Genomic DNA, 113,165 nt, shown 5'->3' on the forward strand with positions numbered 1-113,165 from the left:
GGATCCTCCTGGGCGCGGAACCCGGTGCCGTGGTCGCACCCGCTGCCGTGGACGCCCCGGAGGCACTGGACTTCTTCGTCCGGCTGGCCGAGCGCCGGTCGGCGCGTGCGTGACCCGGCCCCGGCGGCCGCCCGCGCGGCATCACGGACCGCGGCCGGCCGCGGCGCGGACCGACCCCATCCGACACCCTCACCCGGAAAGCATGGACATGGACACGAAGAAGGTGGACCGTCTCGGCGTGGTCGGCTGCGGCCTGATGGGCTCCGGCATCGCGCAGGTCGCCGCGGTCGCGGGCCTGGACGTCCTCGTCGCGGAGACGAGCCGCGAAGCCGTCGAGGCGGGCAAGCGCCGGATCACCGCCTCTCTGGACCGAGGCGTGCAGCGGGGCAGACTCACCGAGGAGCAGCGCGAGACGGCGCTCGGACGCATGGCGTTCACCACCGACGTGGGGGACCTGGGCGACCGGCAGTTCGTCATCGAGGCCGTGGTGGAGCACCCCGAGGCCAAGAGCGAGGTCATGCGGGCCCTCGACAAGGCGCTGACCAGCCCCGACGCCATCCTGGCCACCAACACCTCCTCCCTCCCCGTCGTCGACCTGGCCGTGGCCACCCGGCGACCCGCACACGTCGTCGGCGTGCACTTCTTCAACCCGGTCCCGGTCCAGCGGCTGGTGGAGGTGATCCCCGCGGTGACCACCAGCAAGGAGACCTACGCGCGCGCCCGTGACTTCGTCACCGGTCGGCTGGGCAAGGAGGTCATCCGTGCTCCCGACCGCTCCGGCTTCGTGGTGAACGCCCTGCTCGTGCCGTACATGATGTCCGCGGTGCGCATGCTCGAAGCGGGATCCGCCTCGGCCTCGGACATCGACCGGGGCATGGAACTCGGCTGCGCTCACCCGATGGGCCCGCTGCGCCTGCTCGACTTCGTCGGACTGGACACCGCGCAGGCCGCGGCGGAATCCATGTACGAGGAGTACAAGGAGCCCCTCTACGCTCCCCCCGCTCTCCTGCGCCGCATGGTCGCCGCCGGCCACCTGGGCCGCAAGAGCGGTCGAGGCTTCTACGACTACGCCCCCTGACGCTCCGCACACGGCACTCGTCCGCTGTCCGAAAGGAAACCCTCCATGCCCGCAGAAACCGTCGTCGTGATCGATGGTGCCCGTACCCCGGTAGGCAGCTTCGGCGGCGCCTTCAAGGACACCCCGGCACATCGGCTCGGTGCCGTGGCCGCCCGCGAGGCCCTCACCCGTGCGGGGGTGGCGCCCGAAACCATCGACGAAGTGGTGATGGGGTGTATCGGCCAGGTGGGCGCGGACGCCTACAACGCACGCCGGGTCGCCCTGGACGCCGGGCTGCCCGTCGGCATCCCCGCCTACACCGTGAACCGGCTGTGCGGCAGTGGTCTCCAGGCGGTCTGGTCGGCCGCCATGCAGATGCGTTGGGGAGCAGCCGACATCGCGCTGGCAGGCGGCGACGAGAACATGTCCCGGATGCCGTTCTACGACTTCGGCGCGCGAGCCGGACACCGCCTGGGCGACCGCACCCTGGCCGACGGCACGGTCATGATGCTGACCGACCCCGTCCACGGCGTGCACATGGGCGTGACGGCGGAGAACGTGGCCGCGAAGTACGGCGTCTCCCGTGCGGAGCAGGACGCTTTCGCACTGCGGTCCCAGCAGCGCGCCGCCACGGCCGCGGCCCGGGCCGCGTTCGCCGAGGAGATCACTCCCGTGACGACCGGCGGCCGGGAGCCGTCCGTTGTGGGCACCGACGAGCACCCCCGGCCCGAGACCACCCTGGAGCGACTGGCCGGTCTGCGTCCGGCGTTCCAGAAGGACGGCACCGTGACCGCAGGCAACGCGTCCGGCATCAATGACGGGGCCGCCGCCCTCGTCCTCGCCCGGGGTGAGGTGGCCGCGGAGCACGCCCTGACGCCATTGGTCAGTCTGGAGGCGGTGGCCACGGCGGCCGTGGAGCCGGAGCTGATGGGATACGCACCGGTGCCGGCGCTGAAAAGGCTGTTCGAGAAGACCGGCACGAAACCGTCCGACATCGACGTCGTCGAACTCAATGAGGCGTTCGCAGCCCAGGCCGTCGCAGTCATCCGGGACGCCGGACTGGACGCGGAGAAGGTCAACCCGTACGGCGGCGCCATCGCTCTGGGACACCCTGTGGGTGCGACCGGCGCCATCCTCACCCTGCGGCTGGCCAAGGACCTGGCCCGGCGCGACCTGGAACTGGGCGTCGTCACGATGTGCATCGGCGGCGGACAGGCACTCGCCGCCCTCTTCCGCCGGGTCTGACGCGAAAGGCGTCTCCACCGAGGCCGGCCCCTGAGCCACCTGTCCCGCCCGTCCCGCCGGTCGGGGCCCGTCCGCACGGAGAGGAGCGGCCGACTGCCTTACGGTGGGTCTGCGGCGGGACGGGCGGGCCCGGCCCCCCGAGGAGAAGAAAGACATGACGCGGCACACCTTCTTGCGGCTCTTGGTCGAAGGAGCCCCGGCCGTCGCCTACGAGGACGCTCTGCGCGTGGCCCTGGCGGCCCCCGGGGCGAACAGGGGCGAACTGCTGAGCGAGTACCACCTCGCGCTGCTGCTGCGCGACCGGTTCGACGTCCAGCAGGCCCGGCACGAGACCCAGCGGGCCCTGCTGACCTGTGCGACGGAGCTGGTCGAAGTCACCAGCGACGTCGACAGGGTGCTGACCTCCATCGTCACCCGCGCACAGCAGCTGCTGAACTGCGACCTCGCCTATCTGAGCCTCAACGACGCCGAGCGCTCGGAGACCTATGTGCGGGTCATGGTCGGAGCGACGACCGGCGACTGGAAGGACGTGCGGATCCCCTTCGGGGTGGGGATCGGCGGCAAGGTCGCCGAGACGGCCGCGCCCTTCGCCACGCCCGACTACTTCCACGACGAGCGCCTCGACCACGACGCCGCCGTGGACCGGTCCGCGCGGGCCGAACGCCAGGTGGCGATCCTCGGCGTCCCGCTGGTGCACCGCGGTCACGTCATCGGTGTCCTCTACGCGTCCAACCGGACAGCCGGAGCCTTCCCGCCGGAGTCGGTGCTCCTGCTCAGCTCCTTCGCCGCCCTGGCCGCCGTGGCGATCGAGCGCGCCCAGCTCCTTGACGACAAGGAGCAAGCCCTGCAAGCCGCCCGCAGGGCCAACGCCGCGCTGGAGGAGCGCACCCGCGCCACTGCCCGCGAGGTGGCCGCCCACGACCGCAGCATGGACCTCGTCCTGCAGGGAGGGGGATTGCAGGAGGTCGTCGACGCCGCACGGACTTTCCTCGGCGGCTGCCTGGCCGTCGTCGACGAACTGAACGCCCCGGTCATGTGGACCGACGGCACACCCGAGGACCGGCTTCACGCGATGATCACGGCAGCCCGCCGCCCGAGGACGGGTACCGGGCGCAGCGAACACGTCGACGGCTGCTGGGTGACGGTCCTGACCGCGGGCAGCAGTTCCCTCGGTGCCCTGGTCTGGGACCCGGAGACACCCACGGAGGACACCACCGCTGTCGACGTGCGCCTGCTGGAGCGCACAGCGGTGGTGGCGGCGCTGCTGCAGCTGTTCACCCGCAGTCTCGCCGCGGCGGAGGCACGCGTGCGCGGCGACCTCCTCGACGACCTGCTGAGCGGCACAGGCCGGGCCGGAACGGCGCTGGACGAACGTGCCCAGCGACTGGGCTACCAGCCGCACGGACCCCACACGGTTCTCGTCACCCACGCACCCGCCCGCCAGCTCCCCCTCCTGTCCACGGCCACGGCGGAGATGGCGGCGTCACGCAAGGGCCTCAGCACGGTCCGGGACGGCTTCGCGGTGCTGGCCCTGCCCTCGTCGGACGCGGCACTGACCGGCAGGCAGATCGCCGGATCGCTGTCCCTCCGTCTCGGCACCCCGGTCACCGTGGGAGCCGCTGGGCCCGTCACCGACTCCGGCGGCCTCCCGGGTGCCTACGGGGAAGCCCTGGCCTGCGCTCGGGCGCTGCTACGGCTGGAACGCGCGGGAGACTCGGCGACCGTCCGGGAACTGGGTTACACCGGTCTGCTGCTCGGAGGAGCGGCCACGGTCAGCGGTTTCGTCGACCGCATGCTCGGGCCGGTCGTCCGCCACGACGAACAGCGCGACACCGAACTGCTCACCACCCTGGAGACGTACTTCGCCACGGGACGCAGTCCGGCCCGCAGCGCGGACCATCTGCATGTGCATCCGAACACCGTCACCCAGCGACTGGACCGTATCAAGCGCCTCCTCGACCTCGACTGGTCCGACCCGGACAAGACGCTGGACCTCCAGCTCGCTCTGCGTCTGAACCGGGTACTGCGGCCGCATTCCGCCGATCGCGAGTACGGACAGCAGTAGCCGCCCGGGCAGGCCGGGTGGCCACTGCTGCCCGTCGGCCTCAGAGCAGAAGACTGAGGCCGGCCACGGCGGCGAACGACGTGAAGCCCATGAGCGTCGTCATGACGGTCCACGACCGCAGGCTGTCCTTCTCGGGTATCCCGAACAGCCTGGTGACGAGCCAGTAGCCGGCGTCGTTGACGTGCGAGGTCGAGATGGCTCCGGCACTGATCGCGACGACCAGGGCGGCGACCTGTCCGTCGGGCAGCCCGGCCTTCTCCACGAGGCCGGCCACGATCCCGGCGGCCGCCACGGTGGCCACTGTGGCGGACCCCTGGGCCAGCCGCAGCAGGTAGGCGATCACGAACGCCAGGAGGATCAACGGCAGGCCTGACCCGGCCAGTCCCTCGGCCAGGATCTTCCCGATCCCACTGGCGGTGAGCACCGACCCGAACACGCCACCCGCCCCGACGACGAGGAGGATCATGCCGACCGGACGCAGCGCGCTGTCGGCGACCTGCGTGAGGTTCGTCCTGCTCCAGCCGTACCGGGAGCTGAGCACCACCATGGCGAACAGCACACCGATCAGCAGGGCGATCAGCGGCGACCCGATGAATCCCGCGATCTTCGTGAAGGCGTTGTCCGCGCCGTCGACCAGCAGCGAGGAGAACGTCTGCACCAGGATCAGTCCGATGGGCACGGCGATGATGGTCACGACCGTGCCCAGACCCAGCGCCGATGCGCCGGCGGCCGGTGAGGCGAGCGCCGCCGCGTCCTCGTGCCGGCCGGTGGTGCCGAGCGCGGGCTGGAGGACCGGGACTTCGATACGCCGGGCGATCCACCTGGCATAGACGAAGCCGACCAGGTACGCCGGTACGGTACAGACCGCTCCGATCAGGATGACCAGACCGATGTTGGCGCCCATCAGTCCGGACGCGGCGACCGGGCCGGGGTGCGGCGGCAGGAGACCGTGCACGATCGCCAGGCCGCCGGCGGCGGGAAGTGCGTACCAGAGCATGCCCTTGCGCCCGGACGCAGCAGCGGCGAAGACGAGGGGAGCGATGACGAGCACACCGACGTCGAAGAAGACCGGAATGCCGAAGATGATGCCGGTGAGTCCCAGCGCTGCCGGCGCCCGACGCTCACCGAACCATCCCAGCAGCCGGTCGGCCAGCACGCGTGCGCCGCCCGAGACCTCCAGCAGTTTGCCCAACAGCGCGCCGAGCCCCACGATCGGCGCGACGTGGGCGAGTGATCTCCCGACACCGTCCTCCATGGCCGGCACGATCTCGGCGAGCGGTATCCCGGCCGCGAAGGCGACCACCGCACTGACCAGCAGGAGGGACACGAACGGCTCGACCCGCACCCGGATGATCAGGAAGAGCAGGACGGCGATGCCGATCGCGGCGACGGTCATGAGATAAGCCGGTGACGAGGTCATGACCGCGCCCCCACGAGGTCCGAGCACGGCTCGTGCACAGAGGGCCGGGACACCCGGGCCACCGCGGCGCTGTGCGCGTCGGTCAGGCAACGGCCCATCAGGTCGTGACCGACCGGATACCCAGTCAGTCCCATATCTTCGGGCACGCTCATCGGCGGCATAGGAGTCTCCTTTGACTGCTCCGGTCGAACGACACCGGACCTGCGGCTCAAGCTCGCGACGAGGCTAAGTAGCGGCCGCGGCGGAGTCTGCGGGCCCGAACCCACAACCGCAGAGCACTCTGTGTGCTGGAGGACATCGACAGGCCGACGACGGCTCACGACCTGGTTCGCGATACCGCTGCCGGCAGTTGCGCGCCGCTTCGTCCGGGGGCCGGCCGTGACCGGACGCAATGCGGTGGCAGTGCCTCCCGAGCTCCTGCTTGGATGCCCGGCTCGGCTTCCTCCCTGTGGCCAGGGCAATGATCGCCGAACCCGTCGAGCAGCCACTGGCAGGCAGGCCGTCACCCGTGACGCGACGACGGCCGTACGGGTCGGGTGGATCATGACGTCGGCCTGGGCCCGTGCGGTCTTGTCGCATCCTGCTTTCTGCGACCTGTCCCGTGCACATCCCGGCGGACTGATCGAGGAGTCGGCCTCTCCCTGGCCCACCCGGTGCGGGTCCGCGCTGCGCGAGCGGCGAGGAGACGAGCGCAAGCGGGCAGCCGATTCAGCCGACGCCGCACCAGCACCGAACTGGTGCTCGTCCGACTGGTCGCCTGCTGACCGGCCGGCAGGCGAACCGCCGGCCGTTCCTGCGTGCCGCCCGCTCCAGCAGGCCGCGGACATGGTCCCGCATCCGCCGGCGCAGATCCGCCCGAGCGAACCGGCCCGCCACCCGCGCGAACACTGAAGCCGACTCGGCAGCCCGGAAAGCGACTTCAGCGATTCCCTCCATGCCAGGACAACGACAACCGCCAGCTCAGGACATGAACCGCTGCTGGGGTGCCAGGCGGGATGTGACCGCCGGGTCACCGTGCGGACGCAAAAAGTCATCGCACGCCCCTCGTGGGGACGATGTGTCGTACCCCACACTGGGGTGCGGTGCCTGAGTCCTCGGAGCGCGGCCGATCCGTCCTCGACGGGTCCGGGACCCCCGCGGCCCCGCTCATCGCGTACGGGACGGACAGCGGCGAGGCCGCCGACTCCGCTCCCGAAGTACCGCTGCCGCCCTCCCCGGCAGCGATCATCCTGGAGGTCGCCCCCGTGCAGACCCAGATCCAGAGCCCCACTCCGACCGACGCGCGCACGGTCGGCGCGCGGCCGGAGGCGGACGTCCTGGTGGCCGTGCCCGCGCAGAGCCGGGCCGCCCGCCACCCCGAGACGGAGCCCGAACCGCCGTCCGCGGCGCTCGGACCGGCCGAGCACGTCGAGCCGGCCCCGCCGCCGGCGGCGCGCGCCGACTCCGGCAGCCCCTCATCGGACCTGTTCCGCCAGTACCTGCGGGAGATCGGCCGCATCCCCCTGCTCACCGCGGCCGAGGAGGTCGAACTCGCCCGCCGCGTCGAGGCCGGGCTGTTCGCCGAGGAGAAGCTGCGCCGCACCCCCGACCTGGACAGCAACCTCGCCCTCGACCTGGACCGGCTCGTCGTCATGGGCCGGATGGCCAAGCGGCGGCTGATCGAGTCCAACCTGCGGCTGGTCGTCTCCGTCGCCAAACGGTACGTGGGCCGCGGGCTGACCATGCTGGACCTGGTGCAGGAGGGCAACCTCGGCCTGATCCGGGCCGTGGAGAAGTTCGACTACGCGCGCGGCTACAAGTTCTCCACCTACGCCACCTGGTGGATCCGCCAGGCCATGTCCCGCGCGCTGGCCGACCAGGCCCGAACCATCCGCGTCCCCGTGCACGTCGTCGAGCTCATCAACCGCGTCGTCCGCGTCCAGCGGCGCATGCTGCAGGAACGCGGCTACGAACCGACCGCGCACGAGGTCGCCGACCACCTCGACCTGGCCCCCGAGCGGGTCGGCGAGGTGCTGCGGCTCGCCCAGGAACCGGTCTCCCTGCACGCCCCGGTGGGCGAGGAGGACGACGTGGCTCTCGGCGACCTCATCGAGGACGGCGACGCCACGAGCCCCGTCGAGTCGGCCGCGTTCCTGCTGCTCAAGGAGCACCTGGAGGCGGTCCTGTCGACGCTGGGGGAGCGGGAGCGCAAGGTCGTCCAGCTGCGGTACGGGCTGGTCGACGGGCGCCCCCGCACCCTGGAGGAGATAGGCCGCATCTTCGGCGTCACCCGCGAACGCATCCGCCAGATCGAGTCCAAGACCCTCAACAAACTGAGGGACCACGCTTTCGCCGACCAGCTGCGGGGCTACCTGGACTGACTTTCTCTTCGTCCTCAGGCGCCGGACGGGCTGAAATCAGCCCGTCCGGCGCCTGAGGACCGGGGTCTGGGGCGGAGCCCCCAGGGTCGATGGGGGTCCCCCCTGCTCGAGCGAAGCCGAGAGCTTGGGGGAGGGAAGGGGCGGCGGGGGCGAAGGAAATCAGTCGACCTCCGCCACCGCCTGGGCGAACTGCGCCTGGTACAGCCGGGCATACGCCCCGCCGGCGGCCAGCAGCTCCTGATGCGAGCCCTGCTCCACGATCGCCCCGTTCTCCATGACGAGGATCGTGTCCGCGTCCCGGATCGTGGAGAGCCGGTGCGCGATGACGAACGACGTACGCCCGTGCGCCAGTTTGGCCATCGCCTTCTGGATCAGCACCTCGGTACGCGTGTCCACGGAACTCGTCGCCTCGTCCAGCACCAGGATCACCGGATCGGACAGGAACGCCCGCGCGATGGTGATGAGCTGCTTCTCCCCCGCGCTGACCCCACCGCCCTCGGCGCCCTCGGCCCCTTCGTCGGCGAGCACCGTGTCGTACCCGTCGGGCAGGGTACGGATGAACCGGTCGGCGTGGGCCGCCCGCGCCGCCTCCTCGATCTCACCGCGGGTGACCTCGCGCGCGGCCCCGTAGGCGATGTTCTCCGCGATGGTGCCGCCGAACAGCCAGGTGTCCTGGAGCACCATGCCGATCCCGGCACGCAGTTCGTCCCGGGACATGCGCGCTATGTCGACGCCGTCGAGCGTGATGCGCCCGCCGGACACCTCGTAGAACCGCATCAGCAGGTTGACCAGCGTCGTCTTGCCGGCGCCGGTCGGGCCGACGATGGCCACCGTGTGCCCCGGCTCGACCGTCAGCGACAGGTCCTCGATCAGCGGCTTCTCGGGGTCGTAGCGGAACGCCACGTGCTCCAGCGCCACCCGCCCGCGCGCCTCGGCCGGCCGCTCGGCCGGCGAGACGTCGGCCGACTGCTCCTCGGCGTCCAGCAGTTCGAAGACCCGCTCGGCCGACGCGACACCCGACTGCACCAGGTTCGCCATCGAGGCGACCTGCGTCAGCGGCATCGAGAACTGCCGCGAGTACTGGATGAACGCCTGCACGTCACCGATGGACAGCGCCCCCGACGCGACCCGCAGCCCGCCGACGACCGCCACCAGCACGTAGTTGAGGTTCGACACGAACATCATCAGCGGCTGCATGATGCCGCTGTTGAACTGCGCCCTGAAACCGGCCTCGTACAGCGCGTCGTTCTGCTCGGCGAACTGCTTCGCCGACTCCTCCTGCCGCCCGAACACCTTCACCAGGGTGTGCCCGGTGTACATCTCCTCGATGTGCGCGTTGAGCGTTCCGGTCGTACGCCACTGCTGCACGAAGTGCGGCTGCGACCGCTTGCCCACGCGGGTGGCGACCACGAACGACAGCGGCACGGTGATCAGCGCGACCAGCGCCAGGATCCAGGAGACGTAGAACATCATCGCCAGCACACCGACGATGGTCAGCAGCGAGTTGATCAGCTGGCCCATCGTCTGCTGGAGCGTCTGCCCGAGGTTGTCGATGTCGTTGGTCGCCCGGCTCAGCACCTCACCGCGCTGCCGTTTGTCGAAGTACGACAGCGGCAGCCGCGACAGCTTCGTCTGCACGTCCTCGCGCATCCGGTACATGGTGCGGTTCACGGCCCCGTTCACCAGCCGCGTCGCCACCGCCATCAGCAGACCGGCGACCCCGAACACCGCCAGCGCGAGCCCGAGGACACCGCCCACGGCGGTGAAGTCGATGCCCTGGCCCGGGGTGAAGTCGGTGCCGCGGAGCATGTCGGCGACACCGCCCTCACCGCGCGCCCGCATCGCGTCGAGCACCTGCTCCTTGGTGGCCCCGGATGGCATGTCCCGTCCGACGACGCCCTCGAAGACCAGGTCGGTGGCCCGGCCGAGGATCTTCGGCCCGACCACGCTGAGGCCCACGCTCAGCACCGTGCAGGCCAGCAGCACCCAGAGGGTCAGGCGTTCCGGCTTGAACTGTGCGACGAGCCGTCTGCCCGACTCCTTGAAGTTCAGCGACTGCTGGTCGGGGCCGCCCCCGGCCATCATCCGCGCTGCTCCCGCCATCAGGCGGCCTCCGCTTCCGTCAGCTGGGAGAGCACGATCTCCCGGTAGGTCTCGTTGTCCGCCATCAGTTCGTGGTGCCGGCCGGTGCCGACGATCCGGCCCTCGTCCAGGACCACGATCCGGTCGGCGTCCCGGATGGTCGCCACCCGCTGGGCGACGATCACCACCGTCGCCTCGGCGGTCGCCTCGGCCAGCGCCGCGCGCAGGGCCGCGTCGGTGGCGTAGTCGAGCGCGGAGAAGGAGTCGTCGAAGAGGTAGATCTCCGGGCGCCGCACCAGCGTCCGCGCGATCGCCAGGCGCTGGCGCTGACCGCCGGACACATTGGTGCCGCCCTGCGCGATCGGCGCGTCGAGCCCGCCCTCCAGCCGCTCGACGAACTCCTTGGCCTGCGCCACCTCCAGCGCGTGCCACAGCTCCGCGTCGGTGGCGTCCGGGTCGCCGTACCGCAGGTTGGTCGCCACCGTCCCCGCGAACAGGTACGGCTTCTGCGGCACCATCCCCACCGTCCTCGCCAGCAGCGCCGGGTCGAGGTCCGCGACGGGCACCCCGTCCACCAGCACCTCGCCCTCGGTCGCGTCGAACAGCCGGGGGACCAGCCCGAGCAGGGTGGACTTGCCACTGCCGGTCGAACCGATGACGGCGGTGACCTCACCGGGACGGGCCACCAGGTCGACCGACTTCAGCACCGGCTCCTCGGCCCCCGGGTAGGAGAAGCCGCCGCCCCGGATCTCCAGATGACCGTGCCGACGCAGCTCGGTGACGGGCGCGGCGGGCGGCACCACGCTCGAGGAGGTGTCCAGCACCTCCTGGATGCGCTCCGCGCACACCTCGGCCCGCGGCACCATCATGAACATGAAGGTGGCCATCATCACCGACATGACGATCTGCATCAGATAGGCGAGGAACGCGGTCAGATCACCGATCTGCATCCCGCCGCTGTCGATCCGGTGCGCACCGAACCACACCACCGCGATCGACGACAGGTTCACCACCGTCATCACCACGGGGAACATCAGCGCCATCAGATTGCCGACGCCCAGCGACACCTCGGTCAGCTCGGCGTTGGCCTTCGCGAACCGCCGCTGCTCGTACGCGTCCCGGACGAACGCCCGGATCACCCGGTTGCCGGTGATCTGCTCGCGCAGCACCCGGTTCACCGTGTCGAGCCGCTCCTGCATGGACCGGAACAGCGGACGCAGCCGCCGCACGATCAGCGTCACGCAGATCCCCAGCACCGGCACCACCGCCACCAGCACCCCGGACAGCGGCACGTCCAGGCCGAGCGCCATCACGATGCCGCCCACACACATGATCGGCGCCGACACCATCAGGGTGAACGACATCAGCACCAGCATCTGCACCTGCTGGACGTCGTTCGTCGTACGGGTGATCAGCGAGGGCGCGCCGAAGTGACCGAGCTCACGCGCGGAGAACGACTGCACCTGGTCGAACACGGCCCCCCGCACGTCCCGTCCCAGGGCCGCGGCGGTCCGGGCGCCGTAGTACACGGCCCCGATGTTGCAGACGACCTGGGTCAGCGAGATGCCGATCATCAGGGCGCCGGCGGACAGGATGTAACCGGTGTCCCCCTTGACGACACCGTCGTCGATGATGTCGGCGTTGAGGGTGGGCAGGTAGAGCGTGGCGCAGGTCTGCAGGAACTGCAGCAGCACCAGGAGGGCGATGGGTCTCTTGTACGGCCTGAGGTAGGTCCGTAGAAGTCGTATGAGCACGCTGCATCTCTCGGGTGGTCGGCGGGAGCGATCGGTTGCCCCTGGCCCCCATCGTCGGACACCGCACCGGTGTTACCTCAAACGATTTATTTGCCGCGCGCGGCGTCATGAGCGCGCGCTCATGACGCCGCGCGCGCTCATGACGCGGACCTCCCACCCGTGTTCAGGCCCGGAACGCCCCCGGATGGGTCTGCTCGCGCACCGACACGAACTGCTGGCGCACCGCCTGCCCCACCGCCAGGTCCTCGCCGGGCTCCAGCACCTGCGCCGCCGCGCCCTGCCAGAGCGGCGGCGTACGCGGGTCGAGGGTGCCCTGGGACACCCCGAGCGCCCAGGCCGCCTGCCGGGCGGAGCCGATCGCCGCGTAGTCCGCGGGCTGCGGCACCACCACCTGCGCCCCGAACAGCGCGGGCGCCGCCGCCTGCACCGCGGGCAGCTCCGCGGCCTGCCCCAGCAGGAACACCCGCCGGACCTCCACGCCCCGGCCGCGCAGCACGTCCAGCGCGTCCGCGAGCCCGCACAGCATGCCCTCGAACGCGGCCCGCGCCAGGTGCTCCGGCTTCATCGACTCCCGCCGCAGCCCCGACAGGGTCCCGGCGGTGTGCGGCAGGTTCGGCGTCCGCTCGCCCTCCAGGTAGGGCAGCAGCACCAGCCCGTGCGCACCCGGCGTCGACTTCATCGCCAGGTCGGACAGGCTCTCCAGATCGGGCAGCCCGAGCAGCTCCGCCGTCCCGCGCAGGGTCCGTACGGCGTTCAGCGTGGTGACGACCGGCAGGTGCATCCCGGTGGCGTCCGCCAGCGCGGTGACCATGCCGTCGGGGTCGTAGAGGGCCTCGGGGTGGACGGCCATGACGGACCCGGAGGCGCCCAGCGAGACGACCGCGTCGCCCAGCCCGATCCCGAGCCCGAACGCCGCCGCCATCGTCTCCCCGGTGCCGGCCGAGATCAGCAGCCCCTCCGGCGTCGCACCGGCGGCCTCGGCCGGGCCGATCACCTCCGGCAGCAGGGTCTGGTGCCCGAGCGCCAGCTCCACCAGGTCGGGCCGGTAGCCGCCGGTCGCCGCCGCCCAGTAGCCGGTGCCGGAGGCCCCGCCCCGGTCGGTGGTCCGGCGCACCGGACGGCCGAGGAGCTGCCACACCAGCCAGTCGTGCGCCTGCAGCAGCACGGCGGTGCGCGCCGCGTTCTCGGGCTCGGTACGGGCCAGCCAGCGCAGCTTGGTCACCGGGTGCCCGGCCTGCGGCACGCTTCCCACCGCCTGTGCCCACGCCTCCCGGCCGCCCAGAGCGTCGATCAGATCGGCCGCGGCGACCTGGGTCCGCTTGTCGGCGCCGACCATGGCGGGCCGCACGGTGTTGCCCTGGGCGTCCAGCGGCACCAGCGCGTTCGCCTGCGAGGACACCCCGATGGCCTGCACGCCCTCCAGCAGTCCGCCGCCCGCCGCCTCGCCCAGCGAGTACAGCCAGGCCTGCGGGTCGACGTCGGAGGGACGGCCCGTGCCCTGGGGGTTCTCCACCGGATGCGGCGCGTACCCCTGTTTGAGCACGGTTCCGGTGTCCGCGTCACAGACGACGATACGAGTGAAATCGGGCGCACTGTCCAACCCGGCGACTATCCCCATGGCCGAAATTCTGCCGTACCCGGCGACATCACGACTCCGGACCCGTGTCGCACCGCGGGTCCTAGGTGTTGCTGGTGCCCCAGTCGTCCTCGCCGGCGCCCTGCGCGGTGCGCTCGCGCAGGGTGCGTACCCGCTGCGCCACCGAGTCGGGCATCCGGTCCCCGACCTTGTCGCTCACCGCGTGGTACGCCTTGCCCGCGATGCCGCGGCCCTGCTGCGCCGCGGTCTCCGCGGTGTTGCGCACGGCGGGGTTCTGCGCGAACTGCCGCGCGGACTTCTTCAACTGCTCGTAGCGTTCGCGCCCGGCCCTCGTGCCCAGCACGTAACCCAGGACGACTCCGGCGACGAACGTGAGCCGGTAACGCATGGCGGCCACCCTTCCCTCGTGTAGGACTGTGTGCGGGACGGCACAGGTCTCCGGCGCGCCGACGGCGCCGGGGGGTACCGATTGGCAAAGCACCCCCCTGCTTGCGCTAATGTATGTGTCGCAGCGAGCGCGCGCCCTCTGGCTGATACCCAGGGAGGTGCGTTCGATGCAACGAGGCATTCCTCCGTAGCTCAATTGGCAGAGCAGCCGGCTGTTAACCGGCAGGTTACTGGTTCGAGTCCAGTCGGGGGAGCTCGGTCCTCCGTAGCTCAATTGGCAGAGCAGCCGGCTGTTAACCGGCAGGTTACTGGTTCGAGTCCAGTCGGGGGAGCATGCTGAACGAGGACCCCTCCGGGGTCCTTTTTCATGCCTGTTCGCTGCCCGGGGGAACCGTGCGTGACCGGAGGCAGTCCTCATGGTCACGCAGGCCGTGCGCAGTCGATCATTGAGGCAGGAGATCGTATGAGCGGCTATGCTGCGGCAGACGGCACGCACACCTGTGCACGACACGCCGCTATGGGGCGGTAGCTCAGCCGGTTAGAGCAACGGACTCATAATCCGTCGGCCGTGGGTTCGAGTCCCACCCGCCCCACCACCGAACCACGGGAACGCCTGCTCCCCCGCCGAGGGGCGAGCGGCATGCCCCTCGAAGCCCCGCCGGGCTACCGGTGCACGCAGACGAAGAGTGGTGACGCGTCGCGGCCGGGCCGGAGCCATCGAGACCGACGGTCCCCAGCACAAGGACCGGGCTTCCGCCGACAGGAGCAGGGAACGCCTCTTGCGTAACGCCGGGGTCCACCGGGCGGACCGCGTCGACGTGCGCGACGCCCCCGGCAGGCATGAGGTCGAGAGACTCGTCACCGACTTCCTTCAGTGCCTCACCCGACAGATGTCCTTGGCCGGAGACCGGCGGGGAAACGCCTTGAAGACCTGTGTCTCCGCCGGTCTGGACGCATCGGGACCTGAGGGGCCTCGCGGCTTTCTCCCGCAGTTCTCGCAGGCGGCGTCGGCTGCGCACGTGCGTGTACGGTCCGACCGTTGATGTCGTAGCCAGTCTGCTTCTTGAACGCCGCGGCGTGCTCCGTACCCCGCACGCCACCGGCTGCCCCAGTGAGCGCACCGGGGGCAGCCGGTGGGCGTGGTGACGGTCTCTGAGATGAGCACCTCGGCCCGCAACGGTGCGGCGGTCGCACGGGTCGGCGCCGAACTCCGGTGGAGAGGACGCCCCCTGCATCACGCGCAGAACGGGAAAGCCTCAAGTGGTCTGCTGATCACCGAGGATGGTCGAGTCGAGCAGTTTCTCGGTTTCTCCATCGGACAGCGAGAGTGCCAGGGCGAGTTCTGCGAGGACCGGCTCGCGGGCGTGCTTGAGCATGTCCCTCTCGGCCGAGGAGAGCCCGCGCTCCTCCCGGCGTCGCACGAGGTCGCGTACGACGCCGGCGGTGAGCAGGGGGTCGCCGGCCCGGAGCTTCTCGCCGTTGGCCTTGAACCGCCGCGACCAGATCTCCTCCTGCTCGCCGGTGGGAGCCCTCAGGACGTCGAGCAGTTCCCGTACCTGGGCCGCGGCGTAGACCGAGCGCAGTCCCACCTCGTCGGCCTTCTCGACCGGAACGGCGATGTGCAGATCGGTCCGGTGGACCTGGAACTCGACGTAGCGCCTGCTCCTGCCGTTGACCGAGCGGTCGAGGACCTCGGTGACGGTGGCCGGGCCGTGGTGGGGATGGATGAGTGTCTGGCCCTCGGAGAACTGCATGCCGTTCAACCCTCGCTGTGTGTGCGGCGCCGCGCTCGGCCGCGTCCGAGCGTGATGCAGGGCGTACGGCCGTCCCACCGCTCGGTCCCGGCCGCGGACGGCAGGGGGCGGGCAGGTGTGGGAGCGCAGAGAGCGGCGCGGTCATACGGATGAGCGCGCAAAACCTCTGCGAACCAGCTCTTTCATTTTCCCACCACACCGTGCGTGGTTCTGGGTGTAATTCCGGTCACATTCGCGGGGGTGTGTCAGGTCGAAGGGCGGTCCCGGGCAGGGCGCAGGTGTCAGCTGGATGGCATGGCGCTCGGCTTTGTGGTGTCTGTGAGCTGAATACTGTTTTTGGTGTCCTGTTGTTCATGTGCGAGTGGCACGCATGTCGATGGGGTGCGCCTCGCCGGTGAGGGTGAAGCGCCGGATCTTGTACCGGCGCGGATCGAAGGGTGATTCGGCAAGGGTGCGGTGAGGCTCTTGGTGTCGGCGTGCGGCTCGAGGGGGCGGGCGCCGAGCAGGGCACGGACGTCCTGCCGCACCGCATCGGCGTTGCGGCGGGAGGGCCACCGAGCGGCGAGGCAACCGCTGGAGGGTTCATTGCGTGAGGGGTCGAGTGACGCTCGGGCTTTCTTCTCACCGCTTTCCGGGCCGGATCGGATTTCCTCTGTGTGCGCGACGGGCTTCTTTGTCAAGGGCGATGTGTGCCACATCGGAATGGTGTTGAGCGGCGGGTCCGGTGTGTAGCGGCACGGTGTTACGGTTGGTTTTGGATGGGTCTCGACGCCGTTCGAGGTTGACGAAGTGAAAAATCGGCTCGTTGCCAAGAGTGTATCCGGATCGGGAAAGCAAAGCCTGGTTTTCGATGCCGTATTCGCCGAGGGGCGGCGGCTTTATGTCGAATTCCTCTCCGCGCCGGACGGTATGTGAAATCCCTTCTGGAGCCAAGATGAACGCCACAGATGTGCAGGGTGCGGAGGAGAGCCTTCGCCCGGAGTACGACGAGACGGACGTCCCCGCCGCCCGGTCTCCCTCGGGAGACGGCACGGTCGACCCGGTCAAGGACTACCTGCGGCTCATCGCCAGGGTCCGGCTGCTGACCGCCGAGCAGGAGGTGGAACTGGGCAAGCGCATCGAAGCCGGTCTGTACGCCGAGCACCTCCTGGAGGAGGCGTACCCGGACCCGGACTCCGGCCGGGAGTTGACGCTCCTCGCCGAGGACGGGCGCCGCGCGAAGAACCACTTCACCGAGGCGAACCTCCGTCTGGTGGTGTCCATCGCCAAGCGCTACACCGGGCGCGGGCTGCAGTTCCTGGACCTGATCCAGGAAGGCAACACCGGGCTGATCAGAGCCGTGGAGAAGTTCGACTACACCAGGGGCTTCAAGTTCTCCACGTACGCGACCTGGTGGATCAGGCAGGCGCTCACCCGCGCCCTGGCCGACCAGGGTCGCACCATCCGCATACCGGTGCACGCCGTGGAGGTCATCAACCGTGTGGCGCGGATCCGCCGCGAGCTGATCCACAGCACCGGGGACGAGCCCACTCCGGAGGAGCTGGCCGAGAAGGCGGGCATCCCGGTGGAGCGGCTGATTGAACTCAACGCCTACAACAAGGAGCCCGTCTCGTTGGACATCACGCTGTCCGACGAGGGCAGCACCGAGTTCGGCGACCTCATCATGGACAGCGATTCGCCCTCCCCCGGGGACGTGGTCGCCTTCGGCCTTCTCCAGCAGGCCATCCAGACCCTCCTGGCGGAGATGACCCCGCGCGAGGCCGGCATCATCTCCCTGCGCTACGGGCTCCTGGGCGGCAGCCCCCGGACCCTGGAGGAGATCGGCAGGATCTACGGCGTGACACGTGAACGCATACGCCAGATCGAGGCCAAGACGATGAGCAAGCTGCGCCACCCGTCACGCTCGCACGCGCTGCGGGACTATCTCATTGAGGGCTGAGGGCTGAGGGCTGAGGGCTGAGGGCTGAGGGCTGGCGGGTGCCGGTGGGAGCGGCTCAGGGCAGGTGGTGGGCGAGGGCCGTGGCCAGGGCCTTCCGTACCTCCTCCGGAGGGTGGGGGCCCGCGTTCCCGCGACCGGCGCGCCCCGCGGCCGGCCCGCCCTGCCCCACGCCCCCAGCGGCCACGTCTACGACCCGAGGACGACCGTCCGCCCTTGCCCGCACCCGGCGGTGGACGGTCCGTCCGCCCGCCCTCGGCACCCGTCCGTACCGTCCGACCAGCGCGGACGCCGACCGTCCGGGGGCGGACGGACAGGCGGACGAGGAGGCGGACGGCACCCGGACGGGCGACCGCCGCGCCGAGGGCGGGCGGGCTGCGGAGCATCCTGCGTTTCGGGCTGCTTCTCCTCAGGGCGTGCAGATCTTTGACACGCTTTTTTGATCTTGCTTCAGGTGGGCTTGGAGGCGAGGAACCTCGTCCCCCTCGTATCAGCCTTGACGGCCAGCTCTACAAACGTCGCAAGCGGCAGACCCCCCCTCACATCGCTGCCTGCGCACTCCGGAACGAACGCTGCGCCTGACCCAGAACCGTCTCGTGACAGTGATCAAGCCGCGCATGCATGGAGGTCGCCCGTAACGTCTCCCGCATGGTGGCCGTCCGTGACTCCGAGGTGCCCGACGGCCCGATACTCCGCCTCACCCCGGAAGCCTGGACAGGGTTCGCGGCGTCGTTGAAGTGACGCGAGGTGCTGAGGCAGGTCGCTTTGTGCAACCGGCCCCAGCCGAGCAGCGGTGACAGGACGATCGCGGACTCTCCGCTCCACCCGGTGGTTGAGCTGATCAACGTGCGGCGGTCGTCGCACGCCCCTTTCCTGCGGGACGGCTGCCCGTCGGATCGGTGTCAGTGTCCGCCACGGTGTGTGCGCAGGCCGCCCAGCAGGCTTGTGCGGCTGACCTTCAGTACGAGGGTGTCGGTGTCGTCCTGGGGTACGGCCTGGAAGCGGCGCAGGCTCCTGCGCCAGCGGACGGCGGACATCTGCGGTGACCGTGGCACGGACAGGGTGCGGGGTCCGTCGGCGAGCGCGAGGACCAGGTGGGCGGACCAGAGCCCGGTGGTCAGCGTGCTGACCGGTACCTCGGCACGGAAGCGGCCGTCGGATGCATGAAGGTCGAAGTCGCGGACGTCACCGGTCTGGCTGCGCATCCGCAGCAGGGCGAGCCCGTCAGGGAGTGCGGCCACGTCCAGCTTCCCCAGGACGTGGAGCGTGCTGTCCTTCTCCGCCCAGCGGATTTCGCCGGCGCCGACCCGCTTGTCGAGGGTGTGGGCGGTTTCGCCGATGTCGATGGTCAGGTTGCCGTACGGCTTGGTGAAGTAGGGGGTGAAGACGGTGGGGCCCTGCTCGGCGAGTACGGCGATGCGAGGGCGTGTCGTGGTGTCGATGGTGTCGGCTCGGCGGCTGCCCAGGCGTATTCGCCGTTCCATGTCGCCGGCGTGGATCACCAGGTGGATGTCCCAGAGGCCGGGTGTCAGCGGGCTGCCTCCGGCCGCGGTGGCCAGGTCGATGTCGGCGGTGAAGCCGGCCTGGTCATCGTCCGGGACCTGGGGGCTCGCGGTCCGGGCAGTGGGCAGACGGTACTCCTGCGAAGAGGCGCGTTCGCGCAGCAGCACTTCGGTGGTGGTCCGCGTGCTGTCCAGCCGCTGGACGTACGCGTGACCGGTCAGCCGCAGCAGGGTTCCCTCGACCTGGGCGTCGGCGAGGTGGTGAACGTTCTTCAGCTGGCGGCTGACGTCGTAGCAACTGTCCGGCACAGCCGTGTCGAGGTCGCGGAAGTAGGGGTACTCGGCGTACGCCGTACCTTCGTCCAGCACGATCTCGTACCGGCCGCCGGCATCGGCCTGGAAACGCAGCAGTTCCAGGGCCTCCTCGAACATTTCCCGCGCGATCAGGTAGTAGCGCAGCCGGAGGATGGCGGGCAGCTTGTCGATGATGCCCTGGGTGCACCATGCGTCGATGATCTCCTTGGCAGTTGCCAGGTGCTTGAGCTGCTCGTCATGTTCGAGCTCCAGCAGCCGGGGGCCGGACCACGACTTCAGGTCGATGTCGAACTGGCGAAGCAGCAGGTGGTCACGGCGAGGCCCGGCTTCGACGTGTTCGGCGACCAGGGCGCAGATGTCCTTGAGGAAGGCCAGCCGTCCGCCCATGTCCCGGTCGGATGTGGTGATGTTGCCGCCGTCTTCGCGCCGCACCAGGTAGTAGCAGTCGTAGTCGGACACCACGGAGATCACCTCGGCGGCCAGGTAGGCCCGCGAGACGAACATCTGGTCCTCGCCGATGCGGTAGTGGGTGGGGAACCGGAGCCCCAGATCCAGCACGTGCTTGCGACGGAAGAGCTTGTGGGCGGACATCGTCCACCACACCCGCGACTCGAAGAGGTCGGCCCGGGGAAGGTTTCCGGTGAACACCCGCTTGGGAGAGGCTCGGTTGACCCCCACCACCCGGCCCAGGACCACGTCCGACCCTTGTTCGTCGGCGACGGCGAGCATGCGCTCCAGCGCCTCGGTGCCCAGGTAGTCGTCGGCGTCCACGAAGATCACATAGCGGCCTCTGGCCAGTTCGAGGCCGGTGTTGCGGGGAGCGGAGGGGCCTCCGGAGTTCTCCTGGTGCACCACTCGCACCGCGTCGGGGTGTTGCTGAGCGAACCGGTCCAGTTCCTTGCCGGTCCCGTCCGTCGAGCCGTCGTCGACCGCGACGACTTCCAGCCGGTCGAGCCCCAGCGACTGGCTGACGACGGACTCCAGGCATCGTGTCAGATACGGCATCGCGTTGTATGCGCCGATGACAACAGTGACGTCGGGCTCAGGCATCGGGATCGTCCTTGGCAAGTGGATGGCAGGGCGGCAGGCCGGATCCGAACTCCGCCTGGTGTGGGGAGAATAGCGGCATCGGCGTGCGACCCATGGTCGACCCTCGGACATCCGTTCGGTTGCGGTGCGCGGTTGGCTCGGTGCGCTCTCCCGCGCTCGCGGTTGCGGGCTTGATCCTGCTCTCAGGACGGGTTCACAAAAGCGCCGTGGCGGTGCGTCTCCCTCTACCTGGGCACGACCGTGGTCGTGCCCTTCTTGATCGCCCCTGCAGCGATCGCCGTGAGGCCGTCGTGGCGTGCCGCTCCTCCACAGCAGTATGGCCATGACGTCGGGGAGAACGAGGGATCACTGGACCGTTCCGGCTGCGGACGGCCGGTGGCGGGCACGTGGGGGAGCGCAGAGATCGGCGCGGTCATACGGATGAGCGCGCAAAGCCTCTGCGAGCCGGCTCTTCCATTTCCTCACCACGCCGCGCGTGGCCCTGGATGTGGCCTTGGTCATGTTCGCGTGAGCGTGCCAGGTCGAAGGAGGAGATCGGGCAACCTGACGCTGCGTACGAAGGACCTCCACACGAGCGCGCTGTCGACGATCCTGCCGGACCTCGACGAGGACGGCGAGCCGCGGCCGGACGTGCCGGTGGGCGCGCCCTCCTGATCCGTCACCGCGGCCGGGGTTCCGGCTCAGGGCAGGTGGTGGGCGAGGGCCGTGGCCAGGGCTTTCCGTACCTTCTCCGGAGGCTGGGGGCCCGTGCGGGCGGCGCCGGTGGTGACGGCCGCGGCGACCGTGCGGAGCCCGGTGCCGGACAGCCGGGCCGCCTCGCGCAGGACGTGCCAGGCGGCTTCCGAGCTGCACCCGTGGGCGGCCATGAGGATCCCGCGGGCCCGGTCGATCACCGGCCGGGCGGCGATGGCCTGCCGGAGCCGCTCGACCTCCTCCTCCGTCATGGGCGCCCGCTCGGGAGCGCCGCCGCGGAGCGGGGGCCGCAGCGGGTCGGTGGTGTCCAGGCCGGCGAGTTCCAGGAGGCGGCGCGGCTGACCGTTCCAGCGGGTGGCCGTGACCGGCACCGACCACCGGCGGCCGTGGTCGCGCAGCACGTCCAGGAACCGCAGACCCGCCGTGTCCATGAAGCGCACCCCACTCATGTCCAGGTCGACCCGGGCCGTGCGGGCGGGCAGCCGGGCCAGCCTCTCGGCGAGGGTGTCCGCACAGCCCCGGACGAGCTCGCCGCGGGGGGTGAGCAGGGCCCGGTCGGCGTCCATGCGCCCACCGATGACCAGGGCCTCGTGCCGTCCTGAGGAAGAGGAAGGGGATGGTGCCGCGGAGGTCATGTCACCGCCTCGTCGGTCCGTACGTGGCCGGGCGTCGGGTTCGGTCGCCGTGGACCGGGCGGCGGCGGGCAGTGCGGGGTCCGGGCTGCGCTCGCGGATGCGCCTGCCCGGTGTGCGGCGTCCTACACCCCCCGCTTCTCGAACCGGCGTGATTCCGGCGGCACGGGGCGCGGAGTGGTGGGCTGGTGGGGTGCTGTGTGTGTGGGGAGGGGGGCGGCGGCGGGCCGGGGGCGGTTCAGGTGGCCAGGGGGTTCAGGGTCAGGGGGGCGATCTTGCCCTCGAGCATGGCGCCCAGGCCCTGGACGGCGCACACGTCCGGCCGCTCGGCGATGTGCACGGGCATGCCCGTCGCCTGCCGCAGCATCTGGTCCAGGCCCGGCAGCAGGGCGCTCCCGCCGACCATCATGATCCCGCGGTCGGCGAGGTCGGCGACCAGGTCGGGCGGGCAGCCCCGCAGCACCTTGCCGATCCCGTCCAGCACCGCGGTCAGCGGGGTCTGGATGGCGTGCCGCACGGCGGCCGTGTCGACCTTGACCGAGCGGGCCAGGCCGGTGGCGACGTCCCGGCCGTGGATCTCCGTGGACTCCGGCCCGTGCGGGGTGAGCCCGTTGCCCGACAGGGCCAGCTGCAACGGCCGTACGGACTGGCTCGGCAGCATCAGTTCGTGCTGGTGGCGCAGGTGCTGGACGATGGCGTTGTCCACGGCGTCACCACCGACCGGCATGCGCTCGGCCGTCACGATCGACCCGAGGGAGAGCACGGCCACCTGCGTGGTCGCCGCCCCGCACACCAGGATCATGGTCGCCTCGGGATGTTCCACCGGCAGCCCGCAGCCGACGGCGGCGGCGATGAGCGTGTCGACCAGCTCCACCCGGCGCGCGCCCAGCCCCACCAGGGTCTCGATCGTGGCGCGCCGGGCGAGCGGATCGGCGTCGTGCGGGGTGCAGGCGGCGGCGCGCAGGCCCGGTCGGCGGCGCAGCGTGCGGCGGATCCGGTCGCCCAGCAGATGCCGCAGCATCCGCTGCGCCATCTCGATGTCGACGACGGTGCCGCCGGAGACGGGCCGTACGACGCGGATGTAGTTCGGCGTCCGTCCAGTCATCCGCTCCGCGAGTTCCCCGACCGCGATCAGTGCACCGCTGCGGGTGTTCACGGCGGCGGCGGACGGCTGGTCGACGACGAGACCGGCACCCTTGACGTAGACCCGGGTACGGGCCGCTCCCAGGTCGACGGCGAAGTGGCAGCGGCGCAACTGCTCCAGACTGGCGGTCACGGCAGATCCTCCCGAGTGCGCGGTCCTGCGGGGCCGCCGGGTGGCGGACCTCATGACCATCCTGCGCGGATTCGGGGGCGTCCGCTCGTTACGGCTCGTTATGGAGGGCCGGTCGGGGGGCCGCCGAACGGGGGATCTCGGGTGTGGTGGGGGTCGCCGGTCAGCCGTCGTGCAGCGCCCGCTTCATGATCTTCCCCATGTCGTTGCGGGGGAGCGCGGCGAGGAGGTGCAGCACCCGGGGGCGTTTGTGCGGGGCCAGACGGCGGGCGACATGGTCGGCCAACTCCCCGAGGGCGGGCGGGGTCCGGTGGTCGGCGGGGACGATCCACGCCACGATCCGCTCGCCCAGGTCGGCGTCCGGCTCCCCGGTCACCGCCGCCTCCCGGACCCCGGGGTGTTCCAGCAGCGCGTTCTCGATCTCCCCGGCACCGATCTTGTAACCCCCGCTCTTGATCAGGTCGGTGGCCTTGCGGCCGACGATCCGGACATAGCCGTCGGCGTCGCGCACCGCCATGTCACCGGTGCGGAACCAGCCGTCGGAGGTGAAGGCGTCCGCGGTGGCGTCCGGCCGGTTCAGGTACGCGGTGAACAGGTTCGGGCCGCGCACCTGGATCTCGCCCACGGTCTCCCCGTCGTACGCGGTCACCGGCGTCCCGTCCTCCTCCACCAGGCGCAGCTCCACACCCGGCAGCGGCACTCCCACGGTGCCGGGGCGGGCCTCGCCGTCCGCGCGGACGCTGGGCCGGGGGTCCGGGGGTGTCCACCGGGACGAGCACAGCATCAGTGTCTCGGTCATGCCGTACCGCTCGACGACCCGGCGCCCGGTCGCCGCCGCGATCCGCTCGTGGTCGTGCACGGGCAGCGCCGCCGACCCCGAGACCAGCAGCCGCGCCCCGGCCAGCGCCTTGACCAGCTCCGGCTCGGTGGGCAGCGCCTCCGCGACGCGGTGGTACATCGTCGGCACCCCGAACAGCATGGTCGCGCCGCCGCTCAGTTCACGGGTCACCCCCTCGGTGCTGAACCTGCCGAGGTGACGCACCGAGCCGCCGCGGCGCAGCGGGCCCAGGACGCCCAGGACCAGCCCGTGCACGTGGAACAGCGGCAGCCCGTGCACCAGGACGTCGTCGCCGGTCCACTGCCAGGCGTCGGCGAGCGCGTCCAGGGTCGAGGCGATCGCGCGGCGGGGGATGACGGCACCCTTGGGCGGGCCGGTGGTGCCGGAGGTGTAGACGACCAGGGCCGGGTCCTCGTCCCGCCCCCGGTCCTCGGGGAGGGGACGGTCGCCCGGGGCCCGGTCGGCCGGGTCGACGTCCAGGCGGGCCAGACCGTCCAGCGGGGCGGGGAGCTTCTCGCCGGGGGCGGCGAGCACCAGGTCCGGGGTGCTGTCGGACAGGATGTGGCCGAGTTCCTTCTCGCCCGACCGGGGGTTCAGGGGCACCACGGTCACCCCGGCGAGCAGTGCCGCGGTGACCGCGACCGCCGTCTCCAGGGTCGGCGTCGCCCAGACGGCGGCCCGCCGCGCCTCCCGTACGCCGCCGACCACCGCGCCGGCCGCGGCGGCGAGTTCCGCGTACGTCAGTGAGCGCTCGCCGAACCGGAGGGCGGGCCGGCCGGCGGCCGGGGCGTCGGCCGGGGCATCGGTCAGGGCCGGGAAGAGAGAGGGCACGCGTCGTACTCCTTAACCGTTCGGCTGTGCGGCCGTCGTTCCGGTTCTCGTTCCCCGGTACCGCCGCGACCACGGTTCCTCTGTACACCATCGACCGGACCGGCGGTCGGGCGGGCACGCGCCGGGCGGGTCCTAGGAGGACGTTTCGCGGAAGGCGCGGGAGTCGTCGTCGTTCGCCGGGGGCGCTGCGGGGCGGCGGCCGTCCGGGAGGAACAGCACCGAGTTGACGTAGCGCGGGCCCCGCAGCGGGCCGTAGGGCAGGATCCGGCGGAGCAGACCGTGCGAGGCGACGTGGGAGACCCTGGCCTGGTGGGCCTCCAGCGGGAAGCGGGCCAGCGGGACCCAGGAGCCGGCGGGCAGCACCCAGCCGTCGTAGCCCAGCAGGGACAGATACGTCACCACGGGCGCGATCGGCTGGATGCGGGACTCCAACTCCACGAACAGCGCCGGGCGGTCGCGGGCCAGGACGCCGGTGGCGCCGCGCAGCACCGCCGACTCGTTGCCGTCCACGTCGATCTTGATGAAGCCGACGCCCTTCAGGCCCAGTCCGTCCAGCGTGACGCAGGTGACGTCCAGGGCGTGGCCGTGGATCTCCCGGCGGACCAGGGACGACACGCCCCGGTCGCCCCCGTCGTCCGGCGGGAGCCACAGCCGGGCGACGCCGGAGCGGTCCGAGGCGGCGGCACGGACCACGCGGACGTTCGGCGGGGAGGAGGCGGTGAGCAGCCGGGCCAGGTGGGGGACCGGTTCGACGGTCACCACGCGGCGGGCGCGCCGGGCCAGCCGGTGCGTCCAGGGGCCGTACCAGCCGCCGACGTCCACGGCGGTGTCGCAGTCCGGTGGGCACAGCTCGGCGAGCCGGGCCAGTTCGGGCTCGAAGCGGGGATAGACCGCGCGGGCCGCGGCGGCCACCACCGGGGTGGGCAGGAACGGCGCCACGCGTGCCGCGAGCGTGGTCCGCGTGGTGTGCGGACGGTCGTTCCGGCCGTTCAGGTGGGTCACGGGGTCGCCCCCGGGGCGCCGGGATGCCCGGTGTGGTCTGCGGACAGGTCGCGGTCCGGCATGTCGCCCTCGGACATACGGGCGAGCAGTCTCTCGTGCTCCTCCTCCGAGACCTGTTCGCCGGAGGACGGGAGCAACTGCGGGATGTTGTCGAGGACCGGGTAGCGGCGGCGCAGGCGCGGGTTGTAGAGCGCCTCCTCGAGGTCGCCGCCCACGGCCCCGTTCCCGGCCGCGGCGGCGGAGGTGGTGAGCAGGTGCAGCGGGCCCTTGTCGAGCGGGCAGGCCAGGATCCTCAGCAGCGGGTCGTCGGGCTTCACGGTGGCGTCAACTCCTGGGTGGGGGTGGGAGATTCGGGGGCGGTGTCGTGCTTCGGCATGACCAGCAGTACGGCGACCGCGAGCACCGTGCCCGCCACCCGCAGGGCCAGCCGCAGCGGTTCGTCGGGCAGTTCCTCGCCGAACGACAGCGTGCCGAGCACCGCCGTGTACAGGCAGGTCACGGTCGTGCACACCGGAACGATCAGCGAGGCCCGGCAGCGCTGGAGCGCCGCCTGCGACAGCACCAGGCCGAACGCGCCGGTGAACAGCAGCAGATACGGGTAGGGGGAGCGCAGCAGGTCGACCAGCGCGTCGCCGATGCCGCTGGTCGTCAGATGGCTCGACACCCCCTTGATGGCGAGTGAGCTGACCCCGTAGAGCAGGCCGACGGCGACCCCGTACTCGACGCCGGTGGGCGGCATCCGGTGCGGGTGCCGGGCGCGGCGCTCGGCGTACCGGTAGAGCCACACCCCGGCCGCCAGCGACGGCACGCACACCAGCAGGATCAGCGGATACGGCGCGTCCCGGCCGACGGTGTCGGCGCCCGCGCCGCCCTCCTTCAGCGACAGCACCACCATCAGCAGCGCGAGCAGGACGGCGCCCAGCGCGTACCGCTCCCGCACGGTGGTCCGCTCGCCGAGCAGCCGCGCCGACAGCATCACCAGGAGCACCAGGCCGGAGACGAACAGGCCCTGGGCGGCGGCGATCGGCAGGGTCCGGTACACGACGAGCTGGGCGCCGAAACCGGCGGCGAGGGACAGCGCGCCGGCGATCCACAGCGGGCTGCCGAGCACCAGCCGCAGCAGCCGCACCGGCCGGTGAACCGTTACCTCGGGCAGGGCGGCGAGCGCCCGCTTCTCCAGGACGAACCCGCCGCTGTACAGGACGTTCGACACCAGGGCGGCGGCCACTCCCCACCACATCGTCCCCGGCCCCCTTACGACCGACGGGCGTGCAGCAGCAGGATCGACGCGAGCGGTGGCCGGGCACAGGCCAGTCGGTCCAGCATCCGCAGCGGACGCGGCACCCCGTGGAACGGGGCGCCTTCGAGGCGTACGACGGTGAAACCGGACGCGGCGACGAACTCCCGCAGCGCGCGGGCGGTGTAGAGCCGCAGGTGCCCCACCACCTCCGAACCCGGCCGGCCGTGGATACCGCGCAGGCTGACCTCGGAGAACACCGGCTGCACCCCGGCCAGCAGCAGCGCCCTGTTGTACCAGGCGGCCAGATTGGGGGTGGACAGCATCAGATGGCCCCCGGGACGCAGCACCCGGTGGATCTCCTCCAGGGCCGCGTCCGGGTCGACGAGATGCTCGAGCACCTCGCTGAACAGCACCGCGTCGGCCGATCCGGAGGCGAACGGCAGTCCGCCGTCGGTGAGTTCGCCGCGCACCGCGTACGGCAGCCGGGTGCGGGCCCGGGTCAGGGCGTCCTGGGACCAGTCGACGCCGACGAGCCGGTGGCCGTGCAGGAGAGGCGCGGCGGTGGCCGCGGCGGAGCCGTCGCCGCAGCCGATGTCGAGGATCGTCCGTGCGTCCCCGGTCCCGGCCGGGCCGAGCGCCCCGGCCAGCATCCGGGCCTGGCGGAGGCTGCGGGAGGGGCCCGAGGCCACGGGGACGGCGGGGTTCTCGTAGAAGTCGCGCAGGTCGCGGTGCGGCGACGCGGTGGACGCCGTGGGCGTGGTGGTCGCGGTGGTCGTGCCGGTCGTCACGGGGTCACCTCCGTGGAGTGCAGATGGTGCGCGAAGAGGTCGTGGAGGTGGGCGCCGTCCGCCTGCCCCAGCAGCGCCCGGGACCAGCGCACGGACAGATGGAGCCGGCCCGCGGTGGAGGCGGTGGTGAAGGTGAGGCCGCGCGGCATCCGCGACGGCGCCGAGAACCACACCGCGCGGGCGCTGCCCGCCTCCTCGCCGAAGTCCAGCGGGTACGGGATGCGGCCGACGTTGCTGAGCAGCGTGGTCGACAGCAGGGGCGCCGCCGCCCTGCGCAGGGCGCGGGCGAGGACCCGGCGGGCGGCGACCGGAGCCCAGGGCGCGGTCAGCAGGTCGGCCCCGTGGCCCAGTTGGGGACGGGAGAGGGACTTCAGGGCGCGGGTGCGCAGAGCGGTGCGGTGCAGCAGACCGGGCAGGTCGGAGGTGTCCAGCTCGGCGAGGGCGAAGGGGACCTCGACCAGCCGGGTGCCGTTGCCGATGGGCATCGTGGCGTCCCTGGGACGGTCGTCCACCGGCATGGTGATGCGCAACGGACGCGGGCGGGCGCCGCGTCCGCGGTTCCAGTGGGCGAGGGTCAGGGCGGTGGCGACCATGAGCTGGTCGTTGACGGTGTACGGGGCTCCCTTGGGACGGTGCGGCAGCGGGAGTTCGGAGACGATCAGCCCGTTGCCGGTGCGGTGGCCCGGGTCCGGGGTGCCGGGAGCCACCCGGGCGGGCGGCGACCAGGAGGAGGGCGCGTCCGGCGCGTCGGCCCGCGCGGGCTCGGGCCGCCGTACGGGCGGTGCGGCGGCGGAGTTGTCCCTGCCGCCGTAGATCTCGGCGGCGGTGGCCAGGACGCGCAGGCAGGCGGGGCCGTCGAGCGCGGTGTGGTTGACGGTGAGGAGCAGCGCGGCGCCCGCCCCGCCGGACTCGGTGGTCCCCGGGGCGTTCACCACCTCCAGCCGGACCGGCGGGGACGCGGTGAGCGGGGGCGCCTGGGTCAGGGTGCGGGTGCGGGCGTCGTGCAGGGCACCCGGACCCGGCGGCGCGAAGCTCACCACCTCCACGTCGGGCTCGTCGGTCAGCTCCCATTCGTAGCGGCGCCGGTACCAGGGGCCCGGGGCCTCGCGCATGAGGATGCGCGGGTGCCGGCGCAGGGCCTCCAGGAACGCCTTGCGCAGGCGGCCGGGCTCCAGTTCCCCGGGGAGGTGCACCTCGATGTGCACCGTCTCCGGTTCCTCGTCCTGGACGCAGTGCCGGGACACCTCGTCCACCACGGGGAACGGGATACGCAAGGGTGCGGTCATCCGGCCGATCCCCTTTCCGCCGGCCCGCCGCCCGCCGAGCCGTCCGCCGCCTGCGTGCGGGGAAGCCGCTGGGTGGGCTCCTCGGGGCCGGGCGGTGACGAGTGCACCGGAACGCGAGGCGGCACGGCCGTGTCGTGCCCCGCAGGGGTGTGCCCCGGACCGTCGGCGGCGCCGGGTCCGTACTCGGCCGTCCTGGTTCCGTCCGGCCGGCCGGCTTCCCAGCCGTCCTCCCGGACCGCGCGCCCGGAATCCGGTCCGCCGAGGCTCACCAGCGCCGCGAACAGGCCGGTCAGTGCCATCAGTTGGGCCAGGTGTCCGTAAGCGCCCGTGCCCGCTCCGGCCGGCTCCCCGGCTCCGAAGGCCGCCACGATCCCCGCTCCCGCGAGGGCGGCCAGCGCCACCGGTACCAGCAGGGCGGCCCTGCGCCACGCGAGCAGCGCCAGCGCCGGGACCAGCAGCGCCCACCAGCCCGCGATCACCACGCCGGCCAGTGTCAGCGCCACCGCGCCCAGCCACGGTCCGGGCGCCGGCGGTGCGGACTGCGGCGGGTCGGTGCTCTCGGTGCTCTCGGGGTTCGCGGGGTTCTCGGCCCTGCGGCGCCACAGCGCCAGCCCGATCAGCACCGCGATCCCGACGCCGCCGCCGATCAGCGCGGCGTCGTACAGCGTGGCGGGGCCGTAGGACAGCTTCACGGTGCCGCTCTCGCCCGCCGGGATCAGCCATCCCTGCTGCCAGCCGTCCAGCCGCACCGGTGTCAGTTCCTCGCCGTTCAGGGTGGCCGTCCAGCCCTTGTTGTGGTTCTCGTACATCGTGAGGTACGAGGCGGCACCCGAGCCGACCGACAGCTCGCGCCGGTCGCCCAGCCAGTCCTCGACGGTCAGCTCGCGCCCGGCCGCCGAGGCGTCCGGCACGGTGCCGCGGGTCAGGGTCAGGGCGGTGACGGTCAGCGGGCCCGCGTCACCGGCCTCGACCCGGTGCCGGCCGGCGGACAGCTCCAACGCCGTTTCGGCGACGCCTTCCTGGCAGAGCGTCACCTCGACCGGGCGCCGCTCCACCAGGTCCCCCACCGTGCCCTTGACGCCGGTCTCGTGCAGCCGGCCGTCGACGGCCAGCACCGGTCCCTCGCCGCAGGCCAGGGTGAACTCCCGGTCGGCGGACGGCTGCGGGGTGCGGTACTTGTCGAGTGCCGGGACGTAGACCTCCGTCAGGCCCACCGGCAGGTCCAGGTCCTCGCCGACGACGGGGTTGTGCAGGGTCAGCGGTGCGGTGCGGGTGATCGTGATGTCGAGCCGGTCCGTGGTGATCGCCGGGAAGCGGACCATGCCGTTGTCGTCGACGCCCGCGATCGCCGCGCCGTCCGGGGAGCTGATGTGCACCTCGGTCGGCCGGGTGGACAGGCCCCCCGCGGCCGCCAGGACGATCTCGCCGACGGGCTGCTTGCCGTCCCAGCTCAGATGGACGACCGGCCGGTCGCCCGCGATCCAGGCGGTGGTCAGGTCCCCGTCGGTGAGGTTGCGCGCGGTCAGGCCCGCGCCGAGGCGGGCGGTGGAGTCGGCGGTGGCGGTGATCCGGTTCCGCTGCTCGGGCGCCACCTCGTACAGCAGGCGGTCCAGCGCCTCACCCGGCACGGCCACCGCGCTCGCCTTGACCTCGTGGGTGCCCGCCGTGCCCGTGGTGAACAGGCGGTGCAGCCCGTTCTCGGTGCCCGTGGGGGACAGCCCGGTCGGGTCGGCCGAGCGGTGCAGCGAGACGACCTGGGCGGCGGCGGTCGACTTCTCCGAGTCGGTGGGCAGCCGCAGCAGCCTGGTCACCCGCACATCCGGCAGGTCGATCTCGGAGAAGCCCGCGCCGCCCAGACCGCTGTGCCGCGAGACCGAGTCGACGATCGTCAGCTTCATCCAACGCGTCTCACCCGCGGGCGCCTTGACGTCCTGCTTGGTTCCGTTCGCCTGGAGGAAACTGGTCTTCGCACCCCGCTCCGTCTCCACCCGCACCCTGGTCGCCGCCGCCCGCACACCGTCCTGCGGCAGCGGGATGACGCCGAGGGAGTCCGGCATGTCGTAGCCGTCCTCGAAGGCGATCCGCAGCCACTGCCCGTCCGGCGAGCCGGCCGAGCCCTCCGCCCAGGCCGTGTCCGGGTTGCCGTCGAAGGCGTTCACCGGGTCGTACTGCGGCAGATGGAACAGCCAGTTGCCGTACGAGGACGCCGACACCGAGCGGGCGCCGCGCAGTTCGGCCACCGTCTGGTGCTTCAGGCCCTCCTTGGGAAGGATCTGGTGCGGCCGCTCACCCGCGTCCTGCACGGCGTCGGGCGCGTTGCGCTCGTCCGGGGTGTACGTGTACGACGTGTTGGAGTTGACCAGGCCGAACCGGGTGTCCGCGTACCGCATCCCGTCGCCGGTCACCTGCACCGGCGGGGTGCCGAGCCCGGGGTGGCCGTCGCCGGTCAGCACGGCCGGCCGGCCGCGCAGTCCGCCGGCCAGCGGCAGCAGCGCCTCCGGGCCGCCGGAGACCACGGCGGTGTCGGCGACCGGGGCCAGCGAGGCCTGCCCCGGACGCCGGACGTCCGCGCCGGTCGGGCGGTAGATCTCCACCGCCCGCTGCTGCGGGTACAGCCCCTCGACCTGGAGCGGGGTGCCGTTCGCGATCACTCCGCCGGTCGAGACCGGGCCGAGTCCGGTGACCCGCTCGTACCCGGACTGTGTCAGGGTGCGCTTGACCGTCGCGGTCGGCACCTGCCCGACCTGGTCGGGGTCGAGGTCGTTGCGGACGACCACGTAGTACAGGCCCGCCCGGCTCAAGTAGTCGGCGAGTCCGGGGACTTCGGCGCCGGTCAGCAGGGCCTGCTCGACCGCGTCCATGGCCCGCCGGTTGCCCGGGGTGCCGAACGGCACGTAATCGCGTTGCGCCCAGCGGGAGCCGGCGACCACGTCCAGCGGCTGGTCGATGGTCGAGCCCCAGGTGTGGATGCCGTGCGCGGTCGCCGGCACCACGAGGGCCCGGGAGTCGGGGGAGTGCTCCTCCAGCCAGTCGGCCGTGGCCTGCCAGTACGTGGGGATCTCCCGGAACGAACCCGGGCCGAGGATCGACCCGTTGAGGTACGGCCACATCAGCCCCGGCAGGACCAGCACCGCGGCGACCAGCGGCGCGAAGCGCCCGCCCCGCGCCCGGCGCCGGACCCCGTGCGCACCCTCGGCCGTCCGGGACCGCGAGGCCGTCCGGGACCGCGCGGCCGTGCCCACCAGGTGGGCCAGGCCCAGCACCAGGGCGAGCGCCAGGCCCGTCTGGAACTTGTAGATGTTGCGGAACGGCGCCAACGGGCCGTCCAGCCAGTCCTGCACCGCCGAGTGGAACGGGGCGCCGAACGCGCCGCCGTACCCGGCGAGCAGCACCAGTGTCGTCACCAGCACCGTCAGCACCAGCCAGCGCCGCTCCGGCAGGTCCCGCCGGGCCAGCCCGGCCAGGCCCAGACCGGCCGCGAGCGCCGAGCAGACGATCACGAGCACCGAGGAGGCGACCGTCCAGCCCGCGGGCAGCCACGCCTCACCGAAGTTCAGGTACCCCACCCAGTTCCCGGCCCCGCGCAGCGCCTCGGTGGCCGACATGGTGTCGGTCGTGGTCCGCGCGGTCTCGATGTAGGGCAGGAAGTTCTCGCCGTACACGCCGAGCAGCAGCAGCGGGATCCACCACCAGGCGGTCGCCACCGCGACCGCGGGCGCCCACCAGGCGATCAGCTTCCACCGGCGCGGCCCCGGCGGCCGGGACAGCAGGTACAGGCCCACGGGCAGCAGCGACGCCAGCGTCGAGGCCGCGTTGACCCCGCCCATGAACGGGACCAGCAGCGCCGAACGCAACGCCGCGACCCGGGGCGTGTACCGCTGGTCCGTCAGCGGCAGCAGCACCCACGGCAGCAGCGCGCCCGGCAGGGCGGCGGCCGACGTCGAGCCGATCACCGTCGTGAACAGCGGCCACAGCGCGTACGCCGTCGCCGCGAGCAGCCGGGAGGCCCCGTTGCCCACGCGCAGCCGTTCCGCGAGGCGCAGCGCGCCCCAGAACGCGACCGACACGATCAGCGACAGCCACAGCCGCTCCGCCAGCCACACCGGGAGCCGCACCAGGTCGGCCAGCCAGTAGAACGGCAGCATCGGCCACAGGTAGCCGACGTACTGGTTGTGGACCCCGCCGAACGACCCCTGGTCCTGCCAGAGCTGGCCCAGGTCGGCCAGGAACCGGCCCGGGTCGACGGTGACGCCCAGCTTGGTGTCGAAGGTCTGCCGCCCCGGCTGCACCGCCAGGAGGAGGGCGAACACCACCGCCCAGAAGCCCAGCAGCCAGCGCCGCGACCGCGGGCCCCGGGGTGGGTCCGCGGCGGTCGCGGTGCGGGGGACGGCTGCCGGAGGGGGAGCCTGGACCGTGGTCGTCATTCGGGACACCGCCGGAGGATGAGGAGAAGGTTCCACGTAGCGAACTCACGCAGGCCGGGTACCTTGACCACGGCCTCGGTGAGGAACGGCCAGTAACGGGAGCGCGCCGAGACGATGCGTACGTCGGCGCGGTCGCGTACCTGCCGCAGGGTGGTGCCGATGTGCACCGGGAAGAGGTTCTCGCCGAGCGTGTGCTTGGCGGGCCTGCCGGTGCGGCGCCGGTAGCGGGCGCGGGCCCGCTCGGCGCCGAGGTAGTGCCACGGGGCCCATTCGTGCCCGCCCCACGGCGACAGCCAGTTGGTGAACGACACGTAGACGAGCCCGCCCGGCCGGGTGACCCGGACCAGTTCGCTGAGGAAGGTCTGCGGATCGGCCACGTGCTCCAGGACGTTGGACGAGAACGTCACGTCCGCGGCCCCGTCGCGCAGCGGCAGCAGATAGCCGTCCGCGAGGACGGTCCCCTCGGGCGGTCTCCCGGCCAGCTCCCGCGGATCCGGCTCGAAGAGGAAGGCGTCCGCGCCGCGGCGGCGGAACTCCTCGGTGAAGTGCCCGCCGCCACCGCCTACGTCGACCACGACACGGCCCGTGACGGGCCCGTCGTACGCCTCGACCTGGTCGGCGGCGTCCCGGGCGAGCAGCGCGTAGCAGGCGTCGGGGTCGTCCTGCTCCCGCATGAAGGCGCGGAACAGGGCGAGGGAACGGCGCGGGGAGGGGTCCTTCGGTACGCCGGCCCTGCCTCTGCCGCTCATGTCCTCGCCGCTCCTGTCTCTGCCGCCCGGCCCTGCTTCGGTCATGCCCCTGTCAGTCATATGTCTGCCGTTCATGGCCGGTGACTTCGCACCGCCTCCGCCGCCACCGCGCCGAACTGCCGCACCGTGCGGCTCCAGCGGAAACGGGCGGCGTGGTTCCCGGCCGCCTCGCCCATCAGTTCCCGGCGGGCACCGGACAGGGCGAGCGTGCACCAGGCGGCCGCGAACGAGGACTCGCCGCGGGCCAGCACGCCGGTCTCGCCGTCCACCACGGAATCCCTGAGCCCGGGTACGTCGAAGGCGACGGTCGGGGTCCCGCGGGTGGCCGCCTCCGTGACGACCAGCCCCCACCCCTCCACCGCGGAGGGGTGCAGCAACAGCCAGGCCGCGCACAGCAGACGGTGCTTCTCCGCCTCGGAGACGTGTCCGGTGAACTCGACACCGGGACCGGCGAGGCGTTCGAGGCGTTCCCGTTCGGGGCCGTCGCCGACGATCACCAGCCGGCCGCCGGTGACCGGCCGCACCCGTTCCCACAGCCGGAGCAGCAGATCGATCCGCTTGTACTCGACGAGCCGTCCCACCGCCACGAAGAGCGGCTCCGGAGAGCGCCCGGTGCGCGGACCGGGTTCCTCCACACCGTTGTGCACCACCCTGATCCGCTCGCGGGGCACGCCGATCCCGTGCAGCGCGTCCGCGGTCGACGGGGAGACGGCGACCAGCAGCCCGTGCCGCCGGGCGCCGGTCAGCGCCCAGTGCTCGAGCCTGCGCCCGATCCGCGCGGCCGGGGCCAGCGGACCGCCGAACCGCATCCGCCACAGGTCGGTGTGCACATGGTTGACCAGGCACAGCGTCGGCCCGCGGTGCCACATCGGCGCCAGGTACGGCATGCCGTTGCAGACCTCGACCAGCAGATCGCAGTCGCCGACCCGGCGGGCGAAGGCGGAACGGGCCCGCAGGAAGTGACTGTAGGCACCGCCCGCCGACACCACGCGGTAGTCGCGGACGGGGGTCGCCGGGCCCCCGCACAGCAGGGTGACCTGGTGGCCCATGCGGCTCAGGCCGTCGGCGAGCCGGTCGACCAGCAACTCGGAGCCACCGGCCGAGGGGTTGTCCAGGTCGCGGTGGGCGAGGAAGACGATCCGGCGGGGGCCGGGGGGCACCTCCACAAGCGACTGCGGCACGCCGGGGAGCGCGGCGCGGCGGGGGTTCCCCCGTTCGAGAGGAGCAGGGAGCGGGGGAGAGGACGGTACGTGCTGGGGCATCGGTGCTCCAACTCGTCTTGGGGTCATGCGTGGGGTACGCGGGACACGTGCGGATCGGACCGGGGTGCGCGGCGCGGGCGGTGCTGCCGAGCGCGGGCGGCATCGAAGGTCCGGAGTTCGGGGGTACGGGGAGTGTCGGAGGTGCGGGGGAGTTCGGGGGTACGGGGAGTGTCGGAGGTGCGGGGGAGTTCGGGGGTACGGGGAGTGTCGGAGGTGCGGGGGAGTTCGGAGGTACGGGAAGTTCGGCGATACGGGGAGCGTCACGAGGCGCAGGGGGTGCGGAACGTGGTGGCGCGGAACGGGGCGGAATTCGGACGGGCAGGGCGGCGTCGGCAGGAACTCGAATGCCTCGGGAGAGCACGCGGGCTCCCCCTGGGCGTGGACTGTGTGTGGCGTGTGCGCGGGGTGGGGATGGACAGTTTTCGCCCAGACGTCCCCCAGGGCTACTCACCGGGATGACAATTTCGATCCCGGTCGACTCGCACGTCACTTCGGTTCGTGAGTGTCTACCGAGCAGTACCGGGCAAACCGGGACGTTCGTCTTCCTTCCGTCCACGTGCCACCAGAATCCCGCCGGTCACCGCGAGCACGAATCCCGCCACGCCCGCGCCGGCCGGAAGGGTCTGCCCCACCATGCGCAGCTGCCCGCTGTCGCGCTTCGCCTGCCGCACGGCCTCCTTCTGCGTCCCGGTCGTGAACGCGAGCTTCTCCGCGTCCAGCAGCACCGCCGCGTCCTCGTCCCCGCCCGGCGCCCGCAGGGTACGCCGCGGGCCGGTCTGCGCATAGATCACCCGGCCGGTGGCCTGGTCCACGACCAGCTCGAGGCCGTGGTTGGCGTACCACTCCTCGGCCAGCACCTGCGGGCGGTCCGGCGCGTCCACGAGGGAGCCCGGCACCAGCCGGGTGCCGGTCTTCGTCGCCGGCACCGAGGCGGTGAACCGGTACCCCGTGTACCCCTGGACCTTCTCGGTGCCCCGGTAGCGCATCACGACCGTGTCGCCGAGGGTGTTGTCCCACCACTGGTAGGAGCGTTTCTGCACGTCGAAGGGGAACTTGAGGTACGCCTCGCCCTCGATGCGGGGCTTCTCCTCGCAGCAGTGGACCGGCTTCGTGGTCCGGCGGTCCAGCACCCAGCGGTGCGGGGAGAAGTCCAGCGCGTCGTGCGGGTCGGCGGCCGGCAGCGAGGCGTCGGTGTCCACCGTGGTGATCACGTCCCACACGGCGTTCCCGCTGTCCACGCTCTCCTCGACGTTCCCGCGCACCCGCTGGGTGACGGTGATCGCCTGACCCGGCACGGTCTCGACCCGGTCGAGGTCGAACACACTGCCCCGGCCGGTGTAGACGGCGGTGGTGTCGATGTCGATCGGGTTCACCGCGGCACGTGGCTGCACGTACCAGGCCAGCAGGGGGGCCAGTACCAGCAGAAACGTTCCGAGACCGAGCACGACCAGGGAAAAGGGGGAGGCTGTACGGCGCATCCGGGCACTCCAGAGGCTTGGGACGGATCGGCGCTGACAGGCCGGATCCGTAGAGGAAAACGCGCGTGCGAGAGGGGCGGAGCCATCCGGCACCCCCTGCGGGCCGGGACCGAACTCCCTCTGGGCCGGGAACCGTAAACGCCCCTTGACGGAGTGTCAATGCACACTCGACACTGGGGGGCGACGGACAAGGGTGGCGGAACGCGCTTTCGGGGGGTGGGGAATCCTCCGACCAGAGAGGCTGACCCTGAGATGTCCAGACTGCTCGCCGCCGCGCTGACGGTCGTGCTCGCCTCGGCCCTCGCCGTGGGCGCGGCCCTGGGCGTGGTCGCGCTGCTCGACGCCGCCCCCGACCAGCCGAACACGCCGTTGATCACCTATGAGCACGCCGGTCAGGGAGCCGACGGGTGACGGCGGCCGTCACCGTCCCGGCCCGCTCCGCCTGGCGCGACGTCCCGCGCTCCCAGGTGCACCGGTTCGCCGAGATCGCCCTGGCCGAGGCACCGGCGCTCGCCGAGGAGATCATGGGCGAGATCCAGCGCGAGTACCCCGAACTCCCCGTCGTGCTCGACGAGTCCGGCGAACCGATGGCACTCATCGGCATCCGCCGCGCCATCGAGGTGTTCGTGCGGCACCTGGAGCACGCCGACTACTCGGCGGGCCGTCCCACGGCACCGCCCGGACTGTTCCACGACTTCGGGCGCGGTGAGGGCCTGCACGGACGGTCGCTGGACTCGCTCCAGGCGATCTACCGGCTCGGGGTCCGCATGGCCTGGCGGCGGCTCGCCGAGATCGGCCAGCGCATCGACATCCCGCCGCCCGCGATGTACGAACTCGCCGACGCGGGCTACGCGTACCTGGACGGACTGGTCGACCAGTCCGTCCGCGGCTACGCCGAGGCCGCCGCCCGGCAGGCGGGCGAACGGCTGCGGCTGCAGCGCCGGCTGATGGAGCTCCTGCTCACCGAGCACCACCGGGGCGATCCGGCCGAGGCGCTCGCCGAGCGGGCCGCCCGCATCGGCTGGCCGCTGCCCGGGAAGGTCGCGGTGGGCGTCCTGCGGCGCCCCGCCCGGGAGGCGGTGGCGCCCGCCGTGGGGCCGGAGGTGCTGCTCGACATGGAGTACGAGCAGCCCCGCATGATCGTCCCCGAACCGGACGCGGCCGGCCGCCCCGAACTGCTGCACCGCGCGCTCACCGGCTGGTCCGGCGCGATCGGGCCGCCGGTGCCGCCGGCCGACGCGGCGAAGTCGCTGCGCTGGGCCGAGGCGGCCCTGCTCCTGATGGAGCGCGGGCTGCTGCCCGCCGACGAGGTGCTGGACTGCACCCGGCACACCCAGGCGCTGGTGCTGCTCCAGCCCGAGGAACTCATCGACGACCTCGCGCTCAAGTGCCTCGCCCCGCTGGCCCACTGCACCCCCGCGAACGGGCGGCGGCTCGCCGAGACGCTGCTGGCCTGGCTGGAGACCCGGGGCGGCGCACCCGAGGTGGCGGCCCGGCTCGGCGTGCACCCGCAGACCGTCCGCTACCGGCTGCGGCAGATCCGCGAACTGTGGGGCGACGAGATCGACGACCCGGACCGCCGCTTCGAACTGGAACTGGTCCTGCGCGCCCAGCGGCTCCGCGGCGAACTGGGCGAACCCCGACCCCGGGGATGACCGGCGGTACCCGACGGCGCCCGGTGGGACCACGACCCCGCCGGGTGCCGTGGGCCATTGCCCGGGGTAGTCCGGATGGCTAGCCTGTGTTCGTCATTCCGGTCGCCTGTTGATATCTCGAACAGGCCGAGACAGACAGGGAGGGGGCCGACCGTGGGACGCCTCGTACCAGCCGTGACCCGGGCTCTGGACATCCTCGAGCTCTTCCTCGACGGGGACGGGACGCTCTCCGCCCCCGACATCGTGCGCAGGCTCCAGCTGCCGCGCACCACCGTGCACGAACTGGTGACCACGCTCGCCGCGCGGAAGTACATCGTGCCGGTGACCGGCCGGCCCGGCCGCTACCGGCTCGGCGTACGGCCGTACCAGCTCGGCGCCCGCTACGCCGAGCACCTCGACCTCGCCGCCGAGGGCCAGCAGGTGGCCCGGTCCGTCGCCGAGACCTGCGACGAGACGGTGCACGTGGCGATCCTGGAGGACACCGACGTCATCTACATCGCCAAGGTGGACTCCACCCACGCGGTGCGGATGGTGTCGGCGGCCGGCCGCCGGCTGCCCGCCCACTGCACCTCGGTGGGCAAGATGCTGCTGGCCTCCCTCCCCGAGCGGGAACTCGCCGCGCGCCTGCCCGCCGACGCCGAGCTGGCCGCGATGACCCCCAACAGCATCACCGACCCGGCCGCCCTGCGCGAGGCCCTCACGCAGATCCGCGCCCGGGGCGTCGCCGTGGAGAGCCGCGAGTCCAATCCGGACGTCAGCTGCGTGGCCGCGCCGGTCCGTGACCGCACCGGGCAGGTGGTCGCCGCGCTGTCCGTCTCCGTGCCGATGATCCGCTGGAGCGAGGGGCGCCGCACCGAACTGGAACAGCTCGCCGTCAAGGGCGCCGACGACCTGTCCGAGCGGCTCGGCCACCGGGGGACCTCATGACCGGCACAACCTCCTACGAGGTCGCGGTCCGCGCGGAGTCCGTCCTGGGCGAGGGCCCCACCTGGGACCCGGCGACCGGCCGGCTGCTGTGGATCGACATCCTGAACTCCCGTGTCCACACCTACGATCCGGCCACCGGCCGGCGCACCCTGCGCCGCACCGAACAGCACGTGGGCGCCGTCAAGCCCCGCGCGGGCGGCGGCCTGGTCCTCAACCTGCGTGACGGGATCGGCCTGCTCGACCCCGACGACACCTTCCGCTGGCTGCGCCACGAGCCCGTCCCCGGCCGCCGCGGCAACGACGCCGCCGTCGCCCCCGACGGCACGCTGTGGGCCGGCACCATGCGCTACGACGAGGCCACCGGCGGCGGCACCCTGACCCGGGTCACCGGCGACGGCACGGCCGAGACCGTCCTCGACGACGTGACGGTGAGCAACGGCACCGGCTGGAGCCCCGACGGCCGCCTGATGTACTACGTCGACACCCCCACCCGCCGTATCGACGTCTTCGACGTCGACGCGGCCTCCGGCTCGGTCACCGGCCGCCGCCCGCTGGCCGTGATCGAGGACGGCGCGGGCTTCCCCGACGGCCTCACCGTGGACGCCGAGGGCTGCGTGTGGGTGGCGCTGTGGGACGGCGCCGCGGTCCGCCGCTACACCCCGTCCGGCGCCCTGGACCGGGTGGTGGAACTCCCGGTGCCCCGCGTCACGGCCTGTGCCTTCGGCGGCCCCGGCCTGAGCGACCTGTACGTCACCACGGCCCGCGTGGGCCTGGCCTCCCCGCCCCCGCTCGCCGGCTCCCTCCTGGTGGTCCCGGACGCGGGCAGGGGGCTCGCCCCGCCCGCCTTCGCGGGCTGACGGCGCGGCGGGGCACGGGCAGCCCGATGGCCGGGGCGGCCACCGGCACGGCGCCGGGAACCCGGGAGCCCGGAGAGCGAGGCCCGGGTCCATCGACGACCTCCCCGCTCGAAGCGGCGTGCCGCCAGCGGGCGGGACGAGTGAAGCCGGTCGGGCGCCGCCGTGCCGGACATGCCGTCGTGCCCCGGCGGTCCGCCACGAGCAGGAGAGGGTCACCCGGACGTGCCACGCGGGCCGCCGGCCGCCGTCCTCCGTTCTTCCGCGGTCAGCGGCGGCGAGGTCAGGGGCTTTCGGCCCGGGCCGCGCAGAGCTCCCACCACGATGTCCGGGCGCACCCATGAGGTGGGGGCGTCGGACAACGTGATGACGTCGAGGAAGGCCCGGGTGATCTGGGCACGGCCCGTCGCGGCGTGGACCAGCCGGTTGACGTAGCGGTTCACGAGCGCGCTCCCGGACCGCGGCTGCCGGCCCACCGCACCGGGATAGAGGATGTCCTGGGAGGTGGCCAGTTCCCAGGCGATGCCCGCGGGACGGGCGATGGCGCGCTGGACCTCGCGCGCGAGTCCGGGGGCACGGAGCCCGCTGCGGCCCACCGCGGCGCCGAGCTCGACGAGACCCTGCGCGGCCACCGCCATCCCCTGGCCGTAGAGCGGGTTGTACGTGGCCACCGAGTCGCCGACCACGACGAACCCGTCCGGCCAGGCGGGCGCCTGCTCGAAGTAGCGGCGCCGGTTGACCGTGCTGCGGGAGACGGTGACCTCCTCCGTGAGCGGTGTGGTCAGCGAGAGCAGCTCGCCCACCACGGGGTGCCGGACCGAGCGGGCGAAGGACTCGAACCGGTCGGGCTCGCGGGACGGCTCACCTCCCCGCGTGCCCGAGAGGGTCACCAGCCAGCGGCCCCGCTCGACGGGGACGATCGTCGCCGTCCGGCCCGGCACCGGCTCGCCGGGGTCGGACTGGACGTTGACGATGGGGAAGTCGTCGCTGCCCGCGGGCGCCCGGTAGAAGCGGCTGGCGTACACCAGCCCGGAATCGACTTCGGCCTCCCTGATGCCGTCCACGCCCAGCTCCCGCAGCCACTGTGTGGCGCGTGACCCGCGGCCGCCGGCGTCCACGACGAGATCGGCGTCGAGGGTCAGCTCCTTCCCCTCCGGCGTCCGTACGCGCACGCCGGTCACGCGGGTGGCCGTCCCCTCCAGGGCCCGCATCTCGTGTCCCTGCAGCAGTCGCACCGCCGGCATCCTCAGGACCTGCTCGCGCACCACCCAGTCCAGCAGGTCGCGGGTGCACGCGATCATGTACTGCATCTCGGGCCAGCGCCTGAGCCAGCCCTGAGCGGTCATCGACACCAGGCCGGTCGGCAGGGGGATGCGCCGGGCCCCGGCCGCCAGCCAGCGGTCCGTGATGCCGGGCATGATCCGCTCGAACGCCCGGGCGCCGCCGGACCACAGCACGTGCACGTGGCGTGCCTGGGGAAGCGATCTGCGCGGCTCGGGCCCCACGGGCAGGGCGTCGCGCTCGACGACGGTGACCTCGTCCGCGGCGTCGGCCAGGGCGGCGGCCGCGAGCATGCCGGCCATTCCGCCGCCGATGACCACGGCACGGCGGGGTGCGGCACTGCGGGCGGTCCGGTCAGGGGGTGTCATGACGAACTGCTCTCTGGAGAGGCTGCGAACTGGCGCGCAGCGGTGACTGGGGCGACCAAGGGGGACTCCACGGCGCGCGACAGGTGCACGAGCCGCTCACGTTCTGAGCTGAGGATCGAGGTCAGCGCCAGGGCTCCGGCGGCACTGGCCTCCTCGGACCCCCGCAGCGGACCTCTGGAGCGCGCGTCCACCGCGGCGACCACCATGGCGGCCGCCCCCACGACATCCGCGTCTTCCTCCGGCAGCCGGCTCTCGATCGCTCTGTCGTAGGCGCGTTGCCGGACGAGGTCGTCGAAGTACGGCTGAAGATCGAGCAGTTCGTCGTGGATGGCGGTCTCCCGCACGGCCAGGCGCATGTCGGGATCGGACCACCACGGGATGCGCGGAAGCACACGCCGTTTCCCCGGCGTGCGCAGGAGCCGCCACAGTACGCCCAGACGCGCGTAGTTGACCCAGCACCGGACCAGGCCACTGATCTGCGGACCCAGCAGCGGCAGCAGGAACCCGAAGGTCACGATCAGGCCGCCCGCCGCGACGATCGGCGGTGCCACCGTCGTGCTGAGGGCGTCCCAGTCGCGGCCGCTCCACCGGCCGATGACCGCGGACAGCTTGGCGATGCCGAACACCAGGTTGAGCACGAACCCGACGACCAGGACGACCAGGCCCGCGCGCAGCCACCGCTGCACCTGCCGCGCCCAGCTCAGGCACAGCGCCGTCGTGACGGCGGCGGAGGTGATGTGGGCGACGAGGTAGGTGACGATCATCTCGCGGAGGAAGGGCGTGGTCGCGTAGTAGGTGTCCAGGTCGCGGAGCCGCTCGACGGGAGCGTCCCCCAGCGCGAAGAACACGGGAAGGGCGACGATGACCGCCGTGTAGCCGGCGATCCACCGCCGGGAGTGACGCCGGATCGTCTCCGGCGGTCCGCCGCGCCAGTTGACGATCAGCACCAGACAGGCGCAGCTGAAGGCGCACATGATGGAGTAGACCAGTGGGCCCGAGAAGTTCGGGATGCCCGTGAGGTCGTTGACCGTGACGATGGTGGGCGGGGCGGCGAAGAAGAAGCAGACGCCCGCGGTGAAGAGCAGGAAGTGGGCGGAACGCACCAGCGGATCGCGCCAACCCCGCCGCAGAGCCGGGAGTTTGACGACGAAGGCGATGCCGAGGGCGATGGCGGGAAGGTAGTAGTCGGAGTTCCGCACGCGTCAGCCCCGGCGGTGTCCGAGCGATGCCTGGATGCGCCGCGCCAGCTCGCTGCGCGGTGCCACCGTGTCCGCGTCCTCCAGCCAGCCGCGCAGGCGGCCCGCGAGGGTCAGGCCGAACAACTCGGCGTCGGACTCCTCGTTCCGGTCGAAGTCGGTGCGTGCCGCCACCTGGAGAGCGGCTGCCAGGTCGGCCTCGTCCGCCAGCAGACGCGCGGCGACCGCGGGACCGGGCTCGTGCCGGCCGGCGTGACCGGCGACCATGTGCCAGGCCTCGTGCCCGAAGATGACCACCTGGTGCCAGGGACTGGTGTTCTCTTGCACGCAGATCAGGTCCCGGTCCGCCATGTCCAGGTACAGTCCGCTGGCCGTGCCCGGCGGGAATGTCACCAGGCGGTACTCCACCGGTCTGCCGCGACGCCTCGTGAGCCGGGCGCACAGGGTGTCGAACAGCTCCACGGGGGTCGACGGCCTGGCCAGACCCTCGAGAGCCTCCACCAGATCGTCGCGGAGCCTGCGCATGGCGCCCTTGGTGCTCACTTCTCTCCCCGGGTGGCTGATGACGTCGGACGGGTCGGCGGCGGGACGACGCACGCCGCGACGCGGCCGGCGGCGCACTTCACCCTCCCGCCGCCGGCACCGGTGCTCCACGCGCGTCACCCCCTGTGCCACGTGAGTCGCTGAATTGTACGAACCCCCCTCACTTTAGGGGCGGGCAGCGCTCTTCGGCCGGGTGATGCGAGAAGCCGCCGCCCTTCCGGACCCCGAGTTCTTGTCCGAACCATTGACGTGTCCCCGCCCGGCCCTTACGGTCCGTTCGAAGTTACGGGCGTCATTCGATATATCGAACAAGCTGTGCGAGGTGCGGCCCGTGCGGGCGTGACTCCTCCGACCACGAGATCCCGACAGATGGGGCAGGGCATGGGACGACCTGGCCTGAATCGCAGGCACTTACTGGCCGCGGCGGGCGGCCTGACGGTCGCGGGCAGCTTCGGCTTCGCGGCCCTCGGCACCGGCGTCGGACGCCCTGACCTCCGACGCCGGCACACGGGTGCGGTACTGGAACCTCTTCAGCGGCGGCGACGGCTACAACATGATCGCGATGCTGGACGCCTTCCGGAAGGACCACCCCGGCATCGACGTGAAGGACTCCACCTCAGCTGATGGCCGGCGGCCTCGTGGCGAGCCTGCCGCTGATCGTCGTCTTCGTCTTCTTCCAGCGCCAGATCGTGGCGGGCGTCGCGCACACCGGCCTCGCCGGCCAGTGACGTCCTCCGCCGTACCGGCACCGGCACCCGCACCGGCGAACCTCCGAAAGGAAAAGATGCGTACCGCCCGCTTCACCCTCGACCCCGCCTTCACCGTCGGCCCGGTCGACCCCCGCCTCTTCGGCTCCTTCGTCGAACACCTCGGCCGCTGCGTCTACACCGGCATCCACGAACCCGGCCACCCCGCCGCCGACGCCGACGGCCTGCGCACCGACGTCCTGGACCTGGTCCGCGAACTCGGCGTCACCGCGGTCCGCTACCCCGGCGGCAACTTCGTCTCCGGCTACCGATGGGAGGACTCCGTCGGCCCCGCCGAGGACCGCCCGCGCCGCCTCGACCTCGCCTGGCACTCCACCGAGACCAACCGCTTCGGCCTGTCCGAGTACATCTCCTTCCTGCGGAAGATCGGCCCGCAGGCCGAGCCCGTGATGGCCGTCAACCTCGGCACCCGGGGCGTCACCGAGGCCCTCGAACTCCAGGAGTACGCCAACCACCCCGCCGGCACCGCCCTGTCCGACCTGCGCACCGCGCACGGCGACAAGGACCCCTTCGGCATCCGGCTGTGGTGCCTGGGCAACGAGATGGACGGCCCCTGGCAGACCGGCCACAAGACCGCCGAGGAGTACGGCCGCCTCGCCGCCGAGACCGCCCGCGCCATGCGCCAGCAGGACCCCGGCGTCGAACTGGTCGCCTGCGGCTCCTCGGGCCGCTCCATGCCGACCTTCGCCGCCTGGGAGGCGACGGTCCTCACCGAGACCTACGACCTGGTCGACCACATCTCCCTGCACGCCTACTACGAGCCGCACGACGGCGACCTCGACTCCTTCCTCGCCTCCGCCGTCGACATGGAGTCCTTCATCGAGGACACCGTCGCCACCTGCGACCACGTCGGCGCGAAGCTCAAGTCCACGAAGAAGATCACCCTCTCCTTCGACGAGTGGAACGTCTGGTACATGTCCCGCTGGCAGGAACAGGCGGAGACCTTCGCGCAGGACGACTGGCCCGAGGCGCCGCGCCTGCTGGAGGACCACTACAGCGTCACCGACGCCGTCGTGTTCGGCTCGCTGCTCATCGCCCTGCTCCGGCACGCCGACCGGGTCAAGATCGCCTGCCTCGCCCAGCTCGTCAACGTCATTGCGCCGATCCTGACCGAGCCGGGCGGCCCCGCCTGGCGCCAGACGACGTTCCACCCGTTCGCGCAGGCCTCCCGGTACGGCAGGGGCGAGGTCCTCGACGTCCGGGTGGACTCACCGACGTACGAGACGGCCCGGTACGGCACCGCCGACCTGCTGCACGCCACCGCCGTACGCGCCGACGACGGCACGGTCACCGTGTTCGCCGTCAACCGGAGCCGCACCGGTGCGCTGCCCCTGGAGATCGCCCTCGGCGGCCTCGGCCTCACCACGGTCGTGGAACACAGCGTCCTCGCGGACGCCGACCCCGACGCCCGCAACACCCTCGACGAACCCGAGCGGGTCACCCCGCACCCGGCCGAGGGCACGGACCTGGCGGACGGGCGGCTCACCGCCGTACTGGAACCACTGTCCTGGAACGTGATCCGGCTGGCCTGAGCCCGACGGCGTGACGAACACGACGAAACATGACGAACATGGCGAAGGGGGCCGCCGGAGGGGCCGCCGGGGCGGTGGGTCACCGCCCCGGGGACTCCACCGGCTCCACCGGCACCCCGCCGCGCACCGCGCCCAGCAGCGTCAGCCGCACCTCACCCAGGCCGGCGGGTGTGGTCCCGTCGGACAGCACCGCCAGGGCCAGTGTGTTGGACCCCCGTGTGCGGAGGATCCCGTTCGGCAGCACGAAGGTGTGCTGCGGGCCCACATCGTTGATGTACTGGCCCATGTTCCAGCCGTTCAGGAAGATCTGGACGCGGTAGGCGCGCTCCGGCCCGTCCTCGAGGACGAGACCGATCGACCCGTCCACGTCCGGATCGACGTCCAGCCGGAAGTCCGTCCGGTACCAGGCCACCCCCTGCCGCCGGTCCTCGCGCGGAAGGTCCACGGGCTCCCAGTCCCGGTCGTCGTGGCCCGGCAGATGCCAGCCCTCGCGCTCCCCGTACAGCCCGCCGTTGTTCAGCGCCCCCCGCACCCGGTCCGGCGTCCCCGCCCCCTGGATCCGCCAGCCGATCTCCCGGGAGGCGCCCTCGAAGGCGACGGAGGTCAGCCCGCGCCCGGCCCCGGACGCACCGTCCGCCTCCCCGCCCCCGCTCCCGGGCCCGCCGTCGTCGGCGGTGCTTTCCTGAGCGGCCTGCTGCATCGGCCGTACCAGCACGGACAGCACCCGTCCGCCCCGCTCGCGCAGCCGCTCGGGCACGGCGAAGGCGGCCGTGGCGGTCCAGGTGCCCCGGCCCACCGTGTCCTCGTCCGGCACCGGCATGCGGTGCGTGCCCAGCGGCTGCCCGTCCAGCCAGGCCATCAGCAGCCCCTGCGTCCCCGTGCGGTACGACAGGGACACCGAGGTGATGCCGCGCGCGTCCTCGAAGCGTCCCCGGTACCAGACGTCGCCGTAGTGGAAGCCGTAGTCGTCCGCGGACAGCACGGGCCGTCCCTCGGGCACGGGAGCGCCGCCGCGGGAGGCGGTGCGGTCGGCGGCCGTCCACCGCGCGTCGTCGAAGTCCGGCTCGGCCTCCGGGTTCTCCGTCCGCCGCCGCCAGCCGTCGAGCGCGGGCAGGGACGGCGCGGGCGTGGCCGGCAGCAGCCCCTTCATCACCAGGCTCCCGGCTCGGCTGGCCGTGGTGCGCACCGGCTGCCCGTTCCAGGTCACGGCGGTGACCCCGCGCGGCGCCCACACCTCCAGGCCGGTCTCACCGGCGACGTCGCCGGTGAGGTGGACGGTGGCGCCTTGCAGCGTGGCCGAGCGCAGCAGCGCCGGACCGTGGACCAGCAGCGGGCCGGACGGGGTCTCGTGGGGCCACAGCCGCAGCGCGGTCGCGTCGTCGGCGAACAGCAGCAGCATGGGCGTCGTCGAGTCGCCGTTCTCGACCAGCACCCGGCTCAGCCCGCCCACCCCCAGCGGCGTCACCACGTTCAGCCGGCCCTGGGCGTAGGACCAGGCGGGCTCGGGATCCAGCCGGTTGGTGAGCGGCTGGACGTCGCAGGCGAGGGAGACCTGTGCCGTCTCACCGGCCCGGCCCACGAACGCGGCGATGTCCTGCCGCCCGACGGCCAGCCGGAACAGCGGCTGCGCGGTGGAGAACGCCAGCTTCCGCCGCCCCAGCCGCAGCCCGGTGACGAGCAGTCTGGCGTCCCGCGCCCCGACCGTCACGGGCACCTCGATCCCGGTGCCCGGCAGCGCGGAGGTGACCTGCTCGGCAGAGTCGTTGCGCAGGACGTACACCTGGGCGTCGGTGTCGGGATTGGCCAGGTGATGGACCTTCAGCCGGTCGTCCTTCGCCCGCACCTCGCCGGCCGGCTCCAGCCGGGCGAGGTCCGGCACGGTCCGCAGCAGGTGCCCGAGCTGCTGCGGCGGGGCCAGCTTGGAGGTGGGCCGGCGGGCCTGGTCGATCGGGGCCCCGTAGTCGTACGAGGTGTACACGTCGGGCGAGGACAGCCACCCCCAGGACGTCCCGCCGGCCGCCATGCGCACGGTGTGCGCGGTGACCCCGGTGGCGAGCCGGGTGAGGAGGCCGCTCCGCTCGTGCGCCGGGTCCCACTTCTCGCGCACCCCGGCGTACCCCCGGCCGCCGGAGGAGACCCCGCCCCAGGGGTCGGAGGCACCCACGGCCGTCCCGGCGGCGAACCCGGGCGTCCGGGGTCCGTCCGCACGGCCGTCGTCGTGGAACAGCGGTACGTCGATCCCGTCGGCGCGCACCTTCCTGCGGAGGCGGGACAGGTGGGCGCCGCCGTCCGCTCCGGGGGACCGGTCCTCGAACTGGTACAGCAGCACCGTGCCGCCGCCGCCGGTGAACAGGTGCCGGACGGCGATGGCGTCGACCGCGCCCAGCCACTCGTCCACGTGCCGCAGATACGCCGGGTCCGCGGTCCGGGCGGTCACGGTCCGGGCGGCCACCCCCTCGGCGGCCCTCAGCCAGCCGGGGAGGCCACCGGCGTCCAGATCGGCGGATCCCAGGTACGGCCCGGGGCGCAGGACGACGTACAGCCGCTCCTCGGCGGCCATGGTGAGGAACAGGTCCAGGTGCCGCACACCGGTGAAGTCGTGCCGGCCGGGCGCGGGGGAGTGGAGGTTCCAGGGGACGGGAACGCTGACCGCGTTGTGCCCGTGGGCGCGCAGCTTCTGCAGCACGTCCCGCCACAGCGACGGGCTCGGCAGCCGGAAGGGGTGCATCTCGCCCGACCACAGCACCAGCCGCCGGCCGTCGACCAGCAGCGAGTACCGGTCGAAGCCGACCTCGTGCCGCTTGCCGTCCGCGCGCGGCGCGGCGGGCGGCGGGCCCGTCGGAACGGCCTGCGCCGGGTGCGTGCCGGTCGCCGCCCTGCTGCCGGTCAGCGCGAGGCCGAGCGCCGCCGTTCCGGCCAGCGCGGTGAAGGTACGCCTGCTGAGCTCCAAGGGAGCCGCCTCCTGGTGTGCTGCTTGTGCTCCTGGTGGGCCATTGTCTACGGATCGGCCCGCCGCTGTTCACACGAGGTTCCCGGTACGTCGGTTTCGCCCGGTACGAGTGAGGCCGGTGGGGCTCGGGCGGGCCGTTCTCTTTCCCTCTCCCCTGTGAACGCTCCGCCGGTCCGTACGGGACGAATGGCCAAAGTTCGTCCTGCCCGCCGGCCACCGCGCTGCGTACGATGCGAGCGCTCCCGGCCTTCACGTCACCTTCATGCCTCCTTCACGAGGGCCGGGGGTCGTGCGCCCGCTTTCTTGTCAGGTGCATGACGTTTCAACGAAAGAGAAGGCGACACGCGTACGACGTCGCATCCACCCCCCACCGACCGAATAGGGAGAACCATGGCTGGTGGCCTGCTTCTCGGCAGCGCGGTGGCCGCGCTGCTCACCGCCGCGACACCCGCGCACAACCCGTCCTCCGTGTTCGACGACCCGCCCTCGGACAAGATCGTCATCGACATCGCCACGGTGAACGGCTCCGGCTGTCCCAAGGGCACGGCCGCAGTCGCCGTCTCCGAGGACAACACCGCGTTCACCGTGACCTACAGCGACTACCTCGCCCAGGCGGGCGGCACCTCCGACCCCACGGCATCCCGCAAGAACTGCCAGCTCAGCCTCGTCGTCCACGTCCCCCAGGGCTTCACCTACGCCATCGCCAGCGCCGACTACCGCGGCTTCGCCGCCCTCCAGCCCGGCGCGAAGGGCACCCAGCGGGCGTCGTACTACTTCCAGGGCTCCCCGAACACGGAGTACCGCACCCACGTCTACGACGGCCCCCACGACGACAACTGGCAGGCCACGGACACCACCGACTGGGCCCAGCTCGTTTACGCCCCCTGCGGTGTCCTGCGCAACTTCAACATCAACACCGAACTGCGCGTCAGCGCGGGCACCAAATCCCCCGACAAGGTCAGCTTCATGACCATGGACTCCACCGACGGGGACATCAGCACCACCTACCACATGGCCTGGAAGGAGTGCCCGGCCTCCTGACCTGCGAGGCTCGCACGGACACCGGGGAGGCCGGCCCGCCGTCCCGCCGATCCGGGAGGACACGGCCCGGTTCCCCCGGTGAACGGGCGTACGCAGTAAGTCGCCCGAGATGCCAAACCGCTGTCGCGGTACTAGGCTCGGTGGTTGAATGCCGCACGCACGGCACGCCCGGCCGACCGGTTCCCGGTAAAGCGGACCCTGGCCACGGTGACCGCCCGCGAAGGGTGACCCGGAGGCGTCGGCGGTCGAGCCCGTGCTCTGGACGACATGCGGTGACATCAGAAGACCCTGCCGCACTTTCGATGTGCGGCTGCGGCCGTCCGTTCCCGCGCTTCCTCCCGGAGACGCGGGAGATGATGGAGCGAGAGGTATTCCCATGCGAGCACAACGCGCGAAGCGTCTGGCCGCGGTGTCCGCCGCCGGGCTGGTGATGGCCGGTGGCATCGCGGTGGGCACGGCAGGCACTGCTTCGGCGTCCGTCGCGTCCGCGCCCTACAGCCACAGCCAGGGCGACCACCACAACGGCTATGACCGTGGCGGTTATGGCGATCACCGCGGCTACGACGACTACGGCCGTGGCGGTTACGACCACCACCGCGGCTACGACGACTACGGCCGTGGCGGTTACGACCACCACCGCGGCTACAACGACTACGGCCGTGGCGGTTACGACCACCACCGCGGCTACAACGACTACGGCCGTGGCGGTTACGACCACCACCGCGGCTACAACGACTACGGCCGTGGCGGTTACGACCACCACCGCGGCTACAACGACTACGGCCGTGGCGGTTACGGCGACCACCACGGCGGCTACGACCGTGGCGGCAACCACCACTAGGCAGACAAGGACTGATACGACACCAGCAACGGTTCGATGTGCGGCCCGGAACCGGGCCGCACATCGAACCGTTGCTGGTGGGGCCCGACCGGCGGGCCTGCTCAGCCCACCTGGCCCATGCCCGCCGCCTCCGGCCAGTTCTGCGCCTGCGCTCCGGGCCAGCCGGCCATGGGGGCCGGGGAGAGGCCGTCGGTGCCTCTGACCTGGGCCGCCGTGAGGCCGCCACGGGCGGGGACGCCGGGCGGGGTGGGGCCGGCGGGCATCTGCATCTGGGCCGGTACCGGAGCCGGGGCGGGTGCCTGCGGGGGCGGGAAGGACGCCGCGGCGGGTATGGGTGCCGGAGGCGGTATCTGCGCCGGGGCCGCCAGGGGGTGCGGCATCTGCTGGGGGACGGGCTGCTGCGGAACCTGCTGCGGCATCGCGGGCTGCTGCAGGGGCTGCTGCACGGGGTGCGGCATCTGCTGCGGCACCGGCGGGGGCAGCTGCTGCACCCCCGGTGAGGCTGCCGCCGGCATCGGCATCCCGCCGTCCGCGCCCACCGGGAGGGGGGACGGGGCGGCGGGGAGCGGCATGCCGATGCCGGCGGCCGGAGCGGCGGGGAGGCCCGGGGCGTGCGCACCGGCGCCGGCGCCGATGGCCTGAGCGGCGAGGCCCTGGGTGCCGGCGCCGTTGGTCTCGCTGACCAGACGGTCCACTGCCGCCGTGCCCGAGCTGTAGCCGGTCCCTGTGGCCTGCTCGGGCACGGCGGCTCCCCTCCTGGAGGTCCCGTAGAGCACCTGTTCCAGGCCGGACACCAGGCGGCGTACGTCCACCTGGGGACGTACCACGAGACGCAGGAAGCGGCTGGAGGAGCCGATCTTGTTGCCGCACTCGCGGACCAGGAGCCGGTGCTCGGTGAGCATGCGGTCCCGGACCACGGTGCCTTCGGCGCCCACGGGGAGGCGCACGAAGAGGAAGTTGCCCTGGGACGGGTAGACCGTCAGACCGGGCAGTGAGGAGAGCTGGCCGGACATGTCCATCCGGTCGCGGCGCACCTGGTGGAGGCTCTGCTGGTACTCGGTGCCGTGCTCCTTCAGCATGAACACCACGTGCTCGGCGAAGGAGTTGAGGTTCCACTTCGGCAGCATCGAGCGGATGCGGCCCGCGAGCGAGGGGTTGGCGACGAGGTAGCCGAAGCGGATCCCGTGCAGGCCGAAGTTCTTGCCGAGGCTGCGCAGGACGATGACGTTGGGGCGCAGCATCGCCTCCTGCACCACCGACGGTTCCACCTCGGCGTCGGCGAACTCCAGGAACGACTCGTCGATCACCACCAGGTCCAGGTCGGCCATCGCGTCCATGAACTGCACGAGCGCGTGCTTGTGCAGGAAGCCGCCGTCGGGGTTGTTGGGGTTGCAGATCACCGCGACCTTCGTGCCCCGGGCCCGGATGAACTCGGCGTACTGGGCGAGGTCGAGGGCGAAACCGCCGGACTCCTGGAGCGGGAACATGTCGACCCGCTTGCCGGTCTCCATGGGCTGGTCGGTCCAGCGGCCGAAGGTGGGGACGGGGACGGCGAGGGACTCGCGGACCAGCAGGTGGTCGATCCAGGTGATGAGTTCGGTGGACCCGTTGCCCATGGCCACGCACTGCGGCGGGAGTCGGAGCAGGCTGCACAACTCGGCCGTGATGGTGTCGGCGCTGCTCGGGTAGTACGTGATGATGTCGCGCAGCCGGGCCGCCATGTCCTCGAACATGGCGGGGGTGGGGAAGTACGGGTTGCACGGGATGCAGAAGTCCACCAGGCCGGCCCCGTCGCTCTCGCGCGCCAGCGCAGCCATCGACGGGCTGTGCGCCGCGTTGCTGCGGAACAGCGAGGTGACGTCGGCCATGGAACCTCCGGGGACGGCGGGCCCGCCGGGGACGTGGTGGGCCCGTCATGCGTGGGTGGCCCGCGCGGGGGAGCACGGGCCACCGGTAGATACGGAAGGAGGTGTGGCGCTGTTCAACCGGTGTGAAAAAACTGTGACGGAGTGAACCCGGGGCGCGTGAGGTGCGTCGCGCCCCGCGTCAGAGGTCAGACGCCGAACGAGTGGACCGTCGTCGTCCGGTACGTCTCACCCGGGCGCAGGACGGTCGAGGGGAACGACGGCTGGTTCGGCGAGTCGGGGAAGTGCTGGGTCTCCAGGCACAGTCCGTCCCCCTGGCGGTAGACCCGTCCGCCGGTGCCGACGAGGGTGCCGTCGAGGAAGTTGCCGGAGTAGAACTGCAGCCCCGGCTCGGTGGTGGCGATCCGCAGGGTGCGGCCGGAGGCGGGGTCGCGGAGCGTGGCGGCGGGCCCGGGGCGGGCGGTGACGCCCTTGTCGAGCACCCAGTTGTGGTCGAAGCCCTGCCCGTACAGCATCTGCCGGTGGGCGACGCGCAGGTCCCGGCCGACCGGCTTGGCGCGGCGGAAGTCGAACGGGGTGCCGCCGACCCGGGCGAGTTCGCCGGTGGGGATCAGTCCCGCGTCGACCGGTGTGTAGCGGGCGGCGGCGATGGACAGTTCGTGGTCCTGGATCGAGCCGCCGCCCTCGCCGGCGAGGTTCCAGTAGACGTGGCTGGTGAGGTTGACGACGGTGGCCCGGTCGGTGGTGGCCGCGTAGTCGACGCGCCAGTCGCCGTGCCGGGTGAGGGTGTACGTCACCTTCACCCGCAGTGTGCCCGGGTAGCCCATCTCGCCGTCGACGGCGACGTGGTGCAGGTGCAGTCCGACGTCGGACCCCTCGGTGAACGGCTCGACGTCCCAGACCCGCTTGTCGAAGCCCTGCGCGCCGCCGTGCAGGCTGTTGGCGCCGTCGTTGACGGAGAGCTGGTGCTCCTTGCCGTCGAGGGTGAAGCGGCCCTTGCCGATCCGGTTGCCGTAGCGGCCGATCAGGGCGCCGAAGTAAGGGCTGGAGGCGACGTACTCCTCGAGGGTGCGAAAGCCGAGGGAGACGTTCGCACGGCGGCCCCGGCGGTCGGGGATCTCCAGCGACCGGACGATGCCGCCGTAGGACAGGACCGTCATCCGGGTCCCGCCGTTCTCCAGCGACCAGCTGTGGACCCGGGTGCCGTCCGCGAGCGTGCCGAAGAGCGCCCGCACCGGCTTCCCCCGGCCGCCACCGCCACCGCCCCCGCTCCCGGTCGGCGAGGCGTGTGCCGTGCCGCCGCCGACCGCGGTGGCGGCGGCCGCGGCCGCCGCACCCGCCATGACCGTGCGTCTGTTCAGTTCCATACGTTGCAGCTCCCTCATGGAGAGGGCCCCGCCTTCCGGCGGGGCCCGAGCCGACCTACGAACCGACCTTGCGCTTGTTCCACACGTCGAAGCCGACCGCCGCCAGGAGCACCAGGCCCTTGATGACCTGCTGCCAGTCGGTGCCGATGCCGACGAGGTTCATGCCGTTGTTCAGCACGCCCAGGACCAGACCGCCGATGATCGCGCCGAGCACGGTGCCGACACCGCCGCTCATCGACGCGCCGCCGATGAACGCGGCCGCGATCGCCTCGAGTTCGAAGTTGAGGCCGGCCTTGGGAGAGGCCGCGTTGAAGCGGGCGGCGAAGACCAGACCCGCCAGGGCCGCGAGCATGCCCATGTTCAGGAAGACCAGGAAGGTGACCTTCTTGTCCCGCACGCCGGACAGCTTGGCCGCCGGCAGGTTGCCGCCGATGGCGTAGATGTGGCGGCCGATGACGGCGTTGCGCATCACGTAGCCGAAGCCGACGAGCAGCGCGCCGAGGATCAGCAGCACGATCGGGGCGCCCTTGTAGCTGGCGAGCAGCAGCGTGACGGTGAGGATGGCGGCGGTGAGCGCCACCAGCTTCAGCAGGAACAGCTTGACGGGCGGGACGTCGAGGGCGAACTCCTGCTGGCGGCGCCGGTCACGGACCTCCTGGAGCACCACGAGCGCGATCAGTCCGAAGCCGAGCAGCAGGGTGAGGTTGTGGTAGTTCGTCTTTGGGCCGACCTCGGGCAGGAAGCCGTTGGCGACCTTCTGCAGCCCGCGCGGGAACGGGCCGAGGGTCTGGCCCTCCAGGAAGATCTCGGTCAGACCGCGGAAGGTGAGCATGCCCGCCAGGGTCACGATGAACGACGGTATGCCGCCGTACGCGATGAACCACCCCTGCACGGCGCCCGCGATGGCGCCCACGGCCAGGCACAGCACCACCGCCATCGGCCAGGGGATGTCGTTGCGGACCATGAACACTGCGGCCATCGACCCGACGAACGCCGTCAGCGAGCCGACCGACAGGTCGATGTGGCCCGCGATGATGACCAGCATCATGCCGATCGCGAGGATCAGGATGTAGCTGTTCTGCAGCACCAGGTTGGACACGTTGCGCGGCAGGATCAGGTCACCGTCGGTCCACACGGCGAACAGCGCCACGATCAGGCCCAGGGCGAACAGCATGCCGTACTGGCGCATGTTGCGGCGCATGCCGTCCAGCATCAGCCGGAGCAGTCCGTCACCGGTGCCCGCCCCGTTCCTGCCCGGCGGCGCGGCGGCCGGGGTCTTGTCGGTGACATCCGTGCTCATCGGGTTACCTCTTCGTCCTTCTGGTTCTTCTCGCCCTGCGTGTCCCGTGTGTCCCGCGCGTCCTGCTTGTCCTTCGTCATGTGGCGCATCAGCGACTCCTGGGAGGCCTCGGCCCGCGGGAACTCCCCGGTCAGCCGCCCCGCGGCCATCGTGTAGATGCGGTCGCACATGCCGAGCAGTTCGGGCAGTTCGGAGGAGATGAAGACGACCGCCTTGCCCTGTGCGGCCAGTTGGTCGATGACCGTGTAGATCTCGTACTTGGCACCGACGTCGATGCCGCGGGTCGGTTCGTCCAGGATCAGCACCTCGGGACCCGCGAAGATCCACTTGCTGAGGACGACCTTCTGCTGGTTGCCGCCGGACAGCTTGCCCACCGGTTCGAAGACGGTCGGCGCCTTGATGTTCATGGATGTGCGGAAACCCTCGGCGACCTGGCGTTCCTCGTGCTCGTCCACGACGCCCCGCCGGGCGACCTTGCCCAGCGCGCTGAGCGAGATGTTGCGGTTGATGGTGTCGATGAGGTTCAGGCCGTAGTGCTTGCGGTCCTCGGTGACGTACGCGATGCCGTGCCGTACCGCCTCGGGGACGGTCTTCGTGCGGATCTCCCGGCCGTCCCGGAGGACCGTGCCGGCCGCGTGCCGGCCGTAGGTGCGGCCGAAGACGCTCATCGCCAGCTCGGTGCGGCCGGCGCCCATCAGGCCGGCGATGCCGACGATCTCGCCGCGCCGGACCTCCAGGGACACGTCGTCGACGACCTTGCGCTGCTGGTCGATGGGGTGGTGCACGGTCCAGTTGCGGATCTCGAGCGCCGGGGCCGTGCCCTCCTCCGGGTGGTGCGGGGTCCGCTCGGGGAAGCGGTGCTCCAGGTCGCGGCCGACCATGCCGCTGATGATCCGGTCCTCGGTGGTCTGCGCCGCCTTCACGTCGAGCGTCTCGATGGTCTGCCCGTCCCGCAGGATCGTCACCGAGTCGGCGACCTTGCGGATCTCGTTCAGCTTGTGGGAGATGATGATCGACGTGATGCCCTGTTCCTTCAACTGGAGGATCAGGTCGAGCAGTTTGCCGCTGTCCTCGTCGTTGAGCGCCGCGGTCGGCTCGTCGAGGATGAGCAGCTTCACCTTCTTCGACAGCGCCTTGGCGATCTCCACCAACTGCTGCTTGCCCACGCCGATGTCGGCGACCCGGGTCTCGGGGTGGTCCTCGAGCCCGACCCGGCGCAGCAGTTCGGTGGCGTGCCGCAGCGTCTCGTGCCAGTCGATGCGGCCGCGCCGGGTGTGCTCGTTGCCGAGGAAGATGTTCTCCGCGAGGGAGAGGTAGGGCACCAGGGCCAGTTCCTGGTGGATGATGACGATGCCGCGCTGCTCGCTGGCCCTGATGTCCTTGAACCGGCAGGTCTCCTCCTCGAAGAGGATCTCCCCTTCGTAACTGCCGTGCGGGTGGACGCCGGAGAGGACCTTCATCAGGGTCGACTTGCCGGCGCCGTTCTCGCCGCAGATGGCGTGGACCTCGCCCCGCCGGACGGTCAGTGTGACGTCCGACAGCGCCTTGACGCCGGGAAAGGTCTTGACGATCGAGCGCATTTCCAGGACGGGTCCCGCCATGGTCGTGCCTTCCAGTCAGGGGTGGATCGGTCGGTGGCGGCGGTTACTTGAGGTCGCTCTCCTTGATGTAGCCGGAGTCGACGACGACTTCCTGGTAGTTCTCCTCGTCCACCGCGACCGGCTCCAGCAGGTAGGCCGGTACGACCTTCGCCCCGTTGTCGTAGGTCTTGGTGTCGTTGACCTCGGGCTCCTTGTCGTTGAGCAGCGCGTCGACCATGTTCGTGGCGACCTTGGCCAGCTCACGGGTGTCCTTGTAGACGGTCATCGACTGCTGGCCGGCGATGATCGACTTCACCGAGGCGACCTCGGCGTCCTGGCCGGTGACGATCGGCAGCGGCTTGCTCTTGGAGCCGTAGTCGTCCGACTTCAGGGCGGACAGGATGCCGATGGAGATGCCGTCGTAGGGGGAGAGGACCGCGTCGACCCGCCCGGTCTTGTAGGACGAGGTCAGGATGTCGTCCATGCGCTTCTGGGCGGTGCCGCCGTCCCAGCGCAGGGTGGTGACCTGGTTGAGTTCGGTCTGGCCGGACCGGACGACGAGCTGCTTCTTGTCGATGTACGGCTTCAGGGCGTTCATCGCGCCCTGGAAGAAGTAGCGGGTGTTGTTGTCGTCGTTGGAGCCGGCGAACAGCTCGATGTTGAACGGCCCCTTCTCGCTGCCGTCCTTCAGACCGAGCTTGTCCAGGATGTAGTCGCCCTGGAGTTCGCCCACCTTCTCGTTGTCGAACGAGGCGTAGTAGCCGACGTTCTCGGTGCCGAGGATCAGGCGGTCGTAGGAGATCACCGGGATGTCGGCGTCCTTGGCCTGCTGCAGCACGTTGTTCATCGACTTGTTGTCGATGGACGCCACGATCAGCGCCTTCACGCCCTGCGTGATCAGGTTCTCGATCTGCGCGACCTGCTGGTCCGGGTCGTCCTCGCCGTAGACCAGCTTGGTCTTGTAGCCCTTGGACTGCAGGTCCTTCTCGACGTTGTTGCCGTCGGCGATCCAGCGCTCGGAGGACTTGGTCGGCATCGCGATGCCGATGGTCGCCCCCTCGGGTCCTCCCTTGTCCTCCTCGCTGCCGCCCTCGCTGTTCTGGCCGCAGGCGGACAGGGTGAGGGCGAGCGAGGCGGCGGTGGCCACGGCGGCGAGGGCGCTTCTGCGGTTACGCATGATCATCATCCTTGAGGTGTGTGCCGGGGCGGTGACGTGCGGGCCGGACAGAGGGGCGACGTCGCTTCCGGGGCAGGGTGTCTGACGAGAACCGAGAAAGGAGTGTGTGGGATTGTGCGCGACTGTGTCTACTTCTGTGAAGTCGAGTTTCCGGAACGTTATGACGGGGTGTCGAACCGGCGCAGATCGCCCGGAAGCCGCGAACCGAGGGGCGCCATGTCGCCGTCCGCGCCGTGCCGGGCGAGCAGATCCAGGACGAGCCGGCCGCGCCGCACCCGCTCCTTCGCGGTGGCCAGGGTGAGTTCCCGCATGTGGTGCCCGTACGGATAGATCCCGGGCGCCTTGGCCAGGCCGAACTTCAGGTACAGCGGCGCGCCGCGCCGGATCAGCTCCGCGACCTCGTACATCCGCACATAGCCGCCGAGGTCGTCGGGGGCCTCGATGTACATGTCCATCGGAGTGGCCGAAACCCGTCGTATCTCGGTGAGATGATCGAGCGTCAGGTCGCTCGGCACGTTGATCGAGTCGGCGCCGAGCTGCTCGTACACCGCGTACGAGGCCGGGTTCACCGGTCCGACGAGTGCCGAGACCTTCAGCGTGGTGTCGGCCGGGATGATGCCGGCCGCCCGCGCCCGGTGCAGCGTCCACAGCACGCCCTCGTCGGCGACGAGCAGGCACTTGACGCCCGACTCCGTTGCCCGGACGGCGTCTTCGACGCACCCGGCGACCGCGTCGTGCCCCCGGGCACGCGGTCCGGCGCCCTGCGAGTCGGTACGGGTGGAGCCGCCGATGTCCCAGGTGCCGCGCGGGCCGGTGAACAGGCAGAGCTCGATGTCCCGTTCGGCCGTGGCGTCGACCATCTCGGTGAGTTCGGCGTCGGTCAGCATCCACACGCCGCTGCCCTGGCTGATCCGGTGGATCGGCACGTCCAGCCGGGAGGCCTCCTTCAGCACCACCGCCAACGCCTCGGGCCCCTCACAGGAGGGGACCTCGGTGCGCCAGCGGCCTCCGCCGGGAAAGGAGTGCGGCGAGGCGTCGGCGGGGTCGGGGGCGGGAGCGCCGAGGCCGAGCGCGGTGAGCGCCTGCTCACCGGGCCTGCGGGGCGCCTTGGCGGAAGCGTCGGTCACGAGATGTCCTTTTGTTCGGTGGGCCGGACGAGGTTCGCGGCCCGGGGTGGGGCGGGTGTCTGCGGTGACGAGGGGAGGGACGGGAAGGACGGGAAGGACGAGAGGGGTGGGAGGGAGGGATGAGAGGGGCGGAGGAGGGACGGGCCGGGTGTGGGACCGTCAGGTCGCCCCCTCACCCGGCCCGTCCCCGGCGGCTGCCGGGCTCACGGGCGCAGCAGGACCTTGCCCACCGCGGGGTCGCCCGACCCCACCAGCTCGATGGCCCGGGAGAAATCGGCCAGCGGCAGTTCGTGCGTGACCAGGGGCAGCGGATCGAGCAGCCCGGCGGCGAACACCCGCACCGTGTGCGCCCAGGCGTCCGGCGCCGCCCCGAAGACGGTGTGCACCTCCAACTGCCGTACCACCAGATCCGTCGGATCCAGACCGTCCGCGCCCGGCGCCGGGATGCCCGTCAGGACGAGCCGCCCGCCGCGCCTCAGCAGCGAGGCCGCGGTACGGGCCGCGTCGGCCGACCCGGCGGTCTCGATCACCACGTCGAAGTCGTCCGGGAGCTGCCGGTCCTTCGTGCGGAAGTCGGTGGCGCCGTACCGCCGGGACAGCGCCTCACGGTCGTCCCGGCTGCCGACGACGAGCAGTTCGGCCGGGGAGTGCGCGCGCAGGAACTGCACCGCGAACATGCCGAGGGTGCCCGTACCGACCACGGCGACCCGCTCACCGGGCACGGCGTTCGCCTTGAGCGCGGCGGCGGCGATGCAGGCCGCCGGCTCCAGCAGTGCCGCCGCGGTGAGGTCGGCCTCGTCCGGCAGGACGTGCAGCAGGCGGGCCGGGAGGGTCAGCGTGGCGGCCATCGCCCCCGGTCGGGTGAACCCGGTCTCCTCGTACCCCGCCGAGCACAGCGTCGTCTCACCGGCGTGACAGCGGTCGCACACCTGGCAGTTGCGGAAGCCCTCCCCGACGACCTTGCGGCCGGTGAGCGAGGCCGGCACCTCCGCGCCCACCCGCAGCACGGTCCCGGACCACTCGTGGCCCGGGGTGAGCGGGTAACGCACGTACCCCTCGGGCCGGTTGCCCTGGTACACCTCGCGGTCGCTGCCGCAGATGCCGGTCGCGTGCACACCGACCAGCGCCTCGCCGGGACCGGGGTCGCGCGGCTCGTGCGCGACGAGGCGGTGCGTGCCGGGGCCCTCGACGACGACGGCGAGCGAGTCGGCGGCGACGGAGGCGGCCGCGGCGGGCCCGCCCGGGTGCGCGGTCACTTCGTGCCCTTGGGCTTGCGCTGCTCCCAGCCCTCGGCCCACAGGTCGAACCGGGCCTGCTGCTGCGGGAATTCGGCCGCCGCGTCGACGTCCAGCTCCACCCCGAGCCCGGGGGCGTCGGAGAGGTGGAAGCAGCCGTCCTGGGGGTCCACCTGCGGGGCGCCCTTGACGACCTTCTTGATCTCCGCGTCCGCGAAGTCGTTGAAGTGCTCCAGGACCTTGAAGTTCGGCGAGGTGAAACCGACCTGGAGGGACGCGGCGGTGAGCACCGGACCGCCGACGTTGTGCGGCGCGACCAGCATGTAGTGCGTCTCGGCGGTCGCCGCGAGCTTGCGCGTCTCCCAGATGCCGCCGATGTGGCCGACGTCCGGCTGCAGGATGTCGACGGCCTGGCTCTCGAACAGCTCACGGAACTCGATGCGGTCGTGGACGCGTTCACCCGTGGCGAGCGGGATGTCGACCTTGGCGGCGACCTTCTCCAGCGCCTTGAGGTTCTCCGGCGGCACCGGCTCCTCCAGCCAGGCCGGGTCGAACGGCGCGAGTTCCCTGGCGAGTCGGACGGCGGTGGCGGGGGAGAAGCGGCCGTGCATCTCCAGCATCAGCTCGGTCTCGGGGCCGATGGCGTCACGGACCGCCTCGATCAGGGAGACCGCGTACAGGCTCTGCCGGTGGTCGAGTTCGAAGTGTCCGGTACCGAACGGGTCGATCTTCAGGGCCCGGTAGCCGCGCTCCACCACCGCCTGCGCCGCCTTGTGGTACGCCTCCGGGGTGCGCTCGGTGGTGTACCAGCCGTTGGCGTACGCCTTGACCCTGTCGGTCACCTTTCCGCCGAGCAGCTGCCACACGGGCACGCCGAGGGCCTTGCCCTTGATGTCCCAGCACGCCATCTCGACGACGGCGATGCCGGACATCACGATCTCGCCGGCGCGGCCGAAGTCGCCGTACTTCATGCGGCGGACCAGGTCCTCCACGGCGAAGGGGTCGCTGCCGAGGATGTGGTTGGCCTCCGCCTCCCTCAAGTAGCCCAGCAGGGCGTCGGTGTGGCCCAGCATCCGGGTCTCGCCGATCCCCGTGAGCCCCTCGTCGGTGTGCACCTGGACGTACGTCAGGTTGCGCCACGGAGTCCCGACCACGTGTGTGCTGATTCCGGTGATACGCAAGGCGGTTGCCCCTCGCTGCGTTGTGGACCCTGTTCTCGCCAGTGTCGTCGGTTTCGTTGATGGACGTTCGATATTTCGACACACGTTCGAAATGCTGGCGTGACAGTAAGGACGGGGTGGCGGGGGTGTCAATGGGTCGCGCGCACAACGGTTTCGGCAGTTTCGAAACCATTGGGCAAAGGTCCCTACCAAACCTTCACACCTCGCCCTATCGACCGGACGTGAGCGGAACCTAGTCTTCCCCCGTCATGGACTATTGCCACCCGTGCCGACGGCACCTCAACGGCGCCCTCGCCTGCCCGGGGTGCGGCACCCCTGTCGAGACCCTCCGCGCCCACCCGGAGGCCTCCGCCGCCCCGCAGGCGGCGCACGAGGAGGGCGTACCGGATCCGGAACCGGAGCCGGAACCGCACGCGGAGCCGGAACCCGCCGAAGGCGCGCGGCAGCCGGCCGCCGACGCTCCCGCGAGTCCGGAGGCGGCCGACGAGGAACCCACGGAAGGGGTGAGCCGCCGGGACCGCAAGGCCGCGACGCACCGCAGGCGACGGCGCAGGTCGCTGCTGATCGCGGCGGGATTCGTCCTGGCCGCAGGCGCGTTGAGTCTCGCGGAGCTGGGGATGGACGCACCGGGGTCGAAGCCCGAGCCGGCGGCGGCCGGGGACGAGACGCCGGCCGGTGGATCGGCCGAGGCCGAGCCGGCGCCACCGCCCGGCAGCGCCCCGGGCACGGGCACCTCCGTGAACTCCCCGTCCCCCAGCGCCTCCGGCTCACCGTCGGCCTCCAAGTCGCCGACGGACGAGGAGTCGGCGGAGGCGGAGGAGTCGGCGGAGGCGGAAGCGGGCGGGGAGCCCGAGGAGGCCACCCGGCCGGCACCCGCGGGCACGGCACCGGCCGACCCGACCGCGGCGCCGCCGCGGCAGTCCCCGCCGCAGCCGGACGCCCCGGAGCCCGCCCCGACCACCACGGAGCCCGAACCGGAACCGGAGCCTGAACCCTCGGAGACCTGCAACCGCTTCCTGTGGTGGTGCACCTGACGGACGCGGGCCCGTGTCCGGTGCGGCCGCCGGCTACGCCTCGTGCGTCCCGGACGCGCCGGTGTCCCGGCCGGCGTCCAGCATCGTCCGCAGCGTGTCCCGCAGGGCCAGGCGTTCCTGTTCCGTGAGGGCGGCCAGGGGCTCGCGGGCGAAACGCAGTGACTCCCGCATGCTGCGGGCCACCCTGCGCCCCTCCGCCGTCGCCGCCGCCAGCTTCACCCGGCGGTCGGCCGGGTCCGGCCGGCGCTCCGCCAGCCCGCGCGACTCCAGCCGGTCGACGATCCCGGTGACGTTCGACGGCTCGCACTTCAGACGGTGGGCGAGCTTCCGCATCGGCAGCGGCTCCAGGGAGAGCAGGCTCAGCAGCCGGGCCTGCGCGCCGGTGAGCGCGTGGCCGGCCGCCGCCTCCTCGTACTCCTCGTGGTAGCGGGCCACGACCGAGCCGATGAGTTCGACGACCTCCAGGGTCAGGGCGTCGGGGCGGCTGGGGGGACTGGATGCGGCGGCCATGCCCCCCAGAGTACCCACATGCTTGACATCCTGAAATATTCAGCGGCATGGTTGTTTCAGGTTCTGAAACACCTCGAGGAGGCCCCACCCCATGTCCGACACCCCCACGCTCCCCGCCACCGGCCGCGAGTGGCAGCTGCTCAGCCGGCCCGTCGGATGGCCGAAGTCCGAGGACTTCGCCCTGGTCGAGACCGAGGTCCCGGCGCCCGGTCCGGGCCGGGTGCTGGTGCGGAACACGTACCTCTCCGTCGACCCGTACATGCGGGGAAGGATGTCGGCCGCCAAGTCCTATGTGGCGCCCTACGAGCTGGGCAAGGCCATGCAGGGCGGCGCCGTCGGCGAGGTCGTCGCCTCGGAGGCCGAGGGGATCGCCGTCGGCGACCACGTCCTGCACTTCTTCGGCTGGCGCGAGTACGCCGTCGTGGCCGCGGAGAACGCCGTCAAGGTGGACCCCGACGCCGCGCCGCTCCCGGCCTACCTGGGCGTGCTGGGGATGACCGGGCTCACCGCCTACGCGGGCCTGCTGCGCACCGCCGCCTTCAAGGAGGGCGACTCCGTCTTCGTCTCCGGCGCCGCGGGCGCCGTCGGCAGCCAGGTCGGGCAGATCGCGAAGCTCAAGGGCGCCTCCCGGGTCGTCGGCTCCGCCGGATCCGACGAGAAGGTCAAGCTCCTCGTCGAGGAGTACGGCTTCGACGCCGCCTTCAACTACCGGAACGGCCCCGTGAGCGAGCAGCTGCGCGCCGCCGCCCCGGACGGGATCGACGTCTACTTCGACAACGTGGGCGGCGACCACCTGGAGGCGGCGATCGGATCGCTCGACCGGGGCGGCCGGATCGCGATCTGCGGAGCGATCTCCGTCTACAACAACACCGAGCCCGCGCCCGGCCCGAAGAACCTCGCCCGGCTCATCCAGACCCGCGGCCGCGTCGAGGGCTTCCTGGTCAACGACCACTACGACCTCCAGCCGCAGTTCGTCCAGGAGGTCGGGGCCTGGGTGCGCTCCGGCGAGCTCAAGTACCGGGAGACCGTCGTCGAGGGCATCGAGAACAACCTCGAGGCGTTCCTCGGGGTGCTGCGCGGCGACAACACCGGGAAGATGATCGTCAGGCTCTGACGGCGACCGGCCCGCGACACGCCGCCGACGGGGCACCTATAGTGCCCCCATGCGCGATCTTGGGGTGGGATTCCGGTATCTCCTGAAGGGCCAGCGCTGGGTGGCCCGGCACGGCAGACAGTACGGCTTCGGACTGGTGCCGGGACTGATCACACTGGTGCTGTACGCGGCGGCACTGGTGGCGCTGGCCCTGTGGGGAGCCGGTTTCGTCGGCTGGGCGACACCGTTCGCCGACGACTGGTCGAGCCCCTGGCTCGGCCTGTTCCGCGGGTTCCTCACCGTGGTCCTGTTCGCGCTCGGACTGCTGCTGTCCGTCATCACCTTCACCGCGGTGACGCTCCTCATCGGCCAGCCCTTCTACGAGAGCCTCTCCGAGAAGGTCGACCGGGACGTCTCGCCCGACGGCACCGCCCCCGAGTCCGGGCTGACGCTGGGGCGGGAGCTGTGGATCTCCGGCCGGGACAGCCTCCGTATCGTCGTACGCGCCCTTCTCTGGGCGGTGCTGCTCTTCGCCCTCGGGTTCATCCCCTTCCTCGGGCAGACCGTCGTACCGGTGATCGGCTTCATGGTCACCGGGTTCTTCCTCACCGAGGAGCTGGCGGCGGTGGCCCTCCAGCGGCGCGAGGTCGAGCTGCGGGAGCGGCTCGCCCTGCTGCGGGCCCGCAAGACCCTGGTCTGGGGCTTCGGGACACCGCTCGGGCTGGCCTTCCTCGTCCCGTTCGTCGCGGTGTTCCTGATGCCGGGCGCGGTCGCCGGTGCCACCCTCATGGCCCGGGACCTGCTCGGCGAGGAGACCGTCGAGGACGGCGCCACCGGCGAGGACGGCGCCGACGAGCCCGTGGCGCCCGCGCACTGAGACCCTCGCCCACCGAAGCCGACGCCGAGCTGCTCAGCATGCTGTCAGGATCCGATACGAAGTGACCACATCGTGTCCCGTTGTGAAGGGTTCGCACGCATTTCGGTCTGAGTGCTCGATCATGGGCCGCCGGGTCACCGCGACGATTAACGTCTGATGCGGGGTATCACCCGCCGGTCTGGGTAGTCCTCGTACGAGCAGCCCCGGTCCGGGACCCTGACCCCGGACCGGGGCTCACGTACGCCGCCCCGGGTCCGGGCCTACCGCACGGAGAAGCCGTACACCGTCTCCGAGCGGAACACCTCGCCCGGCCGCAGGACCGTGCTCGGGAAGCCGGGCCGGTTCGGCGAGTCGGGGAAGTGCTGGGTCTCCAGTGCGACGCCGGCTCCGGGGGCGAAGGGCTCCCCGATGAGGTCGGCGGTGTAGAGCTGCATCCCGGGCTCGGTGGTCGCCACCGTCAGCACCCGCCCGGACGACGGGTCGTACAGCTCGGCGACCTCCACCGGCGCCGGCGTCACCCCCTTGTCGAGCACGAGATTGTGGTCGTACCCGGTGCCCGTCCTGCGCCCCTCGCGGAAGTCGAAACGGGTGCCGGTGACGTCCCGGAGTTCGCCGGTCGGTATCAGCTCCGCGTCGACCGGGGTGAACCGGGAGGCGGCGCACCGCAGTTCGTGTCCGGCCGCACCGCCGGCAGCGGCGCCGGAGCGGGGCTCGGAGCCGGTCAGGTTCCAGTACGAGTGGTTCGTCGGGTTCAGGACCGTCGGCGCGTCCGTGACCGCCTCGTACACGATCCCCAGCGCGCCCCGCTCGTCCAGCGTGCAGGTCACCGACATCTCCAGACGGCCCGGGAAGCCCTCCTCGCCGTCCGCGGAGACCCGGCCGAGACGCAGCCCGTGCGGTACGGGCGTCACGTCCCACACCCGCTTGTCGAAGCCCCGCTCACCGCCGTGCAGCGAGTTCGGCCCGTTGTTCGGGGCGAGCGTGTGGACACGTCCGTCCAGCGGGAAGCGGGCACCCGCGATCCGGTTGGCGTAGCGCCCGATCAGGGCGCCCAAGTAGGGCTCCGGACGGGCGACATAGCCGTCCAGGCCGGAGAAGCCCAGCACCACGTTCCCGGGCCGCCCCTCCCGGTCCGGCACCTCCACGGTCTGCACGATCCCGCCGTACGACAGCATCCGCACCCGGGTGCCGGCCCGTTCCAGGGTCCAGCGATGCACCGGGGTGCCGTCGGAAAGTGTGCCGAAGAGTTCGTTCATGTGCGGAACGATAAGTCACGGCTGCTTCGCTGTGACCGTGCGGTAGGCGATCTCCGCCAGTCTGGCCTGACCGTCGACGCTCGGGTGGAACCAGTCCCAGCGGCTCAACTGCGCGGTGCCGAACTCGTACGCGTACACCGCGCCGCCGTCGAACCGGCACCGGAGGTCCTCGGCGCAGACCTCCTCCAGCACCTTGTTGTACTCCTCCACCCGGCTTCGCACCGTCTCGCGCCGCTCCGTCGCCGCCGCGTCCAGCACATCCGGATCCGCCAGCATCGACGGGCAGATGCCGAGCTTCCACACCTGCTTGCCCAGCTCGTTGGTCCGGCCCTGCGACCACAGCCGCTTGAGGTCCGGCACGCTCGCCACGTACACCTGGGCCTTGGGCAGCGCCTTGCGCAGGGTGTGCATCGCGTCCTCGAAGTCCGCGCGGAAGTCGGCCACCGGCGTCATCGCCGACGTCGTCGCCCGGCAGGCGTCGTTGGCCCCGGCCATCACCGCCACCAGTTGCGGATCGCGCCGCACCGCCCGATCCATCTGACCGGGCAGATCCGCCATCCGCGCCCCGGTGACCGCGTAGTTCCAGCTCCGCTCGGCCGCCCCGGCCGGCCCCAGCAGCCGCACCGCGAGACTGTCGACCTGCTCACTGCTGCCCGTGGCCCACGACACCTCGGGACAGTCCGCCAGCACCGCGCACGCGTCGAAGCCGCGGGTGATGGAGTCGCCCACGGCGACCACGGAGGTGGGACTGGTGTCCCAGACGGGGGTGGGCGACGGGGACGGCGCGGCCTTCTTCGCCGGGCCGGCGGACGGAGCGGACGCGTCACCGCCGACGGCGTCGCAGCCGGCGACACCCAGCACGGCGACCCCCAACGCGGCCGCCGCCACCGCGAGCCCGGCCCGCGAGCGGCCGCCCCGCCCGCGCCGCGCCCGCCGTGTCCCCTGCTCCATCCCGCCGCCTCCCCACGCATCACGGTCACCGTCCCCCATGCATAACAACGCACGGGAGTTCCCGCTCGCTCGAACGGACCGGCTCGCACCATCCGGGGCCGCATACGGCCATCCGGGACCGGCACACCGGGAAGCTGTCGTCCTGCCGGGTGAATGACGGAAGTTTCCGGGCACCAGGACGGACGGTACGTCACACTCCATCCCTCACCACACGGTAGCCTCGCCATCAACGTGGCTCGCCCGGCCACCCGCTGATCGGCCCGTTCCGTCCTGTCCCGCTCTGCCCGGAGGTTCCGGTGACGACACGTGGAGTCCTGTACGTGCACTCCGCGCCGCGCGCGCTGTGCCCACACGTCGAGTGGGCCGTCGCGGGGGTGCTCGGCGTGCGCGTCAGCCTGGACTGGACCCGCCAGCCCGCCGCGCCGGGCACCTGGCGCTCGGAGTTCTCCTGGAAGGGCCAGGTCGGCACCGCCTCCAAACTCGCCTCCGCGCTGCGCGGCTGGCAGCTGCTGCGCTTCGAGGTCACCTCGGAGCCCTGCCCCACCGCCGAGGGCGAGCGCTACAGCTGCACCCCCGACCTCGGCATCTTCCACGCCGTCACCGGCATGCACGGCGACATCATGATCCCCGAGGACCGGCTGCGCGCCGCCCTGGTCCGCTCCCAGCAGGGCGAGACCGACCTGGAGGCGGAGATCGCCAAGCTCCTCGGCAAGCCCTGGGACGACGAACTGGAACCCTTCCGCTACGCAGGCGAGGGCGCCCCGGTCCGCTGGCTCCACCAGGTGGTCTGAACAGGTGTTTTGAAAAAACCCGTTACTGCAGCGCCCCGTCAGGGGCGCGGAGCTGTGCTGATATGCGGCTCCGCCGCGTGGGCGCGACCCACCACATCCGACCCGCACACGGCACACAACCAAAGACCGACGGCGATGGCCCGAACCCTTTTTCAGGGTCCGGGCCATCGCCGTTCACGGTAGAGGAATCACACCGACCGGAACGCCAGCACCACGTTGTGCCCACCGAACCCGAACGAGTCGTTCAGCGCAGCGATCCGCCCCTCGGCGGGCAGCTTGCGCGCCTCGCCCCGGACGATGTCCGCCGCCGCCTCGGCCTCCGGGTCGATGGTGTCGACGTTGATGGTCGGCGGAGCCACCCGGTGGTACAGCGCGAGCACCGCCGCCACCGACTCCACACCGCCGGCGCCACCGAGCAGGTGCCCGGTCATCGACTTGGTCGCGGAGACCGCCATGTGGTCGACGTCGTCGCCGAAGACCTTGCGCAGTGCCTTCAGCTCGGCGACGTCACCGGCCGGGGTCGAGGTGGCGTGCGCGTTGACGTGCACGATCTCGGCCGGGTCCAGGTCCGTGGCGTCCAGCAGGTTCTGCAGGGCGTGCGAGATGCCGCGGCCCTCCGGCTCCGGCTGCACGATGTCGTGGCCGTCGGCCGAGATGCCCTGGCCGACCGCCTCCGCGTAGACGCGGGCGCCGCGCGCGGCGGCGTGCTCGGCGGACTCCAGGACGACGACGCCCGCGCCCTCACCGAGGACGAAACCGTCCCGGGCGACGTCGTAGGGGCGCGAGGCGCCCTCGGGGTCGTCGTTGTTCTTGGACATCGCCATCATGTTGCCGAACGCGGCGATGGGCAGCGGGTGGATCGCCGCCTCGGTGCCCCCCGCGACGACGACGTCGGCGCGGCCGGAGCGGATCATCTCGATGCCGTAGCCGATGGCCTCCGCGCCCGAGGCGCACGCCGAGACGGGGGTGTGCACGCCCGCCTGGGCGCCCACGAGCAGGCCCACGTTGGCCGACGGGCCGTTCGGCATCAGCATGGGGACGGTGTGCGGGGAGACGCGGCGGACGCCCTTCTCCTTCAGCACGTCGTACTGGTCCAGCAGGGTCGTCACGCCGCCGATGCCGGAGGCGATGACCGTGCCGAGCCGCTCCGGGGCGATGCTCGGGTCCTCACCCGCCCTGCCCTCGAAGCCGGCGTCGGCCCACGCCTCCTTGGCCGCCACCAGCGCGAACTGCGCCGAGCGGTCCAGGCGGCGGGCCTGCGGACGGGGAATGGTCTCGGTGGGCTCCACGGCCACGGGGGCCGCGATACGGACCGCCTGGTCGGCGGCCCAGTCCTGCTCCAGGGGCTTGACCCCGGAACGGCCGGCGAGCAGGCCCTCCCAGGTAGAGGCCACGTCGCCACCCAGCGGTGTGGTTGCGCCGATACCGGTGACGACCACGGTGCGATTGGTCGAGCTCATCGGAATTCTTTCTCCAACGGATTACGAGGATTCGTACGGCGCCACCGCCGGGTGGCGGGGCCGGGGCCCCGGCCCCCGGGCCTCCCTCGGGATCAGGAAGGCCCGGCAGTGCTCAGGCCTGGTGCTTGAGGATGTACTCGGTCGCGTCGCCGACGGTCTTGAGGTTCTTGACGTCGTCGTCCGGGATCTTGACGTCGAAGCGCTCTTCGGCGGCGACGACGACCTCGACCATGGACAGCGAGTCGACGTCCAGGTCGTCGGTGAAGGACTTGTCCAGCTGGACGTCCTCAACCGGGATGCCGGCGATCTCGTTCACGATCTCCGCGAGACCGGCGACGATCTCTTCCTGAGTGGCGGCCATGATGGCGCTCCTTCGCTGTGATTCCAGAGGGTGTGGCGCCCGCCGCGTCAACGGCGGGTACTGCGGTACCCGCGCCGGACCCGATGATCCGGCACGGAGTGCCTAGGGGAGGGTAACGACCGTAGCGGCGTAGACGAGACCCGCCCCGAAGCCGATGACGAGCGCGGTGTCGCCGCTCTTCGCCTCGCCGGTCGCCAGAAGCCGCTCCATCGCGAGCGGAATCGAGGCGGCCGAGGTGTTGCCGGTGGTGCGGATGTCACGGGCGACCGTGACGTGCTCCGGCAGTTTCAGGGTCTTCACCATCGAGTCGATGATCCGCACATTGGCCTGGTGCGGGATGAAGACGTCCAGATCGTCCGGCGAAAGCCCGGAGGCCTCCAGCGCCTCCTTGGCGACCTTCGCCATCTCGAACACGGCCCAGCGGAACACCGCCTGGCCTTCCTGCGTGATCGCGGGGAACTTCTCGACCTCGCCGTCGCGGTAGTCCGTCCACGGCACGGTCTGCTTGATGACCTCGGACTTGTCGCCCTCCGAGCCCCACACCGTCGGGCCGATCGCGGGCTCCTGGGACGGGCCGACGACGACCGCGCCCGCACCATCACCGAACAGGAAGGCGGTGGCCCGGTCCTCCAGATCGGTCAGATCGCTCAGCCGCTCCACGCCGATGACCAGCACGTACTCGGCGGAGCCCTCCACGACCATGCCCTTGGCCAGCGTCAGGCCGTAACCGAAGCCCGCGCAGCCCGCCGAGATGTCGAAGGCGGCGGCCCTGCCCGTGCCCAGCTTGTCGGCGATCTCGGTCGCGACGGCCGGTGTCTGCTGGAAGTGCGACACCGTCGACACGACCACGGCGCCGATCTGCGAGGCGTCGATACCCGCGTCCGCGAGCGCCTTCCCGGACGCCGCGACCGACATCGCCGCGACCGTCTCCTCCGGCGAGGCCCAGTGCCGCGTCTCGATGCCGGAACGCGAACGGATCCACTCGTCGGACGAGTCGATCGTCTCGAGGATCACCTCGTTCGGCACGACCCGGGTGGGCCGGTAGCCGCCCACACCCAGGATGCGCGCGTACGGGGCGCCCTTACCGGGCTTGATCTTCGCCATGCGGAATCTGCTCCTAAGGGCGTCAGGCGTGCTCTGCGACGAGCTCGCGGGCGGCGTTGAGGTCTGCGGGGGTCTTCAGCGCCAGCGTTTTGACGCCGGGCAGCGAACGCTTGGCGAGACCGGTCAGGGTCCCTCCGGGGCACACCTCGATCAGCGCGGTCACCCCGAGCTCCTTGAACGTCTCCATGCACAGGTCCCAGCGGACCGGGTTCGCGACCTGGCCGACCAGGCGCTGGAGCACCTCGGTGCCGGTCGCGACCGTCGCGCCGTCCTTGTTCGACACGTAGGTGACCTTCGGGTCGCCCGGAGCCAGGTCCTCGGCGGCCTTGGCCAGCGTGTCCACCGCGGGACCCATGTGGTGCGTGTGGAACGCGCCGGCGACCTTGAGCGGGACGACCCGGCGCACACCCTCGGGCTTGTCCGCCTCCAGCGCGGCCAGCTGCTCCTTGGTGCCGGCCGCCACGATCTGGCCCGCGCCGTTGATGTTCGCCGGGGTCAGCCCCAGCTTCTCCAGGTGCGCCACGGTGACGTCCGGGTCGCCGCCGAGCAGCGCCGCCATACCGGTCTCGGTGATCGCGGCGGCGTCGGCCATGGCCAGACCCCGCCTGCGGACCAGGCGCAGCGCGGCGGAGTCGTCGAGGACACCCGCGAACGCGGCGGCGGTGATCTCACCGACACTGTGGCCGGCCACCGCGCCGGGCGCGAGGTCCGCGATGTCACCGAGTGCCGAGGCGGACAGCAGCCCGGCCGCGACCAGCAACGGCTGGGCGACGGCCGTGTCGCGGATGGCGTCCGCGTCGGCCTCGGTGCCGTAGTGGGCGAGGTCGAGTCCGATGGCCTCGGACCAGGCGGCGACGCGGTCCGCGGCACCGGGCAGGTCGAGCCATTCGGTCAGGAAGCCGGGCGTCTGAGCGCCCTGGCCGGGAGCGACGAGTACGAGCACTCTCACACTCTCTCTTGACGACGGCCGAAGCCGCCCGTGAGGACAGGGACGAAGAACACGAGGGGGTTTTGTGGAACCCCGACAAGAGACTAGAGCTGAAGATCACCGTCGACCAGACGCCCCAGGATCAGAGCGATCCTCAGGGTGAAGGCAGAGCGTACATCGGAGGGTGACCAACCGGTGACGTCCGTCACACGTCGCAGCCGGTAACGGACGGTATTGGGGTGAACGAACAGCATCCGGGCGGCCCCCTCCAGACTGCTCGCCTGCTCCAGATAGACGCTGAGCGTCTCCAGCAGCGCGGCCCCGGTCTCCTCCAGCGGTCTGTAGATCTCCTCCACCAACTGCTCGCGGGCCGAGGGATCACCGGCGATCGCCCGCTCCGGCAGCAGATCGTCGGCCAGTACCGGGCGCGGTGCGTCCTGCCAGGCCGTACAGGCCTTGAGGCCCGCTGCGGCGGCCTGCGCGGACCGGGTCGCCGCCAGCAGGTCCGGCACCACCGGACCCGCCACCACCGGCCCCTGCGCATACGGGCCGATCAGCGACTTGGCCACCCCCAGCGGGTTGTCGCTGCCGCCCGCGATCACCACCAGCCGGTCCCCGAGCACCCCCGTCAGCACCTGCAGCTTGGCGTGCCGGGCGGCCCGCCGGATCGCCTCCACGGTCAGCTCGGAGTCACCGTCGGGCGCGGTGCCCAGCACCACGCACACATGCTCCGGCGAGTTCCACCCCAGGGCGGCGGCCCGCGACACGGCACCCTCGTCGGCCTCGCCGCTGAGCACCGCGTTCACCACCAGCGACTCCAGCCGCGCGTCCCAGGCACCCCGTGCCTCGGCGGCCTGCGCGTACACCTGGGCGGTGGCGAAGGCGATCTCCCGCGCGTACACGAGGAGCGCCTCACGCAGCACCGCCTCGTCGCCCGGCGCCGCCACCTCGTCGATGGCGGACTCCATGACCTCGATGGTGGTGCGCACCATCTCCACGGTCTGCCGCAGCGTGATGGCCCGGGTCAGCTCGCGCGGCGCGGTGCCGAAGACGTCGGTGGAGATGGCCTGCGGGGCGTCGGGGCGCCGGAACCACTCGGTGAAGGCGGCGATGCCCGCCTGCGCGACCAGCCCGATCCAGGAACGGTTCTCCGGGGGCATGGCCCGGTACCAGGACAGCGTCTCGTCCATCCGCGTGATCGCCTGCGCCGCCAGGCTGCCGGACGACTGCTCCAGCCTCTTCAGCGTCGCGGCGTGCGCGTGGACGGGGCGTGCTACGGCATCGTGGGTACTGGTCTCGGGTTCGGGCACGTGGACAAGACTGCCTTATCCGGACGGGTGAACGGGCCGGGGGTCCACGGGGCAGGCCTACGGTGGACCGGTGATACACGTACGGCGCGCGCACGAGCGCTATCAGGGCGGTGATCCGGCGACCGGGATCGACACCCGGCACGCCTTCTCCTTCGGCCCCCACTACGACCCCGACCACCTCCGCTTCGGCCGGCTCATCGCCTGCAACGAGGAGCACCTGGCCCCCGGCGCCGGCTTCGACGAGCATCCGCACAGCCACACCGAGATCGTCACCTGGGTCGTGTCCGGCGAGCTGACCCACCGCGACTCCACCGGCCAGGAGAGCGTGGTCCGCCCCGGCGACCTGCAACGCCTGAGCGCCGCCTCCGGCGTCCGCCACGTGGAACGCAACGCCGGCCCCGAGCCCCTGACCTTCCTCCAGATGTGGCTGACCCCGCTGGAGCCCGGCGGCGCCCCCTTCTACGAGATCGTCCCCGGCCTGGCCGACTCCACCCCGTACGCCCTCCCGGAAGCCGGCGCCACGCTCCACGTCCGCCGCCTTTCGGCGGGGGAGCGGACGGCGATCCCGGACGCGGCGTACGTGTACGCCCACGTCGTACGCGGCGAAGTGACCCTGAACGGCGAACACCTCACCCCGGGCGACGCGGCCCGCGTCACGGACGCCGAGGGGCTCGCGGCTGTCGCGGAGACCACATCGGAGCTCCTGCTGTGGGAGATGCGCCCGGCGTGACCGCCCCGAGGCCCGCCGAAGTGCAGAGAAAGTCACACACCCTTCGAAAGCAAGCAGGGTTAGTTACACCCAGGTGTAACCAACTCCGCAGAACCGCGTGATCATCTCCGTACGGATCCGGCTGAACAGCTTGCCGTGCTCTCAGACGCAGAGCCTCGTGTTCTGGAGCGCCGACTCGAACAGGGTGCCGACCGACCTGGAGTCGATCTGGCCTCCATAAGGCACCTCGGCCTCCGAGGTGCTGGGCCTGCCGGTGTGGTGCGGCTGAAAAGCGTGAGCAGGTGGCGGGCAACTGTCACTTGAGCGCTCAAATGAGCGGGGTGTGGACAGTTGAGGTCGAAGTGCTCACGCTTTTCGAGTTGCTCCATGCAGCCGGCGGGGGCCCGCTGATGGGGAGTGACGAATGCTGCGCGTCAGTTCGAACTCTCCTGCCGTCTGATGATCCGAAAATCAAAGAGTTCCATCCGAGGCTGCAGCGAACGTGCGGGCCGCCGAGGTGGCCTGCGAGCGGGTTGCCCGTGCGGCTCACGACGGGGGTGCACCACTTGGCGCTCCAGGTGCGACCGGTGTCCTGGTCGGAGCGGATACAGACCTGGTCGGTGGTTTGGGCGGCGACGCGAGTGCGACCTCCTTGCATGGTAACGACCTTGGGAAAAATTGAGGTCGGGCCGCGCGGTCGGAGGCCAGGCCGGCGATGGCGAGGTGGGTCTGCTCGTAGTCCTCGCGGCTTCCGGTGTAGCGCTGAAGCGGATGCCACTGCTTGTACTCGGCACGTGCAGGGCCGGCGCGCGGGCCGCCGCCCAGGGCGGGGCGAGTTCTTCGGGCAACTCCCCGAAATGTGCGCGGGAGACACCGGACAGGGCAGGATGGGTACAGGCCGTACGGGCCCAGCTCAGCTTCACAACTCGCCCAGCCTGTAAAGCCCTTCGCCATGTCACGGTCGACTCACTCCCGTCCTTCCCCCCCCCAGGTCGTTAGGGTCGGGCCCATGGCTTCCATGGATATCTCCCTGCGTCCCGTGCACCCCAGCGATCTGCCTGTGTTCTTCCGGCACATGAGCGACCCCGAGTCGAATCGGATGGCCGCCTTCACCGCCGAGGACCCGACGGACCGGGCCCACTTCGACGCGCATTGGAAGCGCATCCTCGCCTCGCCCGACGTCGTCACCCGCACCGTGCTCGCGGACGGCGATGTGGTCGGGCACGCGGCCGTGTACGGCGAGCCGGGCGAGCGGGAGGTCACGTATTTCATCGATCGCTACTACTGGGGGCGGGGCATCGCGACCGCGGCACTGCGGGGGCTGCTCGCCGAGGTCTCCGAACGCCCGCTGCGCGCCCGGGCGGCGGCGGACAACACCGGATCGGTGCGGGTCCTGGAGAAGTGCGGCTTCAAGGTCGTCGGCGAGGACCGGGGCTTCGCGAACGCGCGGGGAGCGGAGATCGACGAGCTGGTGCTGCGGTTGGATGGATAATTTTCCCCACCCCCGTAAACGTGTTGGCCGAATTAGCGATATAGCCAAGTGGATAGTTGGTATGGGATGAATCAGGTCGACCTGATTGAACTCGCGGAGCGTGTCTCTTCCGAGATGCACGTGGGGAGTGTTGTTTTCTCCGGGATTATTTTTCCTGTGGGGCTCGTTATCGCCTGCAACATCGCGCAGATGGCGGATCGGGTGTTCCTGTTCCTGGCGGGCGTGCTACCCGGCCCTGTGGAGAGGGCTACTCCGGGGTCGCTCCGGTTCGCCGCCGGTATTTTGGCATTCCTGTCTCTGATCGGTTTGGTGGTCGAGATTCGTATGGGTCTGACCTGACGCGGGGCACAGGACGGCCCATCGACAAGAAGGCGTTCCTCAACCGCTCTTGGAACGTGCGGGTCGAACAGGGGTCCTGGGCGAGCGATCTTCTGGTGGCGCGGGCATGAAGGCAGGGCTTCTCGGTAGCTCGGAGATGCGAATCAAACCGAGCAGCACGGGGAGGCCCTGTTGTCCTTGTTGTGCGCGTCCACGCCCGCTGGCTTCAACCTGGATCCACAGCCCGACCGTCACGCGGTGGATCCAGGCTGAGGTGGGTGGCGGAGCTGGCATCGAGGGAGGAGTGGAAACGGGCATCAACTGCACCTGGGGATGCTCGCTGCGGCTCCGTTGCAGCTGAGGAAGAACCTTGTGCCGCCGGGCCAGGATTAATTTCCTCTCGGGCCGGCGGCCTCCGATTCAGGCGCAGAAAGGTAGTTTTTCATGTTTATTGTTCCCCTGCTCCTTGGGTTCGCTTGTCTTGCCTTTGGCCTGGCACTGGCCAAAAACCATCGTGGGTTCCGGGATCGACTGGTGGCATCGCCCGTCAACTTGGCCTTGGGTGATGACAAGGTTCCAGGAACGTTCAAGGCTGTCGGTGTGATGGCGGCCATCCTGGGGGTCTTCATTACGACCTTCGGAGTGATCTTTGCAATCTTCTCGTAGACCTATTTGTCCATTGAACCGCTCGTGAACGGAGATGGGTGAGCACAAGGAAGTATTGAGCCGGAACTGATGGGTTTCCTACCCGTCACAGCGCCGACCATCACGAGCACCACGGCGATCACCACGGTGCCGAGCCCGATGGACAGCAGGTGCGAGGCATGCCGCCGGTATGCAGCCAGGACGTGGCGAGTGGTCCCGAAGTCCACCGCCACCGCCGGGGCCTTCGGGACCCGTACCTCGGACGTCACAATCACTCCCTGGAGAAGCGACCGCACAGCGTGGCGCTGCCCGGCCACGCTTCAGAAGGGATGGATGTTCAGGCGCGCCGTGTCGGCCGGCGCAGGCCGCCGACGAACACCTGCCAGGCACCGGCACCGACGGTGACGACCGGGCCGGACGGGCTCTTGCTGTCGCGCACCGGGACGGCACCGGCGAGGCAGCCGTCGGCCACCTCGACGCAGTCGCCGCCGGTGTTGCCGCTGTACGAGGACGTGCGCCAGGCGGCGCCATCGGTGACGGTGCACTCCACGCATTCGCCGCCAGTGCTTCCGCTGTAACTGGACTTACGCCACTGCACGTTCCTCGGACTGGGAGCGATCTTCATAGCGTTCCTCCATCACTCGCGCGATCAGTGCTGCTGAGTCCTCTACGGAGAGGGCCGCGGCCTGCAGGCGAGCGTAACGGAGGGTGGCTTCCCTGATGGTCTCCGGGTTGGCGGTCATATGACCGGAGATGAGGTCCTCCGTGTAGATGATGTCCGGGTCGTCGTTGAAGCGCATGGTGGTGAATGCCCCGTCAAGGCTGGCGTGTTCACCCGCAGCGTTCGGGAGCACCTGTACGTGTACCCAGCGGTGACGCGTGAACTCCAACAGGCGGGCGAGTTGGCTCCGCATGACCTCGTGGCCACCGACCGGCCGGAGTAGTACCGCCTCGTCCAGAACCACCCAGGTGACAGGTGGTTGCTCCCGGTTCAGAATGCGCTGGCGCTCCATGCGAGCCGCTACCAGGCCATCCAGGTCGTCCGGCATTCCGGTGGCCAGTACAGCCCGTGCGTACTCCTTCGTCTGCAGTAGCCCGTACACCAACTGCGCTTGGTACGTGGAGAGGTATGCGGCCCTCGCCTCCATTTCCGCGTGTGGCTGGAACCAGGAGGGAAGTTGGCTGCGCAGGACCAGACCGATCAGGCGGGAGAACAACCCGTCCGTGCCGAGGGCGGCGTCCACGCGTTCGGAGAAGTCGCGGGTGGGGATCTTCTTCGTGGTCTCGATCTGGCCGATCAACGAGCCCGTGCAGAAGATGATCTCGCCGAGTTGGCCCTGCTTGAGGCCGTGGGCCTCGCGCTGGCGGCGCAGTTCCCAGCCGTAGTAGTCGAGCGGGGACGCGGTGGGATCGAGCGTCTGGATGTTGGCCACGGTGGTGCCTCCGGCCTGAAACGCCTCTCGGCGTTGATTTCGGTGCGTAGTCGAGCGTATGCGGTGCGTCGCAATCTGGTGGGGTGAATCAGACAACTGGTCCGCGTGTGACGGACTTCGAGACGCACTACCGGGCCGAGTTCGCGTTGGGTGAGCACTCGGTCCGGCACCTGCGCCGCATCCTGCGGCTCTACCTCAAGGGCTCGGGCCTGCTGGAGGTGGCCGGCGCGGCCGAACTCGCGGTGTCGGAACTCCTCGCCAATGTCATCCGGCACGTACCCGGCCGCCGTTGTGGAATCTGCTTCCTGCTGCAGCCCGGCGGCGTGCGGGTGGAGATCTCTGACGGGTGTCCGCGACTGCCCGTTCCGGGAGCGGGGGACACGCTTGCCGAGGGTGGGCGCGGGCTGCTGCTCGTCGAGGCGGTGACCGACCGGTGGGGTGTGACGCCGCATCCCGCCGGCGGCGGCAAGACCGTGTGGTTCGAGTGCGGTCGCAGTCCCGCACCCCGGCCGACACCGCGCCCGTGAAGGGGTGTGGCGGTGGTGCAGAAGACCCCGCAGCGAGATCTTCCAGTCGGGGGTGCCGGCCCGGGAGCGGTGAGCCTGCTTCGGTGAGGGGTGCCCGGCGTGGGTTCCGGCGTCGGCGGTCGGGCGCTTGGTGGGCGCATAACTCAAAGAAAACTTTAGTTCTGTGCGCAGATGTGCATGAAACTCAAGTATTCTTTGAGGTTCATGCACAACCAAGGGTGGCGATGTGTCCGAAGACCGCGTGGGCAGGCGCGCTGCCCTCTGGCGGACCGCGGCCGGTCAGCGCGGCTATTTCACCGCCGCGCAGGCGGTGGACGCCGGGTATTCCCACCAGGCTCAGCACTACCACGCTCAGCACGGCAACTGGTTGGTGGTCGACCGGGCGCTCTACCGTTTGCGGGAGTTCTCCGACCTGCCGAGTGAGGGTGACGAACAACTGGTGTGCTGGTCGCTGTGGAGCAAGGGGAGGGCTGTGGTCTCCCATGCCACCGCCCTCGCGGCCCACGACCTCGGCACGGCGAACCCGTCCCGTATCCACCTCACTGTGCCGCGTGGCTTCCGGCAGAAGTCGGACGCGGTGATTCTGCATCGCGCCGAACTCACGCAGTCGGACGTGGAGGACCGGATGGGGTACCGGGTGACGACACCGCTGCGCGCCATCGCCGAGTGCGCGGCAGCGGATGAGGACCAGGATGTCCTGGACGGAGCAGTGAGTGAGGCGCTGGAACGAGGGATGGTGTCCCGCCGAAGGCTGCTTCATGCCGCCCAACTGCTGGGCCCGCGAGCGGAACTGGGCGTGGAGCGGGCGTTGGAGGCGTTGTCGTGACCGGTCGCTACCGTGACGCCGCCGACTTGCGTCGCGCCCTGGAAACCCGGCTGAAGCAGGAAGCCGACAGGTCCGGAACCGATCTGGCCCGCAGACGGCGGCTCGTCGTCTTCGACCGCATGGCGGCGCGCCTCGCGGAGGACCGGGCAAGTGGCTGGATCCTCAAGGGCGGCGCGGCCATGGAGTTCCGGCTCACCGGGCGCGCTCGTACGACGAAGGACCTGGATCTGGCGCTGAGGCCCGAGGACGGCTCCGATACGGACGGGAACGAGGTGCGCGAGCTGCTGATCGACGCTCTGGCGGCTGATCTGGACCGGGACGGGTTCCGCTTCCGGGTCGGTCCGGCCGTGTCGCTGACGGCGGACACGGCCGGGCGGGGCGGCTGGCGGTTCTCCGTCGAGTCCCATCTCGCGGGCAAGGTGTTCGCAGGCGTCAGGGTGGACGTCGTGGACCGTGGAGAGGAGATCGCCCGGACGGAATTCCTCCCGCTGCCCAACACCCTCTAGTTCGCAGGGACCCCGCAGCGTGCGATCGAGACCGTTGACCGCCGACAGCACTTCGCGGAAAAGTTGCACGCTTTCACCCGCGACTACGGTGACCGTCCCAACACACGGGTCAAGGATCTGGTGGACCTTGTACTGCTGGCCGAGGACGGCTTGCCGGGCGACGCGACTCTTGTGCAGGTCGTACGGCACGTCTTCGCCGTACGGGCCACGCACGAGGTTCCGGGGGAGCTCGCGGACCCACCGCCCCGATGGCGGGACAGCTACCCCGAGCTGGCCCGGGAACTGGCCACCGAAGCCCCGCCGACGCTCGACGCCGCACTCGGACTGGTACGGGGATTGTGGGCAGCGGCCCTCGCCGACAGAGGCCCCGCCCCCGGCGCGGTGGACCGTGCCGGGGGCGGGGGAGGAGGGCTGGGAGGTCAGAGCGTCAGAACGTCAGGCCCCAGCTGTTGATGTAGCCGGTGTCGCCGTAGTAGTTGTCCGTGACCCGGAGCTTCCACGTGCCGTTGGCCGTCTCCGAGGAGGCGTTCACGGTGTAGGTGGTGTTGATGTTGTCCGTGGAGCCGCCGGTGCCCACCGACTTGAGGGTGTAGACCGAGCCGTCGGGCGCGACCAGCTGGACCGTCAGGTCACCTATGTAGGTGTGGACGATGTTCACCGGCACCTGCAGGGCCGACGGGGCGTTGCCGGAGACGCCGGTGACGGTGATCGGGGACTCGACGGTCGACCGGTCACTGATCGTGTAGTCCGAGGAGTTGGTGAAGGTCTTGCCGGACGGCGGAGGGGTGGTGCCGCCGCTGCCGACGTACAGCAGGCGGTTCGGGGAACCGGTGCCCGGGTTCGTGACGGCGCCGGAGACGGAGCCCGCGACCAGCGCGGAGGCGACCTGCGCGGGGGTGGCGGACCGGTTGTCCGCGAGGTACAGCGCCGCGGCGCCCGCGACGTGCGGGGTGGCCATCGAGGTGCCGGAGATGGAGTTGGTGGCGCTGTCGCCGGTGTGCCAGGCGGAGGTGATGGATGAGCCCGGGGCGAAGATGTCCAGGTTCGAGCCGTAGTTGGAGTAGCTGGCGCGGGCGTCCGTGTTGGTGGTGGCGCCGACAGTGATCGCCTCGGACACGCGGGCCGGTGAACCGGTGGCCGTGGTGGACTCGTTGCCCGCGGCGACGGCGAAGGTGACGCCGGCGGAGATGGCGTTGCGCACCGCGTTGTCCAGCGTGGTGCTGGCGCCGCCGCCGAGCGACATGTTGGCGACGGCCGGCAGGACCGCGTTGGCGGCGACCCAGTCGACGCCCTTGATCACACCGGCGGTGGTGCCGGAACCGTTGTTGTCGAGGACCCGGACGCCGACGATGGAGGCCTTCTTGGCGACGCCGTAGGCGCTGCCCGCGACGGTGCCGGCGACGTGGGTGCCGTGGCCGTTGCCGTCCTGGGCGACGTTGTCGTTGTCGACGGCGTCGTAGCCGTTGCGGGCGCGGCCGCCGAAGTCGCTGTGGGAGATGCGTACACCGGTGTCGATGATGTAGGCGGTGACGCCCTGGCCGGCCGAGTCCGGGTAGGTGTACGAGTTGTTCAGCGGCAGTGCGGTCTGGTCGATGCGGTCCAGGCCCCAGGACGGCGGGTTGGTCTGCGTCGCCTGGGTGGTGACGGTGCGGTTCTGCTCGACCAGTGCGACCGACGGGTCGGCGGCCAGCTTGGCGGCCTCGGCCTCGGTGGCCTCGACGGTGTAGCCGTTGACGGCCTCGCGGAAGGTGTGCTCGACCTCGGCGCCGTACTTCTTCGCGACGCCCTTGCCCTGGGCGGAACCGGCCTCGGTGGCCGGCTTGAGGGTGACGATGTAGCTGTCCTCGACCGCGTTCGGCGCGTCCGCGTAGGCGATCGTCCCGACGGGCTCGGCGGCGCTCGCGGGGAGAGCGGTGAAGAGACCGCCGGTGAGCGCGGCCGCGGCGACGGAGCAGATTCCGACGAGCGTTCTCCGCTTGGTGTTTCGCATCACTGCCATCTGGGGGGTTCCTTCTCGACAGGTGGTGAGTCGGGTGGGGGGCACACGAAGCGAACGCCTGGACCGGTTCTTCCTCCGGACAGGAGTGAGTCAGGTGCATGCCAAACCCGGACGCTGTGTCCGTGTCTGCTTTTCCCTGTCGCCAGCCGAAAGATTGAAGGGTCTACGCGGATTGCACAAGAGGCTCCAGCATGTCTTGACCTCCGTGCCGCAAACAGGGGCTGACACAAGGTCACCAAACGCCCCAGATGCGTTGGGTAAACGAGATCACTGTCACAGTGGGCCTCGCGGAATCGCGCCGATGTCTTCCGGCGGCCCCTGTGATGTCGAGCCTGCGCCTGGACCGGCGGGGTCGGGCGGGTGGTGTCGTACTCTGCCCGGATGACGCAGCATCCCGTGCCGGACCAGCGGCGGCGGCCCGCGAACGACGGGCCCAAGGCCGCCGCCCGCAACCGTGCCGCGCTGATCACCGCAGCCCGGGAGATCTACGCCGAGCACGGCCTGGACGCCCCGCTGTCCGCGATCGCGCGGCGGGCCGGGGTCGGGCAGGGCGTCCTGTACCGGCACTTTCCCGACCGGGCCGCCGTGACGACCGCGGTGCTGGAGGAGAACGTCCGGCAGGTCGAGCAGGCGGCCGACGCCGAGGGCGCGACCTTCGCCGACGTGCTCGGTGTGCTGACCTGGCATCTGACGGAGTCGGCGGCGTTCATCGGCCTCCTGCACGCCGACGAGGTGGCCGGCGGCTCCGGTGTCCGCGCGCATGCCCTGGGCCTGTCCCGGCGGGTCGAACGCGCCCTGCGCGCCCACCTGCCGGGCGGCGGCCATCGGCTGAGCGCCGCGAACGACCTCGGGATCGCCGTCGCCATGGTCTCCGGTGCCGTCACCGGCCCCTCCCGCGAGGAGCGGGAGCGCAGGGCGCTCGCGGCCTGGCGGCTCCTCGGCGTCGAGGTGGGGCCGGTGCGGCCCTTCGAGGGGTGAGCGCGGAGGAGTCGGGCGCGGTCAGCCGCCGTTGGACTGGCGGGTGCCCTCCGCCAGCGCGTCGAAGGTGTACAGGTATCCGCCGGCGGGCCCGCTGACGGTCATGTACGCCTTGGTCCCGCCGGGGGTGATCGCCACGTTCGTCGCCGACTCCAGACCCGCGGCGGCGGCACGGGCGGGCACCTCGACCGTCGCCAGACGCTCACCGTGCCGGTCGTACACGGCCATCGCGGGCCGGCCGTGCAGTCCCTGGTAGAGGTTGCCGTCCGCGTCCACGGCGATCGAGTCGGTCTGCGCGATCCCGCCGTCGACCCGGATGGCGGTGTGCCGGGAAGCGACCCCGCCGTCGGCGTTCACGGCGAGGTACGAGATCCGGTTCTCCGTCAACTCGCTGAACCACAGCCCGCGGTACTCCGCGTCGAACGAGATCCCGTTCGTCGCGGCCAGGCCGTCGGCCAGGACGGTGGCCTTCTCGCCGTCGCGGTCGACGCGCACCACCCGGCCGAGCGCCTCGCCCTCCCGCAGTCCGCGCGAGTCGCTGACGTACAGGTGGCCGTCCTGGTCGAAGGCGAGGTCGTCGGGGTTCATGCGCGCCCCGTCGACCTCGCCGGAGAAGAAGGTCCGCACGTCGCCGCCGTCCGGGTGCAGGCTCACGATCTCGCCGTGCGCGAAGTCGGTCAGGTAGAGCCGTCCGTCGTACGGGCTGAACTGCGCCGAGGTGTACGCCCCGCGCCCGTCGGTGTGCACCGCGCGCTTCGTCTTCTTGCGGACGTCGACGCGCAGCACCTTGGGCTCGCCCTCGGGCGCGGTGACGTCGACGACGAACAGGCCGCCGTCCTGGCCGAAGACCGGCCCCTCCAGCAGGGTCATCCCGGTCTGTTCGTGCACCTCCGTCAGCTGCATCACCTGCTGCGCCCGGATCGTCCGTCCCGCGCCGGAGGCGCCTGCGGCCGACCGGTCGACGGCGTCGCCCGGCTGCGTACCGCATCCGGTGAGAGCGAGGGAGCCGACGGCGGCGAGCACGGTGAGGGAGCGGAGGGGAAGTCGTCGCATGGAGGATCGCTGCTTTCTGTCGGCTGGAGGTGTGGGGGTGCCGGTGGTCAGGAGTCCGGAACGCGCCACGGCACGTCCGAATCCCAACCGGACAGTCCTGTCCGGTTGTTGTTACGGTAGCGGAGCCGACGACCACTCAGGTCGGTGCGGCCCGATCGACAGGATTGAGGCAGGTCCCCCCACATGACGACGATCCCTCACACGGCGTCCCACCAAGCCCCGTCCCGCGAGGAGTTGGAGGCTCTGCGGCAGCGTTACCGGGCCGAACGCGAGCGGCGCGTGCGGCCGGACGGGGTCGCCCAGTACCAGGCCACCGACGCCGAGTTCGGCTACTACGCCGCCGACCCGTACGTGGCGGAGGCGGAGGCGGCCGATCGTGAGCCGCTGCACGACACCGTCGACGTCGCCGTGGTCGGCGGCGGGTTCGGCGGCATCCTCGCCGGGGCGCGGCTGCGGCAGCGGGGTGTGGGGTCCGTCCGGATCGTCGAGACGGGCGGTGACTTCGGGGGCACCTGGTACTGGAACCGCTACCCGGGCATCCACTGCGACATCGAGTCGCACGTGTACCTGCCGATGCTCGACGAGACCGGATACGTGCCGGAGTGGAAGTACGCCCCGGGCGAGGAGATCCGCCGCCACGCGGTGCGCGTCGCCCGGCGGTTCGACCTCTACGAGGACGCCCTGTTCTCCACCTCGGTCACCGCGCTGACCTTGGACGAGGCCACCGGGACGTGGGTCGTGGCCACCGACCGCGGCGACGCGTTCCGGGCCACGTACGTCGTCACCGCCACCGGCACCCTGTCCACGCCGAAGCTCCCCGGGATACCCGGCATCGAGGACTTCAAGGGGCACACCTTCCACACCTCACGGTGGGACTACGCCTACACCGGAGGCACCCCGGACGGCGGCATGACCGGCCTCGCGGACAAGCGGGTGGGCGTCGTCGGCACCGGCGCCACCGGCATCCAGGTCATCCCGATGCTGGCCCAGGACGCCGGACACGTCCACGTCTTCCAGCGCACCCCCTCCACGGTGGACGTGCGCGCCAACCGCCGCACCACCGCCCGGGACGTCGGCGCCGACCGCGAGGGCTGGGCGCACGAGCGCCGGGAGAACTACCTCCGCATCGTCTCCGGTGAACCGGCCGACCAGGACCTGGTGGCGGACCGCTGGACCGAGTCGGCCGGCCTCCTGGAGAAGCTCCTGCCGAGCTTCCGCCGCCAGGGGGACCGGGAGGCGTTCGAAGCCGCCTACGAGGCCGCCGACGCCGCCAAGATGAACGAACTCCGGGCCCGCGTCGAGCGGACCGTCACCGATCCGGACACGGCGGAGAGGCTCAAGCCCTGGTACCGGTACGCCTGCAAGCGCCCGACCTTCTCCGACCAGTACTACGACGCCTTCAACCGTGACAACGTCACCCTGGTCGACACCGCGGACACCCACGGCATCGAGCGCGTCACCGAGCACGGCGTCGTCGTGGGCGGCACCACCTACGAACTCGACTGCCTGATCTTCGCCACGGGCTTCTCCGTCGGCACCTCCGGCGTCCTCTCCGGCAAGCTCCCCGTCCACGGCCGGGGCGGCACCCAGCTCCTGCACGCCTGGGCGAGCCGGGGCCCGCGCACCCTGCACGGCTTCACCAGCAACGGCTTCCCGAACCTGATCCAGATGGGTTCGCTGCAGAACGCCAGCAGCGTCAACTTCACCCACGTCCTGGACGAGCAGGCCGTCCACGCCGCCGCCCTCGTCGCGGCGGCCGAGGCCGAGGGCGCCCTCGTCGAACCGTCGCGCGAGGCCGAGGACGCCTGGCTCGCCGCCCTGGCGGAGGACGCCCCCGACCACGAGTGGTTCCACGCCGAGTGCACCCCCGGCTACTACAACCGCGAAGGCCGCGGCCGCCCCAACGGCCCCACCGCCTACCCCCACGGCGCCCACGCCTTCCACCGGCTCCTGAAGCGCTGGCGCGAGGACTCCATGACCGAGGTCCTCCAGCCGAGGACACCGACCAAGGACCGGTAGACCGACTCCGGAGAGGGACGCCCGGCGCGGATTCCGGCGCCGACATCCGGGCTCCCGGTGGTCACGCAACTCAAAGAAAACTTTGGTTCTGTGCTCAGCCCTGCAGCAAACCCAAAGGAGGCCGTCCAACAGACCGTCGGAGGGCTCGAGCAGTGCCTCGGTATCGGCCGTGAGCGCGGCGGTTACGCGCAGCACACTCAATGCCTGGTTCTCGCCCCACGTGCGCCGGAGGTGCGGTGCTGTCGCCGGACACGTGTCACAGAGTGGACCCGCAAGTCCTCGGACAGGTGTGATCTGCGCAGACGCCGGCTGCGCAGCAGCCTGCGCCAGTCCGCCCGGGTGTCGTGCATCAGCTGCCAGTGGAAGTAGTTGACGTACTCGGCCAGAGCCAGCAGGTACAGGACCAGGCCCGGTATCCATGCCGCTCCGGGCTGTCCTGCTACGGAGGTGGCGATCACCACGAGTCCGACGGCCAGACCCGCCGCACACAGAGGACGCAGCCGACGGAACACAGCGATCAGCGGCGGCCGGGGCCGCGCGTCACGTAGTTGACGTAGTTTCACCGCCCAGTATCCGGCACCCACGACCAGATGCCCGGTCACCAGTACGTACCCGGCTGTGTTCGCCGCGGTGGCCGGGGCGTCGAGGGACACGAACACGACCCAACCGATCAGGGCCGTGTTCACCAGTTCCAGTGTGGCCAGGGTGCGCAGCCGGGTCGTGAGCGCCGCCCGGGAGCGGGTCATGGACGTCATGTCCTCCAGGATGGCGTACGCACCCGGCCGGACGATCGACGATCCTGGCGGCTCAACGTTCGTCAAGTGATCAGAAAGCGTGAAGCAGGAGGAGCGACGTGAGCCAGTTGCTGCGGGTCCAGAACTTCACCGTCTCGAGCGACGGGTTCGGCGCCGGTGAGGGCCAGAGCCTCGAGAAGCCGTTCGGCCATGCCGATCCGGGGGACATGTTCGCCTGGGCCATTGCCACCGACCATCCACCCGTCAACCGCTCCGAACCCGGTGGCAGCCGAGGTCTGGACGACTACATCACGCGGGACTACGCCCGCAACATCGGCGCCGAGATCATGGGCCGCAACAAGTTCGGGCCGCAGCGCGGGCCCTGGCAGGACCACGAGTGGCGGGGGTGGTGGGGCGACGAGCCCCCGTTCCACACGCCGGTGTTCGTCATGACGCACCACAAGCGTCCGTCGTTCATGCTCTCCGACACCACGTTCCACTTCGTCGACGGTGACCCGGCCGCGGTGCTCGCCCAGGCGAAGGAGGCGGCGCAGGGCCAGGACGTCCGGCTCGGCGGCGGGGCCACGGTCATCCGGCAGTTCCTCGAGGCCGACCTCGTCGACACCCTGCATGTGGCGGTCGTGCCGACGAAGCTCGGCTCCGGGACCCGGCTGTGGGAGTCCCCCGATGAGCTGCTCGACCGGTTCCACCAGGACGTCGTGCCCAGCCCGAGCGGCGTGACGCACCACCTGTTCTGGCGGAAGTGAGGCCGGACCAGCCGGTCGGCGCGGGTTCCGTCACCGGCACCCGCGGCATGGCCGCCGCCAGGGTCCGAACGCTCCGCACGAGGGGCGAAGGTATGGGCGTCCGTCCGGCCTGCTCGCGCATGCAGTGGTTCATGCCGCTTCGCGCGGATCGTTTCGCTGAGAGAACGTCGCTCGTCGGCTGTCCACCAGGGGGCACCCGAAGCAGCTGGGTTCCGCCGCTTCGGGTACCCCTCGGATGCCGGGTGCCCGGAAAGCCCGGCTAGCTCGTGCGGGCGCAGCTTCCCCGATCGGCGCGCTGTGGCCCGTCGCCGGACGGGCGGATGTCGAAGTCGAAGATGGCGGTGGGCAGATAGAGCGTGGCGCAGGAGTTGGGGATGTCGACCACGCCGCTGAAGCGGCCTTCGATCGGGGCCGCTCCGAGAAGCAGGTAGGCCTGCTCGGGTGAGTAGCCGAACTTGGTCAGGTACTCGATCGCGTTCAGGCAGGCCCGCCGATAGGCGACCTGTGAGTCGAGATAGTGCTGGCGGCCGTCCTCGTCGACGGAGATGCCGACGAAGGTGAGGAACTCGCTGTAGCGCGGCTCGACGTTGCCGGGGAAGAACACGGGGTTCGTCGTCACCCCGTAGGTCTGCATGCCGCCCTTGATGAGGTCGACGCCGAGATCGAGGTAGCCGCCCATCTCGATCGCGCCGCAGAAGGTGATCTCGCCGTCGCCCTGGCTGAAGTGCAGGTCACCGACGGACAGCTTGCCACCCTCGACATACACCGGCAGGAAGATCCGGGCGCCACGGGTGAGGTTCTTGATGTCCTGGTTGCCGCCGTTCTCGCGTGGCGGCGCGGTTCGCGCGGCCTCCCGTGCGGCGCGCTCGAACGCGTCGCCTTCCAGCGTGCCGAGGATCGCCCTTTGCGACTCCGGCGGCAACGCGAGCGGAGGCACTCGGTGGGGATCGGTCGCGATGAGCTCGGCCTCCCGGGCGTTCCACCGGCCGAGCAGGTCGTGCGACGGGGCGGTGCCGATGATGCCCGGGTGGGTGATGCCGGTGAAGCGCACGCCGGGCAGGTGACGGGAGGTCGCGGTCTGCCCGTGGAAGTCCCAGATCGCCTTGTACGCGTCCGGGAAGTGATCGGTGAGGAAACCGCCGCCGTTGGCCTTGGCGAAGATGCCCGTGTAGCCCCAGCCCTGGCCGGCGACCGGCCCGGTCTCCTGCGGGACGGGGCCGATGTCGAGGATGTCGACCACCAGCAGGTCACCGGGCTGCGCGCCCTCGACGGCGATCGGTCCGCTCAGAGGATGGACCATCGAGATATCGAGGTCGCGGATGTCGTTGGCGGAGTCGTCGTTGTGAACCGTCCCGTCGAACCACTCCCGGCATTCGAGGCGGAACTCGGCGCCGGGCCGAACGGTCGCCACCGGCGGGATGTCGGGGTGCCAGCGGTTGTGCGGCGGGACTGCCTGGTCGTAGAACGACCGGGACTGGTCGACGCTGAAGAGTACTTCGGGCATCTGTCGCTCCTTGCCTGTGGGTCACGGCCTCGGGAGGCGTGCGTGCAGTGGGTTCGGCGGATGAGCATGACGACGGGGTGGTGCGGGCATGCGGTGCAGCACCGTCGGCTCGTGCGCGCTGGCCTCGGCGGCGTCGCGCGCCCGTCGCAGGGCGGAGCGGGGCGAGGTGATGGCGGGCGGGGCGTACACACGCGTCGCCGCTCCGCCGCATGTGGCGCACGTCGGCTCATGTACCGGGGCGTCGATCGGGCGGATGACCTCGAACACACCGCACTGCCCGCACGCGTAGTCGTACCTCGCCATGTGAGAACCTCCGCGTCACATTCGGGGCGGACCGGGGGTGTGATGGCGCTGGCCGAATTTTCCCACTGCCGCTGAAGCAATTCGTGGTGGTTTGAGCATAATGACCGTTCGGTGATGTGGCTGAACGAACAGGTGTGGGGCTACTCCGTTGGGTATGACGGCGCGCGGATGGGGATCGCGCTGCGGAGGAACCCGGTGGATCCGGTTCACGGGATCGAATGGGGCCCTTGTCCCGGGTGGGGAATGCGAGGGTCTTCCTCAGCGGAAAAGAGTTCGCGCACCTGCTGCGACGGGTGCTGTGGCGGTCGCGGCCGGGGCCTGGTGGCGGCCGGGAGCGGTGGCTGTGGCAGGGTGCGGATCATGGGGTGGTCGTTCAAGGTGCACGGCGGTGTCGCGGCCGGGCTGGGTGCTGTTCTGCTGGTGCCGGCCGGGCTCACCTTGTTGCCGGGAGTGCTGCCGTTGGCCGAGGTGGGGTGGCTGCCGGCGCTGATCGCCGTGCTGTTCGTGCCGATCGTCGTGTCTGCCATGGCGCGCCTCTTCCTGGCGCGCGTGGACAAGTCCTTGGCCTGGCAGGCCTTCCGGTGCCTTCCCGGCTGGGTGCAGATGGGGCTTGCGGTACTGGCTCTGTCAGGGGTGATGGTGACGTTCTTCGGCGAGGGGCAGGAAGGGAACCTGCAGTCCGCCGAGGTGAAGGACGGGCGGTACTTCGCCTTGGACACCACGCCGTACGCACGGGGCACGGTCGAGCTCTCCCGCGAGCAGTACCAGGTCGTCCTGGAGGCCGATCGGCGCACCATGCTCGCGGTCCCAGGCGTGCTCTTCGTCGGCGCCGCGTACGCCGTCCTGGTGGCCGGTGAGCTGCGCCGGGCGGATCGTGGCGCCGCGGCGTCGAGGTAGGTGGTGGCGGGTCCCGTCGTACGGGGCGGCGGGACCACGCCGTCGTGTCGCGGCGGTCGCTGCGGGGTTCTCAGCCGCGCAGTTCCGACAGCACCGCGTCCGTGAAGGGCGGCCAGGCCTCGACGGCCCAGGGGCCGAAGGCGCGGTCGGTGAGGGCGGCGCAGGCCACCCCCGCGGCCGGGTCGGTCCACAGGAACGTGCCCGACTGGCCGAAGTGGCCGAAGGTGCCCGGCGAGGACGAAGCGCCCGTCCAGTGCGGGGACTTGGCGTCGCGGATCTCGAAGCCGAGGCCCCAGTCGTTGGGGTTCTGGTGGCCGTAGCCCGGCAGGACGCCCTTGGTGCCCGGGTACTGGACGGTCATCGCCTCGGCGACGGTGCGCGGGTCGAGGAGGCGCGGGGTCTGGATCTCGGCGGCGAAGCGCAGGAGGTCGTCCACCGTGGAGACGGCGTCCTTCGCCGGGGAGCCCTCCAGCGACGTCGACGTCATCCCCAGCGGCTCCAGCACCGCCTGCCGCAGGTACTCGGCGAACGGGATCTCCGTCGCCTTCGTGACGTGGTCCCCGAGCTGCTCGAACCCGGCGTTCGAGTACAGGCGGCGCTCGCCGGGCGCGGAGGTCACCCGGTGCTCGTCGAAGGCGAGGCCCGAGGTGTGGGCGAGGAGGTGGCGGACCGTGGAGCCGGAGGGGCCGGCCGGCTCGTCCAGCTCGATCGCGCCCTCCTCGTACGCCACGAGCACCGCGTAGGCGGCGAGCGGCTTGGTGACCGAGGCGAGCGGGAAGCGGTGTCCGGCCGGTCCGTGGGTGCCCAGGACGGTGCCGTCCGCCCGGACGACACCCGCCGCGGCGGTGGGAACCGGCCAGTTCTCGATCAACGCGAGGCTCTTCAACGACATGCCGTCGAGCCTAAGCGCTCACAGCCGCAGCTCCAGCAAGGGGTCCGGCCTCCGCGTGAAGCCCAGCGAGGCGTACAGAGGCTCGGCCTGCGCGGACGCGGTGAGGCGGACGCGGCGGGCGCCCCGCTCGCGGAACCACTCCAGCAGCGCCTCCACGCAGGCGCGCGCGTGGCCCCGGCGGCGGGCGTCCGGGTCGGTGGCGACGCTGAAGATGTAGCCGTCGATGCCGTGCGGGTTGTGCGCGCCGCCGATGCGGTAGTCGATCGTGCCGGCCGCCAGCGCCGCCAGCCCGTGCCGGTCCGGGTGGTCCACCACGAAGGCCGCGAAGGTGCCGTCCGCCTCGGCCAGCCTGGCGCGCAGTACGGGCAGGGAGTCGGCGTGCCAGTCCGTGGAGGGAGAAGATGCCTGGGGCATCGAGTCGATCATCACCTGGCGCAGCCGCAGTACTTCCTCCGCGTCCCCAGGCACCGCGCGGCGTACGAGAGTCATGCCCGCCATGCTATTCAGCCGGTGCGCCCGCCGGCACGCCGTTTCTCACCGGCCGCGGTTGCCTGGAGTGCACTCCAGGGATCTAGCGTGGAGTGCATGACGGTGACGGAGACCATGGGTGAGGGTACGGGGGCCAGGGCCGAGATCTGCGCCGGTCCGGCGCAGGGTGAGCGGCGGGCGGACGGCCGGGACACGTACACGATCAGCGAGGTCGTCGCCCTGACGGGGCTGTCGGCCCACACCCTGCGCTGGTACGAGCGTATCGGCCTGATGCCGGACATCGACCGGTCGCACACCGGTCAGCGCCGCTACAGCAACCGCGACCTCGACTGGCTGGCCCTCGTCGGCAAGCTCCGCCTGACCGGTATGCCGGTCGCGGACATGGTGCGGTACGCGGAGATGGTGCGGGAGGGCGACCACACCTACGGCGACCGCCTCGAACTGCTCACGACGACCCGCGAGGACGTGCTCGCCCGGATCGCGGAACTCCAGGGCACCCTCGCGGTACTCGACCGGAAGATCAGCTTCTACGCGGACGCCGGACGGGAGTAGCCCTCCAGGGGGACGGCCCCGCACCCCCCGGCCCCGCGCCCCGCCGACCCCGTGAAGTGCCGGTGAAAAAGTCGTGGAAGCGATGTCGGTGGGGCCGCTTATGCTGCACCGGATGATCACGCGGGGCCAGGGAGGGCGCGGCATGTTCGGCAAGCTGTTCGGCAGGGGCGGGGAGAGACCGGCGGGGGCGGATCCGTACGCCCTTCCCGTCCCGCGCAAGAAGAACGGGATGTACACGCTGCGCGCGCTCGGGGACGTGCGGGTGCTGGCGCTGGTGGAGGCGGCCGACGCGGGTGAGTGGGAGGCGGTGAAGGAGGCGCTGGCCCCCTTCGACCTCGGCCGCGACCACCACGTCCTCGGTGAACTGGCCGAGCTGGACGGTGTGGAGGAGTGGATCGGCCGGGCCGTCGAGGAGGACAAGGAGCACCGGGCGACGGCCCTGCTGATATCCGGGGCGCGCCACATCAGTTGGGGCTGGGAGGCACGGACCAGCGCGCGGGCCGTGGACGTCACGCAGGAGCAGTGGCGGATCTTCCACGAGCGGCTGCGCACCGCCGAGGAGCACTTGTTCGAGGCCGCCGAGCTGCGGCCGGAGTGGGTCACGCCGTGGCGCCATCTCCTCACCTCCGGGCGAGGCATGTCGCTGGGCCACGCCGTCAACGAGACCCGGCTGGACGCCGCCCTGCGCCGCGAGCCGCTGGACCTGTCGAGCCACCTCGAGTGGGTGTCGCAGTTGCAGCCCCGCTGGGGCGGCGAGCAGGGGCAGGCTCTGGCGTTCGCCCGGGAGGCGTTCGCCGGGGCACCCGACGGCCACCCTCTCGGCTGTGTGGTCGCCATGGCCCACATCGAGGACTGGGTGGAGTCGGACGAGTCCGAGTGCCTCGACACGCCCGCGATCCATGAGGAGTTGGCGGAGGCCGCCCGGCGCAGCATCCTGCACCCCGACTACGAGCGGCGTCCGGGCTGGCAGCACGACTTCAACATGTTCGCCATGGCCCTGTCGCTCGCCTCCGAGAGCATCGTCTGCCGGCGTGTGTTCCACGAGCTGGACGGCGCCTACACCACCTGGCCCTGGACCTTTTTCGCGGAGCCCGAGAAGCAGTTCGCCCGCCGTCAGCGCCAGGCCTGAGCCCGCACCCGCCCCTCTCGAACTCCTCACCCCGGACTGCCCGATGACTCTGCACGACACCGCCACCGGCCCGGCCGGCGCCGACCGCACCTTCCAGGTGGATCTGCGCGGCCTCGTCGACCTCCTCTCCCATCACCTCTACTCCAGCCCCCGCGTCTACCTGCGTGAACTGATGCAGAACGCGGTGGACGCGCTGACCGCCCGGCACGGCCTCGAACCTGCCGCCCCCGCCGAGGCCTTCGGCATCCGCCTGTACGCCGACGGTTCGGTGGTACGCGTCGAGGACGACGGCGTCGGTCTCACCGAGGCCGACGTGCACACCTTCCTCGCCACGATCGGCCGCAGCAGCAAGCGTGCCGATCAGCTCGTCGAGCAACGCGGCGATTTCATCGGCCAGTTCGGCATCGGGCTGCTCTCCTGCTTCCTGGTCGCGGACGAGATCCATGTGCTGAGCCGGTCCGCCCGCACCCCCGACGCGCCCGCCGTGGAGTGGCGGGGGCGCGGTGACGGCAGCTACACCGTCCGTGCCCTGCCCGCCTCCGCCCGGTCCCGGCCCGGCACCACCGTCACGCTGACGCCGCGCGCCGACGCGGGCGAGTGGACCCGTCCGGCCCAAGTGCAGTCGCTCGCACGGCACTTCGGTTCCCTGCTGCGTCACCCGGTGACCTTCGACGACGGCACAGGCGGCACGGGCGGCACAGGCGGTCCGGGTGCGCCGGTCAACCCCGAGGCGGCGCCCTGGGCGCGTACGTACCCGACGCCGGGCGCCCGTTCCCGCGCGCTGGCCGCGTACGGCGAGGAGGTCTTCGGGTTCACGCCGCTGGACACCATCGAGCTGGACCTGCCGGCCGTGGGCCTGAAGGGCATCGCGTGCGTACTGCCCGAGGCGGTGCCGGCCGGGCGGCGCCACGGCCACCGGGTGCACGTCAAGGGCATGCTGCTGTCCGAGCAGGCCGAGGAGATCCTGCCCGAGTGGGCGTTCTTCGTCCGCTGCGTCGTCGACGCCGAGAGCCTGCGCCCGACCGCGTCCCGCGAGTCCCTGTACGAGGACGACACCCTCACCGCGGTCCGTGACGCCCTCGCCGAACGGCTGCGCGGGTGGATCGCGCGGGCCGCCGCCAGCGACCCGGACCTGCTCGGCCGGTTCCTCCAGGCCCATCACCTGGCCGTGAAGTCGCTCGCGGTGCACGACGACGAGATCCTGCGGATGCTGCTGCCCTGGCTGCCGTTCGAGACCACCGACGGGCACTGCACCCTCGACGAGTTCGCGCGCACCCACCGCACCGTGCTGGTGACGTCGAGCGTGGAGGAGTTCCGGCAGGTCGCGGCGATCGCCTCGGCGGCCGGGCTCGGCGTCGTCAACGGCGGTTACACCTACGACCGTGAACTGGTGCACCGGCTGCCCGAGATCAGGCCCGAGGTCACCGTCGCCGACCTCGACCCGGCGACCCTCACCGCGCACCTCGACCCCGTCGACCGGGAGACGGAGCTGGCCGCCGCGGCCTACCTCGCCCTGGCCCGCGACGCCCTCGCCGTCTTCGACTGCGACGTGGCCCTGCGCACCTTCCAGCCCGCCTCCGCCCCCGCCCTCCTCGTCGACAGCCGCGAGGCCCGGCACGAGCGCACCCGCTCCCAGCTCGCCCGTGAGCAGGAGGGCGGCCTGTGGGGCGACATCCTCGGCGCCCTGCGCCAGGAGGCGCCGCGGGCCCAGCTGATCCTCAACCAGCTCAACCCGCTGGTGCGCACCGCCGTCGCCATCGACGAGCCCGAGCTGGCCCGGACCAGCGCCGAAGCCCTCTACGGGCAGGCCGCGCTGCTGTCCCGGCGTCCGCTCAGGCCCGCCGAGTCGAGCCTCATCAACCGCTCCTTCCTCGACCTTCTCGCCCACGCCCTCCGCAAGGACAGCTGACGATGCCGACCACATCCCCTCCCCAGAACACGGACGAGCTGTACCAGGCGCTCCGGGAGAACGACCGGCGCCCCTACGGCCGCACCCGCACCGTCACCGCCGAGGAACTCGTCGACGCCGCCGAGCAGTTCGCGGAGCCCGTCCCGCTGATCGACGCGCTGCTCGAACTGCAGGAGGCCTACACCTACGGCTCCGAACCCCGTAAGTCGCCCGTCGTCTTCGCCCGGCTGCTCACCCTCTTCGACGAGCAGCCGGACGTCTTCGACGAACGCCTGCGCCACCAGCTGTTCTGGCGGTTCAAGTGGGTCGCGGGCGCCCTGCGCGCGCTGCCCGAGATACCGCTGGCCAGTCTGCGCCAGTGGCTGACGGAGATGCGCGACCGGTACGAGAAGGCCGGCCTGGACCTCCAGCCCTACTACGGGCAGGCCTACCGGCTGGCCGCCCACCTCGGTGAGGACACCGCCCTCGCCTACGAGCTGTGGGCGGGCCGCTCCCGCTCCCGGCTCAGCGACTGCGAGGCCTGCGAGATCTGCGACCGCGCCCTGTACCACCTGGCGGCGGGCGACGACGAGCGGGCGCTGCGCGCCTGGGAGCCCGTCCTGGCCGGCCAGGAGTCCTGCCAGGAGGAGCCGGCCCGCTCCGCCTCCTACGCACTGCTGCCCCTGCTGCGCACCGGCCGCACCGACGAGGCACGCGCACTGCACCTCGCCGGCTACCGCGGCTGCCGCCGCAACCCCTCGATGGCCGGGGAGGTCGGCCGGCACCTGGAGTTCTGCGCGCTGACCGGCAACGAGGCGCGAGGCCTGGAACTGCTCGCCGAGAACCGGAACCTGTTCGACGAGGTGGACTCGCCGCAGGACGGGCTCGACTTCCTCACCAGCGTGGAGGTCCTCCTCCAGCGCGTCGAGGCCCTCGGCCACGGCGAACTGCCCGCCGCCGGGTTCCCGGGCCGCACCTGGACCGTGACCGGTCTGCGCGCCGAGGTGCGCGGCCGCGCCGCCGACCTCGCCGCCCGCTTCGACGACCGCAACGGCACCAGCGCCCACACCGACCGCCGGAGCGCCCGCCTCGACCGGGCCCCGCTCCTCGACGCGCTGGAACTGACCCTGCGCACCCGCAGCCTCGACGAGGTGAGCCCGGCCGCACCGCTCGACGCATCGGTCACCGGGTCGGCTTCCACCGCCCGTACGACCGCCGCCGTACCCGAGTCGCTGACCGAACTCATCCTCCAGGCACGGTCGCTGGAAGGGGAAGGGCACCCGGACGCACAGGCCTGCTGGGCGCGGCTGCGCACGCTCGTCGCCGCCCGCGACTACGCCCACCCCGACGACCCGGCCGTGGGTCCGCTGCTGCGGCTGCGCGCGGACCTGCTGGCCGACGAGGCGAACTGGGCGGGTGACAGGGACGAGTTCGCCGACGCCGCCGCCCTCCACGAGGAGGCCGCGGGTCTGTACGACGACGCCGGACTGCCGGGGCACGCGGCACTCTCCCGCGCCTGCGCCCTGCTCGCCACCGCCGAGATCCCCGCGGAGGACGCCGACGGCCCCGAGGCGAAGACCGAGAGGAAGACCGAGGCGCTGACCACCGCCCACACCTCCCTGGTCCGCCTGCACGAGGAGACGTCCGGTCTCACCCCGCACCAGGAGGCCCGCCTGCTCCGTCTGCGGGCGACCGCGCTCGGCCTGCGCCTGCAGACGTCGGGGAACTCGGGGACCTCGGGGAACGGAGAGCACGTCGCGCCGCTCCTCGCCGAGGTGGACCTGCTGCACACCTTCGCCACCCGGCACGACATCACCGGGCAGATCGCCAGGGCCCTGCTGCTGCGGGCCACCGCCCACGCCCTGGCCGGCGACCTGCCCGCCGCGCTCACCGAGACCGACGGCCTCCTCGACCGGCTGAGGGAGCACGGTCCGGCCTGGCACCTGCCCCGCGTGCTCGCCCTGCGGGGCAGGCTCCACCTCGGCTTCCAGGACGCGCAGGCCGCGCACGCGGACCTGTCCGAGGCCTTGCGGCTGGCCGCCGACTGGCCGGCCGACACGACGGACACCTCCCGGCTGCACGCCGAGCTGGCCGAGGTCTGCATGCACCTGGGCCGCCCCGAGGAGGCGCTGCGGCACCTGACGCGCTCGGCGGAGCTGGACCTGCGCCGCGGCAAACGCATCGACGCGTTCTGCACCTACAGCAACGCCGCCCAGCTCAGCCTCGACCTGGGCCGCGTCGAGGACGCCATCGCGCTGCTCGACTCCCTGCTGGCCGAACCGGACGTCGCCGCCGGGGAGCTGGACGACCGGCTCGCCGCCCAGCTGCGCCTGACCCGCGCCCGCGCGCTGCGCGCGGGGGACGACCTCAAGGCCGCCACGGCGGAGTTCGTCGCCCTCGCGGCCGAGTCGGCCGGCTGGGACGACGACCCGGGAAGCCACGCCATGATCGCCGCGGAGACGGCCGTACTCCTCGGCGAGTCCGGAGAGTTCGGCCAGGCCCGCAAGGCCGCCGACCAGGCACTCGCCGCCCACGCCAGGGCCCCGCGCCACGAGCACCTCAGCAACGTCTTGCGCGAACTCGCCCGCCTGCAGGCCCAGCGGCAGGGACCCGACGGCCTGGCCGGTGCCCGCGCCTTCCTCACCGACGCCGGCCGGGTCGCCGACGAGGCACGCGCCGCCGGGTACGAGGCCCACGGCCGCTCCCTGGACACCGCCCTGGCCTACGAGCACGGCAGGGTCAACGCCTACGCCGGTGCCCACGAGGAGGCCCTGACCGCCCTGGAGCAGGCCCTCACCCTGCTCGGCGAACCGGGACCGGGTCCGGGGCCGGAGCAGCAGCAGGCCGGCGAGTGGGCCGAGTGCGTCCGCCTCGCCGCCGCCGTGGAGGGCATCTACCTGGAACGCCCCGCCCCCGCCCTCACCCGCCTCGACGCGGCGGTCTCCCGGCTGACCGCGGCGGGCCACACCGAGGAGACCGAGCCGCTGACGGCCCTCGCGGCGAGGCTGCGCGACGAGGAGTGACCCGGCGCTCCCGGCCGCCCGGGGCCCTCACGGGTTGACGAAACCCATGGGGTCCCGGGCACCGGGATCACCGCATCCGACCTCACCGCCCCGCCGTCCCCGAGGGACGCTCAGTCGAGACAGAACTCGTTGCCCTCGACGTCCTGCATCACGAGGCACGACTCGTTGAAGCCGTCGGCACGCAGCAGCCGCACCCGTACCGCGCCGAGCGCGACCAGCCGTGCGCACTCGGCCTCGAGAGCGGCCAGGCGTTCTTCCCCCACGAGCCCGGTGCCGACCCGCACGTCGAGGTGCACCCGGTTCTTGACGGCCTTGCCCTCGGGAACACGCTGGAAGAACAGCCGCGGGCCCACCCCCGAGGGGTCGACGCACGCGAACGCGGAGCCCTGGCGCTCCGGCGGCAGCACGCGGTCGAAATCGTCCCACGTGGCGAACCCCTCCGGCGGCGGCGGTACGACGTACCCCAGCACCTCGCACCAGAAACGGGCGACGCGCTCGGGCTGCGCGCAGTCGAAGGTGACCTGGAACTGCTTGACCGATGATGACATCGGCCCACCGTAACGGGAGCGACGAGCAGGCCGGGCCCGTCCGGCAGAATCCGCCGGACAGGCCCTGAAGCCCCGTCAGCCCCTAGAGCTCCGCCAGCAGCTCCGCTTTCTTGGAGGAGAACTCCTCGTCCGTCACCAGGCCCGCCTGGTGCAGTTCGCCGAGGTGGCGGATGCGGTCGGCGATGTCGGCGGGGTCGCGGCGCACGGCCGCCGCGACCACCGCGGGCACCGGCTCGGAGGTCCGTACCGCCGCCAGCACGGCCGCCGCGAACGGCAGCGACTCGTGCACCGGCCCGTAGCCCAGCCCGAACACCACGGCCGCCGGGTCCTGGTCGGCCGGGGGCGACGACGCCGGCTCGTCCCGGCGCAGCAGCCGCAGGTGTCCTTCGAAGACCTCGGGCGACCGCCACTCCACACCGCTCAGCTCACCCACCGGGAAGCGCTGGTCACCGGCTTTCCACTTCGCCGACGAGGCGCCCGTCCAGAACCAGTGGAAGGAGACCGTCGTCCCGTCGAAGGCGGCCCTGCCGTCGTACGCCTTGAACCGCAGCGGCACCTCGGGGGCCGGCACCAGGTGGCGCTCGGCGGGACCGGACTCGGTGAGGCGGGCGAGGAGTTCGTCGGCGTAGTACTCGGCGAGCGTCTCGCGCTCGGCGGGCAGCACCAGCCGGTAGGGGTCGGAGCTCTCCTTCAACTGCCCGGCCGCCGCCTCCATCAGCGGGTCGGCCCCGGGCCGGGGCTCGAGGCGCAGCACGACGCTGCCGCGCCTGCCGGGGGTCAGCGTCACCCCGGCGACGGCCTCCAGGGGAACGCGTCGTTCCCCGAGCGCCTGGAACAACTTGGGTGTTCGAATCCCCCTTTCGTAACGGATGAGCACGGAGTCGGACTCGAACTCCCAGGCAGCGTGAAATCCGGCCAGTACGTCACCCATGCGGCTCATCGTATGCGGCACGAGCTTTTTCGTCCCCTCCCCGTGCATACCGCGGTTCCTCCGTTCTCTACGCGCGTCCGGGTGAGCGGGCGTAGGACAAACCCGCCCGGCATACGCCGTCATCGTGTGCGCAGGCCACCGCCGGGTATGCGCCAACGCCGATCTCGGCGAAGTTGCGCAGACTGTCCGTGCCCGGCTCGAAATACCCGCTGTGTCCCTGGGCCTCACGGGCCGACAGGACCCGGGCCCCGAAAGCGGGGGAGACCGGGTCGGCGCCGTGGCCCAGTCCGCCGACCTCCAGATAGGGCACGTCCTGGACCCAGTCGTCGGCGTCCCGCATGGCCCACACGCGCGCGTGGGTGCGCAGCGCGGAGGCCGTCTCGGCCCGCATGCCGGGACTGCCGGCCACCGCGATGTCGGTGACCCGGCCGGGCAGGGTGCTCGCGGCGAGCCCGCACACCACGGAGCCGTAGCTGTGGCAGAACAGCGCGACCGGGGCCGTGCCGGGCAGCGCGCGCAGCAGCGCGTCGAGCCGTAGCGCGCCGTCCCCGGCGCGCCCGGCCATGGCCGCCTCCATGCCGACTCCGCCGGGCGCGGTGTAGTCGGCCCAGGCGATCACGGCGGTACGGGTCGCGGGGTCCGCCTCGTACTCGGCCGCGCGCAGCGCCTCGGCCATGCCGACGGGGGCCGAGTAGCGGCGGTAGGTGCGCTGGAAGGTGAGCAGATCCGTGTCGACGCCGGGGACGACGACCGAGATGCGTTCGGCCTCGTCCAGGTCGCCGAAGACCTCGGCCACACGGCCCGGCCCCGACGGGTCGAAGGCGAGGATCTGGCGTCCCGGTTTCAGCAGTGCCCCGAGGCGGTTCATCCGGCGGCCCGCCTGGTGCTGTCCCGCGGGCGTGAGCCGTGTGTCGCGCATCCGTTCCCGCTCGATCTCGCGGGCCTGCTCCATCGCGATGCGGTTGGCGCGGTACCGCAGATCGGCCGGGGCGCCGTTCATGTTGCCGACCGCGAGGGGGAAGCGGTGGGCGAGACCCAGCCGCTGCGCCTCGGTGAGCGAGGCGAAGAACCGGGCCAGCCTGCCGGGCGCGGACCGCGGGTCCGGCAGCTCGCGGCCCGCTGTGCGGCCGTGCTCCCAGGCGGTGAGCGAGGCGGACAGAGGTGCCGCCTCCCGCTGCTGGCGCAGTGCCGACCAGCCGGTGGTCGCCAGCATCACGAAGACGACGGCGAGTGCGAGGAGCGCGCGCCCCGCGTTCAGCTGTGGAGAGGAGTCGAAGGAAGTCACTGCCGGGACACATTAGGAGAACGAGAGGGTCTCGCGTCAATCGAGTGACGAGTATCACGTTTCGATGCGCGGGTTGTGAGCGATGGTCAGCCCGCCGGGATGCGGGCCGTCGTCGGCTCGCGCACGGCGCCCCTGGTCGCCTCAGCGGTTCCGCGGTTCCGCCGGAGGCGGCCACACCCGAGGAACCCCCGGAGCGAGTTCGCTCATCAGGGTGAACAAACGAGGTGAACCCTCCCCTTCGGCGGGCACCGCAGGTCACAGTGGGTCAAGTCCTCCGCAGGGCATGGAGGCTGTGGCTGCGGCGCGCTGCTGGAGGGGGGCAGCGCGCAGGCAGCATCCCTCCAGCCGTCCGCGCAGCGTGAATCCACCGCTGAAGCGGGGGTACCCGCCTCTCGACGAACCCCGTACGCCTCTCTGACCAGCCCATGGATCAAGGGAGTTGGCGATGGCGAGCTTCGGACACGGTACGCGCAGGCACTCCCGGTCGGGTGGTCGCGGGTGGTCATCGACGGGGCAGGACCGCGCGACGCTCGGAATCATCGGGGTCATCTGCGCGGTCGCCGGATTCTTCGTGCTGGGGATCGTCCTCGGCCCCGCGGCGATCGTCTGCGGCCGGCTCGCCATGGGCCGCAGCTGGGCGGGGTCCCGCCCGGTGCCGGCCCTGGTCGCCCTCGTCCTGGGTGCGATCGACACGCTCCTGGCCGTCGTCTGGCTGGCCGGGGCGACCACCCCGGGCTACCGAACACTTGCCCAGTGCTCCACCCTTCAGGGTGGAGGTGTAGGGCATCCTGCCCGTAGTGGCCCGAAGGGGCGCGGCGGCATGGCTGAGATCGCCTTGTCCGACGACGGAGTTGTCGGACCTACCGCCGGACGGGCGGGAAGTCAGGCCTGCGGAGGCCGTGTAAGACCGACCCTCACCGGTCGGCAGTGGCCTGTGAAACAGGAACCCGAGGTGGTACCGCGAAGCGGTACCGACCGGAATCTCCTGCCCTCGGGCAGGAGAGGACGTCAAGGAATGTTCTGACGGACCCGCAGCCCCGGGACCGAACGGGATGAGGGCCTCCGGCGACTCGCCGGAGGCCCTCCTCGTTTCCTCGGACGGCTCCGTCACGCCGCCCGTCGGGACGTCACGCGTCGCCGCCCGCCGGGCCCGGGTCGGCCGCGGTGACGTCGAGCAGTTGGTAGCGGTCGATGGCCTGCTTCAGCACCGACCGGTCGAGGTGGCCCTCGCGGACCAGCTCCGTCAGCACCGCCACCACGATCGACTGCGCGTCGATGTGGAAGAACCGCCGGGCCGCCCCGCGGGTGTCCGCGAAGCCGAAGCCGTCCGCGCCCAGCGACTGGTACGTCCCCGGCACCCAGCGCGAGATCTGGTCCGGCACCGACCGCATCCAGTCCGACACCGCCACGACCGGCCCCTGCGCCGAGGCCAGCTTCCGCGTCACGTACGGGACGCGCTGCTCCTCCTCCGGGTGCAGCAGGTTGTGCCGCTCGCAGTCCACCGCCTCGCGCCGCAGCTCGTTCCAGGAGGTCGCCGACCAGACGTCGGCCCTGACGTCCCACTCCTCGGCGAGGATCCTCTGCGCCTCGACCGCCCAGGGCACCGCGACACCGGAGGCGAGGATCTGGGCGGGCAGGCTGCCCGCCGTGCCCTCGCTGAAGCGGTACAGGCCCTTCACGATGCCCTCCGCGTCCACGTTCGCGGGCTCGGCCGGGTGCTGGATGGGCTCGTTGTAGACGGTCAGGTAGTAGAAGACGTCCTCGCCGTGCGGGTGCTGCTCGTCGCCGCCGTACATCCGGCGCAGGCCGTCCTGCACGATGTGCGCGATCTCGAACCCGAAGGCCGGGTCGTAGGCGACGCAGCCCGGGTTCGTGGACGCCAGCAGCTGCGAGTGCCCGTCCGCGTGCTGAAGGCCCTCACCGGTCAGGGTCGTACGCCCCGCGGTCGCGCCCAGGACGAAACCGCGCGCCAGCTGGTCGGCCATCTGCCAGAACTGGTCACCGGTGCGCTGGAAACCGAACATCGAGTAGAAGACGTACACCGGGATGAGCGGTTCGCCGTGCGTGGCGTACGCCGAGCCGGCCGCGATCAGCGAGGCCGTGCAGCCGGCCTCGGAGATGCCGTCGTGCAGCATCTGCCCGTTCGGCGCCTCCTTGTACGTGAGCAGCAGATCCCGGTCCACGGACTCGTACTGCTGGCCCAGCGGGTTGTAGATCTTCGCGCTCGGGAAGAACGAGTCCATGCCGAACGTGCGGTACTCGTCCGGCGCGATCAGCACGAACCGTTTGCCGATCTCCTTGTCCCGCAGGAGCTCCTTGAGGAGCCGGACGAAGGCCATGGTCGTGGCGATGGACTGCTGGCCCGAGCCCTTCTTCACGTTCGCGTACGTCTTGTCGCCGGGCAGTGCGAGTGGCTTCGAGCGCACCACACGGGTCGGTACGTACCCGCCGCAGGCCTTGCGGCGGTCGTGCATGTACTGGATCTCCTCCGAGTCGCGGCCCGGGTGGTAGTACGGCGGCAGACCGGACTCCAGGTCCTTGTCGGCGATCGGCAGGTGCATGCGGTCCCGGAAGCCCTTGAGGTCGTCGACCGTCAGCTTCTTCATCTGGTGCGTGGCGTTGCGGCCCTCGAAGTTCGGACCCAGCGTCCAGCCCTTGACCGTCTTGGCGAGGATCACCGTCGGCTGGCCCTTGTGCTCCAGGGCCGCCTTGTAGGCCGCGTAGATCTTCCGGTGGTCGTGACCGCCGCGGCCCAGGTGCAGGATCTGGTCGTCGGTCATGCCCTCGACCATGGCGCGCAGCCGGTGGTCGTCGCCGAAGAAGTGGTTGCGGATGTACGCCCCGGACTCGGTGGCGTACGTCTGGTACTGGCCGTCCGGAGTGGTGTTCATCCGGTTGACCAGCACCCCGTCCCGGTCCTGGGCGAGCAGCGGGTCCCAGGTGTGGTCCCAGACCAGCTTGATCACGTTCCAGCCGGCGCCCCGGAAGATGGACTCCAGCTCCTGGATGATCTTGCCGTTCCCGCGCACCGGCCCGTCGAGGCGCTGCAGGTTGCAGTTGACGACGAAGGTCAGGTTGTCCAGGTTCTCGCGGGCGGCGATGGACAGCTGGCCCAGCGACTCGGGCTCGTCCATCTCGCCGTCGCCGAGGAACGCCCACACGTGCGACTTCGAGGTGTCGGTGATGCCGCGCGCCTGCATGTAGCGGTTCATCCGGGCCTGGTAGATCGCGCCGATCGGGCCGAGGCCCATCGAGACCGTCGGGAACTCCCAGAAGTCCGGCATCGACCGCGGGTGCGGGTACGACGACAGCGCCTCGGGCGCCTTCGACTTCTCCTGCCGGAAGCCGTCCAGCTGCCGCTCGGAGAGCCGGTCCAGCAGGTACGCGCGCGCGTAGATGCCCGGTGAGGCGTGGCCCTGGAAGAAGACCTGGTCACCGCCGTCGCCCGCGTCCTTCCCGCGGAAGAAGTGGTTGAAGCCCACGTCGTACAGCGACGCCGAGGACGCGAACGTGGCGATGTGGCCGCCGACGCCGATCCCGGGCCGCTGCGCGCGCGAGACCATCACCGCGGCGTTCCACCGGGTCGCGTTGAGGATCTTGCGCTCGATCTCCTCGTTGCCCGGGAAGAACGGCTCCGCGCGGGTGGGGATCGTGTTGACGTAGTCCGTGCTGCGCATCTCGGGCACGGCCACGCGGCGCTCGCGGGCGCGCTCGATCAGCCGCAGCATCAGATAGCGGGCCCGCTCCCGGCCGCGCTCGTCGACCGCGGCGTCGAGGGAGTCGAGCCACTCCTGTGTTTCCTCGGGGTCGAAGTCAGGAACCTGACTCGGAAGGCCACCAATGATGATCGGGCTGCGATCGGATGCGGAAGCCACGCTGTTCCTTACCTGTCAGAGGGCCGTGAGAGGGCCACTGCTTCACTGATTTAGCCGTCTGCGCGCTCCCCATCGTCCACCCGGGGGCCGCACACGTCATCTCTACCGATAGGTAACCCGACCCCGTCACCGGTACGGTGGCATACGGGACGGGCCACGGACTCGTGCGAGTCTCGTACCCGTATACGGTTCCCAAACGCCCATAGAGGGCACAAAGGTGTGGTGTGTATCACTGTGGGCCAGGATGATGTGCCTGGAGTTGCGGTGACCCGGCCAGGATCGTCACCGTTTCGACGGTCCCTGCGGCCGGGTACTTGCGCGAACCGCCCCGCCCGTGTGGACTACGGCCACAGCCGCGCGCCCGCGCGCGACTGTGACAATTGACGAGATTCCCAAACCATGATCAGGAGGCAAACCGTGAGCGCGACCGCGGACCACGCGGAGGAGCGGACGAACCCTGCCGCCAGGCTGGGGTTCCAGCCCGGGCAGGTGGTCCAGGAGATCGGCTACGACGACGACGTCGACCAGGAGCTCCGCGAGGCCATCGAGGGCGTCATCGAGAACGACCTGGTCGACGAGGACTACGACGACGTGGCTGACGCCGTTGTGCTGTGGTTCCGCGACGACGACGGCGACCTGACGGACGCGCTGGTGGACGCCGGCACGTACATCGAAGAGGGCGGTGCCATCCTGCTCCTCACGCCGAAGACAGGCCGTTCGGGCTACGTCGAGCCGAGTGACGTCTCGGAGGCCGCCACCACGGCCGGCCTGACGGCGGCCAAGAGCGTCAGCGTGGGCAAGGACTGGAGCGGCAGCAGGCTGGCCACGCCGAAGGCCGCCAAGTCCAGGAGGTAACCATGGCGGAGGCGGCTCCGGCGGCGGCACTCCCGCCGCCGGGGTCGCACCCCGTTCGAACCCGGACGGGCCGACCGGATCGGCCCGTCCGGCCCACTGTCGTACCCCGTGCGTAGGGTGGTCTCCGGGAACGAACCGGGAACAGCACCCCCGAAGGGACGAACGAGGCGATGGCGATCCAGGTCGGCGACAAGGCCCCCGACTTCGAGCTCAAGGACAACCACGGCGCGCCCGTACGGCTGTCCGACCACCTCGGACAGCGGAACGTGGTGCTCGTCTTCTACCCCTTCGCCTTCACCGGCGTGTGCACCGGGGAACTGCGCGCACTGCGCGACAGCCTGCCGCTCCTCACCGACCGCGACACCGCGCTGCTCGCCGTCTCCAACGACTCCATCCACACCCTGCGCGTCTTCGCCGAGCAGGAGAGCCTGGAGTACCCCCTGCTGTCGGACTTCTGGCCGCACGGCGAGGTCTCCCGCGCGTACGGCGTCTTCGACGAGGGCAAGGGCTGCGCCGTGCGGGGGACCTTCGTCATCGACCGGGAGGGCGTCGTGCGCTGGACGGTCGTCAACGCGCTGCCCGACGCACGTGACCTGAACGAGTACGTCGGAGCGCTCGACGCGCTGTGAGCACGTCCGACACCCGGTGATTCCCCGCCCCGCGGCCTGCGGCGGCCGGGAACCCATCACTAGGATCGACACGTTGATCGGACATCCAACGCACGACGGGGCTTCCCGCCCCCGGACATCAAGGGAGGACTCGTGGGAGTCAGCCTCAGCAAGGGCGGCAACGTATCGCTGACCAAGGAGGCGCCGGGCCTGACCGCGGTCATCGTCGGACTGGGGTGGGACGTCCGCACCACGACCGGCACCGACTTCGACCTGGACGCCAGCGCGCTGCTGGTGAACAACACCGGCAAGGTCACCAACGACGCCAACTTCGTCTTCTTCAACAACCTCAAGAGCCCGGACGGCTCGGTCGAGCACACCGGCGACAACCTCACCGGTGAGGGCGAGGGCGACGACGAGCAGATCAAGGTCAACCTCGCCGGTGTCCCGGCGGAGATCGAGAAGATCGTCTTCCCGGTCTCGATCTACGACGCCGAGAACCGCCAGCAGTCCTTCGGCCAGGTGCGCAACGCGTTCATCCGCGTCATCAACCAGGCCGGCGGCGCCGAGATCGCCCGCTACGACCTGTCGGAGGACGCCTCCACGGAGACCGCCATGGTCTTCGGCGAGCTGTACCGCAACGGCGCCGAGTGGAAGTTCCGCGCCATCGGCCAGGGCTACGCCTCCGGCCTGCGCGGCATCGCGCAGGACTTCGGGGTGAACGTCTGAGACGGTCACGTCCCGGGCGCCGCCCGGGCCCGGCCGCCTCGTACGGCCGTTCTGTCCGGCGCCACACGGTTCACGTGTGGCGCCGGAGGCGCAGGACCACCTGAGAACACGACCCGGGGAGGATCAGCATCATGGGTGTCACGCTTGCCAAGGGGGGCAACGTCTCCCTGTCCAAGGCCGCACCGAACCTCACGCAGGTGATGATCGGGCTCGGCTGGGACGCACGCTCCACCACCGGAGCACCCTTCGACCTCGACGCCAGCGCGCTGGTGTGCAGCGACGGCCGGGTCATGGGGGACGAGTGGTTCGTCTTCTACAACCAGCTCACGAGCCCGGACGGCTCGGTGCAGCACACCGGTGACAACCTCACCGGTGAGGGCGACGGCGACGACGAGTCCCTGCTGGTCGACCTCTCCCAGGTGCCGGCCCGGTGCGACAAGATCGTTTTTCCGGTCTCCATCCATCTGGCCGACGACCGCGGCCAGGCATTCGGCCAGGTCAGCAACGCCTTCATCCGTGTCGTCAACCAGGCGGACGGCCAGGAACTGGCCCGGTACGACCTGTCGGAGGACGCTTCCACCGAAACCGCGATGATCTTCGGCGAGCTCTACCGCTATCAGGGCGAGTGGAAGTTCAGGGCGGTGGGGCAGGGGTACGCGTCTGGGCTGCGGGGCATCGCTCTAGACTTCGGAGTCAATGTTTCGTAAAGCCGCCTTCGGCAGCGGGGAGAGTCTCCTCCGGAAGATCGTCCGGTGGAGCCCCCAACACATGATGGGGTAGCCAGTGGTTCTGAAAACCTTCGGCTGGTCGTTCGCGGTCACCGCGCTCGGCCTGGTCGCAGCGATCCTTTTCGGGGGGTGGACCGCCTTTGGCATCGTGGCGATCCTGTCGATCCTCGAGATCTCGCTGTCCTTCGACAACGCGGTGGTCAACGCCGGGATCCTGAAGAAGATGAATGCCTTCTGGCAGAAGATCTTCCTCACGATCGGCATCCTGATCGCCGTCTTCGGTATGCGGCTGGTCTTCCCCGTCGTGATCGTCGCCCTCAGTGCCCAGCTCGGTCCGATCGAAGCGGTCAAGCTCGCCTTCGACGACAAGGACCAGTACCAGCAACTCGTCACCGACGCCCACCCGTCGATCGCCGCGTTCGGTGGCATGTTCCTGCTGATGATCTTCCTGGACTTCGTGTTCGAGGAGCGGGAGATCAAGTGGCTGACCTGGATCGAGCGCCCGCTCTCCAAGCTCGGCAAGGTCGACATGCTGTCGGTCTGCGTCGCGCTGATCGTCCTGCTGATCGCCTCCATGACCGTCGGGGCCAACGCCCACCAGCACGGCGGCCTCCACGTCGACAAGGCGGAGACCGTCCTCCTCGCCGGCATCGGGGGTCTGATCACCTACATGATCGTGGGCGGACTCTCCGGCTACTTCGAGGACAAGCTCGAAGAGGACGAGGAACGCGAGCACGAGGAGGAGGAGAAGGCCGCGCGCGCCGGAAAGCCCCGCACGGCGGTCGCGATGGCCGGCAAGGCCGCGTTCTTCATGTTCCTCTACCTCGAGGTCCTGGACGCCTCCTTCTCCTTCGACGGTGTGATCGGCGCCTTCGCCATCACCAACGACATCGTGCTGATGGCCCTGGGCCTGGGCATCGGCGCCATGTACGTCCGTTCGCTGACGGTCTACCTGGTCCGCCAGGGCACCCTCGACGAGTACGTCTACCTGGAGCACGGCGCGCACTACGCCATCGGCGCGCTCGCCGCCCTGCTGCTCATCACGATCCAGTACGAGATCAACGAGATCATCACCGGCCTGATCGGCGTCGTCCTGATCGGTGCCTCCTTCTGGTCCTCCGTGCGCCGCAACAAGGCGATCGCGGCGGCCGGGGGAACCCCGGAGAAGACCGAGGTCTCGTCCGGGGTGTGACAGCCCTCCGCGTGAGGAACGCTCTGTTCGGGGCGGCCGTCGAGGAACCACTCCTCGGGGCCGCCCCGTCGGCCGTTGCGGGGGCGGCGGAACGGCGGGACAACGGGACGGCGGGACGGCACGGCAGCGGGGCCGGCAGGGTTCCACGAGCGGACTTGGGGCGGGAATGGGCTTTCTGGACGGACTGTGGCGCGGGAAAGAGACGGCCTTCGACTCGGGCAACGCGGCCACCAACGCCATCGAGCTGACCAAACGGTACGCGCAGGTGTCCCTGACCAAACAGGGCGCGGCCAACGGCCATCTGCGGATCAACCTGAGCTGGCGGATGCGGACCTCCGACCTGGGCGGCTTCCAGCGGGAGAGCCTGCTGCGGCACCCGCTCAAGGCGCTCAAGCCCCCGGAGGTCGTCGCCCACAGCCAGAGCATGGTCAACGTCGACCTGGACCTGGGCTGCCTGTACGAACTCCAGGACGGCACCAAGGGCGTGGTCCAGCCGCTCGGCGGCCTCCTCGGCGACGTCAACGCGCCGCCGTACGTCAAGCTCAGCGGCGACGACCGGTTCGGCTCGGCGTCCGGTGAGACGATCTACGTCAACCTGGACCAGCGTGAGCACATCAAGCGCCTGCTGGTCTTCGCGTACATCTACGACCAGACGCCCGCCTTCGACCGCACGCACGCCATCGTCACCCTGTTCCCGAGCAATGGCCCGCGGATCGAGATAGGCCTGGACGAACGCCATCCGCAGGCCCGCTCCTGCGCGGTGGTGATGATCGAGAACGTCAAGGGCGAGATCGTGGTCCACCGCGAGGTGAAGTTCGTCTACGGCTTCCAGGCGGAGCTCGACCGGCTGTACGGGTGGGGCCTGCAGTGGGGCCGCGGCTTCAAGTCGAAGGTGGACCGTTAGGGACCCGGTTGCGCCAGGGCCCCGGTCGTGCCGGGGCCCTTCCGGACCGGTCTCTACCGCCCGATGAACTGAGGTCCCTGCGGGGGCAGGCGGAAGTCGGGGTCGGGGGCGCCGGGCGCGGGGGGCGGGTAGCCGTAGCCGGACGGCGCCCCCGCCGCGGCCGCCGCGGGCGATGTCTGCGGGTAGCCGTAGGCGGGCCGCCCGGTCGTCTGCGGGTAGCCGTACGCCGGCTGCGCGGCCGGGGGCTGCTGCGGCGGATACCCGTACGCGGGCTGGGCCGGCACCCCCGCCGGCTGCTCGGGCGGCATGGGCCCGGACAGGTCCGCCGCGGACGGGGCCTGCGGCTGGGTCAGCGCCTCGGGAGGGACCGGGGCCCCGGTCGAGGCGGACGTGTCCGGCCGGCCGGGGTCGGGGGCCGAGGGGTCCTGCGCCGCCTCCGACTCGTCCACCGAGATGCCGAAGTCCGTCGCCAGGCCCTTCAGTCCGTTCGAGTAGCCCTCGCCGAGCGCCCGGAACTTCCAGCCCTCCCCGCGCCGGTACAGCTCACCGCAGATCAGCGCCGTCTCCTGGCCCGTCTCCGGCTTGACGTCGAAGTACGCCAGCGGCTCCGCGTCGGGCGCCTGCGCGTCGAACAGCAGGATGCGCAGCGTGTGCACCCGGTCGAAGGTGACGCCGTCCGCCGACGCCACCAGCAGGATCCGCCCCACGCCGTCCTCGACCCCGTCGAGGTCTGTCTGGATCGTGTCGGTCAGCTCCTCGGCGACCCGCTTCTTGCCGAGCCGCCACACCGTGCCGGACGGGTGCCGGGGCTGGTTGTAGAAGACGAAGTCCTCGTCCGAGCGCACCCGGTCGTCGAGCCCCAGGAGCAGCGCGGACGCGTCCACGTCCGGCACACCCTGCCCCGGGGACCAGCGCAGGACGGCGCGTACCGTGGTGGCTTGGAGCGGGACGTTCGACCCCTTCAGCATGGCGTGCGTCATGCGGTCATCCTGCCCTCTCCGTCCTGACCACGACAATGCGGGGGTATCGAGACGGTAGGGGAACGACACCGTCGGGACCCCCGGAGTTCACACCGGGCGGGAACCGCCGACATCGTTCCGTACGTACTATTACCGGCCACCTTCCGACATTCCACAGCATGCCCAACGGCCACGGGGGAGTTCAATGCATCACTTCGGACAGATCGCCCCGGCGGTGCGGAAACGTCTCTTCCACCGGGAGCCGGGCGTGTTCACACAGGAGTCACCGGCCCGTCTGCTCTCCACGGCCCTCGGCGCCACGCTGTACAGCCCCGCCACCCGCCCCCGGCTCGCCGACGACGTGGTCAAGCAGGCAGGGCGCGGCGTGGTCTCGATGGTGCTGTGCCTGGAGGACTCCATCGGCGACGAGGACGTGATCGCCGGCGAGGCGAACCTCGTCCGCCAGTTCGCCGACCTGGCCGCCCGGCCGGAGGCCGATCTGCCGCTGCTGTTCGTCCGGGTCCGGACCCCCGACCAGATACCGGACCTCGTCCGGCGTCTCGGCCCCGCCCTCCCGTTGCTGTCCGGATTCGTCCTGCCGAAGTTCACCGAGGAACGCGGCGTGCCCTTCCTGGAGGCCCTCGCCCTCGCCGAGGCCGAGAGCGGTCACCGCCTCTTCGCCATGCCGGTACTGGAGTCGCCGGAGCTGCTCTACCGCGAGACACGCGTGGAGACCCTCGAAGGCATCCTCCGCGCGGTCGACAAGTACCGTGACCGGGTCCTCGCCCTGCGCCTCGGCGTGACCGACTTCTGCTCCCCGTACGGGCTGCGCCGCGGCCCCGACATGACCGCCTACGACATCCAGATCGTCGCCTCCGTGATCGCCGACGTGGTGAACATGCTGGCCCGTGCCGACGGCACCGGATTCACCGTGACGGGTCCGGTCTGGGAGTACTTCCGGGTCCAGGAACGCATGTTCAAGCCACAACTGCGGCAGAGCCCCTTCCTGGAGGTACAGGCCGTGGAACTGCGCGCGACACTGATCGAGCACGCCATGGACGGCCTGCTGAGGGAGATCTCCCTGGACCGGGCCAACGGACTGCAGGGCAAGACCTGCATCCACCCCTCGCACGTGCTGCCCGTGCACGCGCTGTCCGTCGTCAGTCACGAGGAGTACAGCGACGCGCAGGACATCCTCCGGCCGGAACGCGACGGCGGGGGCGTCCTGAGGTCGGCGTACACGAACAAGATGAACGAGGTGAAGCCGCACCGCGCCTGGGCCGAGCGGACCCTGCTGCGCGCCGAGGTCTTCGGCGTCGCCAACGAGGACATCGGGTTCGTGGAACTGCTCGCGGCCGGCCTGGCGGAGTGACGTACCGGAGCGACGGCAGGAGACCTCATGGAGAAGGCAGTGAGAAGTCAGTGAACGAGGCAGTGCGCCGTGAGGCGCGCGACGGGGCACCGACCGGCGAGGGCGCGACCGGTGGGAGCGTCTGGTCCGGGAGCTGGGTCGCGGAGCGGCTCGGCGTCGAACTGGCCGGCGACGACCGGCTGACCGGACTGCTGGGCCTGGCCCTGCGCCGCAACCCCAAACGGGCCCACCTGCTGGTGTCCAACGTCCTCGGCAAGCACGTACCCAGCCCGCCGTCGGTCGTCTACGGCCACGGTGTCGCCCTCGGCCGCCGGGTCCGCGAACTGCTGGGCGAACAGGCCCACCGGGCCGTGGTCCTCGGGTACGCGGAGACCGCGACCGGCCTCGGCCACTCGGTCGCCGACGGCCTGGGCGGCGCCCCCTGCCTGCACTCCACGCGCCGCCCGGTCCCCGGGGTGGCCACGGCGGGCGGTTTCGAGGAGTCCCACTCCCACGCGACCTCGCACCTGCTGCTCCCCGAGGACCCCGGGCTGCTGGCCGGGGACGGGCCGCTGGTCCTGGTCGACGACGAGTTCTCCACGGGCAACACGGTGCTGAACACCGTGCGCGATCTGCAGGCGCGGTATCCGCGGACGCGGTACGTCGTGGTCGCCCTGGTCGACATGCGCTCGCCCGCCGACGCCGGGCGGCTGGACGAGTTCGCCCGCGAGATCGGGGCGCGCATCGACCTGGTGACGACCGTGGCGGGCACGGTGCGGCTGCCGGAGGGCGTCCTGGAGAAGGGACAGGAGCTGGTCGCGCGGTACGAGGGTGCCACGGGGGACGCCGGTGCCCTCGGCCGTGCGGCCGACGGCGGGAACCACCCCCTGGGGGCGCGGGACGCAGCCGAATCTGCGGCCACCGCCGCGCGGGCGCGATCGACCCGAGACGGCCCGCACCCGGACGGCAAGCTCACACGGGTGGATCTGGGCTGGCCTTGTGGCCTTCCCGACGGCGGACGCCACGGCTTCACCC

Annotated in this window: 95 protein-coding genes, 3 tRNA genes and 4 pseudogenes (2 of these 102 cut by a window edge); 48 read left to right on the forward strand and 54 right to left on the reverse strand. The window is 71.3% G+C overall.

Annotated features, from left to right (window positions below; all coding sequences use genetic code 11):
• The 4 genes from ACTWJ9_RS23080 to ACTWJ9_RS23095 all read left to right on the forward strand — a co-directional run.
• On the forward strand, window positions 1-113 hold the 3' portion of the coding sequence (locus ACTWJ9_RS23080) for an acetoacetate--CoA ligase (protein WP_279336174.1). It extends 1,828 nt beyond the left edge of the window; the window shows 113 of its 1,941 coding nt (coding positions 1,829-1,941); the start codon falls outside the window, past its left edge; its stop codon occupies window positions 111-113.
• Between the two features lie 89 nt (window positions 114-202).
• On the forward strand, window positions 203-1,078 hold the full coding sequence (locus ACTWJ9_RS23085; protein WP_387038634.1) for a 3-hydroxybutyryl-CoA dehydrogenase: 876 nt from the start codon (window positions 203-205) through the stop codon (window positions 1,076-1,078).
• Window positions 1,079-1,123: 45 nt separating this feature from the next.
• Entirely contained in the window at window positions 1,124-2,302 is a 1,179-nt protein-coding gene (locus ACTWJ9_RS23090; protein WP_279336175.1) for a thiolase family protein, read from the forward strand.
• Window positions 2,303-2,456: 154 nt separating this feature from the next.
• Complete coding sequence (locus ACTWJ9_RS23095) at window positions 2,457-4,367, forward strand: helix-turn-helix domain-containing protein (RefSeq protein ID WP_279336176.1); 1,911 nt, start codon at window positions 2,457-2,459, stop codon at window positions 4,365-4,367.
• Between the two features lie 40 nt (window positions 4,368-4,407).
• Here the strand turns inward: ACTWJ9_RS23095 and ACTWJ9_RS23100 are convergent, their stop codons facing one another.
• Window positions 4,408-5,763: a GntP family permease gene (locus ACTWJ9_RS23100; RefSeq protein WP_279336177.1), complete on the reverse strand. Its 1,356-nt coding sequence runs from the start codon at window positions 5,761-5,763 to the stop codon at window positions 4,408-4,410.
• A gap of 1,106 nt (window positions 5,764-6,869) precedes the next feature.
• Between ACTWJ9_RS23100 and ACTWJ9_RS23105 the strand changes: the two genes are divergently transcribed.
• The gene (locus ACTWJ9_RS23105) at window positions 6,870-8,147 is read left to right on the forward strand and encodes a sigma-70 family RNA polymerase sigma factor (RefSeq protein WP_279336178.1); all 1,278 of its coding nucleotides are present in this window, start codon (window positions 6,870-6,872) and stop codon (window positions 8,145-8,147) included.
• Window positions 8,148-8,306: 159 nt separating this feature from the next.
• Here ACTWJ9_RS23105 and ACTWJ9_RS23110 read toward each other — a convergent pair whose 3' ends face one another.
• From ACTWJ9_RS23110 to ACTWJ9_RS23125, 4 genes are all read right to left on the reverse strand, one after another.
• Window positions 8,307-10,250: an ABC transporter ATP-binding protein gene (locus ACTWJ9_RS23110; RefSeq protein ID WP_388702012.1), complete on the reverse strand. Its 1,944-nt coding sequence runs from the start codon at window positions 10,248-10,250 to the stop codon at window positions 8,307-8,309.
• The gene (locus ACTWJ9_RS23115; RefSeq protein WP_279336180.1) at window positions 10,250-11,983 is read right to left on the reverse strand and encodes an ABC transporter ATP-binding protein; all 1,734 of its coding nucleotides are present in this window, start codon (window positions 11,981-11,983) and stop codon (window positions 10,250-10,252) included. The genes ACTWJ9_RS23110 and ACTWJ9_RS23115 overlap by 1 nt, the downstream gene beginning before the upstream one ends.
• A 163-nt stretch (window positions 11,984-12,146) precedes the next feature.
• Complete coding sequence (locus tag ACTWJ9_RS23120; protein ID WP_279336181.1) at window positions 12,147-13,601, reverse strand: xylulokinase; 1,455 nt, start codon at window positions 13,599-13,601, stop codon at window positions 12,147-12,149.
• Between the two features lie 61 nt (window positions 13,602-13,662).
• Window positions 13,663-13,977, reverse strand: a complete 315-nt coding sequence (locus tag ACTWJ9_RS23125; protein WP_443294720.1) for a YtxH domain-containing protein — start codon at window positions 13,975-13,977, stop codon at window positions 13,663-13,665.
• Between the two features lie 171 nt (window positions 13,978-14,148).
• Between ACTWJ9_RS23125 and ACTWJ9_RS23130 the strand changes: the two genes are divergently transcribed.
• From ACTWJ9_RS23130 to ACTWJ9_RS23140, 3 genes are all read left to right on the forward strand, one after another.
• Window positions 14,149-14,221: transfer RNA gene (locus tag ACTWJ9_RS23130), tRNA-Asn, on the forward strand.
• Window positions 14,222-14,226: 5 nt separating this feature from the next.
• A tRNA-Asn gene (locus tag ACTWJ9_RS23135) sits at window positions 14,227-14,299 on the forward strand.
• Window positions 14,300-14,486: 187 nt separating this feature from the next.
• Window positions 14,487-14,563, forward strand: a tRNA-Ile gene (locus ACTWJ9_RS23140).
• Between the two features lie 660 nt (window positions 14,564-15,223).
• On the opposite strand, the gene ACTWJ9_RS23145 is transcribed toward ACTWJ9_RS23140, so the two are convergent.
• Window positions 15,224-15,721, reverse strand: a complete 498-nt coding sequence (locus tag ACTWJ9_RS23145; RefSeq protein ID WP_443294721.1) for a CarD family transcriptional regulator — start codon at window positions 15,719-15,721, stop codon at window positions 15,224-15,226.
• A gap of 621 nt (window positions 15,722-16,342) precedes the next feature.
• Entirely contained in the window at window positions 16,343-16,666 is a 324-nt protein-coding gene (locus ACTWJ9_RS23150) for a hypothetical protein (RefSeq protein ID WP_279336184.1), read from the reverse strand.
• On the opposite strand from ACTWJ9_RS23150, the gene ACTWJ9_RS23155 reads away from it, so the two are divergent.
• The gene (locus tag ACTWJ9_RS23155) at window positions 16,656-17,660 is read left to right on the forward strand and encodes an RNA polymerase sigma factor (RefSeq protein ID WP_387039260.1); all 1,005 of its coding nucleotides are present in this window, start codon (window positions 16,656-16,658) and stop codon (window positions 17,658-17,660) included. The two genes, ACTWJ9_RS23150 and ACTWJ9_RS23155, sit on opposite strands and share 11 nt — an antisense overlap.
• Before the next feature lie 618 nt (window positions 17,661-18,278).
• The gene (locus ACTWJ9_RS23160) at window positions 18,279-18,398 is read left to right on the forward strand and encodes a DUF397 domain-containing protein (protein ID WP_341483698.1); all 120 of its coding nucleotides are present in this window, start codon (window positions 18,279-18,281) and stop codon (window positions 18,396-18,398) included.
• 161 nt (window positions 18,399-18,559) lie between these two features.
• Here the strand turns inward: ACTWJ9_RS23160 and ACTWJ9_RS23165 are convergent, their stop codons facing one another.
• Window positions 18,560-20,524: a glycosyltransferase family 2 protein gene (locus ACTWJ9_RS23165; RefSeq protein ID WP_443294722.1), complete on the reverse strand. Its 1,965-nt coding sequence runs from the start codon at window positions 20,522-20,524 to the stop codon at window positions 18,560-18,562.
• A 507-nt stretch (window positions 20,525-21,031) separates the two neighbouring features.
• On the opposite strand from ACTWJ9_RS23165, the gene ACTWJ9_RS23170 reads away from it, so the two are divergent.
• Window positions 21,032-21,178, forward strand: a complete 147-nt coding sequence (locus ACTWJ9_RS23170; protein WP_279336187.1) for a hypothetical protein — start codon at window positions 21,032-21,034, stop codon at window positions 21,176-21,178.
• 26 nt (window positions 21,179-21,204) lie between these two features.
• Here ACTWJ9_RS23170 and ACTWJ9_RS23175 read toward each other — a convergent pair whose 3' ends face one another.
• The 12 genes from ACTWJ9_RS23175 to ACTWJ9_RS23230 all read right to left on the reverse strand — a co-directional run bounded on the left by ACTWJ9_RS23175 (window position 21,205) and on the right by ACTWJ9_RS23230 (window position 37,020).
• Entirely contained in the window at window positions 21,205-21,783 is a 579-nt protein-coding gene (locus ACTWJ9_RS23175) for an ANTAR domain-containing protein (RefSeq protein WP_387039258.1), read from the reverse strand.
• Between the two features lie 304 nt (window positions 21,784-22,087).
• Window positions 22,088-23,125 carry a rod shape-determining protein gene (locus ACTWJ9_RS23180; protein ID WP_279336189.1) on the reverse strand — a complete coding sequence of 346 codons (1,038 nt, stop codon included), beginning with the start codon at window positions 23,123-23,125 and terminating at the stop codon, window positions 22,088-22,090.
• A gap of 160 nt (window positions 23,126-23,285) precedes the next feature.
• Window positions 23,286-24,791 (reverse strand): acyl-CoA synthetase, encoded by a 1,506-nt coding sequence (locus ACTWJ9_RS23185; RefSeq protein ID WP_279336190.1) that lies wholly within the window; start codon window positions 24,789-24,791, stop codon window positions 23,286-23,288.
• A 132-nt stretch (window positions 24,792-24,923) separates the two neighbouring features.
• Window positions 24,924-25,703: an FkbM family methyltransferase gene (locus ACTWJ9_RS23190; protein ID WP_279338063.1), complete on the reverse strand. Its 780-nt coding sequence runs from the start codon at window positions 25,701-25,703 to the stop codon at window positions 24,924-24,926.
• Window positions 25,704-25,789: 86 nt separating this feature from the next.
• Window positions 25,790-26,110 carry a Trm112 family protein gene (locus ACTWJ9_RS23195; RefSeq protein WP_279336191.1) on the reverse strand — a complete coding sequence of 107 codons (321 nt, stop codon included), beginning with the start codon at window positions 26,108-26,110 and terminating at the stop codon, window positions 25,790-25,792.
• Window positions 26,107-27,021, reverse strand: coding sequence for a DMT family transporter (locus tag ACTWJ9_RS23200; protein WP_279338064.1), 915 nt, complete (start codon window positions 27,019-27,021; stop codon window positions 26,107-26,109). Before ACTWJ9_RS23200 ends, ACTWJ9_RS23195 begins: the two co-directional genes overlap by 4 nt.
• 26 nt (window positions 27,022-27,047) lie before the next feature.
• A complete protein-coding gene (locus ACTWJ9_RS23205; RefSeq protein ID WP_443294723.1) occupies window positions 27,048-27,821 on the reverse strand; it encodes a class I SAM-dependent methyltransferase in 774 nt (257 codons plus the stop codon).
• Window positions 27,818-29,107, reverse strand: a complete 1,290-nt coding sequence (locus ACTWJ9_RS23210) for a condensation protein (protein WP_279336192.1) — start codon at window positions 29,105-29,107, stop codon at window positions 27,818-27,820. Before ACTWJ9_RS23210 ends, ACTWJ9_RS23205 begins: the two co-directional genes overlap by 4 nt.
• Window positions 29,104-33,531 carry an alpha-(1->3)-arabinofuranosyltransferase domain-containing protein gene (locus ACTWJ9_RS23215; protein WP_279336193.1) on the reverse strand — a complete coding sequence of 1,476 codons (4,428 nt, stop codon included), beginning with the start codon at window positions 33,529-33,531 and terminating at the stop codon, window positions 29,104-29,106. The genes ACTWJ9_RS23210 and ACTWJ9_RS23215 overlap by 4 nt, the downstream gene beginning before the upstream one ends.
• On the reverse strand, window positions 33,528-34,280 hold the full coding sequence (locus tag ACTWJ9_RS23220) for a class I SAM-dependent methyltransferase (RefSeq protein ID WP_279336194.1): 753 nt from the start codon (window positions 34,278-34,280) through the stop codon (window positions 33,528-33,530). The genes ACTWJ9_RS23215 and ACTWJ9_RS23220 overlap by 4 nt, the downstream gene beginning before the upstream one ends.
• A 71-nt stretch (window positions 34,281-34,351) precedes the next feature.
• Window positions 34,352-35,542, reverse strand: coding sequence for a glycosyltransferase family 4 protein (locus ACTWJ9_RS23225; RefSeq protein ID WP_279336195.1), 1,191 nt, complete (start codon window positions 35,540-35,542; stop codon window positions 34,352-34,354).
• 506 nt (window positions 35,543-36,048) lie between these two features.
• The gene (locus tag ACTWJ9_RS23230; protein WP_279336196.1) at window positions 36,049-37,020 is read right to left on the reverse strand and encodes a DUF3068 domain-containing protein; all 972 of its coding nucleotides are present in this window, start codon (window positions 37,018-37,020) and stop codon (window positions 36,049-36,051) included.
• A 252-nt stretch (window positions 37,021-37,272) separates the two neighbouring features.
• Between ACTWJ9_RS23230 and ACTWJ9_RS23235 the strand changes: the two genes are divergently transcribed.
• The 4 genes from ACTWJ9_RS23235 to ACTWJ9_RS23250 all read left to right on the forward strand — a co-directional run bounded on the left by ACTWJ9_RS23235 (window position 37,273) and on the right by ACTWJ9_RS23250 (window position 40,459).
• On the forward strand, window positions 37,273-37,431 hold the full coding sequence (locus tag ACTWJ9_RS23235) for a hypothetical protein (protein ID WP_387039250.1): 159 nt from the start codon (window positions 37,273-37,275) through the stop codon (window positions 37,429-37,431).
• Entirely contained in the window at window positions 37,428-38,675 is a 1,248-nt protein-coding gene (locus ACTWJ9_RS23240) for a helix-turn-helix domain-containing protein (RefSeq protein WP_279336198.1), read from the forward strand. Before ACTWJ9_RS23235 ends, ACTWJ9_RS23240 begins: the two co-directional genes overlap by 4 nt.
• Before the next feature lie 153 nt (window positions 38,676-38,828).
• Window positions 38,829-39,602, forward strand: coding sequence for an IclR family transcriptional regulator (locus ACTWJ9_RS23245; protein ID WP_443294724.1), 774 nt, complete (start codon window positions 38,829-38,831; stop codon window positions 39,600-39,602).
• Window positions 39,599-40,459: an SMP-30/gluconolactonase/LRE family protein gene (locus tag ACTWJ9_RS23250; RefSeq protein ID WP_387040967.1), complete on the forward strand. Its 861-nt coding sequence runs from the start codon at window positions 39,599-39,601 to the stop codon at window positions 40,457-40,459. The genes ACTWJ9_RS23245 and ACTWJ9_RS23250 overlap by 4 nt, the downstream gene beginning before the upstream one ends.
• Window positions 40,460-40,671: 212 nt before the next feature.
• Here the strand turns inward: ACTWJ9_RS23250 and ACTWJ9_RS23255 are convergent, their stop codons facing one another.
• The 3 genes from ACTWJ9_RS23255 to ACTWJ9_RS23265 are packed head-to-tail and all read right to left on the reverse strand — an operon-like array spanning window position 40,672 to window position 43,826.
• On the reverse strand, window positions 40,672-42,105 hold the full coding sequence (locus ACTWJ9_RS23255) for an FAD-dependent monooxygenase (RefSeq protein ID WP_387040964.1): 1,434 nt from the start codon (window positions 42,103-42,105) through the stop codon (window positions 40,672-40,674).
• Entirely contained in the window at window positions 42,102-43,304 is a 1,203-nt protein-coding gene (locus tag ACTWJ9_RS23260; RefSeq protein WP_387040961.1) for an MAB_1171c family putative transporter, read from the reverse strand. Before ACTWJ9_RS23260 ends, ACTWJ9_RS23255 begins: the two co-directional genes overlap by 4 nt.
• A 3-nt stretch (window positions 43,305-43,307) precedes the next feature.
• The gene (locus ACTWJ9_RS23265; RefSeq protein WP_279338066.1) at window positions 43,308-43,826 is read right to left on the reverse strand and encodes a toxin-antitoxin system, toxin component; all 519 of its coding nucleotides are present in this window, start codon (window positions 43,824-43,826) and stop codon (window positions 43,308-43,310) included.
• A gap of 399 nt (window positions 43,827-44,225) precedes the next feature.
• Here ACTWJ9_RS23265 and ACTWJ9_RS23270 point away from each other — a divergent pair.
• The 3 genes and pseudogenes from ACTWJ9_RS23270 to arfA all read left to right on the forward strand — a co-directional run.
• Window positions 44,226-44,460: pseudogene (locus tag ACTWJ9_RS23270) on the forward strand (extracellular solute-binding protein); the annotation flags it as partial.
• 1 nt (window position 44,461) lies between these two features.
• Window positions 44,462-44,572 (forward strand): annotated as a pseudogene (locus ACTWJ9_RS23275) (carbohydrate ABC transporter permease); the annotation flags it as partial.
• A 56-nt stretch (window positions 44,573-44,628) separates the two neighbouring features.
• Entirely contained in the window at window positions 44,629-46,143 is a 1,515-nt protein-coding gene (gene arfA / locus ACTWJ9_RS23280) for an arabinosylfuranosidase ArfA (protein WP_279338067.1), read from the forward strand.
• 79 nt (window positions 46,144-46,222) lie between these two features.
• Here arfA and ACTWJ9_RS23285 read toward each other — a convergent pair whose 3' ends face one another.
• Window positions 46,223-49,093 carry a glycoside hydrolase family 35 protein gene (locus ACTWJ9_RS23285; protein ID WP_387040958.1) on the reverse strand — a complete coding sequence of 957 codons (2,871 nt, stop codon included), beginning with the start codon at window positions 49,091-49,093 and terminating at the stop codon, window positions 46,223-46,225.
• Between the two features lie 390 nt (window positions 49,094-49,483).
• Here ACTWJ9_RS23285 and ACTWJ9_RS23290 point away from each other — a divergent pair, with 390 nt between their 5' ends.
• The gene (locus ACTWJ9_RS23290; RefSeq protein WP_279336204.1) at window positions 49,484-50,134 is read left to right on the forward strand and encodes a DUF4360 domain-containing protein; all 651 of its coding nucleotides are present in this window, start codon (window positions 49,484-49,486) and stop codon (window positions 50,132-50,134) included.
• A 376-nt stretch (window positions 50,135-50,510) separates the two neighbouring features.
• Window positions 50,511-50,975 (forward strand): hypothetical protein, encoded by a 465-nt coding sequence (locus ACTWJ9_RS23295; protein ID WP_443294725.1) that lies wholly within the window; start codon window positions 50,511-50,513, stop codon window positions 50,973-50,975.
• Window positions 50,976-51,076: 101 nt separating this feature from the next.
• On the opposite strand, the gene ACTWJ9_RS23300 is transcribed toward ACTWJ9_RS23295, so the two are convergent.
• The 8 genes from ACTWJ9_RS23300 to ACTWJ9_RS23335 all read right to left on the reverse strand — a co-directional run bounded on the left by ACTWJ9_RS23300 (window position 51,077) and on the right by ACTWJ9_RS23335 (window position 61,807).
• Complete coding sequence (locus ACTWJ9_RS23300) at window positions 51,077-52,843, reverse strand: pyridoxal phosphate-dependent aminotransferase (protein WP_443294726.1); 1,767 nt, start codon at window positions 52,841-52,843, stop codon at window positions 51,077-51,079.
• Between the two features lie 185 nt (window positions 52,844-53,028).
• Window positions 53,029-54,207, reverse strand: a complete 1,179-nt coding sequence (locus ACTWJ9_RS23305) for an aldose epimerase family protein (protein WP_279336208.1) — start codon at window positions 54,205-54,207, stop codon at window positions 53,029-53,031.
• A 55-nt stretch (window positions 54,208-54,262) separates the two neighbouring features.
• Window positions 54,263-55,507: a multiple monosaccharide ABC transporter permease gene (mmsB, locus tag ACTWJ9_RS23310; protein ID WP_279336209.1), complete on the reverse strand. Its 1,245-nt coding sequence runs from the start codon at window positions 55,505-55,507 to the stop codon at window positions 54,263-54,265.
• The gene (gene mmsA / locus ACTWJ9_RS23315; protein WP_279336210.1) at window positions 55,504-57,108 is read right to left on the reverse strand and encodes a multiple monosaccharide ABC transporter ATP-binding protein; all 1,605 of its coding nucleotides are present in this window, start codon (window positions 57,106-57,108) and stop codon (window positions 55,504-55,506) included. The genes mmsB and mmsA overlap by 4 nt, the downstream gene beginning before the upstream one ends.
• Window positions 57,109-57,151: 43 nt before the next feature.
• A complete protein-coding gene (chvE, locus tag ACTWJ9_RS23320) occupies window positions 57,152-58,264 on the reverse strand; it encodes a multiple monosaccharide ABC transporter substrate-binding protein (RefSeq protein WP_387040489.1) in 1,113 nt (370 codons plus the stop codon).
• 158 nt (window positions 58,265-58,422) lie between these two features.
• Window positions 58,423-59,391 (reverse strand): hypothetical protein, encoded by a 969-nt coding sequence (locus ACTWJ9_RS23325; RefSeq protein ID WP_443294727.1) that lies wholly within the window; start codon window positions 59,389-59,391, stop codon window positions 58,423-58,425.
• A gap of 203 nt (window positions 59,392-59,594) precedes the next feature.
• Complete coding sequence (locus ACTWJ9_RS23330) at window positions 59,595-60,647, reverse strand: zinc-dependent alcohol dehydrogenase (protein ID WP_387040491.1); 1,053 nt, start codon at window positions 60,645-60,647, stop codon at window positions 59,595-59,597.
• Complete coding sequence (locus tag ACTWJ9_RS23335; RefSeq protein ID WP_279336214.1) at window positions 60,644-61,807, reverse strand: mandelate racemase/muconate lactonizing enzyme family protein; 1,164 nt, start codon at window positions 61,805-61,807, stop codon at window positions 60,644-60,646. The genes ACTWJ9_RS23330 and ACTWJ9_RS23335 overlap by 4 nt, the downstream gene beginning before the upstream one ends.
• Before the next feature lie 248 nt (window positions 61,808-62,055).
• On the opposite strand from ACTWJ9_RS23335, the gene ACTWJ9_RS23340 reads away from it, so the two are divergent.
• Complete coding sequence (locus ACTWJ9_RS23340) at window positions 62,056-62,841, forward strand: SCO2400 family protein (protein ID WP_279336215.1); 786 nt, start codon at window positions 62,056-62,058, stop codon at window positions 62,839-62,841.
• Between the two features lie 33 nt (window positions 62,842-62,874).
• Here the strand turns inward: ACTWJ9_RS23340 and ACTWJ9_RS23345 are convergent, their stop codons facing one another.
• Window positions 62,875-63,351 (reverse strand): MarR family winged helix-turn-helix transcriptional regulator, encoded by a 477-nt coding sequence (locus ACTWJ9_RS23345; RefSeq protein ID WP_279336216.1) that lies wholly within the window; start codon window positions 63,349-63,351, stop codon window positions 62,875-62,877.
• A 91-nt stretch (window positions 63,352-63,442) separates the two neighbouring features.
• Here ACTWJ9_RS23345 and ACTWJ9_RS23350 point away from each other — a divergent pair, with 91 nt between their 5' ends.
• Window positions 63,443-64,465, forward strand: a complete 1,023-nt coding sequence (locus tag ACTWJ9_RS23350) for an NADP-dependent oxidoreductase (RefSeq protein ID WP_387040495.1) — start codon at window positions 63,443-63,445, stop codon at window positions 64,463-64,465.
• A gap of 49 nt (window positions 64,466-64,514) precedes the next feature.
• Complete coding sequence (locus ACTWJ9_RS23355; RefSeq protein WP_387040498.1) at window positions 64,515-65,321, forward strand: EI24 domain-containing protein; 807 nt, start codon at window positions 64,515-64,517, stop codon at window positions 65,319-65,321.
• Between the two features lie 260 nt (window positions 65,322-65,581).
• Here ACTWJ9_RS23355 and ACTWJ9_RS23360 read toward each other — a convergent pair whose 3' ends face one another.
• Window positions 65,582-66,577 (reverse strand): aldose epimerase family protein, encoded by a 996-nt coding sequence (locus ACTWJ9_RS23360; RefSeq protein ID WP_279336219.1) that lies wholly within the window; start codon window positions 66,575-66,577, stop codon window positions 65,582-65,584.
• 15 nt (window positions 66,578-66,592) lie between these two features.
• Entirely contained in the window at window positions 66,593-67,528 is a 936-nt protein-coding gene (locus tag ACTWJ9_RS23365) for an SGNH/GDSL hydrolase family protein (protein ID WP_279336220.1), read from the reverse strand.
• Between the two features lie 296 nt (window positions 67,529-67,824).
• Here ACTWJ9_RS23365 and ACTWJ9_RS23370 point away from each other — a divergent pair, with 296 nt between their 5' ends.
• Window positions 67,825-68,319 (forward strand): DUF3145 domain-containing protein, encoded by a 495-nt coding sequence (locus ACTWJ9_RS23370; protein ID WP_279336221.1) that lies wholly within the window; start codon window positions 67,825-67,827, stop codon window positions 68,317-68,319.
• Between the two features lie 188 nt (window positions 68,320-68,507).
• On the opposite strand, the gene ACTWJ9_RS23375 is transcribed toward ACTWJ9_RS23370, so the two are convergent.
• The 5 genes from ACTWJ9_RS23375 to fasR all read right to left on the reverse strand — a co-directional run bounded on the left by ACTWJ9_RS23375 (window position 68,508) and on the right by fasR (window position 73,482).
• Complete coding sequence (locus tag ACTWJ9_RS23375; RefSeq protein WP_387037423.1) at window positions 68,508-69,779, reverse strand: beta-ketoacyl-[acyl-carrier-protein] synthase family protein; 1,272 nt, start codon at window positions 69,777-69,779, stop codon at window positions 68,508-68,510.
• A gap of 112 nt (window positions 69,780-69,891) precedes the next feature.
• On the reverse strand, window positions 69,892-70,140 hold the full coding sequence (locus tag ACTWJ9_RS23380; protein WP_004988657.1) for an acyl carrier protein: 249 nt from the start codon (window positions 70,138-70,140) through the stop codon (window positions 69,892-69,894).
• A 102-nt stretch (window positions 70,141-70,242) separates the two neighbouring features.
• A complete protein-coding gene (locus tag ACTWJ9_RS23385; protein WP_279336223.1) occupies window positions 70,243-71,244 on the reverse strand; it encodes a ketoacyl-ACP synthase III in 1,002 nt (333 codons plus the stop codon).
• Between the two features lie 22 nt (window positions 71,245-71,266).
• On the reverse strand, window positions 71,267-72,187 hold the full coding sequence (locus ACTWJ9_RS23390) for an ACP S-malonyltransferase (protein ID WP_443294728.1): 921 nt from the start codon (window positions 72,185-72,187) through the stop codon (window positions 71,267-71,269).
• An 89-nt stretch (window positions 72,188-72,276) separates the two neighbouring features.
• Entirely contained in the window at window positions 72,277-73,482 is a 1,206-nt protein-coding gene (fasR, locus tag ACTWJ9_RS23395; RefSeq protein WP_279336224.1) for a fatty acid biosynthesis transcriptional regulator FasR, read from the reverse strand.
• Window positions 73,483-73,552: 70 nt separating this feature from the next.
• On the opposite strand from fasR, the gene ACTWJ9_RS23400 reads away from it, so the two are divergent.
• The 4 genes from ACTWJ9_RS23400 (at window position 73,553) to ACTWJ9_RS23415 (ending at window position 76,667) form a co-directional block, all read left to right on the forward strand.
• Window positions 73,553-74,212, forward strand: coding sequence for a pirin family protein (locus tag ACTWJ9_RS23400; RefSeq protein WP_387037420.1), 660 nt, complete (start codon window positions 73,553-73,555; stop codon window positions 74,210-74,212).
• Between the two features lie 997 nt (window positions 74,213-75,209).
• Complete coding sequence (locus ACTWJ9_RS23405; protein ID WP_387037430.1) at window positions 75,210-75,683, forward strand: GNAT family N-acetyltransferase; 474 nt, start codon at window positions 75,210-75,212, stop codon at window positions 75,681-75,683.
• A 66-nt stretch (window positions 75,684-75,749) separates the two neighbouring features.
• Window positions 75,750-76,022, forward strand: a complete 273-nt coding sequence (locus tag ACTWJ9_RS23410; protein WP_387037418.1) for a hypothetical protein — start codon at window positions 75,750-75,752, stop codon at window positions 76,020-76,022.
• Between the two features lie 423 nt (window positions 76,023-76,445).
• Complete coding sequence (locus ACTWJ9_RS23415; protein WP_387037416.1) at window positions 76,446-76,667, forward strand: hypothetical protein; 222 nt, start codon at window positions 76,446-76,448, stop codon at window positions 76,665-76,667.
• 316 nt (window positions 76,668-76,983) lie between these two features.
• Here ACTWJ9_RS23415 and ACTWJ9_RS23420 read toward each other — a convergent pair whose 3' ends face one another.
• A complete protein-coding gene (locus ACTWJ9_RS23420) occupies window positions 76,984-77,271 on the reverse strand; it encodes a DUF397 domain-containing protein (protein WP_279336227.1) in 288 nt (95 codons plus the stop codon).
• Window positions 77,231-78,079, reverse strand: coding sequence for a helix-turn-helix domain-containing protein (locus ACTWJ9_RS23425; protein WP_279336228.1), 849 nt, complete (start codon window positions 78,077-78,079; stop codon window positions 77,231-77,233). Before ACTWJ9_RS23425 ends, ACTWJ9_RS23420 begins: the two co-directional genes overlap by 41 nt.
• A gap of 107 nt (window positions 78,080-78,186) precedes the next feature.
• Between ACTWJ9_RS23425 and ACTWJ9_RS23430 the strand changes: the two genes are divergently transcribed.
• The 3 genes and pseudogenes from ACTWJ9_RS23430 to ACTWJ9_RS23440 all read left to right on the forward strand — a co-directional run bounded on the left by ACTWJ9_RS23430 (window position 78,187) and on the right by ACTWJ9_RS23440 (window position 80,391).
• Complete coding sequence (locus tag ACTWJ9_RS23430) at window positions 78,187-78,606, forward strand: ATP-binding protein (protein WP_387037413.1); 420 nt, start codon at window positions 78,187-78,189, stop codon at window positions 78,604-78,606.
• 226 nt (window positions 78,607-78,832) lie between these two features.
• Window positions 78,833-79,432, forward strand: a complete 600-nt coding sequence (locus ACTWJ9_RS23435) for a type IV toxin-antitoxin system AbiEi family antitoxin domain-containing protein (RefSeq protein ID WP_279336230.1) — start codon at window positions 78,833-78,835, stop codon at window positions 79,430-79,432.
• 119 nt (window positions 79,433-79,551) lie between these two features.
• Window positions 79,552-80,391: pseudogene (locus ACTWJ9_RS23440) on the forward strand (nucleotidyl transferase AbiEii/AbiGii toxin family protein).
• Here the strand turns inward: ACTWJ9_RS23440 and ACTWJ9_RS23445 are convergent.
• Window positions 80,366-81,937, reverse strand: a complete 1,572-nt coding sequence (locus ACTWJ9_RS23445; RefSeq protein WP_387037411.1) for a S8 family peptidase — start codon at window positions 81,935-81,937, stop codon at window positions 80,366-80,368. The pseudogene ACTWJ9_RS23440 and the gene ACTWJ9_RS23445 overlap by 26 nt on opposite strands.
• A gap of 381 nt (window positions 81,938-82,318) precedes the next feature.
• Here ACTWJ9_RS23445 and ACTWJ9_RS23450 point away from each other — a divergent pair, with 381 nt between their 5' ends.
• Window positions 82,319-82,915 (forward strand): TetR/AcrR family transcriptional regulator, encoded by a 597-nt coding sequence (locus ACTWJ9_RS23450; RefSeq protein ID WP_387037409.1) that lies wholly within the window; start codon window positions 82,319-82,321, stop codon window positions 82,913-82,915.
• 21 nt (window positions 82,916-82,936) lie between these two features.
• Here ACTWJ9_RS23450 and ACTWJ9_RS23455 read toward each other — a convergent pair whose 3' ends face one another.
• Window positions 82,937-83,968: an SMP-30/gluconolactonase/LRE family protein gene (locus ACTWJ9_RS23455; protein WP_387037407.1), complete on the reverse strand. Its 1,032-nt coding sequence runs from the start codon at window positions 83,966-83,968 to the stop codon at window positions 82,937-82,939.
• Window positions 83,969-84,151: 183 nt separating this feature from the next.
• Here ACTWJ9_RS23455 and ACTWJ9_RS23460 point away from each other — a divergent pair, with 183 nt between their 5' ends.
• Window positions 84,152-85,987, forward strand: coding sequence for a flavin-containing monooxygenase (locus tag ACTWJ9_RS23460; protein WP_387037405.1), 1,836 nt, complete (start codon window positions 84,152-84,154; stop codon window positions 85,985-85,987).
• A 197-nt stretch (window positions 85,988-86,184) separates the two neighbouring features.
• Here ACTWJ9_RS23460 and ACTWJ9_RS23465 read toward each other — a convergent pair whose 3' ends face one another.
• Window positions 86,185-86,742, reverse strand: coding sequence for a multidrug transporter (locus tag ACTWJ9_RS23465; RefSeq protein ID WP_387037403.1), 558 nt, complete (start codon window positions 86,740-86,742; stop codon window positions 86,185-86,187).
• Window positions 86,743-86,840: 98 nt separating this feature from the next.
• Between ACTWJ9_RS23465 and ACTWJ9_RS23470 the strand changes: the two genes are divergently transcribed.
• The gene (locus ACTWJ9_RS23470; RefSeq protein ID WP_387037401.1) at window positions 86,841-87,488 is read left to right on the forward strand and encodes a dihydrofolate reductase family protein; all 648 of its coding nucleotides are present in this window, start codon (window positions 86,841-86,843) and stop codon (window positions 87,486-87,488) included.
• A gap of 259 nt (window positions 87,489-87,747) precedes the next feature.
• On the opposite strand, the gene fmdA is transcribed toward ACTWJ9_RS23470, so the two are convergent.
• Together fmdA and ACTWJ9_RS23480 are read right to left on the reverse strand one after the other, a co-directional pair.
• Window positions 87,748-88,992, reverse strand: coding sequence for a formamidase (gene fmdA / locus ACTWJ9_RS23475; RefSeq protein ID WP_387037399.1), 1,245 nt, complete (start codon window positions 88,990-88,992; stop codon window positions 87,748-87,750).
• A gap of 21 nt (window positions 88,993-89,013) precedes the next feature.
• Complete coding sequence (locus tag ACTWJ9_RS23480; protein WP_443294729.1) at window positions 89,014-89,295, reverse strand: FmdB family zinc ribbon protein; 282 nt, start codon at window positions 89,293-89,295, stop codon at window positions 89,014-89,016.
• 360 nt (window positions 89,296-89,655) lie between these two features.
• Here ACTWJ9_RS23480 and ACTWJ9_RS23485 point away from each other — a divergent pair, with 360 nt between their 5' ends.
• Window positions 89,656-90,192: a hypothetical protein gene (locus ACTWJ9_RS23485; RefSeq protein WP_443294730.1), complete on the forward strand. Its 537-nt coding sequence runs from the start codon at window positions 89,656-89,658 to the stop codon at window positions 90,190-90,192.
• A gap of 70 nt (window positions 90,193-90,262) precedes the next feature.
• Here the strand turns inward: ACTWJ9_RS23485 and ACTWJ9_RS23490 are convergent, their stop codons facing one another.
• Entirely contained in the window at window positions 90,263-91,084 is an 822-nt protein-coding gene (locus ACTWJ9_RS23490; RefSeq protein ID WP_443294731.1) for a serine hydrolase domain-containing protein, read from the reverse strand.
• Between the two features lie 18 nt (window positions 91,085-91,102).
• Entirely contained in the window at window positions 91,103-91,573 is a 471-nt protein-coding gene (locus ACTWJ9_RS23495) for a GNAT family N-acetyltransferase (RefSeq protein ID WP_443294732.1), read from the reverse strand.
• Window positions 91,574-91,669: 96 nt separating this feature from the next.
• On the opposite strand from ACTWJ9_RS23495, the gene ACTWJ9_RS23500 reads away from it, so the two are divergent.
• The 4 genes from ACTWJ9_RS23500 to ACTWJ9_RS23515 all read left to right on the forward strand — a co-directional run bounded on the left by ACTWJ9_RS23500 (window position 91,670) and on the right by ACTWJ9_RS23515 (window position 98,165).
• Window positions 91,670-92,125 carry a MerR family transcriptional regulator gene (locus tag ACTWJ9_RS23500; protein WP_443294733.1) on the forward strand — a complete coding sequence of 152 codons (456 nt, stop codon included), beginning with the start codon at window positions 91,670-91,672 and terminating at the stop codon, window positions 92,123-92,125.
• Between the two features lie 142 nt (window positions 92,126-92,267).
• Window positions 92,268-93,254 carry a hypothetical protein gene (locus tag ACTWJ9_RS23505; protein WP_279336242.1) on the forward strand — a complete coding sequence of 329 codons (987 nt, stop codon included), beginning with the start codon at window positions 92,268-92,270 and terminating at the stop codon, window positions 93,252-93,254.
• 43 nt (window positions 93,255-93,297) lie between these two features.
• Window positions 93,298-95,163, forward strand: coding sequence for an HSP90 family protein (locus ACTWJ9_RS23510; RefSeq protein ID WP_443294734.1), 1,866 nt, complete (start codon window positions 93,298-93,300; stop codon window positions 95,161-95,163).
• A 2-nt stretch (window positions 95,164-95,165) separates the two neighbouring features.
• Complete coding sequence (locus ACTWJ9_RS23515) at window positions 95,166-98,165, forward strand: hypothetical protein (protein ID WP_443294735.1); 3,000 nt, start codon at window positions 95,166-95,168, stop codon at window positions 98,163-98,165.
• A 110-nt stretch (window positions 98,166-98,275) separates the two neighbouring features.
• Here ACTWJ9_RS23515 and ACTWJ9_RS23520 read toward each other — a convergent pair whose 3' ends face one another.
• The 3 genes from ACTWJ9_RS23520 to ACTWJ9_RS23530 form a co-directional block, all read right to left on the reverse strand.
• Window positions 98,276-98,713, reverse strand: coding sequence for a VOC family protein (locus tag ACTWJ9_RS23520; RefSeq protein ID WP_279336245.1), 438 nt, complete (start codon window positions 98,711-98,713; stop codon window positions 98,276-98,278).
• A gap of 82 nt (window positions 98,714-98,795) precedes the next feature.
• Complete coding sequence (locus tag ACTWJ9_RS23525; RefSeq protein WP_279336246.1) at window positions 98,796-99,644, reverse strand: DUF4429 domain-containing protein; 849 nt, start codon at window positions 99,642-99,644, stop codon at window positions 98,796-98,798.
• A gap of 67 nt (window positions 99,645-99,711) precedes the next feature.
• The gene (locus ACTWJ9_RS23530; RefSeq protein WP_279336247.1) at window positions 99,712-100,929 is read right to left on the reverse strand and encodes an alpha/beta hydrolase; all 1,218 of its coding nucleotides are present in this window, start codon (window positions 100,927-100,929) and stop codon (window positions 99,712-99,714) included.
• A 445-nt stretch (window positions 100,930-101,374) separates the two neighbouring features.
• Between ACTWJ9_RS23530 and ACTWJ9_RS23535 the strand changes: the two are divergent.
• Window positions 101,375-101,665, forward strand: a pseudogene (locus ACTWJ9_RS23535) (small hydrophobic protein); the annotation flags it as partial.
• A gap of 391 nt (window positions 101,666-102,056) precedes the next feature.
• Here ACTWJ9_RS23535 and aceE read toward each other — a convergent pair.
• Complete coding sequence (gene aceE / locus ACTWJ9_RS23540; RefSeq protein ID WP_279336248.1) at window positions 102,057-104,804, reverse strand: pyruvate dehydrogenase (acetyl-transferring), homodimeric type; 2,748 nt, start codon at window positions 104,802-104,804, stop codon at window positions 102,057-102,059.
• A gap of 417 nt (window positions 104,805-105,221) precedes the next feature.
• Here aceE and ACTWJ9_RS23545 point away from each other — a divergent pair, with 417 nt between their 5' ends.
• From ACTWJ9_RS23545 to ACTWJ9_RS23570, 6 genes are all read left to right on the forward strand, one after another.
• Window positions 105,222-105,659, forward strand: coding sequence for a DUF3052 domain-containing protein (locus ACTWJ9_RS23545; RefSeq protein ID WP_279336249.1), 438 nt, complete (start codon window positions 105,222-105,224; stop codon window positions 105,657-105,659).
• 170 nt (window positions 105,660-105,829) lie between these two features.
• A complete protein-coding gene (locus ACTWJ9_RS23550) occupies window positions 105,830-106,288 on the forward strand; it encodes a peroxiredoxin (RefSeq protein ID WP_279336250.1) in 459 nt (152 codons plus the stop codon).
• A gap of 132 nt (window positions 106,289-106,420) precedes the next feature.
• Complete coding sequence (locus tag ACTWJ9_RS23555) at window positions 106,421-106,996, forward strand: TerD family protein (RefSeq protein WP_279336251.1); 576 nt, start codon at window positions 106,421-106,423, stop codon at window positions 106,994-106,996.
• A 131-nt stretch (window positions 106,997-107,127) separates the two neighbouring features.
• Window positions 107,128-107,703, forward strand: a complete 576-nt coding sequence (locus ACTWJ9_RS23560) for a TerD family protein (RefSeq protein WP_279336252.1) — start codon at window positions 107,128-107,130, stop codon at window positions 107,701-107,703.
• A gap of 76 nt (window positions 107,704-107,779) precedes the next feature.
• Window positions 107,780-108,916, forward strand: a complete 1,137-nt coding sequence (locus ACTWJ9_RS23565; RefSeq protein ID WP_279336253.1) for a DUF475 domain-containing protein — start codon at window positions 107,780-107,782, stop codon at window positions 108,914-108,916.
• 166 nt (window positions 108,917-109,082) lie between these two features.
• On the forward strand, window positions 109,083-109,820 hold the full coding sequence (locus tag ACTWJ9_RS23570; protein ID WP_279336254.1) for a TerD family protein: 738 nt from the start codon (window positions 109,083-109,085) through the stop codon (window positions 109,818-109,820).
• A 53-nt stretch (window positions 109,821-109,873) separates the two neighbouring features.
• Here the strand turns inward: ACTWJ9_RS23570 and ACTWJ9_RS23575 are convergent, their stop codons facing one another.
• Entirely contained in the window at window positions 109,874-110,800 is a 927-nt protein-coding gene (locus ACTWJ9_RS23575; protein ID WP_388701987.1) for a TerD family protein, read from the reverse strand.
• 184 nt (window positions 110,801-110,984) lie between these two features.
• Here ACTWJ9_RS23575 and ACTWJ9_RS23580 point away from each other — a divergent pair, with 184 nt between their 5' ends.
• Window positions 110,985-112,151 (forward strand): HpcH/HpaI aldolase/citrate lyase family protein, encoded by a 1,167-nt coding sequence (locus ACTWJ9_RS23580; RefSeq protein WP_279336256.1) that lies wholly within the window; start codon window positions 110,985-110,987, stop codon window positions 112,149-112,151.
• A 50-nt stretch (window positions 112,152-112,201) separates the two neighbouring features.
• On the forward strand, window positions 112,202-113,165 hold the 5' end (the start) of the coding sequence (locus ACTWJ9_RS23585; RefSeq protein ID WP_423836122.1) for a phosphoribosyltransferase. It continues 1,676 nt past the right edge of the window; 964 of the gene's 2,640 nt are visible here — the first part of the coding sequence; its start codon is at window positions 112,202-112,204; its stop codon lies off the right edge, out of view.

It is taken from the genome of Streptomyces sp. GDS52, assembly GCF_052246875.1.
Taxonomy (GTDB): Bacteria; Actinomycetota; Actinomycetes; order Streptomycetales; family Streptomycetaceae; genus Streptomyces; species Streptomyces cathayae.

What these genes read in the sequence shown, in the direction of transcription:
- ACTWJ9_RS23085 (WP_387038634.1), top strand. Translation starts at nt 203, where the DNA reads ATGGACATGGACACGAAGAAGGTGGACCGTCTCGGCGTGGTCGGCTGC.
- ACTWJ9_RS23090 (WP_279336175.1), top strand. Translation starts at nt 1,124, where the DNA reads ATGCCCGCAGAAACCGTCGTCGTGATCGATGGTGCCCGTACCCCGGTA.
- ACTWJ9_RS23095 (WP_279336176.1), top strand. Translation starts at nt 2,457, where the DNA reads ATGACGCGGCACACCTTCTTGCGGCTCTTGGTCGAAGGAGCCCCGGCC.
- ACTWJ9_RS23100 (WP_279336177.1), bottom strand. Translation starts at nt 5,763, where the DNA reads ATGACCGTCGCCGCGATCGGCATCGCCGTCCTGCTCTTCCTGATCATC.
- ACTWJ9_RS23110 (WP_388702012.1), bottom strand. Translation starts at nt 10,250, where the DNA reads ATGGCGGGAGCAGCGCGGATGATGGCCGGGGGCGGCCCCGACCAGCAG.
- ACTWJ9_RS23120 (WP_279336181.1), bottom strand. Translation starts at nt 13,601, where the DNA reads ATGGGGATAGTCGCCGGGTTGGACAGTGCGCCCGATTTCACTCGTATC.
- ACTWJ9_RS23145 (WP_443294721.1), bottom strand. Translation starts at nt 15,721, where the DNA reads ATGCAGTTCTCCGAGGGCCAGACACTCATCCATCCCCACCACGGCCCG.
- ACTWJ9_RS23155 (WP_387039260.1), top strand. Translation starts at nt 16,656, where the DNA reads ATGAACGCCACAGATGTGCAGGGTGCGGAGGAGAGCCTTCGCCCGGAG.
- ACTWJ9_RS23160 (WP_341483698.1), top strand. Translation starts at nt 18,279, where the DNA reads ATGGAGGTCGCCCGTAACGTCTCCCGCATGGTGGCCGTCCGTGACTCC.
- ACTWJ9_RS23165 (WP_443294722.1), bottom strand. Translation starts at nt 20,524, where the DNA reads ATGCCTGAGCCCGACGTCACTGTTGTCATCGGCGCATACAACGCGATG.
- ACTWJ9_RS23175 (WP_387039258.1), bottom strand. Translation starts at nt 21,783, where the DNA reads ATGGACGCCGACCGGGCCCTGCTCACCCCCCGCGGCGAGCTCGTCCGG.
- ACTWJ9_RS23210 (WP_279336192.1), bottom strand. Translation starts at nt 29,107, where the DNA reads ATGACCGCACCCTTGCGTATCCCGTTCCCCGTGGTGGACGAGGTGTCC.
- ACTWJ9_RS23215 (WP_279336193.1), bottom strand. Translation starts at nt 33,531, where the DNA reads ATGACGACCACGGTCCAGGCTCCCCCTCCGGCAGCCGTCCCCCGCACC.
- ACTWJ9_RS23220 (WP_279336194.1), bottom strand. Translation starts at nt 34,280, where the DNA reads ATGAGCGGCAGAGGCAGGGCCGGCGTACCGAAGGACCCCTCCCCGCGC.
- ACTWJ9_RS23225 (WP_279336195.1), bottom strand. Translation starts at nt 35,542, where the DNA reads ATGCCCCAGCACGTACCGTCCTCTCCCCCGCTCCCTGCTCCTCTCGAA.
- ACTWJ9_RS23230 (WP_279336196.1), bottom strand. Translation starts at nt 37,020, where the DNA reads ATGCGCCGTACAGCCTCCCCCTTTTCCCTGGTCGTGCTCGGTCTCGGA.
- ACTWJ9_RS23235 (WP_387039250.1), top strand. Translation starts at nt 37,273, where the DNA reads ATGTCCAGACTGCTCGCCGCCGCGCTGACGGTCGTGCTCGCCTCGGCC.
- ACTWJ9_RS23250 (WP_387040967.1), top strand. Translation starts at nt 39,599, where the DNA reads ATGACCGGCACAACCTCCTACGAGGTCGCGGTCCGCGCGGAGTCCGTC.
- ACTWJ9_RS23255 (WP_387040964.1), bottom strand. Translation starts at nt 42,105, where the DNA reads ATGACACCCCCTGACCGGACCGCCCGCAGTGCCGCACCCCGCCGTGCC.
- ACTWJ9_RS23265 (WP_279338066.1), bottom strand. Translation starts at nt 43,826, where the DNA reads ATGCGCAGGCTCCGCGACGATCTGGTGGAGGCTCTCGAGGGTCTGGCC.
- arfA (WP_279338067.1), top strand. Translation starts at nt 44,629, where the DNA reads ATGCGTACCGCCCGCTTCACCCTCGACCCCGCCTTCACCGTCGGCCCG.
- ACTWJ9_RS23290 (WP_279336204.1), top strand. Translation starts at nt 49,484, where the DNA reads ATGGCTGGTGGCCTGCTTCTCGGCAGCGCGGTGGCCGCGCTGCTCACC.
- ACTWJ9_RS23295 (WP_443294725.1), top strand. Translation starts at nt 50,511, where the DNA reads ATGCGAGCACAACGCGCGAAGCGTCTGGCCGCGGTGTCCGCCGCCGGG.
- ACTWJ9_RS23300 (WP_443294726.1), bottom strand. Translation starts at nt 52,843, where the DNA reads ATGGCCGACGTCACCTCGCTGTTCCGCAGCAACGCGGCGCACAGCCCG.
- ACTWJ9_RS23305 (WP_279336208.1), bottom strand. Translation starts at nt 54,207, where the DNA reads ATGGAACTGAACAGACGCACGGTCATGGCGGGTGCGGCGGCCGCGGCC.
- mmsB (WP_279336209.1), bottom strand. Translation starts at nt 55,507, where the DNA reads ATGAGCACGGATGTCACCGACAAGACCCCGGCCGCCGCGCCGCCGGGC.
- mmsA (WP_279336210.1), bottom strand. Translation starts at nt 57,108, where the DNA reads ATGGCGGGACCCGTCCTGGAAATGCGCTCGATCGTCAAGACCTTTCCC.
- chvE (WP_387040489.1), bottom strand. Translation starts at nt 58,264, where the DNA reads ATGCGTAACCGCAGAAGCGCCCTCGCCGCCGTGGCCACCGCCGCCTCG.
- ACTWJ9_RS23340 (WP_279336215.1), top strand. Translation starts at nt 62,056, where the DNA reads ATGGACTATTGCCACCCGTGCCGACGGCACCTCAACGGCGCCCTCGCC.
- ACTWJ9_RS23345 (WP_279336216.1), bottom strand. Translation starts at nt 63,351, where the DNA reads ATGGCCGCCGCATCCAGTCCCCCCAGCCGCCCCGACGCCCTGACCCTG.
- ACTWJ9_RS23350 (WP_387040495.1), top strand. Translation starts at nt 63,443, where the DNA reads ATGTCCGACACCCCCACGCTCCCCGCCACCGGCCGCGAGTGGCAGCTG.
- ACTWJ9_RS23355 (WP_387040498.1), top strand. Translation starts at nt 64,515, where the DNA reads ATGCGCGATCTTGGGGTGGGATTCCGGTATCTCCTGAAGGGCCAGCGC.
- ACTWJ9_RS23360 (WP_279336219.1), bottom strand. Translation starts at nt 66,577, where the DNA reads ATGAACGAACTCTTCGGCACACTTTCCGACGGCACCCCGGTGCATCGC.
- ACTWJ9_RS23365 (WP_279336220.1), bottom strand. Translation starts at nt 67,528, where the DNA reads ATGGAGCAGGGGACACGGCGGGCGCGGCGCGGGCGGGGCGGCCGCTCG.
- ACTWJ9_RS23375 (WP_387037423.1), bottom strand. Translation starts at nt 69,779, where the DNA reads ATGAGCTCGACCAATCGCACCGTGGTCGTCACCGGTATCGGCGCAACC.
- ACTWJ9_RS23380 (WP_004988657.1), bottom strand. Translation starts at nt 70,140, where the DNA reads ATGGCCGCCACTCAGGAAGAGATCGTCGCCGGTCTCGCGGAGATCGTG.
- ACTWJ9_RS23385 (WP_279336223.1), bottom strand. Translation starts at nt 71,244, where the DNA reads ATGGCGAAGATCAAGCCCGGTAAGGGCGCCCCGTACGCGCGCATCCTG.
- ACTWJ9_RS23405 (WP_387037430.1), top strand. Translation starts at nt 75,210, where the DNA reads ATGGATATCTCCCTGCGTCCCGTGCACCCCAGCGATCTGCCTGTGTTC.
- ACTWJ9_RS23410 (WP_387037418.1), top strand. Translation starts at nt 75,750, where the DNA reads ATGAATCAGGTCGACCTGATTGAACTCGCGGAGCGTGTCTCTTCCGAG.
- ACTWJ9_RS23415 (WP_387037416.1), top strand. Translation starts at nt 76,446, where the DNA reads ATGTTTATTGTTCCCCTGCTCCTTGGGTTCGCTTGTCTTGCCTTTGGC.
- ACTWJ9_RS23420 (WP_279336227.1), bottom strand. Translation starts at nt 77,271, where the DNA reads ATGAAGATCGCTCCCAGTCCGAGGAACGTGCAGTGGCGTAAGTCCAGT.
- ACTWJ9_RS23445 (WP_387037411.1), bottom strand. Translation starts at nt 81,937, where the DNA reads ATGGCAGTGATGCGAAACACCAAGCGGAGAACGCTCGTCGGAATCTGC.
- ACTWJ9_RS23450 (WP_387037409.1), top strand. Translation starts at nt 82,319, where the DNA reads ATGACGCAGCATCCCGTGCCGGACCAGCGGCGGCGGCCCGCGAACGAC.
- ACTWJ9_RS23455 (WP_387037407.1), bottom strand. Translation starts at nt 83,968, where the DNA reads ATGCGACGACTTCCCCTCCGCTCCCTCACCGTGCTCGCCGCCGTCGGC.
- ACTWJ9_RS23460 (WP_387037405.1), top strand. Translation starts at nt 84,152, where the DNA reads ATGACGACGATCCCTCACACGGCGTCCCACCAAGCCCCGTCCCGCGAG.
- ACTWJ9_RS23465 (WP_387037403.1), bottom strand. Translation starts at nt 86,742, where the DNA reads ATGACGTCCATGACCCGCTCCCGGGCGGCGCTCACGACCCGGCTGCGC.
- fmdA (WP_387037399.1), bottom strand. Translation starts at nt 88,992, where the DNA reads ATGCCCGAAGTACTCTTCAGCGTCGACCAGTCCCGGTCGTTCTACGAC.
- ACTWJ9_RS23480 (WP_443294729.1), bottom strand. Translation starts at nt 89,295, where the DNA reads ATGGCGAGGTACGACTACGCGTGCGGGCAGTGCGGTGTGTTCGAGGTC.
- ACTWJ9_RS23485 (WP_443294730.1), top strand. Translation starts at nt 89,656, where the DNA reads ATGGGGTGGTCGTTCAAGGTGCACGGCGGTGTCGCGGCCGGGCTGGGT.
- ACTWJ9_RS23490 (WP_443294731.1), bottom strand. Translation starts at nt 91,084, where the DNA reads ATGTCGTTGAAGAGCCTCGCGTTGATCGAGAACTGGCCGGTTCCCACC.
- ACTWJ9_RS23495 (WP_443294732.1), bottom strand. Translation starts at nt 91,573, where the DNA reads ATGACTCTCGTACGCCGCGCGGTGCCTGGGGACGCGGAGGAAGTACTG.
- ACTWJ9_RS23500 (WP_443294733.1), top strand. Translation starts at nt 91,670, where the DNA reads ATGACGGTGACGGAGACCATGGGTGAGGGTACGGGGGCCAGGGCCGAG.
- ACTWJ9_RS23505 (WP_279336242.1), top strand. Translation starts at nt 92,268, where the DNA reads ATGTTCGGCAAGCTGTTCGGCAGGGGCGGGGAGAGACCGGCGGGGGCG.
- ACTWJ9_RS23510 (WP_443294734.1), top strand. Translation starts at nt 93,298, where the DNA reads ATGACTCTGCACGACACCGCCACCGGCCCGGCCGGCGCCGACCGCACC.
- ACTWJ9_RS23515 (WP_443294735.1), top strand. Translation starts at nt 95,166, where the DNA reads ATGCCGACCACATCCCCTCCCCAGAACACGGACGAGCTGTACCAGGCG.
- ACTWJ9_RS23520 (WP_279336245.1), bottom strand. Translation starts at nt 98,713, where the DNA reads ATGTCATCATCGGTCAAGCAGTTCCAGGTCACCTTCGACTGCGCGCAG.
- ACTWJ9_RS23525 (WP_279336246.1), bottom strand. Translation starts at nt 99,644, where the DNA reads ATGGGTGACGTACTGGCCGGATTTCACGCTGCCTGGGAGTTCGAGTCC.
- ACTWJ9_RS23550 (WP_279336250.1), top strand. Translation starts at nt 105,830, where the DNA reads ATGGCGATCCAGGTCGGCGACAAGGCCCCCGACTTCGAGCTCAAGGAC.
- ACTWJ9_RS23560 (WP_279336252.1), top strand. Translation starts at nt 107,128, where the DNA reads ATGGGTGTCACGCTTGCCAAGGGGGGCAACGTCTCCCTGTCCAAGGCC.
- ACTWJ9_RS23570 (WP_279336254.1), top strand. Translation starts at nt 109,083, where the DNA reads ATGGGCTTTCTGGACGGACTGTGGCGCGGGAAAGAGACGGCCTTCGAC.
- ACTWJ9_RS23575 (WP_388701987.1), bottom strand. Translation starts at nt 110,800, where the DNA reads ATGACGCACGCCATGCTGAAGGGGTCGAACGTCCCGCTCCAAGCCACC.
- ACTWJ9_RS23580 (WP_279336256.1), top strand. Translation starts at nt 110,985, where the DNA reads ATGCATCACTTCGGACAGATCGCCCCGGCGGTGCGGAAACGTCTCTTC.